Raw genomic sequence first — 92,125 nt, 5'->3', positions numbered from 1 at the left:
TCCTATGCGCCAGTGCTGGGAGGCGGCTGGATGCATTTCAAAGCGCTTCTCCTACTCGGCGTTTCACCACTGGTGCCGATGCGCGATCCGCTCGGAGATGCCTGTGAGAAGATCAACGCACAAGCCAAAGAGCTCTCGCTCTGAGCCCCTCGACTAGATGTCGAATACCGACAGGCTGTGGGCATACTTCTTCCACTACGTCCTGTGCTGGCTCACCTGTGCTACATGAGCCACGCATCGCTCCGCGAAGGCTTCTCGCTGGCCCCGCAATAATATCAGGCCATCTCCGCCATCACGGCCGGGTTCATCGAACCCGGTCGCATCGCACCTGCCGACCCTATCAAAGCCGCGATTCATTCCGGTTCGTCTGCCCTTCACAACTTCATCTATACGCCCTGGACGATATCTCCTGTGGGGATGACGATCTCGCGGCTGATCGCACGCTGTTGATCTTGATCAATCCGAACTAGGTCCTTCGCACGGAATTGGAAAGGCGCCGATCGATCGGATCAGAATCAGGCCAAGGTTGCGGCGATGTGACGGGCGTCACGTGTCACGCATTTTTCACGAGACTCCCAACCGCACGGCATGGTTAAGCTCCACCAGCTGATACTGCACAATCGGCACGAGAGCGGAGACCGTTGCTTTTTACTCCGCTCTCTTCCCCAATCTCTCACAATTTCCGATGGGGCGGGGTGACGCAGTGTCAGATCAAGCCAAAACGTCCAAGATGGCGCCTCGTGGGTGGGCTAGTCTTCGTTTCAGGAAGCTCAATACTTGTCGGGGGAGCCATCGCCGCCCACAGCAAGAACTCATTGGAACTATTATTAACTGCCATAGTTTCTACGCCGCGAGCCAGGCGTGGTGTCACGTCAATGTTGGCGGCGTTACAGGCGGTGGGAAGTGAAAGAGGTTGTTTCCGATAGTTTTCATTTTGGCCTCAGACGTTTGCTGGAACAATATCCAGAGCTGCAGCGGCAAGCATCGGTGGCGCATTACTTTACCGAACTAATTGAGACCTATGGCGACGCGTTAAGGAGCCGTGAAAAATATGGGACCGTTGGCGGCGAAGACAGAATGCTTCACGAACACTATGTGAGCGTTTGTAACGAGCTGGAGATGTGTCTCCTCGATAATCTTCATCAGGCCAAGTGATCGCAATCGCCACCGACGCACGGTTTACATTGCTCGAGACTTGGTGGCCTACCTAGCTTGGCTTTGGTCTTTCCCCGAACCAGATGATGAACTGGCGATGGGGAGTTGCGGACGGCGGCACTTGGAAGCGAGGTCCGTTCACGTTGGCTAGACTCAATGACGCGCATATGCGCCGAGACGCGTTCGGCAACCTCTCCGACGATGTGGTTGCCTGCATCCCTTCCTGGATCAGACCAGGGAACCTCCCGAGGCCGCTTGAGTTGTCCTACAAAAGGAGAACCAGAAATGCCTAAGCCAACACCAGAGTCCGTAAAGTTGCCGCCCAAGTCTCTCAACGAAGACAGGCAAGATGATGCCATGCCGGACATCAATAGCGACGATCAACGTGCCCCGCCGGTCAACATGGGCGGGAGTCGTGAGGCCGGTGACGGCGTCACGGAAGTCGATCCGCGAACCGGCCGCGCCGATTCGAAAGATCGTATTCCGGCCCCGCAGTTTTCGAACCGCAAGTGACCTTATGCGCCTCGTCCGAACGGACCTAAGTGCCGGGCACATCAATTCACCGAAAACGGATGCCACAGACGCTCCGATCGTGCGGTCCGGTTCGCGGGCGAGCGGCCAGTATCCGTCACACTGTGACGCAGATGCGATGACGGTCGAGGGATCCCATCTACAGTCTCGATCTAAAAAGCCCTAGGCCCGCGAAATCAATCGCGAGACGCAAGGCAGGGGTCAAGCACGATGTGATGTGCATCTTGGATTCTCATAGCACCACGCACTGTGACCATGTCGCCGACCTTCATTCCATTTTCTGAGTAGGTCACGCACAAAACCCTCGCTCCCGGAAGGGCGCAGATCGCGACATACCAAAGAACCTTGTCGGTCTCCACCATCGTTATGGGCCCCGAGGCCCACAAGTCAACGCGCTCCTCCACTGGCGGGTTAAAGCCGCTGACCGTCTTTTCGAGGTCGCTGCAATTGGCTGTTTCCTCGGGCGTGGCCTCGGGATAAGCCAAGCCGGGCCGCCCAGGATATGGATTTTCATGAGCGGCGGCCGTGGACGCAAACACAAGTGCTACAGCAAATAGGGCGTGTCCTTTGAGCATGATGTGCCTTCTCGTCTCGATGACGTGATATCCATGGCCTAATATCGGCAGGATCCAAACGGTGCAAACGGAGAGAAATTGGATCTGCTCCTATATTTTCTAGGGCATGCGTCCCTGAAGATCCCCGCGCTGGAAGGCCCGTCGGGTTTTCAAAGTCGTTTAAAAACGCTCTGTTGATCGATGCTCAATACGGGTTGACACGACCGGATCACCTGATCGCGAGGCGCGCGTTGTGCTCAACCGACAACCTGAGTGGTGCCTCGGCGAACATCTTTGGCCAAAGGCTCGGGTTCAAAATCGCCATGCTGCCGGTGGATTTCAATTCATGGGAACGGATCTGGCGGCTAGGCGACCGTCGGCATATCCAACGAACGTGCAGCAAAGCGTACGTCTTCGCCCGGGCAACATACCGAGACTCGCTGCCGCCGGATCCAAAGCCTACCGCGATAGACCCAGGATCGGAACAGCTCGAATGCGGCCATTCTGCTTATGATTGGCTCGACCTCCTCCCAGCGGTAGATCTCGGAGCGAAGATACCGCAGACTCATCCTCCAGCACTTCTTCCGCAACGTCGATTGACGAGGAGCGCTGCCATCGTTTTCGCCTGTCCAGCGATAGCCTTGCGCCCCGCAGGGAATTGATCGCCTGATGGCGGAACATCGAGTTCTCTTCGAGGTTTAAATTTTGACACTTGTGTCAATTCTCATTAAATAAGGAGAACCTCATGACCCTGGCAGGTAAGAAAATTGCTGTCCTGATCGCGCCGCGGGGGACCGAAGATCCCGAGTTCAAGCAGCCGAAGGAGGCTGTGGAGGCCGCGGGCGCAACCGTCACTGTCGTTGGTATCGAGACGGGAGAGGCGAAGACGAACAACGGCGACCTGGACCCAGGCAGAAGCTATAGGGTCGACAAAGCTGTGAAGGATGTTTCCGCGTCGGACTTCGATGGTCTCGTCATTCCGGGCGGCACGGTTGGTGCCGACAAGCTGAGGGCGAACCAGGATATCGTCTCTTTCGTGACCGCATTTTTTGAGCAAGCGAAGCCGGTGGGGGTAATCTGCCACGGCCCTTGGCTGCTGGTCGAAGCAGATGTTCTCAAGGGGCGGACGGTCACCTCTTATTCATCGATCCGTAGGGATATCGAGAACGCGGGCGGCGTCTGGGTCGACGAGGAAGTCGTGACCGACAAGGGATTGGTCACCAGTCGAAAGCCAGATGATCTCCGGGCCTTCTGCGCGAAGATCGTCGAGGAGTTCGCCGAGGGCAAGCATCCCAAACAAGCTCGTAGGGCCTGACTCTCCGGAAGCATCCAAAATCCTCGCAAATTTCAAGAAGGGGCGGCGGCTATAACACATGGAAACGCCGGACCATCCGGGCGACGAACGGCGTGAAATGAATTGCTTGAGGGAAGACGATGAAACTGGAGGCGTCTGTTGTTCGACAGTCGATTTTAGCGTGGCCCCTTCCTCGCCGCGATAGCACCTTGACCAGAGTGGCCGACGACTCCGCACTAAAGACAGAGGGCGCTCGACCCGTCATGGGGAGCGCCCTCTTTCACCCGGACACGCCAAGCAGGCGAATTCATTTCGCGGCAGGCGGTCGTTGGTCGGGTGCGTCCTTTCAGGTGGGTTCACATTTGAGCGCTTTCAAGATCGGAAGGATTGTCGCGGTTGTCTCCCTCCAGGCAATGGCGTTCTTCGTCATGATGAGCTTTCATGGAGGAACGCCTCAGAGGCCGGGATCGCCTCCTCGTGAGGGATGGCTCTGTCATAGGTGGTGACGGTGCCATCATCATTCGTCTTCATCACCTTCAGGACGGCGGCGTCTCAGGCGTGCGCCACAGAAATTTTTCATACCAAACGGGAGCCCTTCCAAACGGAACCTCTGATACGTATCAGCCAGCATATCCAAGGACCTCGCCTTGGATGGTAGCTATCAGCTGCCGGCTTTCATACGGCTTGGCGAAGAACCGTACCCCCGTAGGAATATCCGATTGGGTTGTTTCACGATCACCGGATATCACCATGACTTTCACCGACGACCAGCGTACCTTCGTGAAGGTAGCGAGCGCAAGTCCGTCCAGTTCTCCGGGCATGCGGATGTCTGTTAACAGCACGTCGATGTTCTGAGATGTCTCAAGGATGGCAACCGCGTCTGCATAATTGCTCGCTTCGACAACCATCATACCGGCATCTTCGAGTAAGGACTTCGTTGCCAATCTGACCAACGCCTCGTCGTCGACCACGAGTACGCTGATGGCTTTGTCTTTGATCATCTCGCATTCTCTCATTTCGGGAGCGAACGGGCCGATGGGTAAGATGACCCAGTCGCGTGGACTAATGAGCCTGTTGCGGGAAGAGGTGCGACAGGCTTCTTGATCACATGAACGACCGCTGGGAGGAGGATGCCGCGGTTCGATAGAGAATGAACTCTGGGAGGAGGACGAGGTCACTCAAGTCCGAAGAATCGCCGGAGGAATGCAACGCTTCGATACCGACAATTTATGCTTGTCTAGCCCAACGAGTAGGCAAATTCGCGCAATGGAGCCATGCGCTATGCACGTGTCGCAGACCTCATTTTTTGCCCGAAGATTGTTCGCTGGCGAAGCTCCGTGACCGACGGTCCGTCTCTAAAGCTAGTGGGGCCGGGCCGATAGCCTGCTGAAGCATTTTTAGTTATCTTTCAGTCGTTGTTGACTCCGCACTTAAACGTCACCCGTAATTGACGCGGGCAGTGCAACACACCCGATCACACGCTGGCTTTTAACGTTGGCGAGGTTTTAGATCAGAGAAAGCGGCGCGGCGTTTTCGGTCACGGGAGATAATGAATTGAACGAAACTGAACAGCTTTGGGACTGGCGCGAGAAGATCGCAAACCTCTATTACCAGGTGCGTTTCAACGAGAATGTTACCGATGCCTGGAGAACTTGGTGTGACACTCGTTCGAAGATGTTTCGCGACCATCCTCAGTCCCCAATCGAAGCACAAGACCGTAAGACCTATCACGGGCCGACAACGTTTCCTTATGATGCATCGTTGCGCCTGGCGGTAGAGCTCGTTCCAGTAACCGCGGATCACATGACCATCGCTACGGGATCGGATGGTGAGTTGTCGATGCGTTCGTTTGCACGCACCACCGGTTTGGACGCTAGACTTGGTGGCGAACTGACCCTTTACTGGATTGAGGGTTACGGCGGTGGCGTCTTCCTGCCGTTTGCCGATGCGACATCAGGAAGCGAGACGTATGGTGGCGGCCGATACCTTCTTGACACCATCAAGGGAGCAGACCTTGGGGTTGTCCGGCCGGACGGTAAACTAGTGCTCGATTTCAACTTCTCCTATTTTCCTTCGTGCGCTTATTCATCTCGCTACGTCTGCCCATTGGCACCATCGGGCAATCGGCTGGCGGGCGCGGTAAGAGCCGGAGAACGGCATCCTATTTCGGCATGAAAGCGTCTAGTGCAGAAAGGCAGAACGTTCGCACCGGAACTTGGGCACCGGACGCCCGTTTAAGGCTCACATCAAGCAAGGAGCTTTTCCATGGGAGATCGCGAGCAAGCACGGCGAGAGCGCGCCTACAGAATTTGGGAGGCAGAAGGTCGCCCCGAAGGACGACATCTCGATCACTGGCGGCGCGCAGACGAGGACGGCGAAGCAGTAGAGACGGACGCCGCCGAGGTGACCGACGCAAACCAGGAAGCCGACAGCCAGTTCAATGGCCAGGGCGCAGAAGCGCCATCAGCGGTAGATCTCAGGCCGCCTTCCGTGTCGAGCGCTGACTGACAAGTACCCGATGGCCTGCACTGAGGGCCAGCCTTTTGGGCGCAGCGGTCCGAACGGCAATGCCGGGTCTAGATTCCTTGTCAGGAACCTTGACCAGTCGTGCATTTCCCAGTTGGATATGAAAATCTCGGACATCCTCCGCTGGCACGGAGTGATGTAGGTGCGGCCTGCCCCTCTGGCGCATTGCCTCCATCCTCTCCGTTCCCCTGCTACCGGGCACGGCCTTCGGGTGGGCTCGGGAACGTTTCCGGCAGTCGCAGCCATTCTTCACATTAGTGCGCCATGTGATGGCTCCCACTATCGAAACGGCGCGCAGTGTTGAGCGTGTCCCCTTGTTATCGCGTTCAAGCGGCTTAACTTCACATCTGTTTCCATAGGGTCGATAGAGTGTCTGCAATCGAATTGAACAATGAAACCGCGTGTGCCGGAATAGCGGACATGATCGAGCGGGGGCTCTGGGACGACTCCGTCGTGGGACCGCCGTCGGAATGGCCTGATTGTCTGAAGTCCGCCGTGGACATCATGCTTCCTTCACATGCACAGATCGTGATGTTCTGGGGCGACCAGTATGCAGCCCTTTATAACGACGCCTACGCTCCCACGATCGGCCTCAGGCATCCGCGTGCATTCGGAAGACCGGCAAAGGAGAACTGGGGCGAGCTCTGGGATGACCTTAAGCCTTTGTTGGATCGCGTCCTTCATGGTGGCGAAACGGTTTCCGCCAGGGATCGACAGTTTTACATCGAGCGCCACGGACATCCCGAAACCGTCTATTTCGACATTTCCTATTCGCCGATCAAAGACGAAACCGGTAGCGTCCGCGGGGTGTTCTGCATCGTCAACGAGACGACAGAAAGAGTGCGTTCGCAGCAAGCGCTCAAGGAGAGCGAGGAACGTCTGCGGGCGCTATTTTCCCAGTCCGCCGCAGGTATCGGCCAGACCGACCTTCAGGGCCGGATGACGCTCGTCAACCAGCGCTTCTGCGAGATGCTCGGCTATCAGCGGGAGGAGCTTGTGGGCATCCGTTTTCAGGACTTGACGTTTCCGGACGACCGTCAGGAAGCTGAACGGCTTTTCATGCACCTTGCCGAGACCGGCGAACCCTTCGATATGGAAAAGAGATGCGTGCGGAAAGACGGAAGTATCGTATGGACGGCTGTCTCGGTCTCTGCCCTCACAGATGACGATGGTTCAATCCGGCAGGTAGGCTTCATCGCCATTGACATCTCGGCCAGGAAGAGCGCCCAGGAAGCGGAGCGCCTGCTTGCGTCGATTATCGCTTCCTCCAACGACGCCATCCTCAGTATCGATCTTGGCATGACGATCACCAACTGGAATGCGGCTGCCGAGAGGCTATACGGATACACTCGAGACGAGGCGGTGGGAAAGTCGGTCCTGATGCTCCTCCCGGAAGGACGTCGTGACGAGGAGCCCGAAATTCTTCGGCAAGTCAGCGCCGGAAAGGTCGTGGAACCTTACGAGACGCAGCGTCGAAGGAAGGATGGCGGCCTGGTAGACGTCCAGCTCAGCGTGTCCCCGATCTACGACAGCAATGGAAGAACGATCGGCGCTTCCAAGGTGGCCCATGACATCACGGCCCGAAAGGAGGCCGAACGTCTTCAAACGGTGCTGACCAGCGAGCTCAATCACCGGGTCAAGAATACGTTCTCCACTGTCATTGCTATTGCGAGACAGACCCTGGATCGAGAGGGAACGGATCGGAACCAAGTGAGCGCATTCCAGGATCGCCTCATTTCGATGGCGAAGGCACACGATCTGCTCACGCATCGCGACTGGCAACGCGCTGACTTGGGAGAGTTAGTCAGCCAGGTGCTGGAACCCTACCCTCCTGAGCGCTTCGACATCGAGGGCTGCGCTGTGCTGTTGCCCCAGAAGGCCGTTCTCTCGTTTTCGCTCGCCATCCATGAGCTTGCAACGAACGCCGCAAAATATGGCGCATTGTCTGTCGCTCAAGGGAGGGTCTCGATCTCCTGGAGCTATGAGGAGGCCATCACGAGGCTGCGGTTCAGATGGGTCGAGCGGGATGGCCCGACAGTACAACCGCCGTCCCGGAAAGGCTTTGGTTCGCGTCTGGTCGAGAGGCTTCTGGCAGCCGAGCTGAATGGCCGTTCGACAATCAACTACGATCCTGCCGGTGTCATCTGCGAGATCGAGGCGATCTTGGATCCGGACGCAGCACCGGAGCGACGATAGCTGGTCTTCGGCCATTTCTGTCATGCTCGCGTCTCCCGTCTTTTCTCCGCAAGCGCCCAATTTTCGCCGATCGCCGCATGCTGTGTGGATCCTGGAAGGGGAAATTCTCCAGCCTAACTGTTTTCGGCCCTCTCACCGATGGAGCGCATCGGGGTCGGGCAAGCTGTCGCCGAGGATGGAGCGGGAACTCGAAGAACCCACAATGCATTACACCGAGACTAGAAACCACTAGGTCACTATGCAGGAAAACGACCAGAAACGAGCTGAAGCGCGAGATGCCGGGGAGCGCCTTGTTAGCCGCCACGTTCGCGAAGACCCCTTTGCCGCAGCGTTCAAAGCGACGCGTATGCCGATGATTGTCACCGATCCAAATCAGGCCGATAATCCCATCATCTTTTGCAATGCCGCATTCGAAAAGCTGACCGGCTATTCGAGCAGCGAAGCGGTCGGTCGAAACTGCCGCTTCCTTCAAGGCCCGGAGACGAACCTGGAAACGGTGGGTCGCATTCGCGCCGCAATCAGCGCCGGGTCTGATATTGCCATCGATATCTTAAACTACAAGAAGGATGGCGAACCCTTCTGGAACGCCCTCTTTCTATCTCCCGTGCGCGACGATAACGACAAGATTATCTACTTCTTCGCCTCCCAGCTCGACTTCACCAATGTGAAATCACGGGAGGCGGATCTCGCCGCCGCACGTCATCGTGCAGAAGAGGAAGTCGCCGCGCACACCGAGAAACTGGAGGCTGCACTCAAAGCCAGGTCGCTGCTCGTCCACGAGGTCGATCACCGCGTCAAGAACAACCTGCTGACCATGGCGTCGATCGTAAAACTCCAGACCCGGCTGACTAGGGACGAAGGGCAGAAGCGCGTTTTGAGGTCCGTGCTAAACCGCGTGGAGGCCTTAAGCACCGTTCAAAGGAAACTGTTCACGCTGGAGGACGTCTCGCGCTTCGACGTCGCGGATTTCACGAAGGAACTCGTTACCGATCTTGTCGAAGCTGTTGGGCGCAAGGATATCCGACTGACGCTTGATCTGCATCCCCTCTATGTGCCGGCCGTAAAGGCGACACCGCTGTCGCTGATCGTCAACGAGCTTATCGGCGACGCCGTCCGGCGCGGCTTAAGCGACGGTGGCGGCGACATCCATGTCGTCGTCAAACGGTTGAACGGCCATTTCCTAATCAGAGTGGAGGACACGTCCATACCGGTTGAGGTCGATGCGGATACCGCCGAGATCGGTCGCATTCTTCTCGAGACCTCTGCCAAGCAGGTCGACGCGAAAATCGAGAAGCGGATCGAGGGACATCGGACAACGGTCGATGTCACTTTGCTCGTCGATGCACAGGAGAGCGCGCATTGAAGGTTATGATTGTCGAAGATGAGATGTTGCTCGCCATGGAGCTTGAAACCGAGGTTGAAATGGCCGGACACGAGGTGAGTGGGGTGGCGATGAACCGCAGGCAGGTGGACGACCTCCTGCGAGCGCATCGGCCGGATTTCGCTTTTGTCGATATTCATCTTCAGGACGGTCCAACGGGGATCGAGGTCGGGCGCGATCTGGCATCCAAAGGCATTCCGTACGTGTTCGTCAGCGGTAATATCAAAAAGATCCCCGCGGACTTCGCGGGCGCCCTCGGCGCCATCGAAAAGCCCTACACGATGAACGGCATGACGAATGCTCTTGCCTATATCTCAGCGATCCTGATGGGTGAGGAAGATATCTCCCCTCCCGCAAGCCTTGTGCTCGCCGACGACGCTCGGACCATCGTGTTTGCAGGCGCACGTAGTTCGACCTCATTCTGGGAAGCTCAGGATAACCTCAACGAACGGTAGGCGGTGCGGCAAGCAATCTTTTGGCTGAGCGGATATCCCGCTTGCTCCGGCCGTGCAGGAACCATCGAAATCTTCTGTTTTCGTGAACGGCGGCTTCCAAAGTCTCAAATCCAGCCGGAAAACACTTGTGCCGCGATTTCTGGCGGTGCAATCGGCGGATCCGGACCGGGTAACAAGTCTCAACATCTGCGACTCGTAGGGCGGCTTTTAGGCCGCCCCGATCAATCTCTTCTTATTCGAACCTCAGAACTGACGAGCCAATCCACCCGGGAAGCTGGTCCGGACGCGCCGGTGCAAAGATCTCATAATAGACACAACCTTCCGGCCCCGTTCCGATCGCCGCGTGTCGCGAGCCTGCCGGAAAGAAAACCATGTCGCCCGCGCTGGCTTCAAGCTTCTTGCCATCGATGACGAGCTTGCAAAGACCCGAAACCATAATCAAGATCTGCTCATTTTCGTGTGAGTGTGTCTTGCCATCGAAAGCAGCGTCTGCCGCCGTTTCAATACGCACGGCCGAGATCTTATCGGCGCAGATTCCCTTGCGGGAGGAGCCTGCCCGCATGCCGGCAACAGCCGGCAATGTCTTCCAATCAATCAGCATGTCTACCTCATACGCTCGCAATCAGCCCGCCATCAACGCGGATTAGCGAGCCGGTGAGATAGGATGCCCTGCTGCTCGCCATGAAGGCGACGACATCGGCGTATTCCTGCGGATCACCGTAGCGACCAACGGGGATCGAGGCTGTGCTGGCTGCTGAAACGTCTTCTACGGACTTGCCTTCACGCTTGGCTTTCTGCTCGTCGAGGTATGTGATGCGTTGGGTTGCGACACGGCCCGGAAGGACGACGTTGACCGTCACGCCGTCACGGCCCACCTCGCCTGCCAGCGTTTTCGACCAGCCGAGGAGCGACATGCGAAGTGAATTCGAAAGCCCGAGGTTGGGAATGGGTGCGACGACACCCGATGATGTCGACGTGATAATGCGGCCCCACTTCCTCTCCCGCATCTTAGGAAGAACAGCGTCGCTGATGGCGATGACCGAGAGCACCATGCTGTCGAAATACTTGCGCCAGCTGTCAGCGCTTTGACCGGAGACCAGCGTCGGCGGCGGTCCGCCGGTGATATTGACGAGGACATCGACCGAGCCGAGTTGATTTTCGATGGCGGCGAGATTAGGGGCGATCGCGTCAAGGTTGGCAAGGTCCCATTCCACGGCCATACCCGAACCGCCGGCTGTGCTTATATCGGAAACCGTCTTTTCGGCCGCTTCCTTGTTAATGTCAGCGACCGCAATCTGCGCACCCTCTGAAGCGAGCGTTTTGGCGATCGCACCGCCAAGTCCTCCGCCAGCCCCCAATACGAGAGCCGTTTTACCATTCAATCCCAGATCCATGGTCTGTTCCTTTCTGTTGTTGTCGATTTTTGTCCGGCGTCAGATCAGCCGGCCATCCAGCCGCCATCGACCATCAGGTTGACGCCGGTGATGTAGCTCGCCATATCGCTGGCAAGGAAAAGGGCCGCACCCGCGACATCGCGGGGTTCTCCAAGACGCGGCCAGGGCGTACGCCGTCGCGAATAGTCGAGGGCGTCGGGATCATTGGCGACGCCCGGCTTGCCGGTGATGATCTTGCCGGGTGCGATCGCGTTGCAGAGGATCATATCGGCGGCGTGATCGACCGCGATCTGCCGGGTCATCTGTACGATTGCTCCTTTGCTGACGCCGTAGGGAAAATCGCCTGGGCAAGCCACCATGCCGTGCTGCGAGGAGACGTTGATGATCCGGCCCCGCGCCTCGCCCTCAGGCTCCTGTGTCAGGAACTGCGTTACCGCGCGTTTGCAACAGTAGAAGAAGCCCGTAACGTTGACCGACATAACCCGATCCCATTGTTGCGGGGAGGTATCGAGAAGATTGGTCGAAGTGTATATCGCGGCGTTGTTGACCATGATGTCGAGGCGACCGAACTCTTTTACTGTCTGGGAGACAAGCGCATCGACGTCCGCCCAGCTAGCGATATCGGTCTTGACGAACAGACCGCTTCCGCCCGCCGCGACAATAAGGGCACGCGTAGTATCGCCTCCCTCGATCGGAGCCTCGGATAGGTCGGCAATGACGACGGTTGCGCCCTCTTCGGCATAGCGAAGTGCGATCGCGCGTCCGAGACCTGAACTGGCACCGGTCACAATTGCAATTTTATCATCGAGCATAGGCATTGGAATTCCTTCAAGCGAGGCTGCGGACAACTCGGCCGCGGCGCGAGGCAATAAGTGCTCCGTCTGCGACGATGCGTTCACCACGCAGAAACACGTCCGTCAGCCTGCCGGGCGTGCGCTTGCCATGAAAAGGGGTATAGGCTGCGCGAGAGACCTGAGTGATGTCGGTGATATCAGTGGAACGGGTCATATCGATAAGCAGAATGTCAGCGTCACGACCAACCGCGATGGCACCCTTGGCGCGCCCCAGCCCAAAGCGAAGCGCGGGGTTGCGAGAGCAGATGCGGACCAGATCCTGAAGGGTCATAAGCTTTTCCGCCACGAGATCCAGCATAACAGGGAGCAGCGTCTGGAGACCGGGCATGCCGCCCGGAATGTCGGCAAAGACGTCATGGGGAAGGGATTTCTCTAGCGGGCTATGGGGTGCATGGTCCGTCGCCATGATGGCAATCAGTCCTTCAGAGACCGCATTGCGCAAAGCCACGACATCGTCACGGCTGCGGAAGGGAGGCGATCCCTTGAGTCTGGCGCCCGCAGTCTCGTAATCTTCAGAGGTGAAAAACAGGTTCTGCGGTGTCGTTTCGACGGTGACATCCGCCATTCCACGAAAGCGGCGCCACGTCTCTACGCCAAGCTTGGAATTCACCTGGCGTACATGCACGCGCGCGCCGGTCTCGGCTGCAGCCAGCACCGCCCGCGCAATCCCCCCAGCTTCAGCAAGCGGCGGTCTGCTTTCCAGAAATGCCCTGATGTCGCCAGCCCGGTTGCGTCCGGCGCTGCCCTCGAGGATCGATTGCTCGCCGGGAGAAACTCCTATCACCGGGCCGGCGCCCGCAACACGGCGCAGCATCTCGGTTACAGCATCCATCGTGTCGAAACGGTAGTCGACGGGCACGTCGGCCGTGAACAGCTCGAGAGAAACCGGCGACAAGGCCAGCAGGTCGTCCAGGTTATCGATTTTCCTCGAAAGCACTGCCTGAAAACCGACATCGACATGAAGACGGCCTGCGGCACTCGCCATCTTTTCCGACAATTGCTGAGCGGTTGCCGTCCAGGGATCGTCAGTCGGCATATCGAGGACCGTCGTCACCCCGCCAAGGGCGGCGGCATGGGTACCGCTTTCGAAATCTTCCTTCTGCGTCAATCCCGGTTCGCGCAAATGCACATGCGCGTCGACCAGACCAGGCAATAGCTGTTTGCCGCGAGCATCGATGAAGCTTCGTGCCGTAGCGGTGTCGCCCGGCGCAAGAAGGGCAGCAATTTCTCCACCGCGAATGCCGACGTCAGCAGGGCTTTCACGATCCGCATTGACGACGGTTCCGCCGGTGATCAGCGTGTCGAACATACGCGGCTCCCGTCCCTACCACAGACCCGCAAGTCGCGGCTCTTCATGCGTGACGACCTCGACGAGTGCCGCCTGCCCCGCCTTGACCTTTTCCAGTGCGCGCAAAAGACCCGGACGCAGCATTTCCGGTTCGACCACGCATTCGCCATGACCACCGAGGGCCTCGGCAATCGGGGCGTAGTTTCCGCTCAGCCGGTTTGCTCCATATTTGCTGGTGGCGATCGGCATGCTCTTGGCGTAACCGCCGAGCACGTTGTTGCGCAGCACGATCGTCAAGACCGGAAGATTGCATCGTATTGCCGTCTCGAAGTCGATCCCGACCATGCCGAAGGCGGATTCGCCCATCAGATTGACGACCGTCGCGTCGGGGCGGGCAAGCTTGGCGCCCATGGCGAAACCGAGACCACTGCCAAGCTGGGTGGTTTTTCCCCAGCCGATATAGCTGCCGGGCGCCGTGGCCACATAAAAGGGGCAGAACTGATCGCGCGGGTTGCCGGCGTCATGCGTGACGATCGATGTTTCCGGGTCGAGCACCTGCATCAATTCCCACACGACACGGTATGGCGAGATCGGCCGGCTTTGCGATGTCAGGAGCGGCATCCATTTTTCCATGAAGGCAGCTCGCACGCGGGCAATCTCGGCGACCGGATCAGGCCGCTCGCCGAGCGACCCATGCGCCTCGCGGATACGGGCAGTCATCTGCTTCAGAACAGACCCCACATCGCCAATCACCCCTTGCGCGATCGCATAGTCCTTGCCGAGATCAGCCTCGTCGATCGTGACCTGCAGGATAACCTTGTCGTCCGGCATTGGCAGAATGTAGTAGGATCGCGTCAGGCTGCTGCCGAGCGCCAGCACAACGTCGGCCCTGTCCAGAAAATGATCGACCGTCGCCGGACGTGCGCGCCCCGCGGTCCCGAGTGCCAGCGGATGGTCCTCTGGAAAACCGCTCTTGCCGTTCGGCGTCGTCATGACCGGAATCTTCAAAAGCTCCGCGAGGTCGACCAGTTCAGCCGTGGCCGATGCCGACAGAACGCCCTGGCCCGCCAGTATGAGCGGCTCTTTGGCCGCAAGCAGCGTCTCGACGAGTGTGGCGACCTCCCCATCGTCGGCTTGGGTCACACTCCGGCGCGGACGGCGATGGTCGGCCGGCAGGGCATCGAGCTTTTCGGCCAGGAGATCAACGGGCAACTCGAGAAGGACCGGCGCCGGCGGGCCATTTCGCACCCGCGATATCGCCGCATGCATCAGCTTCGGCAGATGGGCGACCTGCGTTGCCGCCTCGCACCACTTCGTGATGTGACGGAAATTGCGTCGGGATTCGAAATTTGGAGAGACGGCTTCCGCGCCGCGTGGATAGCCGGTCGGCAGGAACAGCATCGGCACGCGATCGTTGAAGGCCTGCGCTATGCCGGAAAATGCGCTTTCGGCTCCCGGACCGTACTGCACCGTGACGACGGCAAGCTCCTTGCCGGCCGTTGCCCGCGCGTAACCCTCAGCGATATTGACGGCAACCCGCTGCGTGCGGGCAATCAGCGGCGGAATGTCGAGCGCTGCCGAGGCATCGAACAGCTCGCTCGCCGGAAAACCGATGATCTGTTTGACGCCTTCTTCCTTCAGGACCCCGGCAATATAGTCCGCGCCGGTCATCGTCTCTGCGCGCAAGTGTCCTTCAGCCAGTACATGTGTGCCGTCAGCCATGATGATCGATCCAGTAGCGGGCAATATCCTCCCGGCGCATGAAGCTAGCCCCGGGGGTATTCTTGACGTGTTCGATCACATCGCGCAGACCCGAGGCTCGGTTGGGCTGACCCATCCAGCGAGCGTGCACGCCGATCGTCAGCATCCGCCCGCCGGTCTCATCGGCTTCCCCAACCATGTAATCGATGGCAGCACGGCAATCCTCGGCAAAGTCGCGCGGATTGCTGTAGCCAGGCGCAATCAGATAGCGGCTGTCGTTCAGCGTCTTCGAATATGGCACGACGAGAAGCCGCGTCCCCTCGTGGTCGAGGAAATAGGGAAGGTCATCGTTGCAGGGGTCGGAGTAATAGAGAAATCCCCCTTCCCTGACGATCAGGTCACGGGTGTTGACGCTTGGAAAGGAGCGGCAGTTCCAGCCGAGCGGCCGTCTTCCCGTGAGTTTCTGATAAAGCGCGATCGCCTCGTGAAGCTGCTCTTCCTCCTCATGGCGCGGCATGGCTGAATATTCGCTCCAACGCAGGCCATGGCCGAGGAGATCGTGGCCGCGGGCGTTCATCCAGTCGATGACGGCAGGGTTCTTCTGGAGCGCAACGGCGCAGGCCGAAACGGTCACGGGAATGTCGTATCGGTCAAACAGACGTGCCAGACGCCAGACGCCGGCGCGGCTGCCATATTCGAAATGCGTTTCCGTTCCGAGGTCACGCAGCGGCGGGCTGTTGGGTATATTGTATTCGCCCCAATTGTCGTTTCGCCCGTCCTCGAGCCAGGAGTATTCTGCGCCTTCCTCGTAGTTCAGTACGAGATTGATCGCGAGCCTTGCCCCGCCCGGCCAAGTGACGACCGGTGGGTTCGGGCCATAGCCGACGAAATCGCGCGATTGATCTTTTGCCGTTGCGCTCATCACTTCTCCTCGCTCTCATGTTCGTTTTCGATGATCCAGTCCATGTAATCATGGAAGGACTGCCTGGCGCAGCGCGGCCGCCAGCCCGTATCCAACGCGATGCGGGAAATGTCATAGGCGCCCCACATCCCGTCTTTCAGCGAAACATCCTGGACGATGTTGGCGCTCTCGGCCGGGCTCACTTCGACTTGCAGGTGAGGCGCGCGTTCCCTTGCCCAACCGACGATGTCGCCGATCGTGGAGGTCTCTCCGCTGCCGATATTGTAGTGCCGGTAGCGCAGCCTGTCCGCGAGGAGGAGTGCGATGATCGCATCGGCGACATCCGTCGAGGTGACGTAGTCGCCGACAGGCTCCAGGCTGTTCGGGCGGATTGCCTCGCCTGCAAGCGCCATATGGGCGATGCGGTTTGGCACATGCAGGAAATTGCGGCTGCCCGTGGCCCGATCCATTGGACCGTAGACCGAGGCGAGCCTGACGGAGGCGGCCGACAGACCGAAGAGATCGGCATAGCGGTTGACAACCATCTCGGCAGCAAATTTGGAGATCCCGTAGAGCGTCAGAGGTGCGACATACCCGTCTTCCGGAAGGGGTTCGCCCGTCCAATCCGGCCCATGATGACGATAGACAGAACCCGAACTGACGAAGACCAGACGTTGAATGAGGGGACGCGTCCGCAGCCATTCGAGCATATGCACGGTGCCCATGAGATTGACATCGACGATCCTGGCAGGGTCTTCGGCTTCGGGCTGGCGATTTGCCTCTGCAGCACTGCCACGTGAAATCGGAGTGACAGTCGCGCCGTGCACCACGTAGCGGATATCGTGGCTGTCGAGCGCTGCTTCCCACGCGTTGCGATCTCGGATATCGGCCGTCACCACAGTGAGCCGATCGCGAACCGGAGCAAAATAACGTTCCGCCATGGCATCCAGGCCGGCACGATCAAGGACGACCACACGCGCCAGGGGATCACGATCGAGCCACGTCCGTGCGAGGACGCTCATGACGAAGCCGGTTGCGCCGGTGACGAGAAGGGTCATTTCAAATCCATCCAAGATTTCGATACAGGGATCAGCGCGTCGCGTAGCCGCCGTCAACAAGAAGGTCGGTGCCTGTGATGAAGGAGGCATCCGCCGACAGGAGGAAGGCAGCGGCAGCGGCTATCTCTTGCGGCTTGCCGATGCGACCAAGCAGATGGTCAGGCCCCAGCGCGGCATTCGCCGCGTCGAGATCGGGCCACCGCTGCAGAAGCCTCGGGGTTGCGACGGCACCTGGCGACAGACTGTTGACACGGACGCCATCGCCGGCGTGGTCGACGGCCATGGCCTTGGCGAGGTGAACAAGGCCGGCCTTTGCGGCACAGTAAGCGACGGCCTTGCCGGTCGCTACATGCGCGAACTGCGATGCGATGAAAACGATCGATCCGCCGCCGCCCGCAAGCATCGGCGCAAGCGCATATTTGCTCGCAAGGAAGGCGCCCGTCAGAATCACGTCGACCTCCAGCCGCCATTGCTGCTCGGGCAGGTCGAGGACGCTGGCGTCCAAGGCGGGCGCTGCTGCATTGTGCACGAGACCGTCCAGGCGACCGAAATGCCTCAAGCCTTGATCGACGGCGTCCTGGACCGACGCACTATCCGTCACATCGCAGCGGACGGCGAATGCCTGGGGGCCAAGCGACCGGGCTAGCGCGGCGGCACCATCGAGCGATTGATCCGCACAGACCACAGCGGCATTTTCATCGGTGCAACGTCGCGCGATTGCCGCACCGATACCGCTCGCGGCACCGGTCAGAAAGACCACCTTGCCATCAAGGCGTGACGTCATCGCGCTCATGATGCGAGAACCTTCGAAAGACCCTGCTGTGGCGGGAAGGGCCGCTCTCTGGCGAGGAACCGGCCACGGCCGGGTTCGGCCATGATCTTCCCGTCGTCCCAGACGATGTCGCCACGTGAGATCGTCATGATCGGCCAGCCTTTCACGACTTGGCCCTCATAGGGCGTGTAATCGGTCGCGTGATGCAGCAGAGAATTGGTGACGGTGACGCTGCGATCCGGATCCCAGATCGCGATATCGGCGTCTGCGCCAACCGCAATGCGTCCCTTCCGGGGATGGAGGCCAAACAGCCGCGCCGGCGCACCGGCAGTCAGGTCCGCAAATTTCTGCAGCGATATCAGCCCGCCATTCACGGCGGCGGAAAACAGCAGGGCAAGCCGTGTTTCGATACCGGGTATCCCGTTGGGAATGCGATGGAAGGGCGTCCCGGGACCGCCGGCGATCTTGTCGGCATAGTGCCAGGGCGAATGGTCGGAGGTGAAGACTTCGAGCGTTCCGTCGAGGATGCCGGCCCAGATTGCCGGCTGGTTGGACTTGTCGCGCGGCGGCGGTGTGCAGACGCATTTGGAGCCGGACAGATCATGGGTGTCGATATCGTCAGCGGAAAGAAAAAGATATTGCGGGCAGGTCTCGGCATAAATCGGCAGCCCGCGCGCCTTGGCGCGGCGAATCTCCTCGACAGCCCCACCGGCGGCGACGTGGCTGACGAGGATCGGTGTCTCGATCAGTTCCGAAAGGCTGATGGCGCGGAAGGTTGCCTCGCGATCACCGATCGCCGAATGCGCCTTTTCGTGGTAGCGCAGCTCGGTCTTGCGCGCGGCGATGAACTTTTCGGTCAGCCATCGAATGCAAGCATCGTTTTCCGCATGGACCATGACCATTGCGCCTTGGGCGCGGGCAAGGTCGAGCACATTCAAGACCTCGTAGTCATCAAGCTTCAGTCCGTCATAGGTTAGATAGATCTTGATCGATGTGCAGCCCTCGGCGATCAGACCGGGGATTTCGTCGCGCAGAACCTCTGCCGACGGGTCGCCGACGATGAGATGAAAGCCATAGTCGATCCGCGCCTTCGAACGCGCTCGCTCATGGTAGTCATCGACGATTTCGCGCAGTGACTGCCCGCGCATCTGCATGGCGAAGGGCACGACTGTCGTCGTGCCGCCGCACAATGCCGACAAGGTGCCGGTGTTGAAATCGTCCGCCGTCGCTTTGCCTTCCCAAGGCTGCTGGTCCATGTGGCAATGGCTGTCGACGCCGCCCGGCAGCACGATACGCCCCTCGGCCGCGACTTCCTGTTTTCCCTCGGGCAGGTCCAGCGCCAGCGCCGCTATCACGCCGTCGCGAACGCCGATATCGACCCGCCTGGTCGCATCCGGCAGCACCACGCGACCACCACGGATCACGAGATCATAGGGCTTTGTGGACGTCATTCGCTTCCTCCGGGCACGAGGCATGGTTTGGTAGCGCCGATCGGACGACGCAGATTGAAGCAGGCAGCGGCGGCAACCAGAAAGGCGCCGCTCCCAAGGAGGAGAAAGAGCGCCTGCGGTGCAAACAGCTCCATGAGCTGCGCGGCAAGCCCAGGTGTCATGATGTTGCCGATCGAATAGAGGAGCAGCAGGCTGCCCGACGCCGAGACCATATGCCGGCTGTCGAGCTGCGAATTCGCATAGGCGATGCCGATCGGATAAATCGTCAGTGCAATGGCGCCATAGGCGAAGAACAGGCCGTAAAGCACCGGCTGCGGAGAGTTTCCACCCCAGGCAATTGCCGCGCACAGTCCCACGCCCGTCAGTCCCTGGAGCAGCAGCAGAACACGCCGGTCCATGCGATCCGACAGCCATCCGACCGGTGCCTGGGCAAGCATGCCGCCAAGGCTGAAAGCGGTCACCAGCGTCACGGCGACGGTTGCGTCCAGGTGCATCCGCTCCGCATAGATCGGCGTCATCGTGTAGACGTTCATATTCGTCATGCCCGCCTGAAAGACGCAGATGACCGTCACCGGCGCCAGGGCGGCGAGCCGCCAAATGCCGTATCGATTCCCGGAATGGGCGATGCCGGCCTCGACCGTCACCGTCAGTGGCAGCCGCAAGGCGGGCCATGGTCCGCCGACGAATCGTGCATAAGTCAGGCCGAGCAGGATGACGCCAAATACCATCTGAAACAGATAAGGCGAATTCGCTCCGGCCAGTTCGACCAGCAGCTGCGCAAACAACGTCGCCAGCGATGTCATCAGCATGTAGAAGGAGAAATAGGCTCCCCTGTTCTTCTGATCGGCATAGAGATTGATCCAGCTTTCCGACACGACGAAAAGGGTCGCGATGGAAAAGCCGTTTATCAGGCGCAGGCAAAACCAGACCGGAGCTGCTTGCGTCAGCATATAGCCGCCCGCACCAAGGCCTGCGAGCGATGCCACAAGCAGGAAGGAACGCTCATGTCCGAAACGGACGACAAGGAAGCGCGCCGACAGGCAGCCGGCAAGAAAGCCGATAGGAAAGGCCGTCAGCAACAGCTGGACCCCGTGCGGGTCGAGTGCGGGATCGCTGAGCTGGAGCGAGATCGCCGTCGTCAGAAGTGAATTTCCGGTCGCAACGATGCAGATGCTCGCCATCACGTGCAGAATTGCACGAAGGCCTGCGGCCTTTTGCGGAGTGTCGCCCATCGTCCTTTCGGGGTCGTGCATTGCCTATGCCTTTTCGGCTGGAGCAAGGACGGACGGGCGTGCGGCAAGCTCCGCCTGATCGATATGGCACAGAATTTCGTGCGTCCCGGACATCTTGCGCAACGGCGGAGCGACGGTATCGCAAATGCTGCCGAGCTTGCGATGGCATCGCGTTGAGAAGCGGCAGCCGGCCGGCACGCTCACCGGGCTTGGCGTCTCTCCCGACAGGCGGATGCGCTGGCGCGGCGTCTCGTCGGGATGCGGGCTGCGGATCGCCGAAAGAAGTGCCTCGGTATAGGGATGGGCGCCTTCGCTGAAGACCTCGTCGACTGTTCCCTGCTCCATGATCTTGCCGAGATACATGACGACGACCTTGTCGGCGACATGACGGACGAGGGCCAGATCGTGGCTGATGAACAACATCGTCGCGTGCTTTTCCCGCTGAATGTCGAGGAGAAGCGTCACGACCGCGGCCTGCACCGAGACATCCAACGCCGAGACGGGCTCGTCCGCGACGATCAGCGATGGTTCGGCTGCAAAGGCGCGCGCGATGGCGATCCGCTGTTTTTGGCCACCGGAAAGCTGGCTCGGCTTTCGGTCCGCGACAGCCGGAGACAGACGGACCATTTCCAGCAATTCACGGACGCGCTGCTCGATCCCGGCCCGGTCCTTGCGGATGCCGAACTTCTTGATCGAACGGCGGATCGAGAAGGCGGCGGAATGCGAGGGATTGAGCGTGCTGTCGGGGTTCTGAAAGATCATCTGAACCTGCTGCAGCAATTCGCGTGGACGCTCGCTTGCCTGCAGCTCGGCAATGTTTTCGCCCGCCATCCGGATTTCACCCGACGTTGCCTTGTCGAGCCCCGTCACTATCCGCGCGAGCGTCGATTTCCCGCAGCCAGATTCGCCGACGAGCGCCACGATTTCGGCTCTTGCCGCTGTAAAGCTGACGGCTTCGTTTGCCTTGACGGTCTTCTGGTAACCGACCGGATAAAGACGGTTTACATTGGAGAGTGTTATTGCAGTCGATTTCGCAATCGCCTTCGTCTCGGGAGGGGCAGGCATTGCTTGCGCATCGTGGACGTCCTGCAAGCGGACGCAGCGTACCAGATGGTCTTCGCCCGCAGGCTCCAGAAGAGGCCCGGGCGGCCGATCGCAGAGGCCGGCGACGAAACTGGAACAGCGGGGCCCGAAAAGACAGCCCTGCGGCCTTTCCTGCGGCAGCGGGATCGAGCCGGGAATTGCGGCAAGCGTGCGACTGCGCTTGTCACCGGCAATATCGGGAATGCAATCGATGAGCCCGCGCGTATAGGGGTGTTTCGGCAGGCGGAACACGTCCGCCGTTATTCCCTCTTCCACCATCTCGCCGGAATACATGATGCCGAGACGATCACAGCCTTCGGCGATGAGGCCGAGATTATGTGAGATGAACAGAAGGCTGGTCGAGTAACGCTGGCGCAATTCGGCGATCAAATCGATGACGGCTGCCTCCACGGTCACGTCAAGGCCCGTCGTCGGTTCATCGAGCAGCAGAAGCGACGGCTTGGCAAGCAAAGCCATGGCGATGACCACGCGCTGCTGCTGGCCACCGGAGAGCTGGTGGGGATAGCGCTTCAGCATGTCGCCGGGATCCGGCAGGCGAACGTCGGCCAGCATCGCCTCCGCCATCGCCACGGCTTCCTTCTTGCTGACTCCCAGATGAAGCAGCGGCACCTCGGCAAGCTGCGCGCCGATCGTTTTGACCGGGTTGAGTGCGCTCATCGGGTCCTGATAGACCATCGCGATCTGTCGCCCGCGAATGGAGCGCAGTTCTTTTGCCGAGGCATTGACCAATTGCTTGCCGTTGAAACGGATGCTGCCGCCGGCAATCACACCGGTATTGCCGAGATAGCCCATGATCGCCATGGCCGTCGTGCTCTTGCCGCAGCCGGATTCTCCGACCAGGCCATAGCTTTCGCCGGGCATGACCTTGAACGAAAGATCCGGGATCGCAACGACCGTCTCGCTTTTGCCGCGAAACTCGATGCGCAGATTCCGGATCTCGAGAACGGGTTCACGATCGATCGCTGGCGTGACTGACATGGCCGCTCCTTGAAGACTGGACGCGATGATGTTCATGGTTTCCATGCCTCCCGCATGCCGTCGGCAAGCAGATTGAAGCCGAGGACGAGGCTGACGAGCGCGGCCGACGGAATGAGGGACATATGCGGCCAGACATTCAGGACGGTGACGCTTTCCTTGACCATACCGCCCCAATCCGGGTTCGGTGGCGGCAGGCCGAGGCCGAGAAAACCCAGAATACCGATCGTGATGATCGTGTAGCCGATGCGAAGGCAGGCATCGACGATCAGCAGACTGCGGCAGTTCGGCAAAAGCTCGACGACCATGATGTAAAGCGTGCTTTCCGCACGCAGCTTCGCCGCGGAGATATATTCCTGCTGTTTGAGACCAAGCACCAGGCCGCGAGTGATACGTCCGATGCCGGGCGCCGAGGCAATCGTGGTCGCAATGACGATATTGAGGACGGACGGTCCGATATTGGCGATCAGGATGACGTAGATGACCAGGACCGGAAAGGCGAGGATGATGTCCGAAAACCGGCTGATGAGGACATCGATCCAGCCGCCGTAGTAGCCGGCAATCATGCCCATCATGATGCCGACCAGCATTGCTACCGCCACCGACAGGGGCGCAACGGAGAGCACGGTGCGGGCACCGAAGATCAGTCGTGACAGGACATCGCGACCAAGGACATCGGTTCCGAGCCAATGGGCCGCCGAGGGATAGGGATTGCTCATCGCCATGACATCGGAGTCGGTTGGAGACGGCAGGGGCAGGATGGGCGCCAGAAGAGCCGCAAGAACCCAGAGGAGCACCAGACAGAGACCGACGACGGCGGTGCGAGAGTGGAAAATTCGCACCCAGTTCGACCGCCCTACCCGCTTTGGCGGCGCGACGGCGACTGCTGAGATATTATCGTGAACAGCCATGATCTATTTCACCCGGATACGTGGATCGAGCAGCATGTAGCCGAGGTCGCCGAGCAGTTGCGTGATGACGGCGATCGCGACGGTGATCAGTGTTGCAGCTTCGAGGGTCGCGATGTCGCCGAACAGGCTTGCATCGAGGATCAGGCGACCGAAACCTGGATAGGCAAAGACGAGTTCGGTGACGACAACGCCGCTGATCAGAAAGTTGATCTGCAAGAGCAGCACCGTAAAGGGTGCGATCATCGCATTGCGAAGCGCGTGGCCGAGGACCATGCGTCGCGTGCTCATGCCTTTAAGAATTGCAGTGCGGATGTAAGGCCGCTCCATGACGCCAATCATCGAGACGCGGATCATGCGCGCCACGTAGCCGAAGTCGTAGATGACCAGCACGGCAACGGGCAGCACGAACTGGTAAGGCACCGCCCAGCCGCCGTCGCTGTTGAGAGGGCTGGTGCCCGGCAGTATCGGCCAGAGGATCACGAAAAGCGTGACGAGGAAGACCCCTGAGGCAAATTCCGGGACAGAGGTGAAGGTGATACAAATGACCGATAGTGTCCGGTCTAGCACGCCGCCTTCCTTCAATCCCGACAGGATGCCGAAGATGATCGACAACGGGACGATCAGCAGAAAGGCCAGTCCCGCCAGGATCGCGGTATTGCGGAGGCGATCCCAGATGACATCGTTGACGGGCAGCTTGTTCAGCGTTGAATAGCCGAAATTCCCGAAATACTGGGCGCCGCGGGGATCCGTAAAATTCAACCCGGTGGTCGGATCCTGAAGAGGATCGGGGATTGCCCCGACGAGTACGCCGAGCCAGCGGCCGAAACGAACCGGCAGGGGATCGTTCGCCCTCAGTTTTTGCGACAGAAGGTCCACCTGCTGCTGGGTGGCGAAAGGACCGAGCGACTTGCGCGCCACGCTGCCGGGGGTGAACTCGCAGACGGCAAAGACGAGAAACGAAGCACAAAGCATCGTCACGACCATCATCACCAAACGCTTTAGGAGGAAATTCGCCATAGCCGGAGGAATCCGAATGTCCAGGCAAAGTGCCCGACCGCGCGACGCGGTCGGGCACCAGCCGAAAGGTTAAGCCGAGATCGCGTACTGATGCGCGAAGATGTACTGCGAAGGATGGAGCTCGAAGCCCTTGACCTTCTTGTCCATGACGGTCGAGAAAACACGCCAGAAGGGCTGAACGATCGGCCCGTCGTCCTGCATGATCGCTTCGATCTTCGCCATCACCTTGCTGCGTTCCTTCGGATCGAGAATGCCTTCGGCTTCGGTCAGCAGCTTGTCGAAATCCGCATTGGAATAGTTGGATTCATTCCATGCGGCGTTCGAGCGGTAGGCAAGCGACAGCGTCATGATTGCCAGCGGCCGGTGGCCCCAGGCGGTCAGGCTGAACGGCGACGTTGTCCAGACTTCCCAATATTGGGCGCTCGGCAGGGCCTTGATATTGACCTTGACGCCGATGTCCTTGAACTGTTCAGCAAGGACCTGCGCGGTATTGAGCTCCCAGATGGGATCCGGGCGCGTCGTCATGTCGAACTCGAAACCGTCCGGATAGCCGGCATCGGCTAAAAGCTTCTTGGCCTTCTCGACGTCACGCGGATATTTGGGCAGAGCCGCGTATTCAGGATGCGACGGCGCGACGTGATGATCTTCCGCCGGAATGCCGGCGCCGAGGAGAGCCGTCTGGATAACCTTGTCGCGATCGATCGCATAGCGCATCGCCTGACGCACACGCTTGTCCTTGAACTGCTCGATATCGGGATGCATGCGCGCAACGACCGTCTGCGTCGTCTCGACCTGATAGACGGCGACATGGGCGAAGTTCTTCATCGCGTTGATCTGCACTGCATCGGCTTCCGACAGACCATCCACCTGCTTGGAGGCCATGGCGGCGATACCCGCACCCGGATTGTCGCCGAGGTCGACATATTCGAACGTGTCGAGATAAGGGCCGGTGCCCCAATAGTCGGTGCGGGCCTTGTACTTGGCACCCTTGCCGACGACGTATTCGGTCATCACGAAGGGACCTGTGCCGTTGGCATCGGCCCCGAAGGCTCCGTTTTCTTCCGGATCGATGATGAACATCGGATAATGGTAGAGGTGCTCGGGCACGGCAATCTGCGGCGCAGAGCAGTTGAGGCGGACGGTGTGGTCGTCCACCTTCTCGATGGCGTTGTCGGCCCAAAGCTTGCTCGACTTCTTCGGATTGCCCTTCTCGTCCTTTTCGCCGGTTTCATATTCCTGCACGAGATAGCCGGTAAAGAGCCCAAGCATCGACGAGCCGATGGCGGGATCGCACACGCGCTTCAGGTTCCAGACCACGTCATCTGCTGTCAGAGGACGACCCTTGCGCCACTTGACGTCCTTGCGCACATAGAGCGTCCACGTCTTCAGGTCGTCGCTGACCTCCCACTTTTCCAGGAGGTAGGGATGCGTGATGTTGTTGCGATCGGTGAAGGTAAGATATTCGCAGACCTGACGGATGACGTTCGACTTCTCGGCGAAGTCTGCCAGATGCGGGTCCTTGATTTCCATGCAGCGCATGCCGATGCGCAGGTTTCCGCCCTTCGGCAGGTCTTCTGCATGGGCGGCACTACCTGGCATCGAAATGCCGGCGAGCGAATAGGCAGCTGCTGCCGAGACGCCGAGCAGCGTCGCCTTGCGCAGGAATTCGCGACGGCCGATCGAGCCGCCGGACATCTGTTCGACGAGAGTCGGAATATAGGAATGCTGTTTCTTGTCCACGGTGGTCATCTCCTAGTTGGCGCTTTAACTGTTCCGATTTTCTTGTTGGTTGGACCGATTGGCTGCTTTCGCTCGCCACCGTCGCAGCAGGCTTTTGCCCGTCACCCATCCGTCTTGGTTAAAATTAAAACAGGATGGACCTCTGTGACATGCAGCGACCCGACGTCTTCTCTGCGTCGATCGACATTGTTCACGTGGTTGACACCTCCCTTCGCCTTTCGGCTTTTCTTGTGGCTGCAGGGCTTTCGCGAAATCGCGTGCGATACGAGCGGCCGAAGTGGGAAGCCGATTGATAACCGCAGATTTCAGCGATCTTCCCGATCGCCAAATCCGTGTACGTCAGGAGTTCCTTTGCGCGCGCCATGCGCAGCTCGATGTAGAAATGACTGGGACTTTTACCGAGACTGGCGTGAAACAGCCGTTCGAGCTGGCGCAGCGAAAGCGCAACGCTGTCGGCAAGATCGGAGATCTCCAGGGGATCGCCGAGACTTGCCTCCATGCGGCGTACCACAAACGCAAGCTTGGCGTTCCTGATGCCAAAACGGTCTTCGGGGGACATCCTCTGGACGTCGTCCTGACGCCTGATGCGGGCGTGGTTGAACTGGTCGGAGATGAGCGCGGCGAGCTCCCTGCCCTCAATGGCAGAGATCAGGTAGAGCATCATGTCGAGCGTGACCGTGCCGCCTGACGAGGTCAGAAAGCGTCCATCGATGGCAAAAATGTCGTCTGTGGCAAGACAGTTCGGGAACTCGCTTCGAAAGCTTGCCAGCGACTCCCAATGGACGGCACATCGCCGCCCCTCCAACAATCGCGCCTTTGCCAGGAAGAAGACGGCCGTGCTGACTGCGCCCAGCACACAGCCTTCCGAATGGATACGCCTTAACCAGGCAAAGACGTTGGCATCATAGGCGTCTGCATAATTTATGCCGGCGCAGAGAATGACGATATCGCAGCGGGGTGCCTGCCCTACAGCCATGTCGGCATCGAAACCCAATCCGCTGCTGGATTTCACATGGTCACCATCCGCCGACAGGATCAGCCATTCGAAGGCTTTTCGCTTGGCCAGCCGATTGCCCTGCCTCAGAGAGTCAAGTGCTGCGGCAAAGGTCATCAGCGGGAAGTCCGGCACCAGGAAGAAGCCGATCCGGATCGGCCGGTCGCCCTGTGCCAACTGCTTCAGTGTATAGGTCTGTTCCATCATAAGGGGAACTCCAAACATCCGCTTTCCCTGCTTCTGCTGGCCCGCGGTAGCGGCCCCAGGCGATCAAGCGAAAACACCGCCGACCCACCGTCACCGCATGATCAGTCGGTTTTGCGTCACATCGTAGCCGGTGACCGGCTTGCCGCTCGTGCGCGCGGCATTCGGCCGGTCGCAGGCTATCAGGCGACCGCAGTCAGGCTGGGCTAGCAGTCTTCCGTCGTGACACGGGATCTCGCCGCGCGAGATGGTCGTCTGTGGCCGCCCCTCGACCACCATCCCCTCATAGGGCGTGTAATCCAGTTCATCGTGCAGCGTTTCGGTGGAGATCCGCACGCGTTTCGCCTCATCGCAGATCACCATGTCTGCGTCGGCGCCGGGTGCCAGGACGCCCTTGCGACCCCGAAGGCCGTAGAGCTCGGCTGGCCGCTCTGCGGTAACGCGCACGAAATCGCGCAGAGACAACCGGCCATTCGACACCCCCATCGGAAAACAACAGCGGCAGCCGGGTTTCCAGACTAGGAAGTCCATAGGGAACCTTGTCGAAGGTCGCATTCATTCCATTGCGCATCTTTCCTTGAGATTCTCATTCCCCTTTTGGTTCTTGTGGGAATCCCCCCACAATCCCGATGGTATCCCACTCAAATACCGTACCAGCGGCCATTTGACGGAGTCAATCGGCAAATCAGCGAGCAGTCGCTCACGAACTGAGGGGATCGAGAGGAAGGGACGCGCGAGTACCGATGCCAGCAGGTTGTCCGTGTGGCCTGCGACCACAATTTGTCGCCAATCGAAACCGCGGATTGCAATTGCGAGCGATCCTGGAAGAGCGAGCCCTGGCGGCGAGGTTGGAGGTTCCCATGGACACCGATCCGCGCCACCCTGTCCCGCTTGGTCGGCAAAGGGCTTACGGACCGCCCCCGGGATGGCTTCCTGACCGTAACCCGCCTTGGCCTGGAGGATTTTGCGCAGCTGATACAATTTCGCCGGGTCGCTGAAACGCAGGCCCGCCTATTTCGCAGCTGGAAAGAGTGCGAGCGATCGACGTCCCGAGCTGATTGACCGGATCGAGAGAATGAACAGCGCGACTCGACGACGAGCTGCATGCGCTCGTCGCGAGATCCTGCGCAAATCGGTGGCTTGAGCGATCAGCCCTAACGGTCTGCCGGCTGTTGCGCACCCACAATGTCGGAAAGCTGCCGCGCCGGCGAGACCCGGATCGAGCATCTGGCCACTCTGCATGCCTATGCGGGCAGTAATGGCGATCTCAAAAGGGATCACTATGCGCAATCAGATCACGTCAGGATTTCTCAATCTCCCGACCAAGAGGTTAGTCCCCTGATCGCATCAATCCGTAAAGAGCCAGCGCATGAAGCGCTCCCGAACACGGTCGATATGGTCCGACATTGCCTGGCGCGCCTCGTCCGGCTTCTTGTCGGCGACTGCCTGCAAGACGGCGATATGCTCGCGCGCCTGCTGCTCGAAATTCTTTTCCATGCGCACGACATGAGCCATGCGCGCCTTGTCGCGCAGATTGCGGATATATTGCGCCAACATCGGTTTGCCGCTGGCATTGGCGATGAACAGATGAAATTCGTCGTCATACTCCCAAAACGGGTCGAATTCCAAACTCGGATCGGCGACAATCGCCCGGCTCTTTTCCAGGATCGCATCGACACTGCCGGGAGTGCTGCGATGGGCTGCCTGCGCGGCAGCTTCGCCTTCGAGCAGACGGCGGATTACGAGGATTTCCATCAGCTCTTCGATCGCCACCTGCTTGATGACGATGCTGCCATTCGATAGACGCGAGACAAGGCCTTCGCCCACAAGCCGATTGATCGCCGCCCGAAGCGGCGTTCGCGACGCCTTGATCTGTTCGGCAAGCTTGCGTTCGGTGAACACATCGCCGGGACCAAGCTCACGGGCCAGAATAAGGCTTCTCAGATATTGATAGGCCTGTTCCGAGATTTTGGTCTGATCTTTGCCAGTGGTGATGGTTGTCTCTTCCGCCACACTCAATCCTTGAGAGTTTTTCCCGCCGACTTCCCTCATAGACGATCAACAAGTCTCAAGCAATCCCAGCGGGGTCCCGCTGGTTTGTTATGAGGATGGGTGCGGGATTACCGCTTTACAAAGTCATTTTTTTATCGCTAGTTTCGCACCGTGCCCCGTTGGTATCCCAGTGGGATTTAGATGGAGACGACGTGAACAGGACCCTTCAACCGCTTAACCAGGCTGGTTTTACGAAATACGGCGATGTCATCGAGCATCAGGGTGATCAGCGTCGACGCGCGCTCTCGATCGACTTCACGGCCGAACATGATGACATGCGGCGGGCGTTCTGGGTATCGAAGGTCGTCGAAGCGACAACTCTTCCTGCGCGGATCAAATTCCTCGAACGTCATCCCTTTTCGGACCAGGCTTTCGTTCCGCTTCGCGACACAAGTTTCCTGGTGGTTGCCTGCCCGGACAACCCGGATGGCGGCCCCGACCTGGACCGCCTCAACGCTTATATTGCGAGCCCCGGTCAGGGGGTGATCTACAGACGCAATGTCTGGCACGCTCCACTTTCTGCCCTCACCGCCCCAGCTGAATTTTTCGTGACGATGGGGATTACCGACAAGGCGGCGAATGACGAGTTCTATGAACTGCCGATACCGCTCGCCATCGATCCGGAGGCATAGCAGATGGTACCGAGCGAACACCTGACGCGGAATTTTATCGGTTACGGGGCCAAAGGCTACGATCCGAGATGGCCTGACGGAGCACGCTTAGCACTCAATCTCGTCCTCAACGTCGAAGAAGGGGCAGAGCCATCCGTCATTGATGGAGATGCCACAAGTGAGGCAGCGCTGACCGAAGGAGGCTCAGGCTCGTTTCCAGGTCGCGACCTCGCGGCTGAATCAATGTTCGAGTATGGCAGCCGCGTCGGGTTCTGGCGTCTGTCACGGTTACTGGACGAGCGCGGCCTCCCAGCCACTGTCATGGCATGCGCCCTCGCGCTCGAGCGAAATCCTGAAATCAGCCACTATCTTCGCTCGAGCCAATTCGACGTCTGCGCGCATGGTTGGCGCTGGGAGCAGCATCGCGGACTTTCCCTCGAAGAAGAGCGCGAGCGGATTTCCCGAACTGTCCGCAGCATTCAGTCCTCGATCGGCAGCGTACCGGAAGGCTGGTATTGCCGGTATGGCCCGAGCGTCAACACCCGTAATCTTCTGGTCGAGCACGGTGGGTTCTCGTACGACAGCGACGCTTACAATGATGAACTGCCCTATTGGGTAAGGGTCGGCGATCAGCATCATTTGGTCGTTCCCTATAGTCTCACCAACAATGACGCCAAATTCATGCGCGGGGCCATGGCGACCGCCGAGCAATTCTTCCAGTTTCTGCGTGACGCCTTCGATTTTCTTTATGCGGAAGGCAAGCAGACGCCAAAAATGATGTCGGTGGGACTTCATTTGCGGATCGCAGGGCATCCCGGACGCGCTGCCGGGCTGCAGCGTTTCCTCGATCATGTCTCACGCCACGATGGCGTTTGGGTGTGTCGCCGCGGCGACATTGCCAGACACTGGCACCAGCACCATCAGCCGTAATCATCATCAACGCCAGCAATAGAAAAGGGGAATGCAATGAAAAAAAAATCAACGAGCTCAGTCGCACTTCTGGCCGCACTCGCAAGCTTCGGACTGCCGGGTGCTGCCGCCTTTGCCGACGATCACCCGCAGGATCAGCCGCTGGTCGTCGGCTCAGACTTCGGCGTCGCCCCATGGATGGTACGCGGGGCGGCTGGACCAGAGGGTTTCGGCGTCGATCTTATCACTGCCATCGCCAAGAAAATCGGCCGTCCGTCCGTCGACGTCCAGGATATCAACTTCTCCGGCCTTTTCGCCGCGCTGTTTTCCAAACGTATCGAATTCACGGTCAATCCGCTCAACATCACGCAGGAGCGCTCGGAAAAGATGCTTTATACCGAGCCCTTCTTTGCGACGGGCAACGGCTTTCTCGTCAGGAAAGGTGAAAAGCTGGAGTCCCTCGATGGACTGAAGGGCCAGGTATTGGCGGTCAATCGCGGCACGATCTCCGATACTTGGGCGACGCAGAACGCCGACAAATATGGCTTCGAAGTGCAGCGCTACGAGACCTTCCCGGATTCGGTTCAGGCCGTCATCACCCACCGCGCCTTCACGGCGCTGAACGAAATCCCGACAACGGTTTACGCAGCGAGCAAGAACCCTGCAATCGAGGTCGGCTTCAAGGATTTCAACGGCAGAAACTTCGGTTATGCTTTCCGCTATGGCGACGAGGCCTATCGTGACAAGGTCGAGAGCGCGATCGAATGCCTGAAGCAGGATGGCACGCTGGCGAAGCTCTACGAGAAATGGTACGGCGAGAAGGCTGCCGAGGGCACCGCCTTGACCACCGTTTACGCTGGCTACGGGGCGCCGGGCTTCAAGGGCTATGACGACAAGCCTCACGATCTCGCCTGCACCTAACCCTGTTCAGATCCGGCGCGGCACTGCCGCACCGTGTTTCCCGGCGAGGGTGGTTATATGGATCAGATACTCGAGAACTATTTCAACGGCCCGGTCATCGCTCAAGCCCTCCCGGACGTGTTCGGCGGCTTCATCATTACGGTCGAAGTCGCTGTCTGCGTCATCGTCATCGGCGTTTCGACCGGGCTGCTATTTGCGCTGCTGCGTTGTACCAACAACCGTCTGCTCAATGGGCTCGTAACCGTCTATGTCGAGCTGTTCCGAACGCTTCCGCAGCTTGTCATTATCATCTTCATCTATTTCGGGCTGCCCTATCTGGGTCTTACCTTCTCGCCGTTCGTCGCAACCGCCCTCGCTCTCGCAGCGGTGCTCGCGGCATTTTCCGCGGAAATCTTCTGGGCGACGATCATGGCCGTATCGAAGGGTCAGTGGGAGGCAGCGTCAGCGCTTGGTATTTCGCGTGTGCTGACACTTCGACTGATCATTCTGCCGCAGTCCATCCGGCTTGCGATCCCACTGGTCACAAACCGATCGATCGCCATCACCAAGGGGACCGCGCTCGGTGCGGCCGTCTCCCTGCCGGAGGCGCTCGGCAGCGCACAGAGCGCAATGTCTATCTACGCTAATCCATCGCCGCTCACCCTCGCCGCAGCCTTCTATCTCGTTTTCTTCATCCCCCTCGTCTTTCTGAGCAGGGTCATGGAAAAGCGATACGCACATTCGCATTGAGGGGCAGCCATGGATCTCTTCCTTCAGAATTTCGTGAGCTTTCAAGCCGTTCTGCAGATCTACCCGTTGCTGCTGCAGGGACTTGAACTGACTGTCCTGCTGGCGCTCGTCTCGCTGCCCCTGTCCGTACTTTCCGGTCTCGGCGTGGCGATAATCTACAGCTTTGGCAATCAGTGGGTTCGCCGGCTGGCCGTCATGCTCATCGATCTCTTGCGATCCTTTCCTGTCCTCGTCCTGCTGATCCTCATCTTTTACAGCTTGCCATTCTTCGGGCTGACACTCGGCAACTTCACCGCGGTTGTCGTGGCACTTGTGATCAACAACACCGGCTATTTCGGCGAGATATTCCGGGCGGGCCTTCAATCAATCCCGCGGGGGCAACACGAAGCGGCGGCGGCACTTGGCCTCCATCGGTTCCATACGATGATGCTTGTCATCCTGCCTCAGGTTCTCAAGAAGGTTTTGGCACCGCTGGCAAGCAATTCCCTGGAGCTTATCAAGACAACCTCGATCGCCTCGATGGTGGCATTGCCTGAATTGCTTCGGTCGGCGCGTGTCGCACAGGAGCAGACCTATAATCCGACGCCGCTGACAGCGGCCGCCGTCATCTTCTTCATCATGTTATGGCCGTTCTCGCACTGGGTATCCCGAATGGAGAGGCGCGCCATCATCGGGAGCAATCAGAGATGAACGTCCTCATCACCGGCGGCACGGGTTTCGTCGGCCTGGCAGTTACCGAAGCCTTGAAACAGGCAGGGCACGACGTGATGCTTTTTGGTCGAGCAGCCGCGCCCGCCCGGTTTGCCGGGCAAATCGGCCATGCACCGTTCATGGCAGGAGACATTACCAGCCCAGCCGATCTCGACCGGGTCTTTCAATCAGTGGAGATGCGGGCCGTCATCCATCTGGCCGCAGTCACACCCGACCGCCAAGCGGAGATGAGCGATCCGGCCGCTGTGATCGCCGTCAATGTCGCCGGGACAGCCGACCTCATGCGGTCAATGGCGCGCATTTCACCGCGGCCGCGGCTCATCCTCGCAAGCAGCGTCGCCGTCTATGGACACGCCGCGCCTGAAAGCGGAACCTTTGAAGAAGGCACATTCATACCTTCTCCAGCAAGCCTCTACGGAATCACGAAACTGGCTGCCGAAGCAACGGCAACACGGCTGGCAGATCTCTACGAAATCGATCTGACGATCGTCCGCCTTGGTCCCGTCTACGGTCCCTGGGAATATAAGACGGGGCTGCGTCCGATCTTGAGCCCACATGGCCAGGTCGTCGATCTCTGGCGGCGGGGCCACGACGTTATTCTACCGCGGGCGCTGAAGGGCGACTGGCTTTATAGCCGCGACGCGGGTGCGGGATTTGCCGCCATTCTGGCGGCTCCAAGGTTGAATCATACCATCTACAATCTCGGTGGTGGCGTGATGAGCAGTGTTGCGGACTGGTGCAAAAACTTGCAATCGCTGCACGTCGCATGTGGCTGGAAAATCGCCGGCAGAGACGACGTACCCAACTTGACATTCGGCCTTGCGGCTGATCGCGCTGCTCTCAGCATCGAACGGCTCGAAGCGGATACGGGGTTCCGGCCGGGCTTTTCCGGACCTTTGGCCGCAGATGATTATCTCAAATGGCTGGCAGCCGTGAACGGGTAGAACACGTGGGAGATCAGAGAAGGTCATGCGCCTGAAGAACAAGACTGTCATCATCACCGGCGCTTCCTCCGGAATTGGGCGCGCGATCGCTGTTCGTTTCATGGCGGAAGGTGCAAATATCGTCGCTGTCGACATATCGGCCGATGTCGTCGAGGGCGGCAGGCCCGTTATCGAGGTACTGGAGACGATTGGCTCGGACGCGATGTTTCTGCAAGCCGATATCGCGAGGTCCGATGACGTAGAGCGTGTTTTCAAGGAGGCGCAAGCCCGCTTCGGCAGGCTTGACGTACTTGTCAACAACGCCGCCATTCATGCTCCGTCACCGCTTGCCGAGACGGAGGAAGCGGACTGGGATCGCGTCATGGACGTCAATCTGAAAGGCGCCTTCCTCTGCAGCCGTCAAGCGGTTCGGTTCATGCTCCAGCAAGATATCATCGATGAGGCCCGCGGCAGGATCGTCAATATCTCGTCCCAACACGGCATGATCTCGGCACCGGGCGACTTCGCCTACGGGGTAAGTAAGGCAGGCCTCGTCTACATGACGAAGCAGATTGCCGCCGACTATGCGGCGCAGAACATTCTCTGTAACGCAGTTGCACCCGGTAAAATCCTGACTGGCAAGGGCGGTCGAGCCGTCCTTCCCGAGACGCTTGAATATTCGCGCAGCCGAACGCCCATGCCGCGTCTGGGGACCCCTGAGGATGTTGCCAAAGCGGCCCTCTTTTTGGCCTGCAGTGATTCAACCTATATTACTGGCCATAACTTGCTGGTGGATGGCGGCTGGATGGCGGCATAAAGCGCGAGCGACCGGATCGTGCCGCCTCATTTTGATCTACCTTCCCAGCGGAGCAAAGGGTGCGCACCCCGAAAGCCGCCCTGTCGCAGACATTTACTGGAGGCAACCGGATACTCACCGATCGACCCGTGTGGGGGCCTGGATCGGCACGCAGGCAAATCGGCCGGTCGCACACGCTAACAGCGACGACGGAGGGCCCGACCCCAATATTTGAGAGACATTCGGCGATAGCCGACACTTGGCTGAATGTCGTTTCGGATCTCCTGCGGGGTCCATTCGTCGTGTGGTCGCAGTAAGACTTAATGACACGACGTCGATGACGGTGCGTTCACCCTCGTGCCCGGCAATCCAAGGTACATCTGGATCAGGGCATCGACCATTTCCGGTCCACTGTAACCTTGGCGACGAAGACGGATCGCTGTTTCGCAGATAAGGTCTGCGGCGCTTTCGTCATATGGAACTTCATAGAAGGCAAACCAACCCATCGTCGCGTTGAGGACCACGCTACCCTCGGGTTCTATTGCGTCTTCTGCATACTCGTCAAAATACTGGGCCAAATGCATTCTCCGATGGCTTGCGGAACGAAAGCCTTAACAGACAGTTGATCAGAAAGTTCCACATGGAGATCGAACACATGGCCGCTCATCGCGCACAGTGGAAAGGGCATCTCAAGATCGGCGAGATCAGCTGCGGTGTGGGATTATACACGGCCGCTTCGACGTCCGACCGCATCACGTTTCACACGATCAACAAGGCGACCGGCAATCGCGTGCGCCGCGAATTCGTCGATAGCGAAACCGGAAAGACCGTCGAGCGCGAGGATCAGGTCAAGGGCTTCGAAGTCAACGATGGCCAGTACATCATGATCGATCCCGAAGAAGTGACCGCAGTCATTCCGGAATCCGACAAGATGCTCGATGTCGAAGCCTTCCTCCCCTGCGCCGACGTCGATGACGTCTATTTCGACAAACCCTACTATCTGGTGCCGAGCGACGAGGTCTCCGAAGAGGCGTTTGCCGCCGTCCGCGAGGCGCTAGCAAAGGCGAGTGTGACCGCGATCGCCCGCACAGTTTTGTTTCGACGCATGCGCACCGTCCTGATCAGGGCTCACGGCCGCGGGATCATCGCCACAACGCTCAATTTCGATTACGAGGTTCGTTCCTCAGACGAGGCTTTCACGGACGTGCCGGATATCAAGATCGAAGGCGAGATGCTCGATCTTGCCAAGCACATCATCGGTACGAAGAAGGGCGAATTCGATCCTGCCACATTCGATGATCGCTACGAGACCGCGCTTGCCGAACTGGTGAAGGCAAAGGCCGAAGGAAAGTCGCTTCCCAAGCCCAAGCCCGTCACTGTCTCCAAACCCAATGATCTCCTGAAGGCCCTGCGCGAGAGCGCCGGCATGGGAGGCGCAGAATCTTCGACGAGAACAAAGGCGAAGGCCGCCAACGCCAACGGCAAGAAACCCAAGAAGGTACCTGCCGCCAAATCTCCTGCAAAAACCACCCATCGTAAAGCCAGCTAGGGAGAGTTCACATGGCACCCCGTCGACCCTACTGGAAAGGCTATCTGAAGCTGTCGCTGGTCACGTGTCCGGTCGCGATGAGCCCGGCCACCTCGGAAAGCGAAAAGGTTCGCTTCCATACTCTCAACAAAGAGACGGGAAACCGGGTCGTATCGCGGTATGTCGACTCCGTTACCGGCAAACCCGTGAAGGACGAGAACGAAGCCAAGGGCTACGAGCGCGGCGAGAACGACTACGTTCTCCTGACGGACGAGGACCTCGAGAGTGTTGAACTCGAGACCGTACGCACGATCGATATCGAAAAGTTCGTTCCGCGCGACAGTATCGAATGGATTTACCTGGAAACGCCCCACTACCTCGTGCCGAACGAGAAGATCGGCAACGAGGCGTTCGCGGTGATCCGCGATGCCATGAAGACGGAGGACGTCCTCGGTATATCACGGGTGGTTATCGGCAGGCGCGAACGGGCTATCGTCCTGGAACCGCGCGGTGATGGCATCGTTGCCTGGACCCTGCGCTTCGGCGACGAGGTCCGTCCCGAAGGCGAGTATTTCGAGACTATCCAAAAGAAGGCCGATCCCAAGATCGTTGCCGCGATCACAAAGATGATCAAGCCAAGGATCGTTAAATGGTCGCCCGACATGGTGCGTGATCCAATTCAGGAAAATCTGCTCAAGCTCATAGCCTCCAAGAAAAAATCTCTGAAACCGAGCAAGGGGCCGAAAGCGAAATCGGACGAAGGCGATAAGCCGTCCAACGTGATCAACATCATGGATGCCCTCAAGAAGAGCGTCGCTGCGGATTGGAAGGCCAGGAAAGGACCATGAACGAAAAGCCGCCTTCCCCCCGAAAGCGTCATTGAATTCGGCCGATGAATTTATTTATCATGATCGGCAGTCGTTGGGATTGATGCAATACACTCCGACGCTCTGTCGGGCGCTCCGAGCGCTCTCGTGGAGAGCCTTTTTTCACGCTCTGTGTTTCAATTCAAACTTCGACATCCGTGTATCGTTGTATTGACAGTTCGCGCTATCTCAAAGGTGGTCGAGAATGTGGCTCTTGCGCGAGCGCTGGGTGCGATTCATCGTCCGCACAATTAACCGACGCAATGCATTGGGTCATCTCGACATCCTGTTCGTGAATGCCGGCGTCGCTCAATTCGGCCCGGTCGAAAGCTGGTCCGAAGCAGACTTCGACAGATCGTTCGCGACGAATGTGAAAGGCCCGTACTTCCTGATCCAGGCTCTGATCCCAATCTTCTCTAAGAGCGCCTCGATCGTACTGAACACGTCGATCAACGCCCAAGTCGGGCGAGCTGGTCGGCCGGGGTATTCGCGTCAACGCCGTCAGCCCCGGACCGATCGCGACGCCACTCTACGGGAAGCTCGGCATGTCGGAAGCGGAGATGAAGGCAATGTCCAGAAGCAGATACCTGTCGGCCGGTTTGGGGACGTGTCGGAGGTAGCAAAGACGGTCGTATTCTTCGCATCCGACGAAGCTGCCTATATCGTCGGTAGCGAGCTCGTCATCGACGGCGGCATGAGCAACCTTTAATCGGTGTCCAACTTCAAGGAGCAGAACATGCAGATTGATCTCAAAGGAAAGACCGCCCTGGTAACGGGGTCAACGGAGGGCATCGGCTATGCGATTGCCGGTCAACTCGCCAGAGCCGGCGCGAACGTCGTCGTCAACGGCAGGTCCGAGGACAAGACCGCCAAAGCTGCCGAACGGCTGCAAAGAGAGGGTGCCAAGGGCAGTGTCACTGCGATTGCCGCTGATCTCGCCACCGCCGACGGGTGCGCTGAACTCGTCGCAAAGCTGCCGCATGTGGACATCCTCATCAACAATGCAGGGATCTTTCAGCCGGGCGATTTTTTCGACACCACGGACGAAGTTTGGGACCGGCACTGGCAGGTGAACGTCATGTCTGCCGTGCGATTGTCGCGGGCTTATCTGGCCGGAATGCAGAGGGCAAACTGGGGACGCGTCATTTTCATCGCCTCGGAATCCGGGTTCAACATCCCGGTGGAGATGATCCACTACGGCGTCAGCAAGACGGCCGATATCGCCGTCGCCCGCGGACTTGCCAAGCGCATGGCGGGTACAGGGGTGACCGTGAACTCCGTTCTTCCTGGCCCTACCTTATCTGAAGGCGTCGAGGCTATGCTTGCCGACGAGCGGGAAAGGACCGGAAAATCGATCGAGGAGGTCGCTGCCGACTTCGTCAAGCAGCACCGGAGCAGTTCCCTCATTCAACGCGCCGCCAGCGTCGAGGAGATCGCGAACCTCGTGACTTACTTGGCATCACCATTGGCATCGGCCACGACGGGCGCTTCGATGCGGGTGGATGGCGGCCTGATCGATACCCTTTAAGGAGTAGGAGCCTGAATCAGAGCGGCGAAAAATCCCCGCAAGGTGAACCGACGGAGGCTTCGGTCCGTTCCCGCGCGTCGGGAACGGATTTTTGTTGAAAGAGGTCATGGACGGGAAGCGCCGAACCGGCTCGATCGCTTCTGGTCGTAATCGTTTCGATCTTCCTCAAACACGTCAACGATGCGCATTGCCTCGAACGCCCGGTTGGCAGTGTCGGCTATCGGGATATTTGCGGCCAATGCCAGGGACAGGAAGGATGGCAGCACGATGGCCGTCTCGTCACCTCCGCCGGCCAAGCTGCGGGCATAGATCTCGCCCTCACACCGGTCGCGGAGGCACATGGGAGGGACGTGGCGTTGGCAGTTGCGAAGCGGCTAGTCGTTGTGGCGCAATCCAATGGGCCGGTCTCCGTTCAGCCCATCCTCAGGGCCTACGTCGAATCCGAGCTCGCCGATCGCAAATATCCAGCAGCACACGGTGGTACATCCGCGCGAGCGGCACACTCTCGAGTCTCTCGCAAACTGGGTCGGCATGAGCACCCGAAGCCTGTGCCCGGCACTTCGTGCAGGCTACAGGCCGCAACCCGCATGAATATGCGGAACGGGCGAGGATCGAGGCCGCGAGCAACATGCTCGAAGGCAGCAGTCTTCGAGACGATCACGTTAAACTGCGGATTCGGCATGCTGCCAGAAAGAGCGCGGTTTTCGCGGCTGGCGGTAGAGCCTGCTCGATATCGCTTGCGGAGGGCGGCGTGAGACACCGCCAGCAAACGGGAGCAGGTTAATCGTCCACGCGGGGCGTGATTTAACTCCGCTTCCGGTCTGCCAAGCTTAGAAGCCGGCGACAAGCTTCCGCCAGGTTCTTCTGAGGCGCTGTCGCTACGCCGAGCAGGAGTCCCGACTGGGCGTTCTCTGGTGAAGAATACCAGGGCGAAAGCGGGGCTGGGAAAAGACCCAGCGTGAGAGCCTCACTCACCACCGCCACGTCGGAGATATCGTTCCGCAGCTTTAGTAGGACCGCGAGGCCCGGCGTCGCAACCTCTGTGACGCTGTCGGAAGCTGGCAGGGAAGCGAGCACCGCCTGCTGTCGGGATGCATAGAGCCGCTTCGTGCGGCGTATGTGCCTCAGGTAGTGCCCATCCCTGATGAACGCCGCGACAGCGATCTGCACTGCGGGACCTGGCGCTGGCATGAGGCAGGCTGCCGTCTCCGCAAACAGAGGCACGAGCGCAGGAGGCGCGATGACGAAGCCGAGCCGGAGCGCCGGACTTATCGTTTTGCTGAAGGACCCGATATGGATGACACGCCCGGCGCGATCCAGAGAGGCAAGCGCGGGGGCGGCTCTCCCCCTCAGCTGCAGTTCGCTCAGGTAGTCATCTTCCACAACCCATCCATCATTTGCGGCTGCCCAGTCGAGCAGAAGCAGGCGTCGTTCGAGCGACAAGGTGTGGCCTAGCGGCGCCTGCTGCCCCGGCGTGACAACTGCAAGCTTCGCGCCGGGGCACGAGGCCATGCCGTGCTCAACGTTGATACCCTGCGCATCGACCGGGATCGGCGCTACTGAGAGACCGGCCAGCTCGACGCCTCTTCTCGACCAAGGAAAGCTAGGCTCTTCCAGCCAAGCGGTATGCCCCGCAAGCTTTAGCGTGCCGAGCGCAAGCCCCAGACCTGCGGCATATCCGTTGGTCACTATCACCTGATCCGGCGAACAGTTCATCCCACGGGCTATCGCCAGAAAGGAGGCGATCTCGCGTCTCAGGTCTAGCTCCCCACGCGGATCCGGGTAGAGCAGCGGCGCGCTCGCCCCAGTACGCACGGCCTGGCCGTGCAGACGGGCGAACAATGTTGCTGGAAAGATGTCGGTCGCAGGCACGCCCATTTGAAAGAACGCAGGTCCCTGCGTCATGTCCAGATACATTTGCATAAAAGTACCGGGATCCACCCGCATCTGGCCGCCTGCAACGGGACCCGGCCGTCGCGCCACGCGCGTGCCAGCCGCCCTTGATGCCTCGATCAGCTGCGCGGCGGCGAGCTTGTCATAGGCGGCGCGGACGGTTCCGCGCGCCACGCCGAGCTCGGCTGCCAAGTCCTGCCACGAAGGCAGCCGGACTCCCTGTTCCAATACACCGTCCTCGATCGCCTTCCTGATTCCGGAACGGATCTGTTCCGAAAGCGAAGTACGTGCGGAGCGGTCGATGGACAGGTTAAGTTTGGTCATCATGGGTTCATAGTACACTGTTTGTCTGAGTTCTTGGTTCTTTTTCTTGTGCCACGGAAGCGGCATCTTGAGTTCATCGAAAGGAGCACATCGATGAAGATGAACAACCCGTTGCCCGCCGCCTTCGCGGCACTTTCCTGTATCATCGCTTCGCCAGCGTTGGCTCATGATCCGCGATCCGAAACCGTGATTCCGAAGCTACGCGAGGCAATTCCCACCGTACCGGGCAAGTCGCTTGTCGCAGTCGAAGTCGACTACGAGCCTGGTGCGGCCTCCCAGCCACATACCCACGCCAGGTCGGCCTTCATCTATGCCTATGTCCTTTCCGGCGAGGTTGAGTCGAAGGTCAACGACGGGCCGGCTCGCATCTACAAAACCGGAGAAGGCTGGTCAGAGCCACCTGGCGCCGTCCATTCCATCAGCCGCAACGCGAGCTCGACGAAGCCAGCCAAGCTGCTTGCCGTCTTCGTCACCGATACCACCGAAACAAAGCTCACTTTCCCCGTGAAGCAGAACTAAGGAGAAGCGACATGACACAAAGGCTTGATTACAACCAGGTCGCGCCGAATGGCGCGAAGGCACTTGGCGGGGTCTATGGCTACGTCACCCAGAGCGGCCTGCCGGGAGAACTCGTCGACCTCGTCTACCTACGCGTATCGCAGATCAACAACTGCGCCTATTGCCTAGACATGCACACCCGCGAGCTTGTCAAGCGAGGCGTCAGCGCTGAGAAGCTGGCTCTCCTGCAGGCGTGGGAAGAGGGCGGCAGCCTCTTCTCCGAGATGGAGCGTGCAGCTCTCGCATGGGCGGAGAGCGTTACCCTGGTCGCGCAAACAGGCGTCCCAGACGTTGCTTATCAAGCGGCGCGCAAGGTCTTCAATGAAAAGCAGCTTGTCGACCTCACAATCGCGATCAGCCTTATGAATAGCTATAATCGTATGGCCATCAGCTTCCGCAATACGCCACAGGCAGCGCGTTAAGCCGGACCGAAGGCCAGTCCAATCGACCGCGAATGGAGTGTTCCATGACCCCTGGAGATAGCCGGAACCGGCATGCCTGACAGCAGCTCGCAGGGAATGTGACGCAGCTCATACGCGACACGGACAGCGAGCTGTTCTTTCACCATTCATGTGGTGTCTATTTTGGGGAGCTATGACCGGGAAAGGCGGAGGTTTTCGTGAAGCCAACTTCAAAGACGAGATCATCGACGCGTTCTACCAGGGCATGAAGCACAGACCGGAAACCACCTTTGGCCCCTTCAATGATGATTTCCTGGCCGCAAAGGATCCGCAGGTCAATCGAGCCGAAATATGCTTGGTCATTTGCAACTTGTACTGGGGACACTGAAATGTTTCCTGGAGCATGAGGCAGAAGCGTCAACGCTGAGCAAGAGGCATCAACTGCCTCCCGCGGATTCCGGCGCGAGCAGACATCGGGGCGGACATCGATACCGGGATCTGCCGCGGCTCCGGAACCTCGTCACCCTCCGCATGAGTTATTCGCAGCATCGGCGCACCGATCAAGCGTATCCTTTAACGGCTCCGCAAGGACATGACATTCTAAGATGACGGGTGCAAATATGACTGAACGCAATTTTCTGGTGACGGGTGCAAGCAAGGGCATCGGTCGCGCACTTTCGAATCGCCTCGCTGCGGCGGGCCATCATGTGGTCGGCATCGCCCGCACAAAGGAACCCGACTTTCCTGGCACGCTGGTTTCGCTCGATCTCAATGATTCCCAGGCGTCGGAGGAGGCATTCAGGGAACTTGCAGGCCTCTACTCCTTCGATGGCGTAGTCAACAATGTCGGATTGGCGCGCCTTCACGCGGTGGGTGAAATCGACCTTCATGATCTGGAGGACATGCTTCGTGTCAACCTGCATCCTACAATCCAGACCGTGCAGGCTCTTCTGCCGGCAATGAAGACGAAAGGCTGGGGCCGGATCGTAAACGTTAGCAGCATGGTGACGACCGGGACCCCCCTACGAAGCGGCTATGCCGCGGCGAAGGCCGCAGTGAATAGTTTGACACGCACCTGGGCTATGGAACTCGCAATCAGTGGCATCACCGTTAATGCAGTTGCACCCGGGCCCGTCGAAACCGAAATGTTCCGCCGCAACACGCCCACTGGGAGTTCCGCCGAGAAACAGTTCCTCTCGATGATTCCAATGGGTCGCCTCGGCAGGCCGGAAGAAATCGCAGCCGCCATAGCCTTCCTGCTGTCTGAAGACGCGGGGTTCATCACCGGACAGATCCTGTTCGTAGACGGCGGTGGATCTGTCGGGAGAAGCGCGACCTGAAGCACTGCATGCTTTTCGGTCAAGAAAGAAACTTTAGCTTTCTCGCCTTCCCAACAGCCTTCGCGCCATCCGTAAAACGGATAAAACGCGCTCATGTCCTTGAAAGGACCTCTGCCCTCGGCAAGGTTTGCGATCCTCGTTCCAATGCCGAGACCTAGCGACACACCTGGGCGGCACTCCGTTGCGCACGTGCGTGGGAATGACCGAACGCAGATCCGCTTCCGCCTCTGCGGTAAGAATGCAGCCTGTCTAAAACAACCCTCGGCAGCAACTCTTCCTATTCTCTGACCGGAAGGTCAATTTCTTCGCGGTTCTTTTTTGCGCCCTCGACCAGGACCATCTTGAACAGATTGGCGTCTTGTGCCGACAGCATCCCCGCCCCGGTTCTAATACCTTCTTGCCACGCCGGCCCGCGCTCCCACGCTTCATTGTAGACGAGCGCCAGGTCGGCAGATCGCCTTGTCTGCTGCAGCGCTTCAAAGAGCAGCGCAGCTTGACGAACGTCCTTCTCGCGCTTCGCCAATCCCTGCGCGTCAGTGTGTCGGCGGCTGGCGACTATGAGCTTATGGATCGCGTACCGGGACGGATCAGGGACGACGACCGGGACACCGCTTCGGTGGAGTAGCATTGTCCTGACGGGTTCCCTTATGAGGAAGTCGAGAAAGCGCAATGGATCCGCGCTGGCGCCACCAAGGGCAGGCATCTCCGCCGGCTGGTCGATATAGTCATCCGAACCACGGTTCGACGTCAGAAATTCAACGCGGTAGCCATCGGCATTCTGAAACGCCGACGAGGCCGCGGACCCGGATCGATGCGGAACGGGCCGGAAACTGGCGTCGACGCCCTGTAGCAGCTCAACGATTGGGGGCAGGCTGTCTTCAACCTCTCGACTGATGGCATAGTCCTGGGCGATGTCCGCATCGCCAGTCAGGATTGCAGCCATGGGAAGGCGGACACCCAGGAGGCCTGAGTAGCACTGAAAGGCGACCGTGCCGATGAGAACAGCGCGGAGCCGAAAAAGACCTCCGCCGGCAAGTGCCTCGACGATGTCGCCCGTCATGGCGTCAGGGGCGATCATCCCGCCTTCGCGGGTAAGCGTATTTACCAGGCGCCTGCGAGCGCGTAGATCGTCCTTGTCCCGCTTATGATCAGCTACGCGCTGCGCGATGTCCGGGTCTTCAGCTGGACCGACGTAACGGCGTTTAGTACCACCATGCCCGTCTGGGATGTCGAAGTACCAATACTTGCGGCCCTTGATGTTGGCCGGGGTGAACCGACCCTCCGGAGGAAAATCGGCCGTCCACGCGGCGTCTAGCGAGCGCTGACCGAGCTCGGCGAGCATCGTCTGATACATGAGGTCGATGGACTTCATTAGCCTTGACTCGGCGTTATACTGTTTTTCAAGAACAGTATAACGGTCGAGAGGATAGGTCGCAAGATTGGAAAGGCGCATCCGAATTCCGCCTTTGGCACGCGCCTTCCGGCAGGACGCAAGACAAACCGGCATTACCAGAATCGCGCGAGACCTTGACTTGACAATCGCTAATCATCTGTCGTCTGAAGGGGCGGACCGCACGTGCTCGGTGTTGGATCGGCCGAGACATCATGCGGGCGATACATCAGATCATAACCGTTCTATGGCCGCAGTTTGTCAACAGACCGTGGGAAGCCCCCACCGTTGCCAAGTCCGGCCTGCGCGCTACCTGCACAAGACTGAGGAACATCTCCCTTTAGCCTTCTTCGACCGACATTCTGATGACGGAGGCGGGTTTGAAAGACGACGTCGGCGGCTCTCGTCGCCTCTATTCTATTTCATCAGTGTCCCCCTCCCGCATGCCCGCCTTTGCGACCATGCTCGCGGTTGTCGCTATTCTCTATTTTGCGAAGGAGGTGCTGCTCCCATTGGCGATCGCAGTGCTGTTGACCTTCGCTCTGTCGCCGATCTCATCCCGGCTTCGTAAACTTGGCCTTCCTCGCATTCTTGCGGTCGTAACCACCGTTGTGCTTGCGTCCTTTATCCTCGTTCTCTTCGCGCTGGTCGTGGCCTGGCAGGTTGCAGAAGTGGCCCAAGATCTTTCAACCTATCAGGACAACATTATCGGAAAGATCAGGGCCCTCCAGGAGAGCGGAACCGACAATGGCATTGTGAAGCGTCTGACCTCGGTCGTCGAAAGCGTCGGGCGGGAAATTGACAATGCCGGGCAGAATCAGGCTGCTCCAGGTGCGGCCCCGAGAGAGCCTCTGCTCGTCGAGATATTCGCCCCTAGCCGCCCGATTGAAACGCTCACAAGTCTCATCAGTCCGCTCCTTGGCCCGATCGCTTCACTCGGCCTTGTCGTGGTGGTCGTCATATTCATGCTTCTGGAGAGGGAGGACCTCCGGGACCGATTTATCCGGCTGGTCGGTTACGGAGACCTCCATCGGACGACGGAGGCGCTCCAGGAGGCCGGCAGCCGCGTTGCCGTCTATCTCCTGATGCAGTTGGTCGTGAACTGTGCCTATGGCGTGCCCTTGGCCGTCGGCTTGTGGGCGGTCGGCATCCCCAATGCCGTGCTGTGGGGAATGCTGGCGATCGTACTTCGGTTTGTTCCCTACATCGGCCCTGTCATAGCGACGGTGCTGCCGCTCTTTCTGGCTTTCGCGGTCGATCCGGGCTGGAGCCTCGTTCTCTGGGTCGCTGCGATCTTCATCGTGCTGGAGCTGATCAGCAACAACATCGTCGAACCATGGCTCTATGGTTCTCGCACCGGGCTTTCTCCACTGGCCATTATCGTCGCGGCGATCTTTTGGGCATGGCTCTGGGGACCCGTAGGCCTTATCCTGTCGACGCCGCTGACGGTGTGCCTTGCAGTGCTTGGCCGTTATGTTCCGCAGTTCGAGTTCCTCGAAATCCTGTTCGGGAGCGAACCGGTGCTGGATCCCAAGGAACGGCTTTACCAGCGGCTCTTGGCCGGAGATCCCGACGAGGCGACTGACCAGGCTGAGGAGATGCTCGAAGAAGACTATCTGGAGGACTACTACGGCAGCGTCGCTATTCCGGCGCTTCTGCTGGCTGAACAGGACCGAAGGAGAGGTGTGCTCACGCCCGAGCAGATGGAGCAGGTATACGAAACTGCCACGGTGCTGGTCTCGAACCTCGAGGATATCGCTCAGGAGGAAGAGGAAGAGGAAGAGGAAGAGCAGGAAGGAAGCAACACCACCGTCGAGATCTCTATGACTCCTGGCGAGGAGGAAAATAGCCAGGAAGTAGAGGAATTGCCGGATGGCGCCGGCAAGACCGTGGTCTGTATCGGCGGTAGAGGCCCTCTTGATGACGCCTCTGCGGCGATGCTCGCTCAGGTTCTTCAGGTGCAAGGAGCGGCAGTCGTGGCTGCAAGGCACTCCGATATCGCCAATCGCAGAAGCCGTGACGTCACTCCAAAAGGAGCCAACGCCATTGTTGTCTGCTTCCTGAACGAAGACTCCGCCAAGCATGCCGCCATACTCGTGCGCCGCTTCAAGCGAATGTATCCTTCCGCGCGGGTGGGGGCCGTGCTGTGGTCCGACAGTGCGGACGGACGGCCATTGCTCGCGCTAGCGGAAGCGGACTTTACGGCCTCCACTTTGACCGACGCTGCTCGTGAGGCCCTTTCCGGCGAGGCGCCTTCGTTGTTGGCACACCCCCGGAAGATCCAGATCCGCACTCGACGCACCGCGGGAAAGGCTGCCTCCGTCTCAAAAGGCGCCGAGGCATAGGTGGCGATTTGCTGGCTCTACCACGAACGTTGTTTAGACCGCCCTGAAACTAGGACGTCATGTTGCCGAACGATCACGTCCTCTTTTGTTCCCCGGTAAAGGACATCCCTTGTATTTGACAGAGGTTCCTGTTGGGGTAGAGATTAGCCAGAAGGTAGATTAGTGGATTCTTTCTTGTGTCTCTCAACATCCAAAAACCCAGCAACCGTCGCGCTTGCCGACGAACTGGCGCGCCGCCAGGGGATCAGCAAAACGGCCGCCATTCATGAGGCATTGAGCGAACGTCTGCGGCGCCTGGGCTACGGCGATGTGGCGCAGGAGCGGCTGCTCGATGAGTTGCGCGCAATTCGGGAGCGAGTGGGTCGACTGCCCGAGCTGGACAACCGAAGTGATGAAGAGATTATCGGCTACGACGAGCATGGAATTCCGAACTGATGGCGATCGACACCTCCGCCATCGTCGCGATCCTGCGCAATGAGCCCGAGGCGGTGCGGCTGGAGCGAGCCCTCGTCGCCGACCGGATCCGCCTGGTTCCCGCCACCTGCGTACTCGAGGCACGCATGGTCATGGTCAGTCGGCGCGGCGAACATGCGCTGGCCGAAATCGATCTGTGGCTCAGCAAAATCGAGGCGGATACCATTCCGGTCGATGCGGATCTCGTCGATCTGGCGACGCAAGCCTGGTTTGCCTACGGCAAGGGCCGCCATAAGGCGGCTTTGAACTTTACCGATTGCCTTTCCTACGCCCTGGCAAAACGGGCCGACGAACCGCTGCTGTTTGTCGGCAACGACTTTTCCCAAACCGATATCCGGGCGGCGTAATGGTGCCCCGTGACACCAACGCCGACGATGACCTGTCGGATATCGTCGCCTCTCTGTTCCGAAATTCGAGTCTTTAAGGCAAACGACGGCAAAGAATTTGCTTTCGGAGCGCGTTCCGACTGTCGGATCAGGCGGAGGCGAATCACAGCCTATGTCGACATTGCGGCCGACGTGCTAACAATGCTCATACCATGCTGTATCTCCTCGGGTTGGCGCCGGGGAAATCTGATTGCGCTCTTGAAGTGACGATGACTGACACGGCAGATGATGGAGCTAACGATGAAGGCCTTCGCGGTGTTAGGCGTGAGCGTGCTTGTATTCTGTTCGACCGGGTGTTCTACGCCGAATGAGTCTTCGACGAATGATGCGCACCATATCGCAGCTAAGGGCGGCGTCAAAGAAAACCGCAGCGCGTCGAAGAAAGTTCAAGATTGCACCAAAAAGCCGAACTACGCTGGAATGCTGCGGACCTTGTGCTATTAGGTAAGCCAAATCTCGGCCACCGCCGCTCACCTGCCCGGCGGGGCCAATGATCTCGCCGTATCGATGATGGCGTCGCGAGAGGAGGTCGGGTCTCCGACTGCAATCCTCCTCGCTGTCTTACCCGCAACCGAGCGGACGATCTCCCACCCGGCCGTGTCGAGCGGATGAAGAGCTGCACTCCGAGTTCGTTCTCAAAGAGGGTGGGAACAAAAGGACGTGCTGTCGGTTGAGACGTCGGGATCGCGCGGTTGGAACCTCCCCTGAATCTCCGCTCGCAGCTCAACCGTGCGGTCCCGCCCTCCTTACCTCTGTCGACGTAGTAACGGACTCGGCAGCTGCCTTTCGGGGCTCGGAATTTTATCCCAGGATGCCTTGCAAATGGAGTTTCATGATCTTGTCGATCGCACCATTGGCGCGGGATGGAAGCCCGAAGAGGTGCTGGTCTCGCTGATCGAGGTTCCGGACAACCAACCGTTGATGATGGAGGCCAACGCAGCTGTCGAGGCGCTTCGAATGTCTCGAAACGACAAGGCTTTCTCCTTTAGCCTGGATCGTCACAGCGGGCTTGGCTGCGCCGCCTCACCGCTCCTTGCGACGATGCTCCATCCGCACGCCTTTCGCAACGTCACCATCCTTGCGCCATTAGGCAAGGGCGGCAAGCGCCTTCGCTTCTTCCCGTGGCGCCCGCATCCAGACGTCGACGTCCTCTTGCCTCAGCAATAGGACCGGCATCGCTTCTTATGGAACAGATTTACGAGGGCGTTCGGCTTTGTCGTCGAGAAGGCGTGGAGATCGTCAGTCGTCAAACCGTTCTTAACCTTCCGCACGCTCTGTCGTTGCGGCACATGCACACGGGCGAGAAAAATCAGCGGTTGGCTTTCGTCGCACTTTGAAGCTCGCGCGGCAGGATGACGCCGTGCTGCCCGATAGTGAGCGGTGGGGTTAAGCCTGATTGGCGACTTGTCCAAGTAGCCGAGTCTCGCTCATATTTGCGGGTCGGCTCCGCTCGCAAGAGTAACACAGCGATTACTTCCGATCGCCTCCTGGTGAAAGCGGGGCCGGCACCGATGATGTTGGGGCGGTGGGTTGCAGGCGGCACTGTTGTTAGAGCCTGCGAGGCGGTAGACCCTGCACATGGCAGACGTTGTTTACGGGGCCTCTCCTGATGAGCATCGCCGCAACCCAAGCACAAGTGTTTTTCAACGAGGCCGCCAAGAGCGGGCTCGTATGGACGATCCGTGACGAAGCGGGTTCCCAAGCTCGACAGATCGGTCATCAATTCGCCGACGACTACACCAGCCAGGCCCTTTATGTTGATGACGTATCGCACGCTGCCATTGTTCGCAAGATGATTGGGATCCCTTCAGCGCAGACACTCCGCTTGCGGTGTCGTAAAGCGCTCAGGTTGATCCCGCAGCACTCATTCGCGCTAAGTGGCACGCGAGTTCAGTCGCGAAGAAGAGCATTCTGCGCACCGCCTCGTTGGTGGCGATACGATCAACTTCGCAAAGCCTGTTCCGCGCCTGTTCCCGATACCAGTCGGCAGTTTGGCCGCGAGCTTCGGCAACAGCTATGAGCCCCGCGAGCATCGCTGTCACGACTTCTTCGAGCTGATTTGAATAGGTGTCATCTTCGATCCTCAATTTGGCAAGCCCCTTCAACGTTAGAATATTGTCATATATCGACGCCCGCGGCCTCGTGTCATACCGTAGGCGGTCAAAAACTTGCTTCTGGCCGCCACTTGATTAGAATCCGTACAAGAACTTTCTGAGCGGCTCGATGAAGAACTCTGGATCTCACGCATCAGGTTTGATCGGGCTTCCCACAGCGAGCGGTCTCACGGCGAGGCTGATCGTCATCCTCCTAGAGCAGCAAGGCATAGACCCAGCACCGCTTCTTCGAGAGGCTGGCGTTCCTGAACGAGCAGTCGTGGAACGGCAGCGGGTCAATGCTTCTTCACAGGTAAGGTTGCTCGACCTCGCATCTCAGGTAACTGGGGATATGTGGATCGGGCTCACCCTCGCCCGCGGTTTCGATCTTCGAGAGCTTGGACTTCTATATTATGTGGCGGCCTCTTCGGCGAGCCTTGGTGATGCTCTGAGGCGTGTCTCGCGCTACTCTCGGATCGGCAATGAGAGTATACTGATGGCACTGAACGGTGCCGGAGGATGTTCGATCGAGCTTGTGTATTCTGGGGTGGAGCGTCACCGCGACCGCCATCAGATGGAGTTGATGTCTTATTCTCTACTCAGGCTATGCCGTCATCTGGCGGGAAGCCATCTTGCGCCCAGCGAGGTTCGTTTTGCCCACCACCGCAGCGGAGATATGCGCCTCATTCGGCAACTGTTTGGATGCGACGTGACCTTCAACGCCAAAGCAGATCAATTGCGGTTTCCCGAAAGCATGGCAAACCTTCGCTTAGTAACGTCCGATCCTTACCTGAGCGCGCTTATGAAGAGTACGTGTGATGAGGCTTTGGAGAGGCGGGACCGGAAGCGCGGCACCTTCCGCAGCATGGTCGAGAATGCCATCGCACCACTCCTTCCACATGCTGAAGCAAACGCTGCCGCGGTTGCCGATAAGCTCGGCTTGACGGAACGCACGTTCGCTCGGCGGCTCTCGGACGAAGGACTTAGTTTCACGAGGGTCCTGGATGAAATGCGAAGAGAGCTCATGTTGAGCTATCTCGAGCAAGGCGTTCCAATCAGCCAGATCGCGTGGTTGTTAGGATTCGGTCAGCCCACCTCACTGAGCCATGCCTGCAAGCGCTGGGTGGGGAAAAGTCCGATGGAGTGGCGTCGGTCCCTAAGGTTCGGGTGAAGAAAGAACGTAGCCGCCACGGACAAAGACGGCGCCACGGTGGTCGAGGTTGCGTCTCGACGGCCTTATTTGAACGTCGCCATCAGCTCGCGAAATGAGGCTTCCTCATGTCCGCATCCCTCAAGAAGCGAGATCATGCGCGTGACAGCGTCATTCGCCTGCCAGCTGGTTTCCGCAAAGCCGTTTTCCTCGCACCACGCCCGCAGCCTCTCCTGGACGATCGCTTGGAACTGCGGAGCAATGAAAGGTCTACTCGCCAACGAACCGTGGACCATTGATCTTCCCCATACCGATTTCCATGGAAAGTAGCGGAAACTGGTGGACTTCAACGAGGAGAGCAATTTTTCGCTCGAATTTCTAAGACCTGCTGCTACCCGCGCGCCAACAATTGCTTTGATCGCTCGATACTACCTTGCACCTGCCAGTCAAAGCCGAAAAATTCGCGGTCAACGCGGTGCATCTCCAGCACACGTTCGCAACCGAACTCCCAGATCATCAAGGCCGCTCCGCCGGGATGAACACTGACATGGCCTCGTTGCGCGGCAGTCACCGAAATTGAGTGAGCCACATTGCAGCTTTGCCTTCACTGCTCGCGCCGAGCCGGCGAGCTCACCTTCTCACGATTTTGCCTTCGGCGTTCGTGACCCACCAGCTCGAAGGCTTCCGAGCGTCAGACGAAGTTGTTCGTACTCAGGTTTGTTCGATATCATACTCTGCGCCGCCCCATGCCAGCGTGAAGCTACATGCGCGGCTTGATATCGCTAGGCATTCTAACGTGCGCACGCGTGACCGAAGAGTCCAGCCCTTGACTGCATAGGTCAGATATTCACATCGATCGCAATGGGGTCGTCCGGATTGAAATCCAACCCTTGTGCAGTTCGTTCTGACCAGCACCGCCAGGCCGTCTCGTGGCCGTTGCGAAATTGACTGGCTCGGCGACTTCGTTGCCCCGAAGCGCCTCGGTCCTCGCTCGAGCCGGGTATCCAATCCGTCATAGTGCCGCCATAGATTTCGGCCCAATACCGCTTGCATGAGAAGCGGATGCATAGAATGAGATTGTTGGTTCTCCTTGCTGCGGCCTTTTTGGTGACTGTCTTCCAAGTCGAAGCTCAGGTTTACGCGCCGTATGATGGGACGGACGAATATGACGGCTATTACAGTGATGATCCGTACAGCCCGTATCCGCCTCCGCCTCATTACGACGCCGCCCCTCGCTATCGAGAACCCCTGTATGATCGCAGGCGACCGTTCGAGCGACGCACAGAGGGAACCATAGTGATCGCTACGCGTGAGCACACGCTTGTCTACACGACTGCAAGCGGAGAGCAGTTCGTATAAGCCATCGCCGTCGGCCGTGAAGGCAAACAGTGGTACGGAATAACGCGGGTGGTATCCAAGCGTATGCACCCTGAATGGCGACCGACTGCCAACATGCGCAAGAAGAACCCAAGGCTCCCAGAAGTTGTGAAACCCGGTCCTGCAAATCCGCTCGGAACCCGCGCTATCTACCTTGCCGACGGGCTGCTCCGCATCCATGGAACGAACGACCCCTCCTCCATCGGCACTAATGCATCGAGCGGATGCTTTCGTATGTACCGCGAGGATGTCGAGGAGCTTTTTGAGATGGTGCAGCCAGGAACCCGCGTGATCGTTCAGCGGTGATCGGACGGGAGATCAGGGCTCTGGAGGTAAAGCGGCCTGACATCAAGCTTCACTTCCCCGCGGCCTCGTTCACGCTCGATTCGATCTTGGCGCCGTTGCCGGTCTGTCCGGCCCCCGACGGAGACATGATCGCGATGCTGAGCACCGAGGCTATCATGACGGCAACGACGGCAATCATCAGACGCATGAACGTTCAAATCCCTGTTTGTCTTGCGGGGGATTAAACGTCGCATGACTTTGAAGGGTTCCGTGTTGGCTACTGCGCCGGCTGGGAGCGATTTGTCGGTGCGCCGACGGGCTGATCCAGATTTATGGGCGAAAACGCTAATCAACCGCTGATGCCCGGAGCGTTCGGTTCCAACAGTCGGCTTATATTCGTCGGCCCTTCTCAGGCCAAGGAACCTGTGCCTCACCGCTGCGTTCGAACAATCGAAACGTCTCTCGATGCCGAATTGTGAGGTCACAATGCATTGATTACAGATCCGCGCCATGACTACGCCGCCGGTGAAACATTTTGGCTCGATAAGGATCTGGCCCTCGCCCGCCGCTTGAACCGGATCCTGAGCTTGCTGCCGCGATATCGGACGGATCGCCGCTGGAACGCATGGCTGCTGCAACGCATGATCGAAATCGGCCAACGATGCGTTCCCGACATCGCGGTCCTTCGCGGGCAGGTGCGCATCCGCACAATCGAGACCGAAGCCGGTCCGATCAACATCCGGATCACGGCTCCGCCACAACAAGAGGCGGCTGGCCTCTACATCCACTTCCATGGTGGTGCATGGGTTATCGGAAACGCGCGCTTTGAAGGCGGACTCGCGCGGGAGATCGCTCTAGAATGCCAGGTTGTTGTGGCTGTCATCGATTTCGAGAATGCACGTGACGATCGCCTCGATAAAACCATTCTTCAGTGCGTTCGCGCCACGGAATGGCTGGTCGATCATCTTGGCGATTTCGGCGTAGACCGCGTGGTAATCGGCGGGGAGTCCTCGGGTGCCCATCTCGGATGCGAGGCGCTCCTCCATCTGCGAACAGCCGGCAAGATCGGTAAAGTTGCCGGATTTTATTCGATGTGTGGCGGCTTCGATCTTCAAGGTTCGCCAAGCCTGCACAAGGCGTCTCGTGACAGTCTTGTCATCGACGCGCCGGCGGCAGTTGCGAACCTGCGGCGATTGACCCGATCCCTTTCCAATTCGTTGAGCCACGGACCACTCCATGCTGACCTCAGGGGCCTTCCGCCATCACTGTTTATCGCAGGATCGCTTGATCCCATCGTCGACGATAGCCTCGAAATGAACGCGAGATGGGTGCAGCAGAACGGAAATTCGTGGTGCATCCTCGTCCCCGAGGCGCCGCACGGCTTTAACCGCTTTCCCACGTCACTTGCGGCGAAGGCAAACGCCTTCGCCCGAAGATGGATCGGGGATGTAATCCGAACAGCCGATTGAGCCGTGGAGCCATAGGGCTCCGAGAGGCCAGCCAATCCACACGGCTCGTGCACCGCCCTGCACTTCGGTCTCCCGATGGATTGGTGCAGCATCCCAAGAGAAGACAAATTTGGCAAACAGCGAAACCCGCGACGTGTCCATCCTCGGCCTCCGCTGTGAGCTCGCTTATCTCCATCGCCAATCTTCCGCTGCCACCGTTGCCCGTAACCGGCCGGCATTGAGGCGAGCTTTCATGCGTTGAAGCTTCGCGATTAACCGACTACGCCTCTGACCTTTGGCGCGAGCTTCATGGCTCTTCCGCGCCATCGTGTTCCGCCTTATGTCCCGTCGAGGGCCGGTCACACCTACCGCAACCAAAGACCGGCCGTGCCCTCCCCTCACCTACCCGGCCTTGCCAGTGACCGCGCAATATCGATGATATCGTCACGGCCGGCAGTCGGATCCTCCCGGTTCCAGGCGACACCAAGACCGATCTTGAAATCGATCCCCCTCACCTTCTTCAGCTCAAAGCCTCGGTTCGGCAGATCCTGCGTCCATTCCGGCACGAAGCCGATGCCAAGACCGGCCGAGACCAGCGACACCAGCGAAAAGGTGTCGTCACAGGTGTAAGTGACATTGTCGGTCAGATCATGTTCCTCGAACTTTTCGGCAAAATAGCGCTCGCTGTAGGAGAGGTTCTGCCGGGAAAACGAGATGATCTTCTCGGAGCGCAGGTCCTCAAGATCGATCTCGCTCTTCAATGACAGCGGGCTCTCTTTGGCGACCGCCAGCAGGTAGCGCTCATGGGCAATCGAGAAGAAGCGCAACGAGCCGATATTCTCCACCGGCCGTATGAAGCCGAGGTTGATGCGGCCTGCCTCGATATGGCGGATGATGTCATCGGTGGTGCCGCTTTCGATATGCATGCGGATATCGGGATATTTGCGGCCAATGCGCGACAGGAAGGACGGCAGCACGCCGATGGTGGCGGGATAGACCGTGCCAATGGCAATCCTCCTCGCCGTCTTACCCCCAACCGACCTCGCGATCTCCCTCGACAGATCGATCTCACTTAAGATCCGCACCGAGCGCTCATAGAACGCCGCCCCTGCCCTTGTCAGTTCCACCCGCCTGGTCGAGCGGATGAAGAGCTGTACGCCGAGTTCCTTCTCCAGCGCCATCACCTGGTTCGACAGAGCCGGCTGGGCGATATGCACCTTGGCTGCAGCCCTGCCAAAATGCAGTTCCTCGGCCACCGCGACGAAGTAGGATAGCTGGCGCAGTTCCATGACCTCTCCCTTCTATCATGACTGATACCCTATTTTGGGGTATCCTGAAAGCGGGTTTATTGAGGTCGCTGGTTTTTCTTCAACTGGCGATCTAGCTTGTCTTCTTTTCATGCAATCGTTTATGGGCGGATGATCGAGGCCCTCGTTTCGGCCAGAAAAGCCGCAAACGTCACCCAAGCCGAGCTAGGCCAGCGGATCGGCCAGCGGCAAACTTTCGTTTCGAAATTTGAGCTTGGCGAACGGCGGCTTGATCCAGCAGAGTTCGTGAAGGTTAGTAGAGCGATCGGCGCCGATCCTTACGCCATTATGAAATCAGCCGAGTCCGATTAGAGGCTTGATCGCTCTTGAAAGGACCAGAACCCACGACCCTCGATCAACAAATCGCTGATCCCACGAAAGGGATTGAGGCATACGCGTAATGCTGGAACGGGGTCCGTGTGTGCGAGAGAAAAAATTTCGGGGACAATAGCTAAATCAACTGTGCAGGCCGATCATGTTAAGCGGCTGATCAACAAGGCCTCTCGAACACCCCGTCGGAGAGGCCTAGCAGTCTGATAACACGGCCTGTCCGCACTCTTCGATCTGGAGCATCTATTTCACAACCGCGTCCGGTCTGCTGCGTCGCGTCGTCACAAGTACAGCCAAGATTACCACGGCACCTCGAATACCGACCTGATAAAAGGGATCGACTTGCAGCAGGGTCATGCCGTTTGCGAGGATCACGATCGTCAGGACGCCGAGCACGGTGCGCAACGGGCCGCCGACGCCGCCTGTCAGAAGGGTTCCCCCAAGGACAACAGCAGCGATCGTATCGAGGAGGAACGGATCGCCCATGCCGGGGGAAGCCGAGAAGGTCCGGATGCCAAGAAGGATGCCGGCAAGCCCCGAGATGAGCCCCGCCACCATGAAGACAAGGATCTTCATCCTCGTCGTATCGATCCCGGACATCTTGGTCGTCCGCTCGTTGTCGCCAATGGCATACATGTATTGACCAAAGCGCGTAAATCGGGCGACGAGGGCGCAGATCATCAGCACGCCCATTGCCCAGAGGCCGATTTTTGGAAACGAACCGAAAGCCACACCGCCGGCCAGCATGCTGGAGACCGGTGTATTCCAGGGCAACGGGCGGCCGCCTGATATGATGAGCCCGAGGCTTTGGAATATGAACAGGGTTCCGAGGGTCACGAGAAAGCTCGGAAGTTTGAGGACGGCGTTCAGGGTACCGTTGATTGCGCCGCAAAGGGCACCGACGAGGAGCCCGACGATGATGCCTGCCTCTCCCATCGTCGGGACAAGTGTGACGGCACATATCGCCGATAACGTCATGATTGAACCTACGGACAGGTCAATCGACCCGATCAGGATGACGAACGTAATGCCCATGGCGGCAACCAAAAGCACCGATGACTGCCGCACGATGTTCCAGATATTCGGCCATGTCAGAAACGCATCGTGCATGAACGAGAAGATGATGATGAGCGCAAATGCGGCCAGGAATGGCGTCAATTTGCCGACGGCACCGAATTTAGACATCGTATTTCCTTGTTGCATCCCCATCAGAACATCATCGAAACGACGTCTTGTTCTCTCGGCTTGTTATGAGGATCGGCAGCGACAGCTTCCGAGAGTTTGCCATTTGCCATGAAGTAGATGGTGTTGGAGAGCTCGATCAACTCCACGAGATCATCCGAGATCAGAAGGACCGCACAGCCGGCATGCGTAATGTCGCGCAGAAGCCGGTAGATCTCTTCCTTCGCGCCCGCATCGACGCCGCGGGTGGGGTTGTCGATGACCATCAGCGCCGGACTTCGCGCAAGCCATTTTGCGAGCAACACTTTCTGTTGGTTTCCGCCGCTAAGCGAACCGACAAGCGCATCGCTGTCTGGAGCCTTGACCTTGAGTGCGGACATGCGCTCAGCCGCGAAGGCCCTGGCTTTGGAGACAGAGAAGAAGCCGGACCTCGTAAATCGCCGCAGTGACGGCAAGACGATATTATCCCGGATTGAAAGGCCCAGCATCACGCCGTCACGATGCCTATGGAGCGGCACGTAGCCGATGCCCATCTCGATGCGGCCCGACGCCGGAAGTGCAGAAACATCCTTGCCCAGTATCTTGATGCCCCCTCGCCCGGCCTCGACCCCGAGAATCGCCCGGCCCAGCTCCGTCTTGCCGGACTGCACAATACCGCCGATACCGACGATCTCCCCCTCGCGCACGGAAAGCGCGACGTCCGAAAATGCGTCCCCATTCAGCCCCTGCACTTCAAGCACCGGCGGCCCGAAGGCCGTCCGTTGGCTGTTGGTGGCATAGAAATCGGTGAGGCGCTCGCGCCCGACCATCAGGCTGTGCAGCCGCTTTTCGGTGGGCTCGCTGACATCGGCATCGATGACCTGGCCATCCTTGAGCACAACGATCTGGTCGCAGAGGTGCAGCACCTCATCGAGCCGATGTGAGATGAAGATGATCGAGGCGTTGAACCGTGTCTTGAGAAGTGAAACGATACGGTAGAAGAGCTGGAGCTCCGGGCCCGACAAGGAGGCCGTGGGCTCGTCGAGAAGGATGAGCGGGCGCTCGATCTTGAGAATCTCGGACTGGGCGACAACGCGGGCGATTTCCACCAGCTGCCGCGTGCCGAAATTCAGCATGCCGGTGATGAGCCGCGGGTCGAGTGAAATACCAAGCTCATCGAAAATCCAGCCCGCATGGGCCCGCATCCGGGAAAAGCGGATGACGCCATTGCGGATGAAATGTTTCTCCAGGCCCAGAAAAAGGTTCTGATAGATCGGATAGACTAGGATCAGCGCCTGTTCCTGGTGCACACGGAATATACCGGCTCTGGTAGCGCCCGCCGGACCATGGAACGTCCGCGGCGTGTCATGCAGCAGGAGATCACCTTCATCGGGGCTTTGAACGCCGCTGATGATGTCGAGCAGTGTGCTCTTGCCGGCACCGTTCTCGCCGACGAGACCTACGGTGCGGCCATGCTCGACCATGAAGCTGACGCCCTGCAGGGCATTGACCCCAGGATAGCGTTTGGTGATCGAACGAAGTTCGAGATGTAGAGTCATGGCTGCTTGCCGTCCGCTTGACCGCGATGATACGTATTCGCATTCCGGCCCTGTCGGCCGAAATGCCCTATCGACTTGTGGGCGGTTGTTAGAAGCCGAGAACAGTCTTGCCGGCTTTTGTGTTTTGCGCGACTTCTGAGAGCGGACCTGCTGCGGCGTGGTCCTTGAACATCTTGTTCAGGTTCTCGACATTACCCGCCTTTAACGAGGCGGCGACATCTTCCGGCAGCGCCCAGTTCGCTGGTTTCGAAGATTGCATCGAATCGATGCCGCTCCAGAACTGTGAGGGATCGATCACCTCCATGCCCCACTGGATCTTCCAGTTATCACCATTCAGATGACGCGACATCGATTTGAAATCGAAAGCAAAACCGCCGCTATTGTCCATCAGCGACAGATATTTCGCGGCCGCATCCGGGGAATCGAGGAAGAGGGAATCAAAGTAACGCATCCGCTCCAGTGGATCATATGTCACGCCATTGAGCGCATCGAAGAGGGTGACGAGAGAATACCCCGTCATGAATGGTGCGTTGATCGAAACTGTGCCGAGGGCGCTCGGATCATCCTTCATCCGCGTCAGCATCTCCCGTGTAGCATCGTTGCCCGCGGTCAGGATCTGACCGCTCAATCCGCGCTCTCGCAGAACGTCCAGGACCGCGATCGCCGTATCGTCATTGTAGGAAATAATTGCCGCGACATCCGGATGGGCGGTTAAAAGGTTTTCGACAACCGGACGCGCCGCGACGCGATTTTCGCCGGCAGGCTGTTCGGCAACGAGCTCGATATCGGGGTTGTTCTTCAGGGCGAGCTTGACGCCCGCCGCACGCGTATCGGCCGAAAAGTTGCCGGGCATACCAGCAGCGTAGAGCACCTTGCCCTTGTTGCCGATCTTGTCGAAGAGCGCCTGCGCCATCGCCGCAATGCCACGGATATTATCCGGCTGGCTGTAGAGCATGTAGGCGTCTTTGAAGGTCGGATCGGTCGGCGCAAGCCATGCTGCCGTAGAGTGCGCATTGGCGATTTTCACGCCGACCTGAGATGCCGTAGCACAAAGCGCCTTTATGACCTCGGCGTTTTGGGCGAAGGTGACGACGGCATTCACGCCGAGAGACGGCGCCTGCTCGATTTGGGCGATCTGCTTGTCGACGGAATCGTCGAACGTCTGCGACATGTATTTGATGCCGAGCTGCTCAGCGGCGCGTTTGGCTCCGGCATCCCATCCCTGCCAGTATTCGTTGGCGAGCGTCGGGAACGTATTGAGAACCGTGATCTGCTGATCGGACGCGCGAGCGGTCTTGCGAAGCACCACTGGACTGGCAAGGGACACGGCAGTGGCCGCACCCGCGAACTGCAGCAGCTTGCGACGGTTGATTTCGATATTTCCGACGTCACGCAAATTCAGATCCTCCTCGATAGCCCCCTCCAGGGCTGTTGACGACGATCAGTGTAGTGAATGTCAGCCACTCGAAAACAACAGAATTATCCACATCGGACAAACGTAAGCAATTGGATTTACGAGACTAATAGGCGGCGCTGGACGGCCGGAAGCGACAGAAAGACGGCGTCGACGACACCGTCTATCTGCCGCAGTCGAGCTATCGCCGCCTTGCCATGTCATGCCCGATCGGCCGATCGGATCAGGTTTGCGAAATGACCATCGGATCAGATGGAAGACAAGCCAGAGGCGTCGTCCGGGTCGGACGGTAGCGTGTCGGACCAGCGCCTCGCGCTCAAGCAGTTTTTGCCCGCCAGAGTTTCGTCTGCGACCCGTCCTCGTAGCCCAGCTTGTCGAAGCTCGCGACCTCGAGCAGTAGTCCCCATGGGGCACGCAGGTAGATCCAGTCGAAACCGGCCAGCGGCCCCTCGGTGATCAGGTTTGGACCATCGAGGAGATCAACGCCCTGAGCCTTAAGCCGCTCGACCGACGCATGGACATCCTCGACTTCGAAACAGATATGCGTGCCGCCGACTTCCGACGGACGCTTCGGCGGAGACATTTCCTCGCCGCTATATTCGAACAGTTCGACGCTCGTCCCCTCGCCGCAGCGGAGAAAGACGAGATCGCGTATCCTCGACTGCGGAGCGGCGCCGATCTTCTTCGTCATGAAGTCCTGGTCGACATTGAAGGGCCCCGTCCGGAAAACCTCGACTGCACCGAAAACGGCCTTGAAGAAGGCAATCCCCTCTTCGATATTAGGGACCGTCAGACCGATATGGTGCATGCCGTGGACATTGTTCGTCATGTTCTTTCTTCCTTTCTCACAAAATCGGCCCCGCGCCCCTTCCGCGATCAACGGATGATCCCGAATGTAATGGGAGCGGGAGCCGAGATAGGCATTTTCATCTTTCAATGGCGGGCAGCACGGCGGCCTCGAACCGCCGCGTAAATGAGTGCTGCGATGACGATCAGGATGCCCTGAAAGAAATACTGGTAGGTCTGTGACAGGCTCAGGAAGGTCACGGCGCTCAGAACTTCGGTCAGTAGGATGGCGCCGAGAACGGTTCCGATGAACGTCCCGCGCCCGCCTGCCAGGCTTGTTCCGCCGAGGACCACCGCGGTAATGCTGGAAAGAGTGTAATTGATGCCCTGGCGGGGATCACCCACGCCGATCTGGGCCATCAGCATGACCGCACCGAAGCAAGTCAATACAGAGCATGCCACGTACCCGGAAATGAATGTCAGATCGACGCGAATGCCCATGCGGCGGGCCGAATCCTCGTTCGATCCGACGGCGCGCAGGCGCCACCCCGATCTTGATCTGCGCAGAAGATACTCGCCCGCAAGCGTCACCACCAAAAGCAGAAGGAATGCGACCGGGAACGGACCCCATTGCCAATTGACCCAGTCTGAAATCGCATAGCTTATGTATCCGTCCGGATTTTCACGCAGCAGAAAACTGAAGCCCTGTATGGCGATATACATGGCGAGCGTCGCCGCGATCGGCGTGAAATTCGCAAAGCGTATCAGCAGCCCGTTGATACTGCCCACCGCCACCGCCGCGGCCAGCATCAGGAAGAAACCGAGAACCATCATGGAAGCCGACATGTCGTCGGTCAAAAAGAACGATGCGACAACCACCAGGAAGCCTGCTAGCGGCCCAACCGAAAGATCGATACCGCCCATCAGCAGGGCGATCGTCTGTCCAAGGGCGATGAACCCGAGCGCCGTTGCCAGCAGGAAAATGTTGTAGATGTTGTAGACCGACAGGAAGTTTTCGTTCTGCCCGTTGACATAGAGCCCGAGGACGATCGCAACCAGCACCAGCGGAATGACGGGCGCATTGTCCGATTGCAGGGAATGCTTGAACCCTTTGGTGGGGCCGGAAGCCTTGGCTGCGCCAGGCTCCACATCATGCGTCTCGGCATTGACGGCCGCGGCGACGATCTTCTCCTCGGTGACATCCTCGCCTTCGAGGGTTGCGACGACGTGGCCGCGCGACATGACGATGACCTTATCGCAGAGCCCTTCGAGCTCCACGGCATCGGAGGAATTGACGACGACGGGTGTGCCCGCCTCGCACAGATCCCGCAGGATGCGGTAGATCTCGAACCGAGCACCGACATCGACCCCTTGTGTCGGCTCGTCGGCGACAACGAGGCCCGGATCCGAAAGCATCGCGCGCGACATCACGATCTTCTGCTGGTTGCCGCCCGACAGCGACAGGATCGGGGCTTCCATGCTGGGCGCCTTGACGGCGAGTTCGGCGAAGATCGCACTGACCTTGTCGTGCTCGCGCCTCCGGCTCATGATCCCGCCGGTCGCAAATTTCTCGAGTGTCGAGAAGGTGGCGTTCTCTCGGACGGTAAGGCCTTTCGCTACGCCTTCCCGAAGCCTGTCCGATGGCAGGAAGGCAGCCTCTTCGAGAAGCTGCGCGTGGCCGAGGTTGCGTCCGCGCAAGTTGATCGATCCGCGCGAGCTATCCAGTCCTGCTAGAGCGCGCATCAGCGCTGCCTGGCCGTTGCCGGCAACGCCTGCAACACCGATGATCTGCCCGCGTGGCACCTGGAACGAGACACCATCGACGCCTTCACAGCTGAGACCGGTGACCGAAAGAGCAATCTCCCCCCTCTTGCCCGGCGCCTTCGGGGGAAAGGCCGCCGCAAGCGTGCGCCCGACGATCATGCCGACAAGCTCGGAGTCGCTGATCTCCCCCACGAGCGCACTGCCGCGAATTTTTCCGTCACGCAGCACGGTCACCCGCTGTGCAATCTGCCTGAGTTCGGCAAGGCGGTGGGTGATGTAGACGACCGCCGTTCCCTCTGCCGCTGCCTGGCGCACAAGGTTGAACAGCAGTTCGCTGGCCTCTTGGTCGAGTGAGGCCGTTGGCTCGTCCAGGATCAGCAACCGGGGCTTGACGGCAAATGCCTTGCCGATCTCCAGCAGATGTTTCTCCGCAACCGTCATTTCTCCTGCACGCATACGCAACGGAAGATTAAGACCGACCGTTTGAAGCATCTGCTGCAGGGCATCGGCCGATCGCCGCCCTGACGCGTCCGAGGCGGTGAGGGCCACGAGCAGATTCTCCTCGATCGAAAGATCGTCGAGAATGGCAGGATGCTGGAAACAGATGCCGATCCCGAGCGACGCAGCCACCTCTGGGGTCATCTGCTTGACGGCAACACCGTCGAAGATGATCTCACCCTCGCTCGGCTGCAGCGTACCCGAAATGATGTTCATCAGCGTTGATTTGCCGGCACCGTTTTCACCAAGAATGGCATGCACTTCGCCAGGCCGGAATTCGACACTGACGTCGCGCAACGCCGGAACGCCGGCGAAATACTTCGAGATACCATCGAGCCGGATCGTGACGTCGTCTTCGGCCGACAAGAAGGGTGCATTTGAATGGATGTCTGCAGCGGCCATGGCCTTGATCCGACTGAGGTTGCATCTGCCCGGGTGCAAGGCCCGGGCAGATCGAAGAAAGATTGCGACTACTTCGTAACGGCCTTGGCCTGGTCTTCAGGCGGCAGCTCCGACGAAAGATAAATGGCGCCGGGCAGGTCCTGGCGGCACTTCACAGCGCTGGCACCGCCGGCGACAGAATCTTCGAACGCCGGCGCCTTGAATGTTGCATCCGCCGGCGGCTTGCCGTCGGTTGCCAATGCGACGGCCCACTGAACGGCGAGGCGAACGTTGTCGTTGCCGGTCGCGACGGTGAACAGCTTGAAATCAGGGTTGCTGGCCTTGTTGGCCTCGTAGAAGCAGCCAAGCGAATTGCCGTCGGAGGTAGCGAGCGCCGGGATTGATTTCCCCTGCTTCGTGAACAGCGGCAGCGCGCCGACCATGGACGGACCGAAGTCGGAGATAATCACGTCGATCTTCGGGTTCTTGGCGATTTCGGCGGTCAGCACCTTCTGCGTCAGGGCCGGATCCCAGTTGGTGACGGCGAAGGGAGCCTGATTGACGAAGACATACTCGTCACCCAGCACCTTCTTGAGGCCCTTCAGCTCATCGAGTCCCTGGCTGTTGCCGGCAGGTCCGCTGAGGAACAGCAGGTTTCCACCCTTCGGCAGGATCGATTTGATCCACTTGCCCCAGGTCTCGCCATCGTTCTCGAACGAGGCTCCGACGAACTTGGAATAGTTCTGCCCGTCCTTGCCGCCGACGGCGACACGATAGGGAACCACAACCTTGCCCGATTTGTAGACGCTGGTCAGCGCCGGCAGGACCGCTGGTCCGGCATCGCCGAAAACGACCAGCGCATCGACGCCTTTCGCGGCCATGCTCTTGATATCCGAGATCGATTTCTGCGTGTCCCCCTGCCCGTCGGCGTATTCGTATTTGGTAATGCTCGGGCACAGCTCGACGGTCTGTTTGCCGGAAGCGGTTGTCACCTGACGCCAGCTGTTGCCGCCGTAGCCGTCGAGCAGTGCCAGCGTCGCCTTCTTGGGCCCGCACCAGGATGGTGTTTCCGCCCAGGCGACATCCGCGCTGGCGAAAGCCGTCACGCCGAAAGCAGCGGCCAGTGCCAGTTGCTTGGCTGTAGAATGGTATTTCATTGTTTCTCCTCCACTTTTTTTGCCCCAGTCGATGGTCTTGCGTTCAACGTCCAATGGAACGAGTAAATGCCGATGCCAAAACCCAGCGAGAGCGCCTGGATGATGGTTTGAGCCGAAAACGGCACACCGACTGTGAGTGCGAATTGGCTCAGTTGGTTCAGGAAAAACGCCGCTATGACGGTCGAGATCGGAAAGCCCCTGCCGCCGAGCAGCGACGTGCCGCCGAGGACGACAATGGCGACGGATGGCAACAGCAGGCTGTCGCCTTGAAAGGCCGTCGGCTCTCGCGTGATGCCGGCGATCAGCGTGCCGGCCAGACAGTAGAGCACTTGGGCCCATACGTAGGCCATCATCTGGTGAGTGCGCACCCGAAGGCCGGCCGCCTGGCATGCCAGCGGATTGGCACCGATCGCCTCGAACCTGCGGCCGGCGACCGTCTTCTTGAGCGTGAACGAGACGACCCCCGTGGCGGCGAGCGCGAAGGCGACGGAATTCGGGACCCCAAAGGTCTGGCCTCCGGCGATCGTCGCCAGCAGGTTCGTCGTAATGGACGGAACGCCACCGGACACGGCAAACACGACGCCGTAAAGCAGGGCGTTGGTTCCGATCGTGGCGATGATGGCATTCAGCCGGAAAAGGCTGACGAGAATGCCATTCAGCAGGCCGGCGACGAGCGCAATGAACAGAGAGATCAGCACGGCCTGGTAAAGCAGCGCGTCGTCTTGCTGCGGATAGTGGGTCGCCATTACCACAGCAAGCGACACGGCCCCTGGGAGGGAAAGGTCAAAACCACCCTGCTGCACGACAAGCAACTGTCCGAGGCCGACGACCGCGATGATCGCTGCAAAGGGCAGGCTTCCCGACAGAGCGCCGGAAGATAGACTAGAGGGTGCGAACAGAACGCAAGTCAGCAGCAGCAGCAGGGTTGAAAAGAGGACCGTCAGAAAGCTGCGCGCGAGCGGCAGAGACAACAGCGCCTTGCGCGCGGGTCCGTTCGAAGCGATGGAGGTCAAATCAGTCATCGAAACACGTCTTTCCGATCATGGTCACAGTCAGCAGCACCCCTGTCCACGGACGCAACGCGCCGTAGAGCGAATGCCTAGAAAGATGTCGGCTTGCGTTAGATTTCGCGTCCGTCCAGTGTCCAGACAATCGAGGGATGGTTGTCCACCACCTTCGGCGTCTGATGGAGAGGATGGGCTGCGGCACGATCGATTCGCAACGGCTCGTAGTCAGCATAATGCCCGCTGACGGCGCATCCTGCCTGCGCGAGCCAGTCGCGAACCTTATCCCAATTTATCAAACCTGCCGCTCTCATTTTCCCTCCTCCTCACTTCTTGCCGGCTTGAAGCATTCTCAAATGCTTCAAGAATGGCTGCCGATCGTTGGCCGCCATTCGAAAATGCTGACTGTTGAATAAATTTCATGGCACACGAACGGATCCTCCGAGCTGAAGCGGACCATATCGTCGAGCGAGCCGACCTCGGCCACGACGACACCACCACTGCTCGTACCGGCCGCATCAAGGATCGGTCCGGACTGAATGATCTTGATGGATCCGGAACGAAGATGACGTTTGTGATCATCCAGATGACGTTCGCGCGCATCCGACTTGTCGGGATTGGATAAAGCGACACGAACTGCAAGCATATTGTTCAGCTCCCACCAAACTTGCGTCTGCTCCTCCCGAGCGCACGGCGACGTTTCAACGATCGCAGGAATGATGGTACGCGGACTAGGAGCAAAGAAAATAGAGGATTTATCCATTTTGGATGTCTGGCGCCGTCCCCTGCGGCCGGCAGCGAACGGCATAAATCACGCGGGATTGGGCGCATCGCCCCGGAATGCGCGCTCCAGCAGTTGGCGCAACTCAGGCCTGTCAAGCTCGCGCGGGTTCCAGTAGGCATTGGACAGCGCTTGGTCCAGCGCACTTTCGATACTGCCGTCGGGCATGCCGAGGTCCTTCAACGACATCGTCGCGCCGAGTCTCCTGGCAAGATCGAAAAGACCAGTCGCGGCATCATCGACACCCATCGCACGGCGCAGGCGCGCCATCGCCGCCGGCACAGCCTTGGCGTTATAGGCGACGGCATGCGGAAGGACGGCCGTGTGCATCTGCGCGTGCGGCAGGTTGAACATGCCGCCGAGCGTGTGGCAGAGCTTGTGATGCAGCGCCATGCCGACGGAGCCCAGGCAGACGCCGCACAACCAGGCCCCGTAGAGCGCTCCTGCGCGTGCATTCTTGTCTGCGGGATTGGCATGGATCGACGGCAAGGCACGGACGATTGCCGATATGCCCTGTTCTGCCATCAGTGAAATGATCGGGTTCGCTTCGCGGGCATAGAGCGCTTCGACGGCATGCGCGACGGCATTCACGCCACTGGTCACGGACAGTGCCACAGGCAAGGTCAACGTCAGATCCACATCATAGACGATAACCTCGGGAAGAATACGGGGATCCGACGTCGTAACCTTGCGCCCCCCCTCTGTCTCGCCGAGAATGGGTGTGGCTTCAGACCCAGCATATGTCGTCGGCACGACGATTTGAGGCAGATCCGTGCGGAAGGCGATCGCCTTTCCGAGACCGGTCGTGGACCCGCCGCCAATCGAAAGAACGGCGTCAGCCGAATGATCGCTTATGAACTGCATGGCATCGGCAGTCACTTCCACAGGCGTATGCATCTGCGCCTTCGAATAGGTCGCCACGACACGCGGTCCGAGGTGGGAAGCGATGTCGGTTGCCTGCTGAACCTGTTCCGGCGTGGAAAGCAGGACGAGCCGCTTCACATTCAGCCGGTCAGCCTCTTCCGGCAGCCGGGAGACCGTACCGCTCCCGAAGACAACGCGGGCGGGATTTCCGTTGTAGACGAAATCTTCCAATTTTGCGCTCCTATCTCGTCTGATCGGGACGTGCGAGAACGAAGTCATAGTCCGAGCGCCACAGAGTACTGCCGCCCTCGACCCGAACGAAGGGTGCGACAAGGGTCTTCTTGACGCCGAAGACCGTATCCGAATTCAGATAGCTGTCGCCGCCGACGAACGTGTGCGTCACCAGCTTTTGGAAGCCTTCGGCACGAACCATGTAGTGCATGTGTGCCGGACGATACGGATGGCGGCCGAGGCTTGCGAGCATCTTTCCGACCGGGCCGTCATCCGGAATCGGATAGGAAACGGGCTTGATCCCGACAAAGCTGTAGCGGCCATCGGCACCGGTGATGAATACGCCGCGATTGTTCCATTTAGGCTGCAGATCGGGCTGCTGAACGTCGTAATAGCCTTCCGCATTGTCGGACCAGACGTCGATCCTTGCGCCTTCAACCGGATTGCCGTCGAGGTCGAGCACACGGCCAATGAAGAGGCAGCTTTCACCCTTGCCATCCAGACAAATCTGATCGCCCATCTGCCGGATGGGGCAGCCCTCGACATGGAAGGGGCCGAAGACGGTATTCTCGGTGGCCCCGGCCGGGCGGCGATTGTTAATTGCATCGACGAGCATCGACAGGCCAAGTGTATCGGACAGCAGGATAAATTCCTGACGCTCCTGCGTGCAGACCTGCCCGGTCTGCGTCAGGAAATCGATGCCGAAATCCCATTCCTCCTGGGTAAGGCTGATCTCGCGTGCGAAATTATGGAGATGCTTGACGAGACAGGCCATGACTTCCGCAAGCCGCGGATCGACATCCCTGCCCATACGTGCATTGACGGTCGCAACCGAATTCTCCTCGGTGAAAAATCCGCTCGAAGGCGTGGCGCCTCTCGTTTGATCGGACATGTGCAGCACTCCTGATGCCTCAAGGTATGACGCGATCGACGCGGAGCCGGTCGAACGCGTCTGTGAACGATGCTGTCGTATCCTGGTAGTCCAGGAAGCCGAGCTTGCGGCTGCGGCCCATGTCGTTGAAGGTCTCAATCTGTCGGCCAAGATCGGCGTCGGAATGCCAGAAGGATGCGACGCGATTGAGGGCTGTCGGCCGCAGATCGAACTTCTTGACCATGCCGTTCCAGACCGTCTCCGCACCTGCCATCTGCGCCTCGAGCGGCGTCGGCACGCCCGAATAGGGAGCGGCCTCGATACCGAAATAGCCGGCGATGCGCGGCCACAGCCACTTCCAGCGAAAGACTTCGCCGTTGACGACGTTGAAGGCAAGGTTGGCGGCGGCCTTCGTCGTCGATGCCCACTTGAGATGTTTGGCAAGCAGCCTTGCATCGGTAACATCGGTGGCCGCCTGCCATTGCTCCGGCGAACCTGGGAAGACGAAGGGCTGGCCGGTCTCCCGGCAGATCGACGCATAGACGGCAAGCGTTGCGGCCATGTTCATGGCATTTCCGACGGCGTAGCCAATCAGGGTGTGAGGACGATGAATGGACCAGGTGAAGCCATCTCGCGCAGCCGCCGCAAAGACCTCGTCCTCCTGCACATAGTAGAAGTTCTCCCCCGGAAGACGCTCCTGCTCCTCACGGAAAGGAGTCTCGGGCTGTGTTTTCGCGTAAGATTCGAACGGGCCGAGATAGTGCTTCGTCCCGGTCGTCAGAGCGACGTGCCGGACGCCCTTGCCCTGCAGCGCGTTCAATACGTTGCGCACGATCGCGCCGTTGACCTCGCAGTTCTTCGTCTCTGTCTCCTGCCGCGACCATGCGGTGATGAAAACATGGCTCGGCCTTGCGTCCGCCAACGCGGCTGCAACCGAACCCGCATCGACCAGATCGCAGCTCAGTGTCGTCACACCGGCAACCGGGCTCTGCGACCGGGACAGACCCGAGACAGTCCAGCCACCGTCCGCCAGAAGGTTTTCGGCGAGGTTGCTTCCGGTAATGCCGGTCGCCCCGACGATCAATGCGTGCTTGCTCATGGATTATCCGTTCAGCAGGGTGATCTTGATGCTCTTCGTCGGATCCTGACCGAACGAGAAGGCACTGACGGCATCGGTCAGCGCATAGTCGTGCGTCTGGATCGGCGACAGGTCGATGCCCGTCCGCTCTAAGAAACGAATTGCCGCCGGCCAGACGCCGGGCGACCCGATGCAGCCGCGAACCGTCAGGTTCTTCATCTGAATCTGGCCGATGACGACGGGTACCTTGCGGCCGATATTGATGCCCACCATCGAAATCCTGCCTTCCTCGCGCGCGTAATCGAATGCGGCGGCAAGAGAAGCGTCATGGCCGGACGCCTCTATGACGAGGTCGGCACCATGGCCGCCGGTCAACTCCCCGATCTTGTCGGCCGCACCGCCATCGGACGGGTCGATCGCAACGTCTGCACCAAGGCGCTTCGCTACCTCGCGGCGCGATGCCAGCGGATCGACAACGATCACACGCGCACCCATGCCGATCGCAGCTGCCGCCGATACCAGGCCGATCGTGCCACCACCGGAGACCACGACGGTCTCGCTGGCGTTCGTTCCACCCGACCGCAGTACCGCGTAGAAACCGCAGGTGAACGGCTCGATCAGTGCCGCTTTCTTGTCGTCGACGGCATCAGGCAGCTTGTGCAGCCATTCCGGATTAACGGCAAAGAATTCGCGATCCGCGCCGCTCATCGAAAAGCCGAAATGATGCAGCCGCTCCGGCGTGCGCACCACGCATTCGCCGACAACGCGATCGCCCTTCTTGAAGCCGGTGACATTGCGGCCGACCTCGACGATCTCCCCGCTCCATTCGTGTCCGGGTGTGACGGGATACGAAATCGGGATGATGTAGCGGCCCGCAAGCAGTTCGTAGTCGGAATGACAAATGCCGACTGCGCTGGTGCGAACCAGGACCTCGTCGGGCGACATGTCCGGCATGCCGACATCGACGATCACGGGCTTTTCCGGCGCTTCGAAAACCAAGGCTTTCACGTTTTCCTCCTCAGACTTCGACCAGCGCGCCGCTCTTTGAGGAACGGACGATGGCTTCTAGCAGTGCGATGTTATTGATCATGTCCTCGCCGCTGATCGGATATTCCGCCTCACCGCGAACGGCGCGCGCGAAGGCTCTCAGATTGTCGCGGACTGGCTCGGCCGGCGGCACTTCGCGCACGGCAATCGGCTTGCCCTTCCAGCCTTCGGTCACGATCCAGCCGTCGGGTGCTTCCACGTGCGCCTTGTCGCGCACTTCGATCCAGCCATCCGTGCCGAATATTGCGAAGCGGGAGACGAAAGGCGTGGCAAGGGTTGCCGACACATAGGCCGTCCCGCCGCCGAAAAAGCGAATATGAGCGCTCATCGTATCGCCCTGCGGAATGTTCGAGGCGAGGTTTTCGCAGACGACGCGGACATCGGCAGCGCGTCCCATCAGCTTGACCGCAAGGTCGGTCAGGTGGATGCCGGTTGCCGTCATGCCGCCGGCCGGTGCCTGATCGGCCTTCAGCCGCCAGTTGGACGGATCAAGACCGAGAAACTTGTCGTGGCTGAAATTGGCTTCGATCTGCAGCAGCCGGCCGAGCTTTCCCGAGTGGGCTGCATCAAGGATTGCAGCGATCGGCGGCTCGAAACGGCGCTCGTGTCCCATGCCCAATACAAGTCCGGCTTCGCGGCAAAGGGCAACCGAGGCTTCGGCACCGGCGCGGGTCAGATCGAGAGGCTTTTCGCAGAAGACGTGCTTACCGGCAGCGACGACGCGCGCGATCTGCTCCTGATGCAGCGAATGCGGTGTCGCGAGCACCACTGCTTCGATTGTTGGATCGCTCAAGGCTTCGTCTATATCGCGCGAATATTGCAGCCCCATCTCGCCGGCAAAGGCGGCGGCCTCCGGATTGGGATCGACGCCGCGGACGAAATGCATCCGTGCGCCGCCTGCATTGACGAGGGTCGCCATTTTGCGGCCCCACCAACCGAGGCCGACCAATGCGGTCGCGACCGGCTTCTCCTCGATCATCGTCATCGGTTATCGACCCGCTTGCTGAAGGGATGGATGTTGACCGTCTTCCAGACACCCGCTTTGGTGAACGGATCGGCTTTGTTGAAGGCGACGATCTCATCCTTGGTTTCGGCTTCGAAGACGAACAGCGAGCCGATCATCGTCTCGTTGTCGTCTGCTAATAGCGGGCCAGATATCACGGTCTTGGTCACGCCGGACGAGAGATAGGCCTTGTGGGCATCGTAATTGGCGAGGCGCTTGTCGACGACACCTTCGTGATCGACACAATGAACAGCATAAAACATGGGGTATCCTTTCAAATTCACGCGATGGAATAGCCGCCATCGACCATCAGCACCTGACCGGTGATGCCGCTCGCGGCGTCCGAAAGCAGGAAGGCAACGCTCGATGCGATTTCTTCAGGTTTGATCAGGCGTTTGACGGGGGTGTCATCGAGCCATTTCTGCATGACGGCGGGCTGGGCGCGGCCGACTTCGGCAAGCATGACGGTGTCGGTATAGCCGGGCCCGACTGAATTGACACGCACCCCCGATGTCGCCCACTCGGCGGCGAGGACGCGACACATGTGCGCGACCCCCGCCTTCGAGACGTCGTAGCCGACATGGAGCTCCGGCCGGACCGCCTTCACCCCGGCAATCGACGCGGTCATGACGACCGATCCCTGCCCTGCGGCAACCATCGACCGGCTAAAGGCCTGCACCGTCCAAAACACGCCGTCGAGATTGACGGCCATCACCGTTCGCCAGTCCGCCTCGCTGTGGTCGAGCGCGGCGCGCTCGTAGGACATGCCGGCATTGGCGAAGATGCCATCGAGCGTACCAAACCGCTCGCCGACCTCCGCCGCTGCGGCCTCGACCGAACCTTTACTGGTGACGTCGAAGGTGACGGCTTCGGCGAGCCCGTTTGCTACCCTGATGTCGTCACGCGTCTTTTCCACCGACGCATCGCGGTCGGCGGCAATGACTGTCGCTCCGAGCGACGCGAGATAACGGCAGGTCGCGCTGCCAATGCCGCCGGCAGCACCGGTGATCAGGATCTTCTTGCCGCTGAGATCCATCGGGTTCTTCATGATCTGCCCTTCATGTTGACGAGGATTTTCATATGCGTGCCCTTGGGATCGAGCAGCGCTTCGAAGCCCTTTTCGACGACATCTTCCGGCGCGATCTCGGCAGTCACCACCTTTTCGACGGGGAAGATGCCTGCCCCAATCATCGAGGCGATGCGTGGCCAGATGGTGACCGGGTAGCACCACGTTGCCTCGACGGTGATGTCTTTCAGTGCCCAGAGCATCGCATCGATCGCGGCCGGCTTCACATGAAGGCCGACCTGCACAACCGTGCCGCGGCGACGAACCGCCTTGGCGCAGAGGTTGAGCGATGCTTCCGCACCAACGCATTCGAGGGCGACATCGATGCCGACGCCCTCTTCCGTCTGGTCGCGGAACAGCTTCTCGGTATCCGTCTCACGCGGATCGAAAACGACGGCGTCAGGCACCAGTTCCTTCGCAAGCGCGCGCCGGTTCGGATTGAGCTCGGAAACGAAGATCTTCGTGGCTCCGGCCGCCTTGGCCGCGAGCAGGACGAGGGCGCCGATCGGACCGACGCCCGAGACGAGGACGCTGCTGCCGCTGGTGACGCCGCCGCGATCGACGCCGTAGACGGCGACCGCCGCCGGCTCGATCATGGCCGCCTGGACGTCGGACACCGTGTCGGGGACAGGGATGGCATTGTAGCCGTTGACGACAGCCCGCTCGCCCATGCCGCCCCAATCCCAAGAGAGGCCGACCACCGCCATGTTCTCGCTGAGATGGAAGAGACCGCGGCGGCCATAATAATCATCGCGCGGCGAGATCAGCGGCTGGACGGAAACGCGCGAGCCGGGGGCGACATGCGTGATGTTCTTGCCGACCTCCAGCACCCTGGCGGAGAATTCGTGGCCTAGGATTTGCGGCAGCGTGGCACCCGAATAGGAGTTCGGCGTTGCGGGCGTAACGATCGGCCCGGCAATATACTCATGGATATCCGTGCCGCAAATGCCGCACACCAGCGGCTCGATCAGCACCATGTCGTCGCCCAGCGGACCACTCGGTGCAGGCACGTCTTCGACGCGGATATCTTTCTTCGAGTAATATCTGACAGCCTTCATTGCTATGCCTTCCTAATTTTCGAGTTGCTCGGGCTCTGCCGCTAGATCAGGACCATGCCACCATCGACCATGACGGTCTGACCGGTGACGTAGTCCGAAGCATCGGAGGCCAGGAACGTGGTAACGCCGACGATGTCCTTCGGGACGGAGACCCGCCCGAGCAGGATCGACTGCGAGAAATCGTTGATTGCCTGCTGCGGCTCTTCGGTCAGACCATGCTGGATGAACTCGCGGTCGAGCTGTTCCCAGAGTTCGGTCTTGACGACGCCGGGTCCGAAGCAGTTGACGCTGATCCGGTGTTCGGCGAGCGCACGTGCAGCCGCCTGGGTAATCGCGACGACGGCGAATTTCGATGCGCAATAATGCGCAAAAAGAGGGTATCCCTGCTTACCCGCGATGGACGCCGTATTGATGATCTTGCCGCCCCCGCCCTGAGCAATCATCTGCTTGGCTGCTTCCTGAGTGCCGATCAGAACACCGCGGCCGTTGATCGTCATGATGCGATCGAAATCCTCCTCGGTGACCTCCAGAAAGGGGCAGGTCTGACTGATGCCGGCGTTGTTGAACATGACGTCGAGGCGGCCGAAGTGCGATACGGTTTGACCGATCAGAGCTTGCACGTCCTTGCGGCTTGACACATCGACTCGCACGGAAATCGCGCTGCCGCCGTTCGACGAAATCTGCGAGGCCGTCTTCTTCGCCGTCGCTTCGTCCAGGTCGGCAATGACGACGCGCGCCCCTTTTTCCGCCAGGTCCCAGGCGATAGCGGCGCCGATTCCACGTCCGGCACCTGTGATGATCACCACTTTGCCGGCAACCTGTCCACTCATGATGAAATCCTCCAAATAGTCTCCGCGACGCTGCCCGGCGATCGGTCAGCGCGGCCTGCGCGACGGGATGATGCGGATGGGGTGCGAGATGAGCCGGCCTTCATTGCGGGACATCCAGGCCGCGAATATTGTCGATCTCATCTCAAACGCTCCTCCGCATGCTGACAAGGGACCGTTGACAACAAATCGCCGTTCGCGGCAGCAGCGGCTCCCGCGTCACTATGACTTTACTGACGGCTAGAATTCCTCCCAAAGGAACAACCGTTCGATCCAGGATGAAAGCTACGGATCAACGGCCGCTTCGACAAATCCTTAATTATCCGAAACGGATATTTTCAATGCAGCAAACCGTCTCGGGCAGGCGCTAGTATTCTGGTGGGAGGAGAGTGCATGCGACGCTGATCGACAGCCGCTATGCCCTAATCAGGCTCCTTCGATAGACGGCCGCGTCGAAAGCGTCCGGGTAGCAATCGCTCCCGGGGAAGGAAGGTTTTGCATGAGCGACACGTTGAGGGTGGGATGGGCTGGCATCGGGAAGATGGGAGCCCCAATGAGCAGACGCGTGCTTGAAAACGGATACCCGCTGTCCGTCTACGAGCCATTGCCGGAAAACCGCGCATCTGTCGTTGCCCAGGGTGCAAACGTCGCCCACAGCCTCGAAGATCTTGTCGAAGCGTCCGACGTGGTGATGCTCACCATTCCCAACGACGCTATCCTGCGCCAGCTGACGCTGGGGCCGTCGGCGCTCGTCGACCTGCTAGAGCCCGGCCAGATACTGGTGGAGATGAGCACCGTTTCTCCGGAGCTTTCGGCCGAGGTCGCCGACGCTCTCGAGCGCAAGCAGGTCGCCTATTTGCGCGCGCCGGTCTCAGGGAGCACCGCTACCGCATCCTCGGGCACGCTGTCGGTGATGGTCTCTGGTCCGGAAGCCGACTATCGGAAGATCGAACCGGTCCTGGCAAGTTTCTCGGCAAAGCAGTTTTATCTTGGCAAGGGGGAAGAGGCCCGCTATCTGAAACTCGTGCTGAATGCGCTGGTGGGCGCAACTGCCGCGCTTCTCGGAGAAGCCCTGACGCTTGGATTGAAGGGCAATCTGTCTGTCGAGACCATGCTGAACGTCATCTGCGAAAGTGCGGTAGCTTCGCCGCTGATTGCCTACAAGCGCGACCTGCTGGTCAATCGCAACTTCGATCCGGCATTCTCCGTGTCGCAGATGATGAAGGACTTCGATCTCATCCTCGGCGCTGCGAAGTCCGACCATGTCCCGATGTATCTCGCATCGATGATCCGCCAGCAGTATGAGGCTGCGTTTGCAGAAGGGCTCGCGGAGAAGGACTTCTTTGTCCTTTTCGAACAATATGAGCGCCTTGCGGGACTGGGACGTGAGCAGGCGGCCGGATCCCATACGCTCAAGGCCATCTGACCGGGGTGGCGAAACGAGGATTTGCCAGCTAGTCTGATCGTCTCCAGCGCGACGGTTGGGAGGCCGACGTGAACGAATATGAGATGTTGCGCGTCATCGATTTCATCGAGAAGACGCGTCGGCCCTTTCGAGAGGTTGTGGAAGCGGCCGACGATGATGCGATATGGCTCATCGTCACCTTCCTGATCAAATCCCATATTCTCAGCCAGCCTGTCTCGATCTCCACACTGGGCCAGGAATCCGGTCTTCCCTATGCAACGTCGATGCGGCTGATTAACAGGCTCATCGACGCCGGGTCCATCAACAAGGTCGCGAAGGGTACGACCGGCAAGAGCTTCGCGTTGCAGCCGAGCGACCAACTTCTCCGCTCGTTCGAGGTCTACGCGAGAAAGACAAAATCCCTTCTCGCCCAGACGCTCGGGTTGCGTGCCGGCGAGGAAGAGGACGAGTATTATTTCGGCGGGACGCCGCTTGGTTCGCAGATAATCCCGCCTATGCGTCTCGTCCAGAAGCGCGCAGAATCGCAGATCGAGCTGCGCTTCCTCTTGAATGACGACAACTACTTTTCGGCGATGCGCAACATGTGGGCCGACTTTCGCAACAATCTCGCATCGCGCAAGAATTTCGATCTGCTGCCGCTTCCCGAGCTCTATCGCCGGGCGCGCGAGAATGGTGCCAAACCGCTCTCCGACTACGACGTCATCGCGATCAACATGCCCTGGCTTGGCGAGTTCGCCGAAAGCGGCGTGATACGGCCCATCGACCAGTATGTCCAGAAGACCGGCATCAACCCGCTCGACTTCCACCCGTCGATTTGGTCAGCTGCGACTTGGGAAGGCAAGGACTACGGCGTGCCGGGCTATTGCACGGTCGAACTTCTTGCTGCGCGCAAGGACTTGTTTGCCGACACAGGCCTCTCCTTCCCCAAGACATTCGACGACGTTATCAGCGCCGGGCGGAAATTCCACGACCCCGACGAGGGCATGTTCGGAGCTGTCTGGGACGGGGCGCGTGGCATGCCGATCGCCTCGAGCTTCCTTTTCTTCATGGGCGCCTGCGGCCATCCCGCGATATCACTGCGCAAGACCCGATCGGGCTTCACTCTCGATGGAGCAAACCTCGAGGAGTTGAGCTGCACCATCCTATCCGACGCCGGCTTTGCGGCGCTCGAATATATGCGCAGGCTTATGGAAATCTCGCCGCCGAAAATCCTCGAAATGGCCTGGGATCGGACGCTAGAAGTATTCCTGAAAGGCCGGGCGAGCCTTGGCTACTTCTGGACGATGCGTGCCGCGCGCTTCGAGTACGACGTCCAGTCGGTCGTCAAGCGCCGGGTCGAGTATCTGCCGCAACCATCCGGCCCGGGCGGCACACGCGCCTCGCCGATCGGCGGCTTCCTTTTCTGCATACCCACCAATCTTCCCGAGGACCGCGTCGAGCTCGCTGCCGACGCGATCGCTTGGATGGCATCGAGGGAAGCGATGAAGGCCCATGTCAAGAACGGCTTCCCGGTCGCTCCGCGATTTTCGGTAAGCGCCGATCCGGAAGCGGCCGCGAGTTCGCCGATCGTGCGCTTCGTCGACCAGTTGGCAAAGAAGAACCTTCTCCATACCTGGCAGCGCCCCAAGATCCCCCAATATACGACAATCGAGAAAGTTCTTGGCGAAGAGATCCATGACGCACTGCTTGGCAACAAGCCGCCAAGGCTCGCTCTTGAGCATGCCTCTGCCCAGATCGAAACCAGCCTCAAATCGACGCAGAGAAGCTGTGTCAGGCGAAGCGCAATCTAGCGCAAAGCAAAGCGGCGGTTCGGGCGAACCGCCGCCTGAACTCTCGACGACGAGCTAAAGCCACTATTTGATAATGCCAAGTTTGCTCCGGTCGGTGGTCAGCGCGACAGCGATCAATGCCGTCAGGCCGAAAACAATATTCTGCGCTGTCGGCTGCACTCCGATGATGACGGTGACGATGCGCAGCCATGACGTGATCAAGCCGCCCACCACCGCGGGAAACAGGCCACCGACGCCGCCGGATATCGCCGTTCCGCCCAGCACCACGCCGACGATCGACAGCAGCAGCAAGTTACCGGCGAGTGTCGGCGAGCTGAAGGCAGTGATGGAGATCAGGAACAGGCCCGCCAGCGCCGCGCATCCGGCCGATACGGCGAAGATGATCGTGCGTACGGCAACGACATTCACCGCCGACATGATGGCCGCCCTCTCACCGGTGCCGAGCGCGTAGATATCGCGCCCGAGACGCAGGTACCGCATTAGGAAACCAAGCACGGCGACGACGACGGTGAGCGCGATGATCGTATTCGGAATTGCGGCCGTGCTATTCGACAGGAAGGTCACGAAGATATCGTTGTCGGGAATCGGCTCCGCGGTCGCATTCGAAAGAAGCAATGCCAGACCGGAAAGCATGCTCAAGGTTCCAAGCGTGACGATAAAGGACGGCAGCTGAAGCCAGGAATGCACGAAACCCTGAATGGCGCCGAAGGCCATAGCGATCAGGATCACGACGGCGGACGTCCAGGGACCGAAAATCGGGTTGAGGACGACCACAAGGACGCCGGTCAGGGAAGCGACGCCAGCAACCGACAGGTCGATACTGCCCGTCAGGATCGGCAGCGTTCCGCCGATCACCAGCGCGATGATAGGCGCCGCATCGGAAAGAAAGCTCAAGAGCGAATCCACTTCGATAACCCCGGGTGCGATCACCGCGCTGACCGCGACGAGTGCGACCAGAACGCCCAGTGGACCGAGCGATCTGAGTATGCCCGACCGTTGCCCCAGAGCCGAGATCAGCCGGCTGTCCAGCGTAATGTCCATCAGCGTTGTTCCCTTATCCAAAGTTTCAAACTGCACGGCGGCCTGCTGCGTCAGACCATGGCCGCGACGACTTCCTCTTCCTTCGGTATGGCACCGGAGGCGAGGTCGAAATGGGCGGTGATCTCACCATCCCGCATCACCAGGATGCGGTCGGAAAGCTCCAGAAGCTCCGAGATCGTGTCGCCGACAAAGACGATCGAGAGCCCCTTCTCCGCCTGCTCCCTGATCACCGCGAAGAGATCGTCGCGTGCGCCCGGATCGAGCCCTCGGCTCGGATGGTCGAGAAACAGGACCTTCAAATGCTTCGCTAGCAGCCATTTTGCCAGAACCGTCTTCTGCTGATTGCCTCCGCTGAGGCTCGATATCGGCGCGTGAGGCGTCTGCATCTTGACCTTCAGGCGCCTCATCCAATCCAGCGCGGCCGGCCGTTCGCTGCTTCGCCGCAGGATCAGCGAGCGCCAGCCGTAGTCGGGGCCGAATGTGAGGACGGCATTTTCGAAAAGCGACCGGCTGGGAAGCATGCCCTCGGCCCGACGATCGGCCGGCAGATATCCGATACCCTCGCGCACCGCCTTCCGCGGACTTCCGGGGATCACCGCCTTGCCTTCGATCGCAATCCTGCCGGTATCGATGCGCTCGGCACCGAAGACCGCCCGGCAGACCTCCTCGGCGCCCGAGCCAAGCACCCCGGCTATCCCGAGAATTTCGCCTCGGCGAACCTCGAAGTTCACGTTCCGGAAATGCTGTCCACCGCCGAGCCGCTCGACCTCTAGAAGCGGTTTGCCCTCCGCCCTGACAGACGTCCGGTCCGCGTCCACATTCGGAGCCCGCTGGCGGCCGACCATCAGCTCATAGAGTTCGGCGCGATCGACAGCATTGCTGTCTCGTTCCGCCACCTTGCGACCATCCGTCATGACGACGATCCGGTCGCTGATCTCAAGGACTTCTTCGAGCCGGTGCGAGACGAAAACGATCGTCGCGCTGCCGCGCAGTCGGTTGATCTGCTTGAAAAGCAGCTTGATCTCCTCGGGCGTCAAGACCGAGGTCGGTTCATCGAACAGAATGATCGGCGGGCGATCGACGAGTTCCTCGATCGCCAGAACCTTTGCGAGCTCGACCTGCTGGCGTTCGGCGAAGCGAAGGTCCTCGACCAGCGCCCGCGTCGGCAGCTCCACCGAGATCTTGCGAAGCTGCTCCGCCGCCGCTGCATTCAGGGCGGCCCAGCGATAGACCCCGCCTTTCTTGGAGGGATGCGGCTTGTCAAGGAAGATATTCTCCGCCACCGTCAGGTTCGGGATCAGCGACTGCTCCTGATGAACCATGCCGATACCATAGCTGGCCGCGGTCGCGGCAGAATCGAGCGTGATCGACTTCCCGTCGAGGATGATCTGCCCCTCGTCAGGCGCCGCCAGTCCCGCCAGAAGCTTCAGCAAGGTCGATTTGCCGGAGCCATTTTGGCCGATCAGTCCGAGGACTTGGCCTGCGGGAATTTCGAGATCTATCCCTTCGAGCGCGACGACGCTGCCGTAGGTCTTGCGCACACCTTTGAGAATAAGCGAGCCCGTCATTTCACCACCCTGAGTTGGCCGCGTCGATGCCAGCCGCCGGCAGCGACCGCGACAACGATCACCGCGCCGCTGATGATGTGACGGGTATAGGGACCGGCACCGACCTGGATCAGCCCGTTGTTCAACACTTCGAGAATGAGGGCGCCCAGGGCGGACTGGACCGCGCCACCCCGCCCACCCGTCAATACGGTGCCGCCGAGAACCGCGGCGCTGATCGCCGGAAACAGCAGACCGCTCGCGATATTGGCATTGCCGGTGCTGAGCTGGGCCGACAACAGCACGCCGCCCATTCCCGCCAGCAGACCACAAATCGAAAATGCTGCGATCTTGACCCAACGAACCCGTAGCCCCGACGCGACGAGCAAACCCTCTTCGCCGCCGACAGCGTAGATCATCCGGCCCAGCCGCGTGTAATTCAGGACCAGCTGGCTGGCCAGGATGACCACGAGAGCGACATAGACGACGAGGCTCAGGTCGAAGACCCGGACGCGTGCGAGATTGAGGATGAGGGGATCATTGATCTGCGGAACGCGCTCTGGGAAAAGCACGGCAGCGATGCCTAGCCCGACGAACCAGGTGCCGAGCGTCACAATCAGCGAGGGCATTTTCAACACCGCGTTAAGCACCGCGTTGAACAACCCGAAGCCGAGGCCGACGGCAAGCGCCGCCAGCAATCCCGCAACGCCATAGTCGTTGCCGTTGACGCTGTTGGCGACGAGCAGAGCAACGATCATGCTCGTCGTCGCCATGTTTCCTTCCAATGACAAATCGATGGATCCCATGATGACGACGAAACTGATGGCAGCGGCGAGAATGGCTGGGACCGCCGCTGCCTCGATCACGGATTTGAGGTTGTCGATGGTGAAGAAGCTCCCGCTGACCAGCTGGAAGCCCACGGACAACAGGATCAGCGCGGCGATGGGACCTGCAAACTGCGTCCATGGCAGGTTGCTCCTGATATCGCCAATCAGCGTGAGCGAGTGACCGACCGTTTTGGAGTTCATACTGGTAGCGGCCTCCATCGACCCCTCCTTCCGATTACTTGTTCTCGTTTGCACCTTCCGGAATCTGACCTGCAGAATCCTTCCAGAAGTCCTTCTTGATTTCTTCGTAGGTATATTTCGGTGCGCTCTTCTTGAGCTCGAGGTACTTGTCGACGTTGTCCTTGGTGACGACATCCTGCTTGATGTAGAAGTCGCGTTGGGCATGCGTCAGTTTCTCGGGATCGATGTCGCCGATAGCGGCCGCATAGGCGAGCGACATGGACACCGCGCCCTGCAAAACCGGATCGTTCCAGACCGTCGCAAGCATGTCACCGCTCTTGACCATCTCCAGGCCGATGTTTGAACCGTCGGAACCGGTGACCAGGACCTTTCCGTTGAGGCCCTTTTCCTTCAGCGCCGCGACAGCGCCTCGGCCCATCGCGTCATTGGATGCGAAGATACCCTGCAGCTGGTCACCATAGCGGGCGATCCAGGTACGCGTGATATTCTGGGCCTTCGTTTCCTGCCAGTCACCAACCTGCGTATCGACCAGCTCGAGGCCGGGGCATTCCTTGAGGCCCTTTTTCAGGCCGGCGATGCGCTGGAAAGCGGGCGGTGTCGACGGAACACCCTGGATGGCGGCGATCTTGCCCTTGCCGTTCAGCGCCTTGCAGAGCGCCATGACTTGATAGTAGCCAGACATCACGCCGTCGAAGGATGTGTGAGCAACCCAGTATTTGGAATCCGTATCCCAGGGGTGAATGTCCTCGGGCCGGTTCCAGATCGTCACCACATGCACCTTGGACTTGGCCGATCGGTTCACCACTGCCTTGACGAACGCGTTGGACGACGGATCGGTGGCAAGCGCGCACTGATTGCAGCCGGCCGAATAGGTCGCGCCAAGCTGAGCCAAAAGCTGGTCGCCCTGGTAATTGCTGGTCAGCACCACGGGCTCCTTGCCGAGCGAGGCACCGATATCCTTCACGCCTTGCAAGTACTCGGACCAGTATTCCGAAGCGGTCTCGTCGATGCCGACGATCAGCTTTCCGCCCTTAACCTCATCGGCATTTGCTTGCACGGCCGGAAGCGAGATGCTTGCGCAGACTGCGACGGAAGTGACAAGCCACCGTGCGATGGCCCCAAATTTGAAACGCGATTTCATGCCATTTTCCTCCTCAGGTTAAATCGATGCATCGTCCGCTGCGACAGCGTTAACGGAGATCCGTAACGGCCTGGTATGTCTCGATCAGCAAAGCAGCGTTTTCCGGCCGCGCCTCCAGGCGGCCCGCCTCGATATCGTAGGCAAGTTCGATCACCCGCTGGTTCACGGGGGCATCCTTGCCATGAGCGCGAAGGATATCGACGACGATGCCGTTGACCTCCTGCACTTCGGCGCGTCGTCCCTTGCGCCAGTCCTGCAGTGAGGTGGTCAGAGTATCCTCTCGGGAGAAGGTCTTGAGGACCTCCTCGAAGATTTGATCGACATATCGCTCCGGATGATTGGTCGTGACCGGCGGCATGCCGATGATTGGAATGATCTTGGCGCCGTCGGCGAGTGCCGCCTGCATTGCCTCATAGCCGGCGGCACGCATAACTTCGAGCATGCCGGGCGCGCGCGCTGCGTCGTTCAGCGGCAGGTTGATGATTGCCGACGGGATGAGTTCGGCGGCATTCACCACGAGCTTCATCCACTTGGCTGACCGAATATCCTCTATCACCTCGACAGTGCCGGAGTTTCTGAGAAGACTGGCGACGTCTTCGACGCGCTCCTGCGTCTTCGGGTCGAGTGCGCCGAGAGCAAACCAGGATTCGTCGTGGTCGTTCTGCCGATTCGTGATGCCGGGCGTGAACATGTTGGAGGCGATCTCGATGACCGCACCGATCGTGCGCTCGTGCCCGACCACGGCAGCAATATCCTCGTGCGTCATGCCGTTTTGGAGGCCAATGACAAGGCCATCCGGGGCAAGGCAGGGTTCGATCAGCTGGCACGCCCATTTCGTGTCATAGGCCTTGACGACGAGGAAGACGACGTCGAACGGCTCCTTGATCTCGGCGACCTGGCAGAGATGCAGGGCCGGCACCTTCGCATTGATCGTGCGCGTCGGCAGATTGACGGTGATGCCGTTCTCGCGGATCGCATTGACGTGATCAGGCCACTGCTCGATGAAGGTGACATCCAGACCGGCGAGCGCAAAGTCTGCGCCGATGGACGCACCTTGCGCTCCGGTGCCAACAAACGCGATCCTGGGTCCGCGCGCCTCATCCCAACTCATAGACTTCTCCTTTTCAGTGGCGCAGCTTGCGCTTTCTTACAAAATCCGTTGCCCGTGACGGGCCGCCCTCGCCTTGCTTCAAGCAGCAAACAGCGCGCCGTTCGACGGCTGTGCAGCAAGCATCCCGCGTTCGATCGACCGCGCGAGCTCGACGACCCGTCGGTTCACAGGTGCGCTCTGACCAGCCGCCTCCAGCGTCTTCACAACATGCCCGTTGATATCCAGCACCTCGCCGCGGCGCCCCTTGCGCCAGTCCTGAAGGACGGTGGTCAGCGTGTCAGGCATCATGAAGGTCTTGAAAACCTCGTCGAAAATTTCGTCGACATATCGCTCCAGATCGTTTGTCGTCGTCGGAGGCATTCCCAGGATCGGAACGATGCTTGCGCCGTCCGCCTGCGCGGCGCGCATCGCCTCGTAGCCGGCTGCCCGCATGACTTCAGCCATCCCATCGACCCTGACGGCCTCGGCAAAGGGAAGACCCAGGATTGCGGAAGGAACGAGTTGCGCCGCATTGACGATCAGCTTCATCCACTTGGCAGACCGGATGTCATCCGACACCTCCACCCTGCCGCTGGCACGCAGCAGTTCAGCAATCGTCTCGACGCGTTCACGATTGGCCGGGTGGAGTGCGCCAACGGCAAACCAGGATGTATCGTGATCGTTCTGACGGTTGGAAATGCCGGGCTCGAACATGTTGGACGCCATGTCGAACACTGCGCCGACGGTGCGCTCGGCGCCGACGACGGACGCGATTGCATGTTGCGTCATGCCGTTCTGTACGCCGACGACGAGCCCATCGGGCGCCAGGACCGGCTCGATCAACTGACATGTCCAGGACGTGTCGTATGCCTTGACGACGACGAAAATCAGATCGAAGCGCTCACGGATCTCTGCAACTTGGCACAGATGTTTGGCGCAAACGTTTGCATGAATACTACGCGATGGAAAGTTCACCTTTAGGCCATCGGCATTCATGGCGTCGACGTGGTCCGGCCACTGCTCGATGAACGTAACGTGCCGTCCGGCCTTGACGAAATCCGCGCCGATCGCAGCACCCTGAGCGCCTGCGCCGACAAAGGCAATATTCAAATCACTCTGCGACGCCCAGGACATGACGCCTCCTCTCCACTCTTCGACGCCATCAGGCGCCGCTCCATCGGGGACACGGTTAGAGATTAACAAAAGCAGAGTCAAGAACAAACGTTTGCTCAAAATTCTCTGCGGAACTTGAAGAATTCCGAGATATCTTTATTTATATAAATGATTACAGGTATTTGCTCGAATGATAAAAGAGAAATCGTTTGGCCTCTTTCGAGATTTTTCTGCGTGCGTACCTCGGTTAGAAGGCGAATTTTGTTCATTTTTCAGGCTGTTTCTGATGCCGGCACAGGAAGTTTCCAGGCATTAATGCGCCTATAAATTGCAGCTTTCCCAGTGGAGCACGACCTGAAGGAACGACAAGGCATCTTGTGCGCAAAGGTTTGGTCGAATATTTTCCGCCCAGGTAAAACACACTGTTCCGAATTGGAAGCGATGAGCGACACCCCGAAACGCCCAGACGGCAAGCGAGCCCGCGCAACAATCGTTGACGTGGCCAAGGGTGCTGGCGTGCATGTTTCGACCGCCTCGCGTGCGCTCAGTCCTGGCGCGACACACCGCATATCCAGCAAGGTCGTCCGCAAGATCGAGAAGGTTGCCGAGGAACTTGGCTACAAGCGCAACACGCTCGCCTCCAGCCTGCGGACCCAGCGTACGGGAACGATCGGCTTGATAGTTCCGAATCTCAGCGACCCTCTGTTCTCGCCGATCATTGCTGCAGTGGAAGAGCGCGTCGCCACGGAAGGCTATATTACCTTCGTTGCCAACTCCGATTATAGCGGGGCAAAGCTGCGTTCCATCATCGACAGGATGAGCAGCCAGTTCGTCGCCGGCCTGGTTGTCGCCAGCTTCGAACTCAATGACTCCGCCGTTGAGATGTGCCTCAAGCTCGGCATTCCGACCGTGGCGGTTCTTCGCGATCCCCGCGACACGCGCATCTCCTCTGTCTGCATGGATGACGCCGCCGGCGTCAAGGCGATGGTCGAGCATATTCTTGATCTCGGCCACAAGGACATCACCTATGTGACCCCGCCGCTTGCTGCGTCGACGGCCCAGAACCGGCTTGAAGGCTTTCAGGCTGCCGGCCGGCTTGCAAAAGCAGCCGGTTGCCGGTTCGACGTCGTCGAGGCGCGCGCCTATGACGTGCCGGAGGGCGAACGTATCATGAAACAGATGCTGGCCACCGGTCTGTCCAGCACCGCGGTAATGGCATTCAACGACCTTCTGGCAGTAGGCTGTCTTGTTGCATTGAAATCGGCCGGAGTGGCTTGCCCGGGCGAGATATCCCTGACCGGCGTCAACGATCTCCCCTTCATGAACCTGCTTTCGCCTCCACTAACGAGCCTTCATACCGCGGGCCGCGACCTCGGCTTCGAGAGCGCTGATCTATTGATGAGCCTGATCAAGAACCTATCGCAGCCCAGCAAGCGCATTCTGCTCACGCCGCATCCCGTCTTGAGAGGCAGTACGGGCCCGGCGCCCGCCGCATCGGTGCGAACGAGCCAGGCTGAGGCGCAAGGCGATGCCTCCGCCGTGGACTAAGCGCGCCGCCACCGAGCGAACGCGCAGCAACTGCTCCCGATCAGGTCAGCCGGCATCCGCCGTTTACGTCGAGGGTGGCCCCGATGAAATAGCTAGCATCATCTGTCGACAGGAAATGGATCGCCGCGGCGATCTCCGTCGTTGCCGCCGGACGGCCGAGCGGTATCTTGGCCCACTCGATCTCGCGCATCGCCTCTGCCGAAATGCCACGCTTCTCCGCCTCGACGGCTAGAGCATTGTAATGCATGGGCGTATCAATATTGCCAGGCGCAACGCAATTCACCCGGATTTCAGGGGCGAGTTCGATGGCAACGCTTTGCGTCAGCGAAATCAGCGCCGCCTTGGAGGCGCAGTAGGGGCTGAAGAAGGCATGCCCTTCGCGGCCCCAGTAGCTGCCAACGTTGACGATCGATGCATTGCCCGCCGCTCGCATCAAAGGCACGGCTGCGCTGATGAACTTCACGTTCGCCCGCAGATTAATGTTTTGCACCTTGTCCCAGAGGGACATGTCGAGGTTTGCGATGCTGACGGCCGGATGGTTGACTGCCGCAATCAATCCGAGGAAGCGCAGCGGAATGCCTGTCTGCGCCGCCCGCTCGATCACCCGATCGATCTCCACGTCACGCTCGAGATCTATCTGCATTCCGATGCTGGTCCGTCCAGAGTCGGAAGACAGCTCCTCCGCGACGTCAACAACCTGCGGAGCCCGATCGCACAACAGAAGAGACCAACCACTTTCAGCAAATCGGCGCGCAGTAGCACGACCGACTTCGCCCGACGCACCGGTTAGAATTGCTAGTTTCCCGTCTGACATGGATTTTTCCTCCCGATAACTAACGTCTGCGACGATCGTAAGGAGGAAATCAGAAATGTGAACGAGTAGATTATCCATTTTGGACGCCCCCTCGAACGCTCGAATTAACGGTCTATCGGAACGACGGCGACCTTCGTAATCCGGACAGTAACAACCATGTCGAGCTCTAGGAAGGCTAGGTGCGAGCCATGTTGACCTTGTGTTGCTTCAAGACAAGCTCCGGCGGCACCGAAATGCCGGGCCTGAGAGAAAGGTGACGATTTCTACCGGAGACATGGGTGACACTTTTTGCTTTTCGCGGGAGGTGTTGATGCCGTGGAGGAAGACTTCGGGGGTGTGCCGGTCGTTCGGGATCTCGCGCAAGACCGGCTACTGGATTTTCAATCGCTATAAGGACGACGGCCTGGAGGGCCTGACGGACCGGTCTCGAAGGCTGGTGCGTTATGCCCAATCAGTTGGCCGAGCCGATCGAGGCCATGATCGTGCGATGCAGACAAGACACGCCGCGCCGGCGCGCAAGATCCGCGAGCACTGCGACACCTTTATCCCGGAAACCAATCGACTGATAAATAAGGCTTTCAGGCATAACGATGATGAAGCTTGTCGATGCGATTATGCTCGGAACATGATGCTGCTTGTGCAGTTGACGGCTAGAGACCACGCGGCGCACATCTTGGGGTCATTGCTTGTTGACGCTCGCTTGGAAGATTTCATCAGCGCTGCGAGCCAAATGATCATTCATCTGTGCATCCGTCATGTGAACACGAAGGTCTTCGACAAGCGCCCGGGAGAAGCTTGCGATTACGCCTTTATTCTTTCGAAGCTCTGCACAGGCTTCGCCGCGGCTATAGCCACCGGACAAGGCAAGTACGCGCATTACATTCGGGCTCTCCACGAACGGTTTGTATAAGTCAGGAACCGTCGGAATTGTAAGTTTAAGCATCACCTTCACGTTGGCAGGTAGAGATTCGAGCCCTTTAATGATCTCGTCGCGCAAAATTGCTTCAGCGCCTTCTTTATCGGGGCTGGTAATTAGAACCTCTGGCTCGATGATAGGCGTTAGGCCATAGCTCGCAATGTGTTTCGCAAGGTCGAACTGCTGTGCTACGACGGCAGCAATTCCGCTCCGAGACGGCAACCTCACGACAGAACGCATTTTTGTGCCGAAGATCCCTTTTCCGACCGCACGCTTAAGCAATGTGTCAAGTCCTGGCATGGGCTTCATCATTTGAACACCATCGTGCTCGTGCTCGCGCCCGCTATCGACCTTGAGAAGGGGCACAACATGACGGCCTCGCCAGAGGTAAGAAGGGATCGACTCCCCTTCCACGGCACTGTCCATCGTTTTTTCGAACAGTATGGCAGCTATGATCTTGTTGCCGAAAAAGGCGGGGGAGGTGATTATCCGCAGTCTCATCTCGTGGATGAGATTGAACATTTCCGTTTCGCTACTGTATGCGCTGTCTGGAATGCCGTACAAGCGCAGCGCCTCCGGAGTGGATCCTCCGCTTTGATCCAGCGCTGCAACAAAGCCTGGAGCGCGGGTCATCTGAGCGGTCATCTCATCGAGCATTATTCACTTCTCCTTGAAGTGATGAAGGGTCCTTCCCTCCTTTGGCGATGCGAACCAGCGCTTCAAAATCATCTTGAGCGACAAATCCCCGTATTGCGCGGCGCGCGATTATCCAGGTCGGTGTTGCAGTCACACCGATTTGGTGACCCATGCGCTCGCTTTCAGTGAGCCAGGCAGCTGCCTCCCCGCTGAGGAGGCTCTGATCCAATCGGTCCACATCGTCGACCACTTCACTGATGCATTGTAACACGATGTCTGGATCACCGATATCCAGCCCATCAGCGAAATGAGCGCGGAACAGGCGCTTCTGCACGGACGCGAAAGACGAGATCTTGTTGCGACGGACCCATTCGGCGGCGGAAAGGGCGAGGCGGGAATTCGGTAGGCGTGGTGGCCAGTGCAGCGGCATGCCAAGAGTTCTGGCCTCGCTTTCTATTCTCTCGTACATGAGGCCGATCCGCTCTCCGATGTGAACGCCCTCCTTGGGAATATCAGGATGCGCCTGGAAAGGTAGCTCCACGACCGTCATGCCCCGATCCTGCAAGAGCTTCGTTCGCGCCTGCCCAAGGTAGCAGAACGGGCAGGTGAGGTCATACCAATGCAACACGATCGAATTGATTCCCGCCATCTCTATCAGCCGTGCTGGAGCGGCTGATCGAATATCACCCACGCTAACGGACGTGCCTGTCATTGTCTGTCCTCATCACCGCGGCCGCCAGAATTGGCCTCAACGCTTACGCGTTGCCTCAAAGAGGAACCAAAGCCGCCGCTCGGCCTCATCAATCCAATTTTCGACCATGCTTGTCGTCGCGAAATCGGAATACGCGGATGTTAGCTCATGTAACTGCCTTAGAAATTCGACCAGCTGCGCGTTATCTTCACGCAGCTCGGATAGCATGTCATCGGGCGTAACATACTCCGCATCATTGTCTCAGATGATGATAGTCACGAAAGTGCGGTCCTGACATGTGCCAATGGAAGTTCTTTGTCTTGATATAAAGCGCAAAGACATCGGCCAGGAGCGATGTTAGCGCCCCCGAGATATCTTTTATAGCATCAGCCGGAAGACCACTTGGCGTTGACAGTGGAGCGCGGCGTACTTCTTTGGCGGCTTGACGGCCCATGAAACCCTCGTCTTGTCTGTGAAAACTAAACCGTGAGGCAGCCGTATTACTCGGAGCCCTCGTCTTCACGAGGCTCAGCCTCCGATCCATGAGATTTGAACTCAACCTGTCCAGGAGTAATCGGATCACTGGCGGGAAATGTTTCCTCCAGGGCTTCTTCCAGGTAGTCGTCTTGCTCTGCTTTGAGCTTGTCCTTGGGAGTGGTGCAGGCCTGCATAACATATGATCCGGATCGTGAGAAAAACTTGAATAGCCGGACTGGATGACCGGCTTGCTCGTTCGGTCAAACAACTGAGATACGCTAAGCGAAGCCAAGGCTCCACCAGCACTTTTGCGGGACCGGAGAAGCAAAATTGCAGTTTGAGAATCCAGCAGTTGGCCCACATGTTTCATCCGCGGATGGCTACCCTTGGCGCAACGCCACGTAAAGCCGATCAGCCCATGCCAGGAAAACGCCTGATACCTTTTTGGAGAACGTAATGATTTCCCTTGAATCTCTCGGCCTTGATGAAGCAAATCGAATAATCCAGGCGGGGATTGCCCGCGCCAACGAAATCAATTCACCTAGCACAATCTGCGTGGTTGATGCCGGCGGTACGACCATCGCACAGGCGCGGATGGATGGTGCGTCCCTTTCGAGCGTCGAGCTTGCTTATAACAAGGCATACACTTCTGTTTCGACCCGCCTCGCTACAAGTTTCATTACGACGATCGCTCAGCCGGGCGGTGATTTCTATGGTATCGCAAATGGATTAAGCGGGCGCGCTATAATCTTTGCCGGAGGTGTTCCAATTGCCGTGAATGGGCAGGTCGTGGGTGCCGTAGGTGCAAGCGGTGGTAACGGCGCCCAGGACGAAGACGTTGCTCGAGCAGCAGCGAATGTCATTGCGCAAAAACTGGTGGTACAGGCATCATGACAACAGTATTGATCACCGGCGCCGGCAGCGGTCTCAACAATGGTGCAGCATTGGAACTTGCCGCACAGGGCTACAGCGTCATTGCTGGCGTCGAAAACTACCCCCAGATGAAATCGCTCGAAACGCAAGCCAGGCAACGCGGCGTCGATGTACGTATTGAAAAGATCGACGTTACCAAGGAAGGTGATCGTAGACGCGCCTCGACCTGGGATATCGATATACTCGTGAATGGGGCAGGCATTATTGAAGGCGGCGCCATCGTTGACATACCCGGCGAAAACATACGCCGGCAGTTTGAAGTCAACGTCGTCGGCCCAGTGCTTTTGACACAGGGCATCGCAAAGAAGATGGTTGCTCGGAGATCCGGCAAGATCATTTTCATGTCCTCGGTTGTCGGCATATTGAGCGGCCCTTTTGTGGGCGCCTATGCAGCATCCAAGCACGCGCTTGAGGCAATCGCTGAGACCATGGCGATGGAACTGCAGGAATTCGGTGTTGAGATTGCCGTTATTAATCCCGGTCCCTATCTAACCGGGTTCAACGATGCGGGGTTCCTGACGCCGAAAGATTGGCTTGATGATCCGGCGACGCGTGTATTCGACTACGAAAAGCTCTCCTTCCCGTTCGAGCAATTCGACCCGTCGGCTGCGTTCGCTAGCATCGTTGACGTGGTTACAGGAAAATCCAAGCTGTTCCGCAACGTCGTAACGCCGGATCTAGCTGAAGGCGTTCGGGCTCAGTCTCAGCAGGTTTGGTCGCGCAAGAGCAACGAGGGCCTTGGTACGCGAGCCGATCTAGTTACCCAGTCCTATCGTCTCAAGCCGGCCACTCGTGCAACGACTTCATGATGAGAACGTTGAGCCGCAAAGGCTGCGAGTTCTTCCTTGGGATGCAACAGCAGTGTTAACTGTTATCCCAGTCTTCAGGGTTAACGTCACTGGCTTCTTTTCAGTAATTGCCATCATTCGCTGCTGTTGCTTTCGTTGAGCCCGAAACCGCCGCCCTTCTAAGTTTTGTCGAGTGGATGTTAAACATGGCTCCTCAGGATCGGTTCCGCGTTAAA

89 protein-coding genes and 4 pseudogenes (1 of these 93 running past the window's edge) are annotated in these 92,125 nt (G+C 59.1%); 38 read left to right on the top strand and 55 right to left on the bottom strand.

Going from position 1 to position 92,125, the window contains the following annotated elements:
* Positions 1-903: 903 nt before the first annotated feature.
* Entirely contained in the window at positions 904-1,155 is a 252-nt protein-coding gene (locus FHX08_RS27590) for a hypothetical protein (RefSeq protein WP_132658650.1), read from the top strand.
* A gap of 357 nt (positions 1,156-1,512) precedes the next feature.
* Positions 1,513-1,668 (top strand): hypothetical protein, encoded by a 156-nt coding sequence (locus FHX08_RS27585; RefSeq protein ID WP_246698398.1) that lies wholly within the window; start codon positions 1,513-1,515, stop codon positions 1,666-1,668.
* A 194-nt stretch (positions 1,669-1,862) separates the two neighbouring features.
* On the opposite strand, the gene FHX08_RS27580 is transcribed toward FHX08_RS27585, so the two are convergent.
* Positions 1,863-2,261, bottom strand: a complete 399-nt coding sequence (locus tag FHX08_RS27580; RefSeq protein WP_184328030.1) for a hypothetical protein — start codon at positions 2,259-2,261, stop codon at positions 1,863-1,865.
* Between the two features lie 724 nt (positions 2,262-2,985).
* On the opposite strand from FHX08_RS27580, the gene FHX08_RS27575 reads away from it, so the two are divergent.
* Entirely contained in the window at positions 2,986-3,555 is a 570-nt protein-coding gene (locus tag FHX08_RS27575; protein ID WP_184328029.1) for a type 1 glutamine amidotransferase domain-containing protein, read from the top strand.
* Between the two features lie 599 nt (positions 3,556-4,154).
* Here the strand turns inward: FHX08_RS27575 and FHX08_RS27570 are convergent.
* On the bottom strand, positions 4,155-4,535 hold the full coding sequence (locus tag FHX08_RS27570; RefSeq protein WP_132658525.1) for a response regulator: 381 nt from the start codon (positions 4,533-4,535) through the stop codon (positions 4,155-4,157).
* Positions 4,536-5,088: 553 nt separating this feature from the next.
* On the opposite strand from FHX08_RS27570, the gene FHX08_RS27565 reads away from it, so the two are divergent.
* The 5 genes from FHX08_RS27565 to FHX08_RS27545 all read left to right on the top strand — a co-directional run bounded on the left by FHX08_RS27565 (position 5,089) and on the right by FHX08_RS27545 (position 10,092).
* Entirely contained in the window at positions 5,089-5,709 is a 621-nt protein-coding gene (locus FHX08_RS27565; protein WP_184328028.1) for a DUF1684 domain-containing protein, read from the top strand.
* A gap of 90 nt (positions 5,710-5,799) precedes the next feature.
* The gene (locus tag FHX08_RS27560) at positions 5,800-6,042 is read left to right on the top strand and encodes a DUF2934 domain-containing protein (RefSeq protein WP_132658527.1); all 243 of its coding nucleotides are present in this window, start codon (positions 5,800-5,802) and stop codon (positions 6,040-6,042) included.
* 438 nt (positions 6,043-6,480) lie between these two features.
* A complete protein-coding gene (locus tag FHX08_RS27555) occupies positions 6,481-8,256 on the top strand; it encodes a PAS domain S-box protein (RefSeq protein ID WP_184328027.1) in 1,776 nt (591 codons plus the stop codon).
* 238 nt (positions 8,257-8,494) lie between these two features.
* A complete protein-coding gene (locus tag FHX08_RS27550) occupies positions 8,495-9,619 on the top strand; it encodes a PAS domain-containing protein (RefSeq protein WP_132658529.1) in 1,125 nt (374 codons plus the stop codon).
* Positions 9,616-10,092 carry a response regulator gene (locus tag FHX08_RS27545; RefSeq protein ID WP_132658530.1) on the top strand — a complete coding sequence of 159 codons (477 nt, stop codon included), beginning with the start codon at positions 9,616-9,618 and terminating at the stop codon, positions 10,090-10,092. The genes FHX08_RS27550 and FHX08_RS27545 overlap by 4 nt, the downstream gene beginning before the upstream one ends.
* 232 nt (positions 10,093-10,324) lie before the next feature.
* Here the strand turns inward: FHX08_RS27545 and FHX08_RS27540 are convergent, their stop codons facing one another.
* The 17 genes from FHX08_RS27540 to FHX08_RS27460 form a co-directional block, all read right to left on the bottom strand.
* Positions 10,325-10,693, bottom strand: a complete 369-nt coding sequence (locus tag FHX08_RS27540; RefSeq protein ID WP_132658531.1) for a cupin domain-containing protein — start codon at positions 10,691-10,693, stop codon at positions 10,325-10,327.
* Between the two features lie 7 nt (positions 10,694-10,700).
* Complete coding sequence (locus tag FHX08_RS27535) at positions 10,701-11,486, bottom strand: SDR family oxidoreductase (RefSeq protein WP_132658532.1); 786 nt, start codon at positions 11,484-11,486, stop codon at positions 10,701-10,703.
* A 44-nt stretch (positions 11,487-11,530) separates the two neighbouring features.
* Entirely contained in the window at positions 11,531-12,304 is a 774-nt protein-coding gene (locus FHX08_RS27530) for an SDR family NAD(P)-dependent oxidoreductase (protein ID WP_184328026.1), read from the bottom strand.
* A gap of 10 nt (positions 12,305-12,314) precedes the next feature.
* Complete coding sequence (locus FHX08_RS27525; RefSeq protein WP_184328025.1) at positions 12,315-13,649, bottom strand: dihydroorotase family protein; 1,335 nt, start codon at positions 13,647-13,649, stop codon at positions 12,315-12,317.
* Positions 13,650-13,664: 15 nt separating this feature from the next.
* A complete protein-coding gene (locus FHX08_RS27520) occupies positions 13,665-15,350 on the bottom strand; it encodes a thiamine pyrophosphate-requiring protein (protein WP_132658535.1) in 1,686 nt (561 codons plus the stop codon).
* Positions 15,343-16,251: an allantoinase PuuE gene (locus FHX08_RS27515; protein ID WP_184328024.1), complete on the bottom strand. Its 909-nt coding sequence runs from the start codon at positions 16,249-16,251 to the stop codon at positions 15,343-15,345. Before FHX08_RS27515 ends, FHX08_RS27520 begins: the two co-directional genes overlap by 8 nt.
* Positions 16,251-17,288, bottom strand: coding sequence for an NAD-dependent epimerase/dehydratase family protein (locus FHX08_RS27510; protein ID WP_184328023.1), 1,038 nt, complete (start codon positions 17,286-17,288; stop codon positions 16,251-16,253). Before FHX08_RS27510 ends, FHX08_RS27515 begins: the two co-directional genes overlap by 1 nt.
* A 31-nt stretch (positions 17,289-17,319) precedes the next feature.
* Positions 17,320-18,081 carry an SDR family NAD(P)-dependent oxidoreductase gene (locus FHX08_RS27505; protein ID WP_184328022.1) on the bottom strand — a complete coding sequence of 254 codons (762 nt, stop codon included), beginning with the start codon at positions 18,079-18,081 and terminating at the stop codon, positions 17,320-17,322.
* Positions 18,078-19,511, bottom strand: a complete 1,434-nt coding sequence (gene hydA / locus FHX08_RS27500; protein WP_184328021.1) for a dihydropyrimidinase — start codon at positions 19,509-19,511, stop codon at positions 18,078-18,080. The genes FHX08_RS27505 and hydA overlap by 4 nt, the downstream gene beginning before the upstream one ends.
* Complete coding sequence (locus FHX08_RS27495; protein WP_184328020.1) at positions 19,508-20,764, bottom strand: MFS transporter; 1,257 nt, start codon at positions 20,762-20,764, stop codon at positions 19,508-19,510. Before FHX08_RS27495 ends, hydA begins: the two co-directional genes overlap by 4 nt.
* A gap of 3 nt (positions 20,765-20,767) precedes the next feature.
* Entirely contained in the window at positions 20,768-22,861 is a 2,094-nt protein-coding gene (locus FHX08_RS27490) for an ABC transporter ATP-binding protein (RefSeq protein ID WP_184328019.1), read from the bottom strand.
* Positions 22,858-23,733 carry an ABC transporter permease gene (locus tag FHX08_RS27485; protein WP_184328018.1) on the bottom strand — a complete coding sequence of 292 codons (876 nt, stop codon included), beginning with the start codon at positions 23,731-23,733 and terminating at the stop codon, positions 22,858-22,860. Before FHX08_RS27485 ends, FHX08_RS27490 begins: the two co-directional genes overlap by 4 nt.
* A gap of 3 nt (positions 23,734-23,736) precedes the next feature.
* Positions 23,737-24,750 (bottom strand): ABC transporter permease, encoded by a 1,014-nt coding sequence (locus tag FHX08_RS27480; RefSeq protein ID WP_184328017.1) that lies wholly within the window; start codon positions 24,748-24,750, stop codon positions 23,737-23,739.
* 69 nt (positions 24,751-24,819) lie between these two features.
* Positions 24,820-26,499, bottom strand: a complete 1,680-nt coding sequence (locus FHX08_RS27475; RefSeq protein ID WP_210288403.1) for an ABC transporter substrate-binding protein — start codon at positions 26,497-26,499, stop codon at positions 24,820-24,822.
* A 181-nt stretch (positions 26,500-26,680) separates the two neighbouring features.
* Positions 26,681-27,691 (bottom strand): GlxA family transcriptional regulator, encoded by a 1,011-nt coding sequence (locus FHX08_RS27470; protein WP_184328015.1) that lies wholly within the window; start codon positions 27,689-27,691, stop codon positions 26,681-26,683.
* Between the two features lie 90 nt (positions 27,692-27,781).
* Positions 27,782-28,174, bottom strand: coding sequence for an amidohydrolase family protein (locus FHX08_RS27465; protein WP_281412397.1), 393 nt, complete (start codon positions 28,172-28,174; stop codon positions 27,782-27,784).
* A gap of 861 nt (positions 28,175-29,035) precedes the next feature.
* Positions 29,036-29,701, bottom strand: coding sequence for a GntR family transcriptional regulator (locus FHX08_RS27460; protein ID WP_165912007.1), 666 nt, complete (start codon positions 29,699-29,701; stop codon positions 29,036-29,038).
* Positions 29,702-29,892: 191 nt separating this feature from the next.
* On the opposite strand from FHX08_RS27460, the gene FHX08_RS27455 reads away from it, so the two are divergent.
* The 7 genes from FHX08_RS27455 to FHX08_RS27425 are packed head-to-tail and all read left to right on the top strand — an operon-like array spanning position 29,893 to position 35,361.
* Positions 29,893-30,372, top strand: coding sequence for an ureidoglycolate lyase (locus FHX08_RS27455; RefSeq protein WP_184328013.1), 480 nt, complete (start codon positions 29,893-29,895; stop codon positions 30,370-30,372).
* 3 nt (positions 30,373-30,375) lie between these two features.
* Positions 30,376-31,281, top strand: coding sequence for an allantoinase PuuE (locus tag FHX08_RS27450; RefSeq protein ID WP_184328012.1), 906 nt, complete (start codon positions 30,376-30,378; stop codon positions 31,279-31,281).
* A 36-nt stretch (positions 31,282-31,317) separates the two neighbouring features.
* Positions 31,318-32,181 (top strand): substrate-binding periplasmic protein, encoded by an 864-nt coding sequence (locus FHX08_RS27445; protein ID WP_184328011.1) that lies wholly within the window; start codon positions 31,318-31,320, stop codon positions 32,179-32,181.
* A gap of 57 nt (positions 32,182-32,238) precedes the next feature.
* Positions 32,239-32,910 carry an amino acid ABC transporter permease gene (locus FHX08_RS27440; RefSeq protein ID WP_184328010.1) on the top strand — a complete coding sequence of 224 codons (672 nt, stop codon included), beginning with the start codon at positions 32,239-32,241 and terminating at the stop codon, positions 32,908-32,910.
* A 9-nt stretch (positions 32,911-32,919) separates the two neighbouring features.
* The gene (locus tag FHX08_RS27435; RefSeq protein WP_132658553.1) at positions 32,920-33,600 is read left to right on the top strand and encodes an amino acid ABC transporter permease; all 681 of its coding nucleotides are present in this window, start codon (positions 32,920-32,922) and stop codon (positions 33,598-33,600) included.
* A complete protein-coding gene (locus tag FHX08_RS27430; RefSeq protein WP_184328009.1) occupies positions 33,597-34,565 on the top strand; it encodes an NAD-dependent epimerase/dehydratase family protein in 969 nt (322 codons plus the stop codon). Before FHX08_RS27435 ends, FHX08_RS27430 begins: the two co-directional genes overlap by 4 nt.
* Before the next feature lie 25 nt (positions 34,566-34,590).
* Positions 34,591-35,361 carry an SDR family NAD(P)-dependent oxidoreductase gene (locus tag FHX08_RS27425; RefSeq protein WP_184328008.1) on the top strand — a complete coding sequence of 257 codons (771 nt, stop codon included), beginning with the start codon at positions 34,591-34,593 and terminating at the stop codon, positions 35,359-35,361.
* 299 nt (positions 35,362-35,660) lie between these two features.
* On the opposite strand, the gene FHX08_RS27420 is transcribed toward FHX08_RS27425, so the two are convergent.
* Complete coding sequence (locus tag FHX08_RS27420; protein ID WP_132658556.1) at positions 35,661-35,918, bottom strand: hypothetical protein; 258 nt, start codon at positions 35,916-35,918, stop codon at positions 35,661-35,663.
* Positions 35,919-35,995: 77 nt separating this feature from the next.
* Between FHX08_RS27420 and FHX08_RS27415 the strand changes: the two genes are divergently transcribed.
* The 5 genes and pseudogenes from FHX08_RS27415 to FHX08_RS27400 all read left to right on the top strand — a co-directional run bounded on the left by FHX08_RS27415 (position 35,996) and on the right by FHX08_RS27400 (position 39,262).
* On the top strand, positions 35,996-36,889 hold the full coding sequence (locus tag FHX08_RS27415; protein ID WP_184328054.1) for a Ku protein: 894 nt from the start codon (positions 35,996-35,998) through the stop codon (positions 36,887-36,889).
* An 11-nt stretch (positions 36,890-36,900) separates the two neighbouring features.
* Complete coding sequence (locus FHX08_RS27410) at positions 36,901-37,716, top strand: Ku protein (protein WP_184328007.1); 816 nt, start codon at positions 36,901-36,903, stop codon at positions 37,714-37,716.
* Positions 37,717-37,939: 223 nt separating this feature from the next.
* Positions 37,940-38,354, top strand: a pseudogene (locus FHX08_RS27405) (SDR family oxidoreductase).
* Positions 38,318-38,443 (top strand): SDR family oxidoreductase, encoded by a 126-nt coding sequence (locus FHX08_RS32125; protein ID WP_409527424.1) that lies wholly within the window; start codon positions 38,318-38,320, stop codon positions 38,441-38,443. The pseudogene FHX08_RS27405 and the gene FHX08_RS32125 overlap by 37 nt, the downstream one beginning before the upstream one ends.
* A 27-nt stretch (positions 38,444-38,470) precedes the next feature.
* Positions 38,471-39,262, top strand: a complete 792-nt coding sequence (locus tag FHX08_RS27400) for an SDR family NAD(P)-dependent oxidoreductase (RefSeq protein ID WP_184328006.1) — start codon at positions 38,471-38,473, stop codon at positions 39,260-39,262.
* Positions 39,263-40,066: 804 nt separating this feature from the next.
* Here FHX08_RS27400 and FHX08_RS27390 read toward each other — a convergent pair.
* Positions 40,067-41,482 (bottom strand): PLP-dependent aminotransferase family protein, encoded by a 1,416-nt coding sequence (locus FHX08_RS27390; protein WP_132658559.1) that lies wholly within the window; start codon positions 41,480-41,482, stop codon positions 40,067-40,069.
* A gap of 90 nt (positions 41,483-41,572) precedes the next feature.
* Between FHX08_RS27390 and FHX08_RS27385 the strand changes: the two genes are divergently transcribed.
* The 3 genes from FHX08_RS27385 (at position 41,573) to FHX08_RS27375 (ending at position 43,778) form a co-directional block, all read left to right on the top strand.
* Entirely contained in the window at positions 41,573-41,998 is a 426-nt protein-coding gene (locus tag FHX08_RS27385) for a cupin domain-containing protein (protein WP_184328005.1), read from the top strand.
* Between the two features lie 11 nt (positions 41,999-42,009).
* Entirely contained in the window at positions 42,010-42,459 is a 450-nt protein-coding gene (locus FHX08_RS27380) for a carboxymuconolactone decarboxylase family protein (RefSeq protein WP_184328004.1), read from the top strand.
* Positions 42,460-43,058: 599 nt separating this feature from the next.
* The gene (locus FHX08_RS27375) at positions 43,059-43,778 is read left to right on the top strand and encodes an SDR family oxidoreductase (RefSeq protein WP_184328003.1); all 720 of its coding nucleotides are present in this window, start codon (positions 43,059-43,061) and stop codon (positions 43,776-43,778) included.
* A 277-nt stretch (positions 43,779-44,055) separates the two neighbouring features.
* On the opposite strand, the gene FHX08_RS27370 is transcribed toward FHX08_RS27375, so the two are convergent.
* The gene (locus FHX08_RS27370) at positions 44,056-45,150 is read right to left on the bottom strand and encodes a GSU2403 family nucleotidyltransferase fold protein (protein WP_184328053.1); all 1,095 of its coding nucleotides are present in this window, start codon (positions 45,148-45,150) and stop codon (positions 44,056-44,058) included.
* A 383-nt stretch (positions 45,151-45,533) separates the two neighbouring features.
* On the opposite strand from FHX08_RS27370, the gene FHX08_RS27365 reads away from it, so the two are divergent.
* From FHX08_RS27365 to FHX08_RS32120, 4 genes are all read left to right on the top strand, one after another.
* Positions 45,534-47,513 carry an AI-2E family transporter gene (locus FHX08_RS27365; RefSeq protein WP_184328002.1) on the top strand — a complete coding sequence of 660 codons (1,980 nt, stop codon included), beginning with the start codon at positions 45,534-45,536 and terminating at the stop codon, positions 47,511-47,513.
* A gap of 162 nt (positions 47,514-47,675) precedes the next feature.
* Positions 47,676-47,948 carry a type II toxin-antitoxin system VapB family antitoxin gene (locus FHX08_RS27360; RefSeq protein WP_245508413.1) on the top strand — a complete coding sequence of 91 codons (273 nt, stop codon included), beginning with the start codon at positions 47,676-47,678 and terminating at the stop codon, positions 47,946-47,948.
* Positions 47,948-48,334, top strand: a complete 387-nt coding sequence (locus FHX08_RS27355; RefSeq protein ID WP_184328001.1) for a type II toxin-antitoxin system VapC family toxin — start codon at positions 47,948-47,950, stop codon at positions 48,332-48,334. Before FHX08_RS27360 ends, FHX08_RS27355 begins: the two co-directional genes overlap by 1 nt.
* A gap of 861 nt (positions 48,335-49,195) precedes the next feature.
* Positions 49,196-49,540 carry a hypothetical protein gene (locus FHX08_RS32120; protein ID WP_184328000.1) on the top strand — a complete coding sequence of 115 codons (345 nt, stop codon included), beginning with the start codon at positions 49,196-49,198 and terminating at the stop codon, positions 49,538-49,540.
* 677 nt (positions 49,541-50,217) lie between these two features.
* Here FHX08_RS32120 and FHX08_RS27345 read toward each other — a convergent pair.
* Positions 50,218-50,460: a hypothetical protein gene (locus FHX08_RS27345; RefSeq protein WP_184327999.1), complete on the bottom strand. Its 243-nt coding sequence runs from the start codon at positions 50,458-50,460 to the stop codon at positions 50,218-50,220.
* A 136-nt stretch (positions 50,461-50,596) separates the two neighbouring features.
* Here FHX08_RS27345 and FHX08_RS27340 point away from each other — a divergent pair, with 136 nt between their 5' ends.
* Complete coding sequence (locus FHX08_RS27340; RefSeq protein WP_184327998.1) at positions 50,597-51,637, top strand: AraC family transcriptional regulator; 1,041 nt, start codon at positions 50,597-50,599, stop codon at positions 51,635-51,637.
* Between the two features lie 65 nt (positions 51,638-51,702).
* Here FHX08_RS27340 and FHX08_RS27335 read toward each other — a convergent pair whose 3' ends face one another.
* Complete coding sequence (locus FHX08_RS27335; RefSeq protein ID WP_184327997.1) at positions 51,703-51,912, bottom strand: hypothetical protein; 210 nt, start codon at positions 51,910-51,912, stop codon at positions 51,703-51,705.
* 775 nt (positions 51,913-52,687) lie between these two features.
* Here FHX08_RS27335 and FHX08_RS27330 point away from each other — a divergent pair.
* Positions 52,688-53,299, top strand: a pseudogene (locus tag FHX08_RS27330) (L,D-transpeptidase).
* Between the two features lie 49 nt (positions 53,300-53,348).
* Here FHX08_RS27330 and FHX08_RS27325 read toward each other — a convergent pair.
* Positions 53,349-53,486, bottom strand: coding sequence for a hypothetical protein (locus tag FHX08_RS27325; RefSeq protein WP_165912010.1), 138 nt, complete (start codon positions 53,484-53,486; stop codon positions 53,349-53,351).
* Positions 53,487-53,769: 283 nt separating this feature from the next.
* On the opposite strand from FHX08_RS27325, the gene FHX08_RS27320 reads away from it, so the two are divergent.
* Positions 53,770-54,747 carry an alpha/beta hydrolase gene (locus FHX08_RS27320; protein WP_246698395.1) on the top strand — a complete coding sequence of 326 codons (978 nt, stop codon included), beginning with the start codon at positions 53,770-53,772 and terminating at the stop codon, positions 54,745-54,747.
* Positions 54,748-55,124: 377 nt separating this feature from the next.
* Here the strand turns inward: FHX08_RS27320 and FHX08_RS27315 are convergent, their stop codons facing one another.
* Positions 55,125-56,015, bottom strand: a complete 891-nt coding sequence (locus tag FHX08_RS27315) for a LysR family transcriptional regulator (RefSeq protein WP_184327996.1) — start codon at positions 56,013-56,015, stop codon at positions 55,125-55,127.
* 129 nt (positions 56,016-56,144) lie between these two features.
* Here FHX08_RS27315 and FHX08_RS27310 point away from each other — a divergent pair, with 129 nt between their 5' ends.
* Positions 56,145-56,345: a helix-turn-helix domain-containing protein gene (locus FHX08_RS27310; RefSeq protein WP_184327995.1), complete on the top strand. Its 201-nt coding sequence runs from the start codon at positions 56,145-56,147 to the stop codon at positions 56,343-56,345.
* 261 nt (positions 56,346-56,606) lie between these two features.
* On the opposite strand, the gene FHX08_RS27305 is transcribed toward FHX08_RS27310, so the two are convergent.
* From FHX08_RS27305 to FHX08_RS27220, 18 genes are all read right to left on the bottom strand, one after another.
* Positions 56,607-57,548 (bottom strand): ABC transporter permease, encoded by a 942-nt coding sequence (locus FHX08_RS27305; protein WP_184327994.1) that lies wholly within the window; start codon positions 57,546-57,548, stop codon positions 56,607-56,609.
* Between the two features lie 23 nt (positions 57,549-57,571).
* On the bottom strand, positions 57,572-59,083 hold the full coding sequence (locus tag FHX08_RS27300) for a sugar ABC transporter ATP-binding protein (protein ID WP_184327993.1): 1,512 nt from the start codon (positions 59,081-59,083) through the stop codon (positions 57,572-57,574).
* Positions 59,084-59,171: 88 nt separating this feature from the next.
* Positions 59,172-60,479 carry a sugar ABC transporter substrate-binding protein gene (locus FHX08_RS27295; RefSeq protein WP_184327992.1) on the bottom strand — a complete coding sequence of 436 codons (1,308 nt, stop codon included), beginning with the start codon at positions 60,477-60,479 and terminating at the stop codon, positions 59,172-59,174.
* A 334-nt stretch (positions 60,480-60,813) separates the two neighbouring features.
* Positions 60,814-61,326 (bottom strand): VOC family protein, encoded by a 513-nt coding sequence (locus FHX08_RS27290; RefSeq protein ID WP_184327991.1) that lies wholly within the window; start codon positions 61,324-61,326, stop codon positions 60,814-60,816.
* 104 nt (positions 61,327-61,430) lie between these two features.
* On the bottom strand, positions 61,431-63,947 hold the full coding sequence (locus FHX08_RS27285; protein WP_184327990.1) for an ATP-binding cassette domain-containing protein: 2,517 nt from the start codon (positions 63,945-63,947) through the stop codon (positions 61,431-61,433).
* A 68-nt stretch (positions 63,948-64,015) separates the two neighbouring features.
* A complete protein-coding gene (locus tag FHX08_RS27280; RefSeq protein ID WP_132658578.1) occupies positions 64,016-65,083 on the bottom strand; it encodes a substrate-binding domain-containing protein in 1,068 nt (355 codons plus the stop codon).
* The gene (locus tag FHX08_RS27275) at positions 65,080-66,105 is read right to left on the bottom strand and encodes an ABC transporter permease (protein ID WP_184327989.1); all 1,026 of its coding nucleotides are present in this window, start codon (positions 66,103-66,105) and stop codon (positions 65,080-65,082) included. Before FHX08_RS27275 ends, FHX08_RS27280 begins: the two co-directional genes overlap by 4 nt.
* A 98-nt stretch (positions 66,106-66,203) precedes the next feature.
* Entirely contained in the window at positions 66,204-66,401 is a 198-nt protein-coding gene (locus FHX08_RS27270; RefSeq protein ID WP_132658579.1) for a hypothetical protein, read from the bottom strand.
* A 47-nt stretch (positions 66,402-66,448) separates the two neighbouring features.
* On the bottom strand, positions 66,449-66,850 hold the full coding sequence (locus FHX08_RS27265; RefSeq protein WP_184327988.1) for a YciI family protein: 402 nt from the start codon (positions 66,848-66,850) through the stop codon (positions 66,449-66,451).
* A 48-nt stretch (positions 66,851-66,898) separates the two neighbouring features.
* Complete coding sequence (locus FHX08_RS27260; RefSeq protein ID WP_246698394.1) at positions 66,899-67,963, bottom strand: maleylacetate reductase; 1,065 nt, start codon at positions 67,961-67,963, stop codon at positions 66,899-66,901.
* A gap of 10 nt (positions 67,964-67,973) precedes the next feature.
* Positions 67,974-68,855: an intradiol ring-cleavage dioxygenase gene (locus FHX08_RS27255; protein WP_184327986.1), complete on the bottom strand. Its 882-nt coding sequence runs from the start codon at positions 68,853-68,855 to the stop codon at positions 67,974-67,976.
* 19 nt (positions 68,856-68,874) lie between these two features.
* Positions 68,875-69,933 carry an SDR family oxidoreductase gene (locus tag FHX08_RS27250; protein WP_184327985.1) on the bottom strand — a complete coding sequence of 353 codons (1,059 nt, stop codon included), beginning with the start codon at positions 69,931-69,933 and terminating at the stop codon, positions 68,875-68,877.
* A gap of 3 nt (positions 69,934-69,936) precedes the next feature.
* Entirely contained in the window at positions 69,937-70,920 is a 984-nt protein-coding gene (locus tag FHX08_RS27245; RefSeq protein WP_184327984.1) for a zinc-dependent alcohol dehydrogenase, read from the bottom strand.
* A 10-nt stretch (positions 70,921-70,930) separates the two neighbouring features.
* Positions 70,931-71,944 carry a Gfo/Idh/MocA family protein gene (locus FHX08_RS27240; protein ID WP_184327983.1) on the bottom strand — a complete coding sequence of 338 codons (1,014 nt, stop codon included), beginning with the start codon at positions 71,942-71,944 and terminating at the stop codon, positions 70,931-70,933.
* Complete coding sequence (locus FHX08_RS27235; RefSeq protein ID WP_184327982.1) at positions 71,941-72,225, bottom strand: YciI family protein; 285 nt, start codon at positions 72,223-72,225, stop codon at positions 71,941-71,943. The genes FHX08_RS27240 and FHX08_RS27235 overlap by 4 nt, the downstream gene beginning before the upstream one ends.
* A 17-nt stretch (positions 72,226-72,242) precedes the next feature.
* Positions 72,243-73,010 (bottom strand): SDR family NAD(P)-dependent oxidoreductase, encoded by a 768-nt coding sequence (locus FHX08_RS27230; RefSeq protein ID WP_184327981.1) that lies wholly within the window; start codon positions 73,008-73,010, stop codon positions 72,243-72,245.
* Positions 73,007-74,086, bottom strand: coding sequence for a zinc-binding dehydrogenase (locus FHX08_RS27225; RefSeq protein ID WP_184327980.1), 1,080 nt, complete (start codon positions 74,084-74,086; stop codon positions 73,007-73,009). Before FHX08_RS27225 ends, FHX08_RS27230 begins: the two co-directional genes overlap by 4 nt.
* Positions 74,087-74,127: 41 nt before the next feature.
* Positions 74,128-74,916 (bottom strand): glucose 1-dehydrogenase, encoded by a 789-nt coding sequence (locus FHX08_RS27220; RefSeq protein WP_184327979.1) that lies wholly within the window; start codon positions 74,914-74,916, stop codon positions 74,128-74,130.
* 496 nt (positions 74,917-75,412) lie between these two features.
* Here FHX08_RS27220 and FHX08_RS27215 point away from each other — a divergent pair, with 496 nt between their 5' ends.
* Together FHX08_RS27215 and FHX08_RS31760 are read left to right on the top strand one after the other, a co-directional pair.
* Positions 75,413-76,339, top strand: coding sequence for an NAD(P)-dependent oxidoreductase (locus FHX08_RS27215; protein ID WP_281412392.1), 927 nt, complete (start codon positions 75,413-75,415; stop codon positions 76,337-76,339).
* Positions 76,340-76,407: 68 nt separating this feature from the next.
* Complete coding sequence (locus FHX08_RS31760) at positions 76,408-78,129, top strand: extracellular solute-binding protein (RefSeq protein ID WP_184327977.1); 1,722 nt, start codon at positions 76,408-76,410, stop codon at positions 78,127-78,129.
* A gap of 63 nt (positions 78,130-78,192) precedes the next feature.
* On the opposite strand, the gene FHX08_RS27205 is transcribed toward FHX08_RS31760, so the two are convergent.
* The 6 genes from FHX08_RS27205 to FHX08_RS27180 all read right to left on the bottom strand — a co-directional run bounded on the left by FHX08_RS27205 (position 78,193) and on the right by FHX08_RS27180 (position 85,107).
* A complete protein-coding gene (locus FHX08_RS27205; RefSeq protein WP_184327976.1) occupies positions 78,193-79,170 on the bottom strand; it encodes an ABC transporter permease in 978 nt (325 codons plus the stop codon).
* Between the two features lie 50 nt (positions 79,171-79,220).
* Positions 79,221-80,738, bottom strand: coding sequence for a sugar ABC transporter ATP-binding protein (locus FHX08_RS27200; RefSeq protein ID WP_184327975.1), 1,518 nt, complete (start codon positions 80,736-80,738; stop codon positions 79,221-79,223).
* Positions 80,735-81,760 carry an ABC transporter permease gene (locus FHX08_RS27195; protein ID WP_184327974.1) on the bottom strand — a complete coding sequence of 342 codons (1,026 nt, stop codon included), beginning with the start codon at positions 81,758-81,760 and terminating at the stop codon, positions 80,735-80,737. The genes FHX08_RS27200 and FHX08_RS27195 overlap by 4 nt, the downstream gene beginning before the upstream one ends.
* A gap of 16 nt (positions 81,761-81,776) precedes the next feature.
* Entirely contained in the window at positions 81,777-82,883 is a 1,107-nt protein-coding gene (locus FHX08_RS27190) for a sugar ABC transporter substrate-binding protein (protein ID WP_184327973.1), read from the bottom strand.
* A gap of 49 nt (positions 82,884-82,932) precedes the next feature.
* On the bottom strand, positions 82,933-83,994 hold the full coding sequence (locus FHX08_RS27185; protein ID WP_184327972.1) for a ketopantoate reductase family protein: 1,062 nt from the start codon (positions 83,992-83,994) through the stop codon (positions 82,933-82,935).
* Positions 83,995-84,072: 78 nt separating this feature from the next.
* The gene (locus tag FHX08_RS27180; protein WP_184327971.1) at positions 84,073-85,107 is read right to left on the bottom strand and encodes a ketopantoate reductase family protein; all 1,035 of its coding nucleotides are present in this window, start codon (positions 85,105-85,107) and stop codon (positions 84,073-84,075) included.
* A 420-nt stretch (positions 85,108-85,527) separates the two neighbouring features.
* Between FHX08_RS27180 and FHX08_RS27175 the strand changes: the two genes are divergently transcribed.
* The gene (locus tag FHX08_RS27175) at positions 85,528-86,634 is read left to right on the top strand and encodes a LacI family DNA-binding transcriptional regulator (protein WP_184327970.1); all 1,107 of its coding nucleotides are present in this window, start codon (positions 85,528-85,530) and stop codon (positions 86,632-86,634) included.
* Between the two features lie 40 nt (positions 86,635-86,674).
* Here FHX08_RS27175 and FHX08_RS27170 read toward each other — a convergent pair whose 3' ends face one another.
* Positions 86,675-87,448 carry an SDR family NAD(P)-dependent oxidoreductase gene (locus FHX08_RS27170; protein WP_184327969.1) on the bottom strand — a complete coding sequence of 258 codons (774 nt, stop codon included), beginning with the start codon at positions 87,446-87,448 and terminating at the stop codon, positions 86,675-86,677.
* A 310-nt stretch (positions 87,449-87,758) separates the two neighbouring features.
* Between FHX08_RS27170 and FHX08_RS27165 the strand changes: the two are divergent.
* Positions 87,759-87,969 (top strand): annotated as a pseudogene (locus FHX08_RS27165) (leucine zipper domain-containing protein); the annotation flags it as partial.
* Positions 87,970-88,127: 158 nt separating this feature from the next.
* Here the strand turns inward: FHX08_RS27165 and FHX08_RS27160 are convergent.
* From FHX08_RS27160 to FHX08_RS27145, 4 genes and pseudogenes are all read right to left on the bottom strand, one after another.
* Positions 88,128-89,021 carry a fructose bisphosphate aldolase gene (locus FHX08_RS27160; protein ID WP_184327968.1) on the bottom strand — a complete coding sequence of 298 codons (894 nt, stop codon included), beginning with the start codon at positions 89,019-89,021 and terminating at the stop codon, positions 88,128-88,130.
* Entirely contained in the window at positions 89,011-89,712 is a 702-nt protein-coding gene (locus FHX08_RS27155) for a DsbA family protein (RefSeq protein ID WP_184327967.1), read from the bottom strand. Before FHX08_RS27155 ends, FHX08_RS27160 begins: the two co-directional genes overlap by 11 nt.
* Positions 89,713-89,748: 36 nt before the next feature.
* Positions 89,749-90,145: pseudogene (locus FHX08_RS27150) on the bottom strand (Dps family protein).
* Between the two features lie 46 nt (positions 90,146-90,191).
* The gene (locus FHX08_RS27145; protein WP_184327966.1) at positions 90,192-90,362 is read right to left on the bottom strand and encodes a hypothetical protein; all 171 of its coding nucleotides are present in this window, start codon (positions 90,360-90,362) and stop codon (positions 90,192-90,194) included.
* A gap of 262 nt (positions 90,363-90,624) precedes the next feature.
* On the opposite strand from FHX08_RS27145, the gene FHX08_RS27140 reads away from it, so the two are divergent.
* The 3 genes from FHX08_RS27140 to FHX08_RS27130 form a co-directional block, all read left to right on the top strand.
* A complete protein-coding gene (locus FHX08_RS27140) occupies positions 90,625-91,062 on the top strand; it encodes a GlcG/HbpS family heme-binding protein (protein WP_184327965.1) in 438 nt (145 codons plus the stop codon).
* Positions 91,063-91,070: 8 nt separating this feature from the next.
* Positions 91,071-91,910: an SDR family oxidoreductase gene (locus FHX08_RS27135; RefSeq protein WP_210288402.1), complete on the top strand. Its 840-nt coding sequence runs from the start codon at positions 91,071-91,073 to the stop codon at positions 91,908-91,910.
* A 185-nt stretch (positions 91,911-92,095) separates the two neighbouring features.
* Positions 92,096-92,125, top strand: partial view of an alpha/beta hydrolase gene (locus FHX08_RS27130; protein WP_184327964.1) — the 5' portion only. 978 nt of this gene lie beyond the right edge of the window; 30 of the gene's 1,008 nt are visible here — the first part of the coding sequence; it begins with the start codon at positions 92,096-92,098; the stop codon falls past the right edge of the window.

The organism is Rhizobium sp. BK529 (assembly GCF_014194105.1).
Taxonomy (GTDB): domain Bacteria; phylum Pseudomonadota; class Alphaproteobacteria; order Rhizobiales; family Rhizobiaceae; genus Rhizobium.
This window is presented reverse-complemented; position numbering and strand designations above follow the sequence as displayed.

Coding starts and splice junctions, on each gene's coding strand:
- FHX08_RS27390 (WP_132658559.1), bottom strand. CDS start 41,482: ATGATGACCAAACTTAACCTGTCCATCGACCGCTCCGCACGTACTTCG.
- FHX08_RS27230 (WP_184327981.1), bottom strand. CDS start 73,010: ATGAAGAACCCGATGGATCTCAGCGGCAAGAAGATCCTGATCACCGGT.
- FHX08_RS27510 (WP_184328023.1), bottom strand. CDS start 17,288: ATGACCCTTCTCGTCACCGGCGCAACCGGCTTCGTCATGAGCGTCCTC.
- FHX08_RS27465 (WP_281412397.1), bottom strand. CDS start 28,174: ATGGGGGTGTCGAATGGCCGGTTGTCTCTGCGCGATTTCGTGCGCGTT.
- FHX08_RS27525 (WP_184328025.1), bottom strand. CDS start 13,649: ATGTTCGACACGCTGATCACCGGCGGAACCGTCGTCAATGCGGATCGT.
- FHX08_RS27415 (WP_184328054.1), top strand. CDS start 35,996: ATGGCCGCTCATCGCGCACAGTGGAAAGGGCATCTCAAGATCGGCGAG.
- FHX08_RS27435 (WP_132658553.1), top strand. CDS start 32,920: ATGGATCTCTTCCTTCAGAATTTCGTGAGCTTTCAAGCCGTTCTGCAG.
- FHX08_RS27430 (WP_184328009.1), top strand. CDS start 33,597: ATGAACGTCCTCATCACCGGCGGCACGGGTTTCGTCGGCCTGGCAGTT.
- FHX08_RS27180 (WP_184327971.1), bottom strand. CDS start 85,107: ATGTCCTGGGCGTCGCAGAGTGATTTGAATATTGCCTTTGTCGGCGCA.
- FHX08_RS27560 (WP_132658527.1), top strand. CDS start 5,800: ATGGGAGATCGCGAGCAAGCACGGCGAGAGCGCGCCTACAGAATTTGG.
- FHX08_RS27550 (WP_132658529.1), top strand. CDS start 8,495: ATGCAGGAAAACGACCAGAAACGAGCTGAAGCGCGAGATGCCGGGGAG.
- FHX08_RS27220 (WP_184327979.1), bottom strand. CDS start 74,916: ATGAGTGGACAGGTTGCCGGCAAAGTGGTGATCATCACAGGTGCCGGA.
- FHX08_RS27305 (WP_184327994.1), bottom strand. CDS start 57,548: ATGTCTAAATTCGGTGCCGTCGGCAAATTGACGCCATTCCTGGCCGCA.
- FHX08_RS27555 (WP_184328027.1), top strand. CDS start 6,481: ATGATCGAGCGGGGGCTCTGGGACGACTCCGTCGTGGGACCGCCGTCG.
- FHX08_RS27400 (WP_184328006.1), top strand. CDS start 38,471: ATGCAGATTGATCTCAAAGGAAAGACCGCCCTGGTAACGGGGTCAACG.
- FHX08_RS27270 (WP_132658579.1), bottom strand. CDS start 66,401: ATGAGAGCGGCAGGTTTGATAAATTGGGATAAGGTTCGCGACTGGCTC.
- FHX08_RS27570 (WP_132658525.1), bottom strand. CDS start 4,535: ATGATCAAAGACAAAGCCATCAGCGTACTCGTGGTCGACGACGAGGCG.
- FHX08_RS27485 (WP_184328018.1), bottom strand. CDS start 23,733: ATGGCTGTTCACGATAATATCTCAGCAGTCGCCGTCGCGCCGCCAAAG.
- FHX08_RS27475 (WP_210288403.1), bottom strand. CDS start 26,499: ATGACCACCGTGGACAAGAAACAGCATTCCTATATTCCGACTCTCGTC.
- FHX08_RS27470 (WP_184328015.1), bottom strand. CDS start 27,691: ATGATGGAACAGACCTATACACTGAAGCAGTTGGCACAGGGCGACCGG.
- FHX08_RS27515 (WP_184328024.1), bottom strand. CDS start 16,251: ATGAGCGCAACGGCAAAAGATCAATCGCGCGATTTCGTCGGCTATGGC.
- FHX08_RS27275 (WP_184327989.1), bottom strand. CDS start 66,105: ATGACTGATTTGACCTCCATCGCTTCGAACGGACCCGCGCGCAAGGCG.
- FHX08_RS27580 (WP_184328030.1), bottom strand. CDS start 2,261: ATGCTCAAAGGACACGCCCTATTTGCTGTAGCACTTGTGTTTGCGTCC.
- FHX08_RS27160 (WP_184327968.1), bottom strand. CDS start 89,021: ATGCTCGATGAGATGACCGCTCAGATGACCCGCGCTCCAGGCTTTGTT.
- FHX08_RS27490 (WP_184328019.1), bottom strand. CDS start 22,861: ATGAACATCATCGCGTCCAGTCTTCAAGGAGCGGCCATGTCAGTCACG.
- FHX08_RS27215 (WP_281412392.1), top strand. CDS start 75,413: ATGAGCGACACGTTGAGGGTGGGATGGGCTGGCATCGGGAAGATGGGA.
- FHX08_RS27520 (WP_132658535.1), bottom strand. CDS start 15,350: ATGGCTGACGGCACACATGTACTGGCTGAAGGACACTTGCGCGCAGAG.
- FHX08_RS27450 (WP_184328012.1), top strand. CDS start 30,376: ATGGTACCGAGCGAACACCTGACGCGGAATTTTATCGGTTACGGGGCC.
- FHX08_RS27375 (WP_184328003.1), top strand. CDS start 43,059: ATGACTGAACGCAATTTTCTGGTGACGGGTGCAAGCAAGGGCATCGGT.
- FHX08_RS27370 (WP_184328053.1), bottom strand. CDS start 45,150: ATGAAGTCCATCGACCTCATGTATCAGACGATGCTCGCCGAGCTCGGT.
- FHX08_RS27410 (WP_184328007.1), top strand. CDS start 36,901: ATGGCACCCCGTCGACCCTACTGGAAAGGCTATCTGAAGCTGTCGCTG.
- FHX08_RS27225 (WP_184327980.1), bottom strand. CDS start 74,086: ATGAAGGCTGTCAGATATTACTCGAAGAAAGATATCCGCGTCGAAGAC.
- FHX08_RS27195 (WP_184327974.1), bottom strand. CDS start 81,760: ATGGAGGCCGCTACCAGTATGAACTCCAAAACGGTCGGTCACTCGCTC.
- FHX08_RS27285 (WP_184327990.1), bottom strand. CDS start 63,947: ATGGCCGCTGCAGACATCCATTCAAATGCACCCTTCTTGTCGGCCGAA.
- FHX08_RS27190 (WP_184327973.1), bottom strand. CDS start 82,883: ATGAAATCGCGTTTCAAATTTGGGGCCATCGCACGGTGGCTTGTCACT.
- FHX08_RS27340 (WP_184327998.1), top strand. CDS start 50,597: ATGAAGAACTCTGGATCTCACGCATCAGGTTTGATCGGGCTTCCCACA.
- FHX08_RS27365 (WP_184328002.1), top strand. CDS start 45,534: ATGACGGAGGCGGGTTTGAAAGACGACGTCGGCGGCTCTCGTCGCCTC.
- FHX08_RS27155 (WP_184327967.1), bottom strand. CDS start 89,712: ATGACAGGCACGTCCGTTAGCGTGGGTGATATTCGATCAGCCGCTCCA.
- FHX08_RS27495 (WP_184328020.1), bottom strand. CDS start 20,764: ATGCACGACCCCGAAAGGACGATGGGCGACACTCCGCAAAAGGCCGCA.
- FHX08_RS27300 (WP_184327993.1), bottom strand. CDS start 59,083: ATGACTCTACATCTCGAACTTCGTTCGATCACCAAACGCTATCCTGGG.
- FHX08_RS27175 (WP_184327970.1), top strand. CDS start 85,528: ATGAGCGACACCCCGAAACGCCCAGACGGCAAGCGAGCCCGCGCAACA.
- FHX08_RS27585 (WP_246698398.1), top strand. CDS start 1,513: ATGCCGGACATCAATAGCGACGATCAACGTGCCCCGCCGGTCAACATG.
- hydA (WP_184328021.1), bottom strand. CDS start 19,511: ATGACGTCCACAAAGCCCTATGATCTCGTGATCCGTGGTGGTCGCGTG.
- FHX08_RS27315 (WP_184327996.1), bottom strand. CDS start 56,015: ATGGAACTGCGCCAGCTATCCTACTTCGTCGCGGTGGCCGAGGAACTG.
- FHX08_RS32120 (WP_184328000.1), top strand. CDS start 49,196: ATGGAGTTTCATGATCTTGTCGATCGCACCATTGGCGCGGGATGGAAG.
- FHX08_RS27250 (WP_184327985.1), bottom strand. CDS start 69,933: ATGAGCAAGCACGCATTGATCGTCGGGGCGACCGGCATTACCGGAAGC.
- FHX08_RS27530 (WP_184328026.1), bottom strand. CDS start 12,304: ATGCCTATGCTCGATGATAAAATTGCAATTGTGACCGGTGCCAGTTCA.
- FHX08_RS27440 (WP_184328010.1), top strand. CDS start 32,239: ATGGATCAGATACTCGAGAACTATTTCAACGGCCCGGTCATCGCTCAA.
- FHX08_RS27355 (WP_184328001.1), top strand. CDS start 47,948: ATGGCGATCGACACCTCCGCCATCGTCGCGATCCTGCGCAATGAGCCC.
- FHX08_RS27480 (WP_184328017.1), bottom strand. CDS start 24,750: ATGGCGAATTTCCTCCTAAAGCGTTTGGTGATGATGGTCGTGACGATG.
- FHX08_RS27145 (WP_184327966.1), bottom strand. CDS start 90,362: ATGCAGGCCTGCACCACTCCCAAGGACAAGCTCAAAGCAGAGCAAGAC.
- FHX08_RS27575 (WP_184328029.1), top strand. CDS start 2,986: ATGACCCTGGCAGGTAAGAAAATTGCTGTCCTGATCGCGCCGCGGGGG.
- FHX08_RS27255 (WP_184327986.1), bottom strand. CDS start 68,855: ATGTCCGATCAAACGAGAGGCGCCACGCCTTCGAGCGGATTTTTCACC.
- FHX08_RS27325 (WP_165912010.1), bottom strand. CDS start 53,486: ATGCGTCTGATGATTGCCGTCGTTGCCGTCATGATAGCCTCGGTGCTC.
- FHX08_RS27280 (WP_132658578.1), bottom strand. CDS start 65,083: ATGAAATACCATTCTACAGCCAAGCAACTGGCACTGGCCGCTGCTTTC.
- FHX08_RS27240 (WP_184327983.1), bottom strand. CDS start 71,944: ATGACGATGATCGAGGAGAAGCCGGTCGCGACCGCATTGGTCGGCCTC.
- FHX08_RS27170 (WP_184327969.1), bottom strand. CDS start 87,448: ATGTCAGACGGGAAACTAGCAATTCTAACCGGTGCGTCGGGCGAAGTC.
- FHX08_RS27335 (WP_184327997.1), bottom strand. CDS start 51,912: ATGGTCCACGGTTCGTTGGCGAGTAGACCTTTCATTGCTCCGCAGTTC.
- FHX08_RS27425 (WP_184328008.1), top strand. CDS start 34,591: ATGCGCCTGAAGAACAAGACTGTCATCATCACCGGCGCTTCCTCCGGA.
- FHX08_RS27540 (WP_132658531.1), bottom strand. CDS start 10,693: ATGCTGATTGATTGGAAGACATTGCCGGCTGTTGCCGGCATGCGGGCA.
- FHX08_RS27380 (WP_184328004.1), top strand. CDS start 42,010: ATGACACAAAGGCTTGATTACAACCAGGTCGCGCCGAATGGCGCGAAG.
- FHX08_RS27310 (WP_184327995.1), top strand. CDS start 56,145: ATGATCGAGGCCCTCGTTTCGGCCAGAAAAGCCGCAAACGTCACCCAA.
- FHX08_RS27445 (WP_184328011.1), top strand. CDS start 31,318: ATGAAAAAAAAATCAACGAGCTCAGTCGCACTTCTGGCCGCACTCGCA.
- FHX08_RS27290 (WP_184327991.1), bottom strand. CDS start 61,326: ATGACGAACAATGTCCACGGCATGCACCATATCGGTCTGACGGTCCCT.
- FHX08_RS27200 (WP_184327975.1), bottom strand. CDS start 80,738: ATGACGGGCTCGCTTATTCTCAAAGGTGTGCGCAAGACCTACGGCAGC.
- FHX08_RS27205 (WP_184327976.1), bottom strand. CDS start 79,170: ATGGACATTACGCTGGACAGCCGGCTGATCTCGGCTCTGGGGCAACGG.
- FHX08_RS27535 (WP_132658532.1), bottom strand. CDS start 11,486: ATGGATCTGGGATTGAATGGTAAAACGGCTCTCGTATTGGGGGCTGGC.
- FHX08_RS27140 (WP_184327965.1), top strand. CDS start 90,625: ATGATTTCCCTTGAATCTCTCGGCCTTGATGAAGCAAATCGAATAATC.
- FHX08_RS27235 (WP_184327982.1), bottom strand. CDS start 72,225: ATGTTTTATGCTGTTCATTGTGTCGATCACGAAGGTGTCGTCGACAAG.
- FHX08_RS27385 (WP_184328005.1), top strand. CDS start 41,573: ATGAAGATGAACAACCCGTTGCCCGCCGCCTTCGCGGCACTTTCCTGT.
- FHX08_RS27505 (WP_184328022.1), bottom strand. CDS start 18,081: ATGAGCGCGATGACGTCACGCCTTGATGGCAAGGTGGTCTTTCTGACC.
- FHX08_RS27185 (WP_184327972.1), bottom strand. CDS start 83,994: ATGAGTTGGGATGAGGCGCGCGGACCCAGGATCGCGTTTGTTGGCACC.
- FHX08_RS27265 (WP_184327988.1), bottom strand. CDS start 66,850: ATGGATAAATCCTCTATTTTCTTTGCTCCTAGTCCGCGTACCATCATT.